This is a genomic window from Kribbella sp. NPDC051770 (genome assembly GCF_040681455.1).
Classification (GTDB): Bacteria; Actinomycetota; Actinomycetes; order Propionibacteriales; family Kribbellaceae; genus Kribbella.
The window spans coordinates 1-111,781 of record NZ_JBFAYT010000017.1; the positions used below are offsets into that span (position 1 = coordinate 1).

Genomic DNA, 111,781 nt, shown 5'->3' on the forward strand with positions numbered 1-111,781 from the left:
CCATGAACCATGGCCTGTGAATGGGGGTTAATGCTAAATTTCGGCATTGACTTTCGGCACGCTGTTGAGTTCTCAAGAATCGGACGCACACCGCGTCCGTGACCTTTCGGCCAGGACCCCGGGGCAACCTGCGTTACTCTACCGGACCAGATCGACCAAGTCAAGACTTGATTTTTCTGATCAGATCCCCCGCGCCAGATGGGCCGACCCGAGTCCGGAGACGCGTTTCGACTGCGCTAACTTCTGGGGGGTTCGGAGCGACCGGCCGCTTTCGCGTCCCGCGCCTCGCTCCAACAAGAAGAACAGTACGTGGCGACGAGGTGGCCGGTCAAATCGGCGTCCGGTGGCCAGCATCACAGCGGTGTAATTTGCCTCCGGCATCGACCGCGTGGGATACGTCAGCCGGCCAGAACCCCTGCGAACGAACGCTTCCCGCGCCGCAGCACCAGAGCGCCACCGGGCAGCAGGTCGTCGGCCGTCGGCACGTAGTCGGCGTCGCTGACCTTCTCGTTGTTCAGGTACGCGCCACCTTCGGACACCGTCCTGCGCGCCGCCGACTTGCTCGCCACCAGCTCGGTCTGCACCAGCAGGTCCGCCACTGTCGGCATCGCTGCGGCGGACACCTCCGTGTGCGGCGCCTCCTTCAGCGCAGCGACCAGCGTCTCCCCGTCGAGCTCCCGCAGGTCCGACTGCCCGAACAGCGCCTTCGCGGCCAGCTGCACCTGTGCGGTCTCCCCCGCTCCGTGCACCAGCGTCGTCACGTCCTCGGCCAGCACCCGCTGGGCCTCCCGCGCGAACGGCCGGTCAGCGGTGGCCTTCTCCAGCTCCGCGATCTCGTCCGCCGTCCGGAACGTGTAGTACCGGACCAGCTGCATCACGTCACGGTCGTCCGTGTTGAACCAGAACTGGTAGAACGCGTACGGCGACGTCAGCTCCCGGTCCAGCCACACGGTCCCCGACTCGGTCTTGCCGAACTTGGTCCCGTCCGCCTTGGTCACCAGCGGCGTCGCCAGCGCGTGCGCCTTCCCCGACTCCGTACGCCGGATCAGCTCCACCCCAGCAGTCAGGTTCCCCCACTGGTCACTGCCTCCGGTCTGCAGAGTGCACCCGTACCGCCGGTAGAGCTCCAGGTAGTCCAGCGACTGCAGCAGCACGTAGCTGAACTCCGTGTAGCTGATCCCCTGCTCGAGCCGGGCCTTCACGACCTCGCGGCCGAGCATCCGGTTCACCGGGAAGTGCTTGCCGATGTCCCGGAGGAAGTCGAGGGTGTTGAGGTCCTTGGTCCAGTCGTAGTTGTTCACCATCCGCGCCGGGTTCGGCAGCGAGGTGTCGAAGTCCAGGAACCGCTCCACCTGGCCGCGGACCCGCTCCACCCACTGCTGGACGACGTCCTTCGGGTTCAGCAACCGCTCGGAGGTCTCCTTCGGGTCACCGATCAGCCCGGTGGCCCCACCGACCAGGCCGATCGGGTTGTGCCCGGCCAGCTGCAGCCGGCGCAGCGTCAGCAGCTGCAGCAGGTTCCCCATGTGCAGGCTCGGCGCGGTCGGGTCGAAGCCGACGTACGAGGTGATCGGTCCCTCCGCCATCGACGCCCGCAGGGCGTCCCGGTCGGTGGAGTGCGCGATCAGGCCGCGGCTGTCCAGGTCGTCGAGCACCTGCGTGCGGGCTGCGCTGTCGGTCACTGTCGGTTCTCTCCTCGGGTACGTCGGAACAACCCAAGCCTGCCAGGCGCGGTCGCGCCCGGCACGAGCGGTCCGCCTACATGGCCTCCGGCCGCGACAGTACGGCGCGCAACTGCGCCACCAGCGCGTGCCCGTCCGGGCCGTGCACGGTGGCGGCGGTCGGCCGCTGCGGGTCGTGCGCCCCCGGGTCCGGGTTGGGCACCGGGAGACCGTGCGACAGCACCTGCTCGGCAGGGGTCAGCTGGCGGATCCCGATCGCCCGGACGTGGTCAGGGTGCGTCTGCGCGAAGTCGCCGTACAGCTGCGGGTCGTGCTGCCCGTCGTCACCGACCAGCACCCAGCGGACCGCGGGGAACTCCTTGGCCAGCCGGCGCAGCGCGGTGCGCTTGTGCTCCTGCCCGCTGCGGAACCAACCGGTGTTGGTCGGCCCCCAGTCGGTCATCAGCAGCGGGCCGGCCGGGTACCCGTGCCGGGCCAGGAAGCGGGTCAGCGTCGGCGCGGTGTTCCAGGCGCCGGTCGACAGGTAGAAGATCGGAGCACCCGGCTGGTCGGTCAGCAGCTCGGCGTACATCTCCGCCATCCCCGGTACGACGCGACGCGCCTGCTCCTCGCGGACGAACGTGTTCCACGCGGCGATCAGCGGCCGCGGCAGCATCGTCAGCATCACCGTGTCGTCGATGTCGCTGACCAGCCCGAAGGTGGCGTCCGGGTCCGGGACGAAGACCTTGCCGCGGGCCTGCCGCTCGCCGTGCACGCCGAGGCTGATCTCGTGCCAGCCCGGCGGCAGCACCACCGGTACGGCGAGGTCGACGAACCCGCCGCGGTCGGTCAGCGCGTCGAAGCTCTGCCCGGCCACCGTCACCGACACCTTCACCTTGGTGGCCGGCGCGGTGACGAACACCCGCCAGCCGCGCACCACCTGGTCCTCGTCGTACCGGGGCTGGTTGCGCGGGTCGCGGCTGAGCACCACCCGGGCCAGCACCCGGACGTACTCGGCGTTGCCGTAGCCGACGTGCGGGATGATCCGCTCCCGCCAGCCACGCCGGCGCAGGAGCGCGCCGACCCCGAGGTTGAACCAGTCCTCCAGCCGGGAGGAGTAGTGCGGACGGGCCATGTCCCGAACCTACCCGTCCACAGGTCTGATACGCCTGCCGGGACGGCTGTCGGTGCAGACCTTTACGTTCCCGGTATGACATCGATCGGAATGTGCTTCCCGCGGACCTGGCCGGCGGCGCTGGTCACCGACGTCGCGCGCCGGCTCGAGGCCGGCGGAGCCGACGAGCTGTGGATCATCGAGGACTGCTTCTACACCTCCGGGCCGTCGCTGTCGGCGGCCGCGCTGAGCGTCACCGAGCGGCTCACGATCGGGCTCGGGATCCTGCCCGCCGTCGCCCGTACGGCGGCTGTGACGGCGATGGAGATCGCGACGCTCTGCGCGCTCGCGCCCGGCCGTTTCCTGCCGGGCATCGGGCACGGCGTGCAGGAGTGGATGGGCCAGATGGGCGTCCGGCCGAAGTCGCCGCTGACCGCGCTCGACGAGGTCACCGTCGCGGTCACCCGGCTGCTCGCCGGGGAGAACGTGTCGATGGAGGGCAAGACCGTCTTCCTCGACAAGGTGAAGCTCGACGCTCCTCCCACCGAGGCGCCGCCGATCCTGCTGGGTGTCCGCGGGCCGAAGTCGCTGGCGCTGGCCGGACGGGTCGCCGGCGGGGTGGTGCTGGCGGAGCCTGCGTCGCCGTCGTACGTGCGGGCGTCGGTGGAGCATGCTGGGTCGCCGGAGGGTTTCGTGGTGGCGGCGTTCAGCGCGTTCTGCGTGCGGCGCGACCGGAAGACCGCGTACGAGTGGACCGCGCCGTGGCTGGCCGGGTTGATCGAGGAGCGGAACCCGGCGCTGCCGTCGCTGCCCTTCTACGACGATCTGCTGCGTCGGTACGACGAGCTGGGCGTGCCGGGGCTGGTGTCGATGCCGACGGACTGGTGGGTGGAGCTCGGGCCGATCGGGACGCTCGACGACGCGGCTGCGCACCTGGATGCGCTGGAGGCTGCCGGGGTGCACCATGTGGGGCTGTTCCCGGACCCGGAGGTCGAGCACGGGCTGCCGCAGCTGGAGCATGTGCTGGCGCTCGCGAACAGATGACGTACGCCGAGGTCCCGTGGACGCCGGAGATCGCCCGCGCGGTGGAGGTCGAGTGGGCGCTCTCGGCAGGCGCGGTGGAGCGCTTGACGGGCGGGGAGGAGTCAGCCGCCTACAGGATGGACACGGGCGGTGTGGTCGTGCGGATCGGGCCGGTCTCGCGTGGGAGCGAGCTGATGGAGTGGTGCCACCAGGTCGCGGCCGCTGCGGGGGTCGACGAGGTGATGGTACCGCTCCGGACCACCAGCGGCGCGAGCGTCGTACGGGTTGCTGGGCGGCCGGTCAGCGTGTGGCCGCTGGTGGCTGGGCGCTGGTTGGACAACGACGAGCCGGCCGAGGTGGAGCAGGCCGCGCGGTTGCTGGCGCGGCTGCACTACGGGTTGCGGGACGTGGCGCTGCCGGTCAGACCGGAGCCGTCGTACCTGGAGGCGACCACTGGTGTGCTGCCGGACGAGGAGCTCGATCGGTGGCTCGGAGCATTCAGCAGGCGCCGGCAACCGCTGCACGGGGACTACTACCGGGGGAACCTGCTGGTCGACCGTGGGCGGATCACCGGGCTGATCGACTGGGACGAGGCGTGGGTGGGCGCTCCGGAGGTCGAGCTGGCTGGGGCGGCGCGGGAGTTCGGGGAGCACTGGTCGACGGATCTCACGCGGGCGAAGCAGCTCGTTGCCTGGTACCACGACGAGGGCGGGACGGCTGGTGAGCTGGACGACGAGACGCTCGTGCAGCTGATTCGGCATCGGCTCAGAGCCGAGGTGACGGCGTTCGGTGGGGAGGACGACGACGAGTACTACGGGCTGCTGCGGGAGCTGTTCGGGAAGCTCCGGCCCTAGAGGCGTTCGGTGACGCGGAGGGTCAGGCGGGTGCGGGCGATGTCGGCGATCGCGGCGGGGGCGGCGTCGCCGGAGTGCGGGTGGGGGACCTCGTCGGTGTGGTCGGCGGTGGTGAAGGACATGCCGGTCGATTCGGTGCCGTTCACCGTGTGGGTGACGAAGTCGCGGACGATCCGGTTCCAGTCGGGGGCCCGGTGGAGCATCGCGTGCTTCTCGCCGGGGAGGGTGAGGAGGGCGACGGGGATGCCCTCGGCGCGCAGGCGTTTGGTGTACGCCGCGGTGCCGTGGGGTGAGGTGATCCGGTCGGCGCTGCCGTGGGCGAACGCTACCGGGCCGCGGAGGCGGACCAGGGGCTCGCCTTCGGGGAGCCAGGGGGCCAGGCCGAGGACGCCGGAGACCAGCGAGTGGTTGCCTGCAGCAACTACTGCCCGGCCGCCCATGGAATGGCCGATGAGGATGACCCGATCGAACCGCGGCGGGCCGGACACGAGCCGGTCGAGCACCGTGCGCAGATCAGCCGCCGCATCCGCCGCCGCACCGTTCCACCCCTGGTACCGGTAACGCATCAACCCCACCGCAACCCCCGGCGCCGCCTTCCGGGCGACCGCCGCGAACGGCCACATCCGCAGGATCGGCGCCCGCCAGCTGTGCGGGTCGGCGGTCGAGTTCTCCATGCCGCCGTGCGCGAGCAGGACCAGATCACGGGCACCGCGCGGCGCGGCGACCAGGTCGATGCCCGGGGCACTCACTGGTACAGGACCGTCGGGTCGTGGGCGATGTGCAGGAACCGGTCCGGCTTCTCCAGCGCGGTGAAGCCGTACGACTCGTACAGCGTGTGCGCGTCCGCCGTGGCCAGCATCGTCCGCCGCAGCCCCTGCAGCTCCGGGTGCTCCAGCAGCGTCGACACGACGAACCGGCCGAGGCCGTGCCCGCGCGCCGACTCGACGACGAAGACGTCGGCGATCCACGCGAACGTCGCCCGATCCGTCACCGCTCGCGCGAACGCGACCTGCGCACCGTCGGCGGCGTACACCCCGACGCACAGGCTGTTCGCGACCGCCTTCTCGACCACCTCGCGCGGCACCCCGGGCGACCAGTACGACGTCCGCAGGTACCCGTGCATCACGTCCAGGTCGAGTCGCTCCGGGTTGTCGTCGGCAACGAAGTCACCTGAAGTCCACTGCATCAGCTCTCCCCCACTCGTTGCGTCCCAGCCTAGGCAGGTGTCAGTTCAGAACCGTCGTGATCGGCATCGACGAGTCCGCAGGGAGCCCCAGCGGCGACGGCGTCTTCCCGGCTCGCACCAGCTCCGACCCGAGCGCCGCGACCATCGCGCCGTTGTCCGTGCACAGCCCCGGCCGCGGCACCCGTACGGCGATGCCCGCCGCCGAGCAGCGCTCCTCGGCCATCTGCCGCAGCCGTGAGTTCGCCGCCACACCGCCGCCGATCAGCAGGTGCTCGTAGCCCCGGTCCTTGCAGGCGTCGATCGCCTTGCGGACCAGCACGTCGCAGACCGCCTCCTGGAAGGCCGCCGCGACGTGGTTCACCGGCACGTCCTCGCCGTCCCGCCGCTTCGCCTCGACCCAGCGCGCGACGGCCGTCTTCAGCCCGGAGAACGAGAAGTCGAACCGGTGCCGTTCGAGGTCGCGCTGGCTGGTCAGCCCGCGCGGGAACGTCACGTACGCCCGGTCACCGCCGTCGCGTGCCGCTTTGTCGACATACGGACCACCGGGGAACGGCAGCCCGAGCACCCGCGCGACCTTGTCGAACGCCTCGCCCGCGGCGTCGTCGATGGTGCTGCCCATCGGCTCGACGCCGTCGGTGATGTCCTCGACAGCGAGCAACGACGAGTGCCCGCCGGAGACGAGCATCGCGATCGCGCCCTTCGGCAGCTCACCGTGCTCGAGGGTGTCGACGGCGACGTGCGCGGCCAGGTGGTTCACGCCGTACAGCGGCTTGTCCAACGACAGAGCCAGACCCTTCGCGGCCGCGACGCCGACCAGCAGCGCGCCGGCCAGGCCGGGGCCGCTGGTGACGGCGATCGCGTCGACGTCGGACGGTTTCACCCCGGCCGTCTCGCAGGCGCGGCGGATGGTCGGGACCATCGCCTCCAGGTGCGCGCGGCTGGCCACCTCCGGGACGACGCCGCCGAAGCGGGCGTGCTCGTCGACGCTGGACGCGATCGCGTCGGCCAGCAGCGTGTGCCCGCGGACCAGGCCGACGCCGGTCTCGTCGCACGACGTCTCGATCCCGAGGATCAACGGTTCGTTCTCAGTCACTGTCCTTCTCCTGCGCGTCGCATGATGATCGCGTCCTCGCCGCCGCCGTAGTACCCACGCCGCCGGCTGATCTCCTCGAACCCGAACCCGGCGTACAACCCGATCGCCGCCGCGTTGCCCGCGGCCACCTCCAGCAGCACGGTCCGGTCGCCGAGTGTTGCCTCCAGCAACTCCCTGGCCACCCCCGTACGCCGGTACGCCGGGTCCACGGCTATTCGCAGCAGGTCGACCGGCTCGTCCTCCAGCGGAGGAACCAGCAGTACGACGTACCCGGCCAGCGCACCGCGTTCCGCGACGAGGATTCGCCGGTCGGACCGGGTGAACTCGTCGCTCCAGGAGCTGCTGCTCCAGGTGTCCTTCGGGAAGCACGCGGCGTCGAGCGCCTCGACAGCCGGTTGGTCGGACAGGTTGGCCGGGCGGGTCACTTGGGGAGCACGCTTTTCGGGCCGCCGGACATGGTGACGTCCGGGCGGCGGAGGTAGAGCGGGTCGGGCGCGGTGACCTGCAGCGTCCCGGTCGCCACACCGGTGGCCAGGACCTCGGCCGACGGGTACTCGAGGACATCGGTGGTGTCGACGCCGAGCACCTCGCCGTACAGAACTGCGCCGCGGCCGATCACGGGCAGGCCCGAAAGCACGTGGGCGACATCCGCGGGCTTGTCGACCGCCGGGCCCTCGAGCCGGCGCCGACTACCGTCAGCGGCCGGGCCGTCGTACAGGGCCCAGTAGATCTCCTTGCGCCGGGCATCGGTCGCAACGGCGACCGGCAGCGCGAGATTCGACTGCTTCGCGAGGATGTCGAGGCTGCAGACGCCGACGACCTCGATGCCGAGCACGTCTCCCATCGTCCGCGCGGTCACCAGCCCGACCCGCAGCCCGGTGAACGGGCCCGGCCCGGCGCCGACCGCGATCTTCGTCAGGTCCTTCACCCCGGCCCCAGCGGCAGCCAGTACTTCGGCGATCGCCGGCGCCAGCAGCTCGCCGTGCCGCAGCGCGTCCACGGCGGTCGACGACCCGACGACCGCACCCGAGACCGGGTCGGCCAGAGCAACGGTCACGGCCGCGCTGGAGGTGTCAAAAGCAAGCAGCACGATCAGTTCACCTCGGAAGTAGCAGTCAAACGAACACCGGTCGCCGCCCAGCGAGCGCCGGCCGGCGCGATTCGCAGCGCCCGCGTCTCGTCGCCGTCGTCGTCGCCCCGCGTGAGCGTCAGGTCCAGCCGGTCCGGCGCCAGCGACTCCGCCAGCCCGTGCCCCCACTCGACCACGGTGACAGCCTCGTCCAGCGACGCGTCGAGATCGAGATCGTCCAGCTCGGCGATCCCACCGATCCGGTACGCGTCCACGTGCACCAGCGCGGGCCCGCCGACCAGCGACGGGTGCACCCGCGAAATCACGAACGTCGGCGACGTGATGTCACCGCGCACCTTGAGCCCGGCACCGAGCCCCTGCGTGAACGTCGTCTTGCCCGCGCCGAGATCGCCCGACAGCACCAGTACGTCGCCCGCCCGGAGCTGCCCCGCGAGCTCCTCGGCGATCGCCCGCATCTCCTCCGCGGTCGGCACCGTCAGCTCGATCGGCAGCGCCTTCGCGTGGATCAGGTTCGGTCCCTCCTCCGCGACGATCGAGTACCCGCGGCGGCGCCAGAACTCGACGGTCTCCGGCAGCTCGACCCGCGCCACCAGCCGGACCCGGCCCAGCCCGCGCGCCCGGGCCGCGTCCTCCGCGCACCCGACCATCGCCGACGCGACACCGCGGCTCTGGAAGCGCGGGTTCACCGAGACCCGGCGCAGCTCCAGCACGTCACCGGACACGTGGAACAGCATCGCCCCGGCCGGCTCGCCGCCGATCCGGGCCAGCAGTCCGCCGTACGCCGCGACCGTCTCGCCGACCGTCGCCGCGTTCTCCGACAGCGCGGTCGAGGGCGGGTCGAGGGTCCGCCGGTTGGCGAAGGCGTGATGGATCACGCCGACGATCTCGTCCACGTGCTCGGCCGTGGCGTCCACCACGTGCAGGTCGGTCATCTGTGTCCCAAGGATTGTTCGGCCCGCTCGATCATCCCGAGCAGGGCGGCGGTGAACTCGCGGTGGTGCTCGATCAGCCCGAGGTGCCCGCAGTTGCGGACCTCGACCAGCTCCGCGCCGGGTACGTGCCGGACGATCTCCTCGGAGTGCTCGAACGGCGTCAGGTGGTCGGCGTCGCCGCCGATCACCACGCACTCCACCTTCTGCAGCGGCTCCAGCGACCCGGTCTTGTCGTGCAGCGCGAAGATCGGGTAGAACTCCGCGATCACCGAGATCGGGGTCGCGGCGATCATCTCGTTGACGAACTCGGTGAAGGCCGGCGGCACCTCGGAGCCGAACGAGTACTTGCGGGTGAGCAGGTAGCTGATGTCGGTCCCGGCCTTGCGGCTGCGCTCGACGACGTCGGGGATCCGGGCCAGCGCGGCGACCGTCGGCGTGGCCAGCGCGCGGGCCAGCATGCCGACCCGGCCGGGGAACACGATCGGGACCGAGTCCAGCCCGGCCGCGCTGGTCGAGCACAGGCCGACGCCGATCACCCGGTCGCCGAAGAGCTCCGGGTGCTGCTCGGCCAGCGCCATGATCGACATGCCGCCCATCGAGTGCCCGATCAGGATCACCGGACCGGTCGGCGCGTACTTCTCCAGTACGCCGTACAGGTCGCGGCCGAGCTGGTCGATGCTGACGTTCTCCTTCGGGGAGCGCCCCGACCGGCCGTGCGAGCGCTGGTCGTAGAAGACCATCGTGCCGATCCCGGCCAGGTCGCGGCGCTCGAAGTGCCAGCAGTCCATGTTCAGGCCGTACCCGTGCGCGAAGATCAGCGTCAGGTCCTCGGCGGCGGCCGGTTTCTTGCGCAGCCGGCGCTTCGGGGGCTCGGGCCGCCGGGAGCGCTTCAGCTCGTCGACCTCGACGTACAGCTCGACGCCGTCGTCGGCGGTGAACACGTGCGGCGTCCCGCGCAGCGACCCGAACGGCTCGGCCTCCAGCTGCGCCCGCTGCCCGGAACGCCGGCCGATCACCTGCCGCTCGACAGCCACACCGGCGGCCGCGCCCGCGGCCAGCACCCCGACCGCCGCGCCGATCAGGCCGGCGGTCCGCCCAGCCTTAGACATCCATGTCCTCGTTCACGTACCGCCGCGGGATCCGCGGGCCCAGCCGCGTGACGATCTCGTAGTTGATCGTCCCCGCGGCATCCGCCCAGTCGTCAGCCGTCGGCTCACCATCAACCCCCGGCCCGAACAGCACGACCTCGTCCCCCGCCTCGCGCGGGTCGTCCTCGAGGTTCACCATGCACTGATCCATGCAGATCCGCCCGACGACAGTCCGCCGCTGACCGTGCACCTGCACCGGTCCGCCGTTCGACGCGTGCCGCGGCAGGCCGTCGCCGTACCCGACCGGGATCAGCCCCAGCGTCGACGGCCGCGGCGCCGTCCAGGTCAGCCCGTACGAGACGCCCGCGCCGGCCGGGACCCGCTTGACCATCGCCAGCCGCGCCTTCAGCGTCATCGCCGGGCGCAAGCCGAGCTCCGAGGCGGGCAGCGAGTGCCCGAAGGGCGAGAGCCCGTACGTCGCGATGCCGGGCCGGACCAGGTCGAAGTGTGTCTCCGGCAGCGCCAGCGTGCCGGCCGAGTTCGCCAGGTGCTTGAACCCCGGGTCGACCCCGAACGACTCGGCCACGTCGACTGCCGCGAGGAACGCCTCGACCTGGTACTCGTTCGCCGGGCTCTTCGGCTCGTCGGCCGACGCCAGGTGCGACCAGATCCCGGTGATCACCACGCGCCCGCTCTGCTGCTCCTTGAGCGCGGCCCGGATCAGCTGCGGCCACTCCTCCGCGACGGCGCCGCCGCGGCTCATCCCGGTGTCGACCTTCAGGTGTACCCGGGCCGGCCGCTCGGTGACGCCCGCGGCGATCTCCGCGATCTCCCACGGCGCCCCGGCGGACAGGTCGATGTCGTTCTCGATCGCCTGGGCCAGCGGCTCCCCCGGGGTGGTCAGCCAGCAGAAGATCGGGCCGTTGTCCCCGGCGGCGCGCAGCTGCAGCGCCTCCTCGAGCACGGCGGCGCCGATCCAGTCCGCACCGGCCTGCCGGGCGGCCCGGGCGACCGGGACCATTCCGTGGCCGTAGGCATCGGCCTTGACCACCGTCATCAGCTCGGCCGAGCTCAGCCGGGCACGCAGCGTGGCGACGTTGTGCCGGATCGCGGCGAGGTCCACAACCGCCTCGGCACGGGGCTGTGTTCGGTGCATGGGGGGCTCCACAGACTCGGACATGACCTGTCCAGTGTCTCAGGCAGCCTCGAGCAGCGCCGGGAGGGCGGTCATCTGGTGGAAGATCGCGTCCGCCGAGGCCAGTTTCGCCGGGTCGGTCATGGCCGCGTAGCCGAACACCTTCATCCCGGCCGCGTTGGCCGCCGCGACGCCCAGCGGGCTGTCCTCGACGACGACGCAGTCGGCGGGATCGACACCGAGCGTGCGGGCGGCGTACAGGAAGAGGTCGGGCGCGGGTTTGCCGTGCTCGACGTCCTCGGAGCTGAAGATCCGGCCCTCGAAACGGTCCCAGAACCCGACCGCGGTGAGCGCCGTGTGGATGCGCTGGTGGGTGCCGGAGGAGGCCAGACAGTACGTCGTACCGCTCGCGTCCAGCTGGTCGAGCACCGCGCCGACGCCGTCGACGGCCTGCAGGTGGGCGAAGCCGTCGAAGAGTCGCTGGTGGTAGCGGTCCTCCAGGTCGGCGGGCAGCGGCCGGCCGAGCTTGGCCTCGGACTTGGTGCGCATCGAGACCATGCTGCCGCCCATGAAGTCGCGGACCGCCTCCTCGAACGTGTACGGCAGCCCGGCCTCGGTGAGCAGCTCGGCCAGGATCGTGTTGGCCAGCCGCTCGGAGTCCACCAGTACGCCGTCGTTGTCGAAGATCACCAGTCCCTTCACATCAGCACCCTACAAAGTGCAACGCCGCGGCCCGCAGTGACGTCCGTACTGCGTGAGGACATCGATGATGGTGATGGCGGCCGCCGGTCTCGTCGTACTGACCGGGTGCGGTGACGAGTCGGGCGCGGGTGCGGGCGGGCTGAGCGGGAAGACGTACCTGTCCACCGCGCTGACCGAGAACGGCGCGCCGAAGCAGGTCGCGCCGAGCACGCGGATCTCGCTGCAGTTCAAGGACGACGGCTCGCTGTCCGCGAACGCCGGCTGCAACTCGATCGGCGGCAAGTTCTCCAGCGGCGGCGGCAAGCTCAGCGTCGAGGACCTGAACCTGACCAACATGGCCTGCGACGGACCGCGTCAGCAGCAGGAGGAGTGGCTGCTCTCGGTTCTGAACAGCAAGCCGGCCTGGAAGGTCGACGGGGATCAGCTGACGATCACCGCGGACCAGCGGGTGATCGTGCTGCAGGACCGCGAGACAGCCCAGCCCGACGTCGCGCTCGACAGCACGAAGTGGGTGCTGGACAGCATCGTCACCGGCGAGACCGTCTCCACCCCGGGCAACGGCGGCGCGTTCCTGAAGATCAACGGCGACCGCGTGACCGGCTCGACGAGCTGCAACGAGCTGCAGGGCGTCGTCGCGCGGACCGGTGACAAGTTGACGTTCGGCTCGATCGGGACCACGCGCCGGGCCTGCTCGGGCCCGGCCGCGGAGCTGGAGAAGCGGATCCTCGGCACGCTGAACGGCGAGGTCAGCTACACGATCGACGCCGACAAGCTGCAGCTCCGCAGCCCGACCGACGACGGCCTCGACTTCAAGGCCGCCGGCTGAGCTTCAGGTCGAACGCCTGGACCTTGTTGTCGGGGGTCTCGTAGGAGAGCAGCAAGCGCCCGCTGGCCTTCAGCTTGGTGAGTTGGGCTGGAGTCAGCGGCACCGACCAGTGCTGTACGCCGCGGGTCAGCTGCTTGGTGGACTGCGTCACCAGGTGTCGGCTCATGTCCGGCGCCCACGGCGGGATGCCACCGTCGGTCACCGCGCACGGGGTCAGCCCGTAGTCCGGCGGCGGGTCGCTGAGGCAGCTGGTCGTGTAGACCGGGATCGCGCCGAGCTCCCCGGTGGTGAGGAAGGCACGAGCGGTGCCGGAGCCGCGCGACGAGGTGAAGACATCAAGTGCACCCGGCCGCAGACCGGCGTACAGGATCTTCAAGTCGTCTGTCGGCACCCGGCCGGAGATCGGCACGTGGTTCCGCGCCGACTGCGCGATCGTCTGCGGTGACAGCGCCCCGTTCAGGTTCGGGTTCGACACATCCGGCGGCGCCGGCGTCGTCGGCCGATCGGCCGGCGGCGTGTAGCCCGGCATCGTCGCGCGACCCCACCGGTACGGGTCCGACTGCACCGACCCCAGCGCCGACCACCCGAGCCGCGTGCTCTGGTCGATGTGCCGCAACGTCGTCGTCCCCGGCGCGGAGGTGTCGTCGTTGTCGTACGGCGTGATGTTCAGCCCCAGGTTCGCCGGGTCGACCGCCGCCGGCAGCGCGGCCAGCGGGATCTTCACCTCCAGGTCGTACCCCGCGTAGGCGTGCGGCGTGGTCGTCTCGTTGCTGCCGACCCACGTCGCCGTCGACGCGACCTCGACGCCCGGCGCGTTCCCGGTGTCGAGGTCGCCGCTCGAGTACCCCTGGTGGTTGTCGGCGTCCCGCGACCAGCACGGCCCGTTCCCACCGGCGGCGTCGTTGCTGAACGGGAAGATTCCGAGTTTGAACGTGTTCGCCGTGTCCATCAGCGCCTGCGACGCGGTCCCGCGCGGGTCGAGCAGGATCTCGACCGAGTCGGCCTGCCAGTGGCCGACGCACTCGGCCGGCGTCACGGCGTACGACTGGTAGTCGTCGCGGACGTGGACGAAGAAGTAGAGCGCGTCGCCGGACCAGCTCACCTTCGCCGTGCTGCCCTCGCCGGTCGCCGAGACGCCGCAGTCGTCGACGCCGGTGCAGCCGGTCGCGCCCTGCCAGATCCGGCCGAGGTCGAGCGTCGGCCCCGGGTACTCCCCGGCCGCAGCCGTCCCGTCGACCGTCGGCGCGGTCGTCGTCTGCGCGATCGCGGTCGTCGGTACGACGGACAGCGTCAGCGTCTCGCTACCGGTCCCGCCGGTGAACGTCGTGGTGATCGGAACGTCCACGTTCTGCGTCGCGGGTAGCGCCGTGTCGGTGTTGGTGACCTGGAAGGTGACGGTCGTGTCGGCGCCCGGCTGCAGCCCGGAGTAGGTCTTGCTGACCGCGTCGGCGGTGAAGTTCGGCGGCAGCGTCAGCGCCACCGCGCCGCTCTGCGGCGTCGTCGACCAGTTGTGCACGACGACCGGTACGTCGAGCGTCCGCCCGACGCCGATCGACTGGATCGCGGCCGAGCGCCCGAGCCGCGCCGCCTGCGGCGCGGTCTGCGCCAGCCACTCGTCGTACTCCTGCCAGTTGCCCCAGCGCTGGAAGCGCCCCTCGGCGGCGGAGACGATCCGGACGACGTTGTCGGTGTAGCCGGTCGCCTTGCCGGTGCTGTAGAGCGCGGAGATCTTGGCGAGCTGGTTCACCGGCGCGGTCGCCGACGGTGTCACCGTGAACGTGACGGCGGCGTCGGCCCGGCTCGGGACCGGCTTCGGCCCGTCCACGGTCCAGCCCGCGGGGACGGTCAGCGCAACGTTGCCCTTGGCAAGCTTTCCGCGGGGCGCTTTCAGGTGAACGGTCGCCTGGAACGGCGCCCCGGCGACGTTCGCGAACCGCGAGAAGGTCAGGTACTGCAGCGTGCCCACCGGCAGCCCACCGGGATCAGGTTTCGTCGCGCCGAACAGGATCGCGTCGTCGAGACCGGCCTTCGGATTCGGCGCGCCACCCGGCAGCGTGTTCGGCTGGAACGGCACGAACGCCTGCGTCATCCCGAACCGCGAGCAGGCCGGCACCGACGTCCCCTTGAACATCACCCGGCTCTGCGTCGGGTACGCCGCCCGCCCCTCGTCCGCGACCTGCTGCCAGATCTTCGCCGTACCGGCCGGCTGCCCCTGGACGTTGCCCGCCGGCCACTTGTACGGCGAGTCGTACCCGGTCCAGACACCGGCGACCGTGTCCTGGCTGCTCGGGACGAACCCGGTCGTGCAGTGCGCGGCCGTCGTCGTACCGCCGGTCCCCGCGGTGCTTCCACCGGAGAAGACCTTCTTCACCTGCCAGGTGCTCAGCGCGTCCTTCCCGCGCAACTGCTCCGGGAACCGGGTCGGGTCCGCGGCCGCGAGCACGCCCTCCCAGATCAGCCGCCCGGCTTGCTGGTGGTTGCCGTGCCCGGCGGCGAGCGTCGGCGTGAAGCCGATGTAGATCTCCGGCTGCGTCGTGCGGATCAACCGCGTGACCCGCCGCAGCGTCTCCTCCTCGTCCCAGAAGTACTGCGTCAGCGGCGCGCTCTGGTTGTAGAAGAAGTCGATCCGGTCCAGGTTGAAGATATCGACGGTGCCCGAGCGGTAGTGCGCGACCCGGTCCTCGTTCTCCCGGCGCAGCCCGAGGTCCGGGCCGAGCTCGGTGCCGACCGCGTTGCCGCCGCCCTCACCCCGGGTCACCATGATCACGCCGCACTTGACGCCGTACCGCTGGTGCCAGACACCGCACGGCCCGATGATGCTGGTGTCGTCGTCGGGGTGCGCCCACTCCCCCATCACGTCGATCTTGGTCGCCCGGTCCGCCACGTACGGCGTACTGCGGGCTTGCGCTGTCGCCGGGAGTCCGACGGTCAGCAGAGCGACAACGGCGAGCAGCACACCAAGACGTCTCACGGGCGAACTCCCAGGGCGGTGGGGACACCAACACCACCGTCCTATCCCGGGAGCGGCACTAGTTCAAGATCTGACCGGTCGCCACCGGCAACGCTCGGGCAATCGATGTCGCGGTGATAGGCCCGGCCTCTGACGCGAGCTGCGCAGCTGCCGCATGGAGGTAGGCGCCGACGCTTCCGGCATCGAACGGATCGAGCCCCGACGCGAGCAGCGCACCGCACAGTCCGGCCAGTACGTCGCCCGACCCGGCCGTCGCGAGCCAGGGCGTCGCGTTGGTGTTGACCCGCGTCCGGCCGTCGGGGGCGACGACGACGGTGGTCGAGCCCTTGAGCAGCACCGTGACGTCGTACCGCTCGGCCGCCGCGCGGGCGTGCTTCAGGCGCGCGGCCTCGACCTCGGCGCGGTCGACGTCGAGCAGCCGGGCCAGCTCCCCGGCGTGCGGCGTGATCAGCACGTTCGTGTGGTCGCCGGAGTCGTCGAGCGCCTTCAGCCCGTCCGCGTCGAGCACGACCGGCTCCTCGGAGTCGAGCAGTTCACGAACCTTCGCGACGTCGAGCTCCTCGCCGAGGCCGGATCCGATCGCCCACGCCTGGACCCGGCCCTCGCCCGCGACGATCTCGGGGTGGGCGGCCCGGACGGCTTCGGCGACCGCGTCGGGTCCGACGTACCGGAGCATGCCGAGCGGTCCGGCGAGCGCGCCGGAGGTCGCGATCACGGCTGCGCCGGGGTACTGCTTCGAGCCGGCCATCAGGCCGAGGACGCCGCGCGAGTACTTGTCGGACTCGCCGCGGGGGACCGGGTAGAGCGCCCGTACGTCGGACGCCTGCATGGCCTCGGCCGCGGGCGCCGGCAGGTCGAGCCCGATGTCGATCAGGTGCACGGGGCCGCAGGCGGAGGCCGCCGGGTCGACGAAGTGGCAGATCTTGTGGGTTCCGAAGGTGACGGTCAGATCAGCTTGGACGAACCCAGCCGCCGCCCCATCGCGCTCCGGCACCTCGCCCGTGTCCACACCGACGCCCGACGGGACGTCGACCGCGACCACCGGCACCCGGTGCTTCTCGGCCAGCCGGACCGCGGTCAGCGCCTCCGGCTTCAGCCCGGGCCTGCCCCCGATCCCGACCACGCCATCCACGACCACGTCGGCTTTCGCGATCTCCTCGACCGCACCGACCCGTCCCCCGGCGAGCCGCAGCGCCTGCAGACCCTTCGCGTGCACCTTGTCCGACAGCAGCACCGCGATCACCAGCGCACCGCGCCGGGCCAGCTTCTCCCCGGCGTACAGGGCGTCGCCGCCGTTGTCGCCGGAGCCGACCAGCAGCACCACGCGCGCGCCGTACACCCGGCCCAGGAAGTTGCCGATGGCAACTGCCAGCCCGGTGGCGGCGCGCTGCATCAGCGTCCCCTCCGGGAGCTTGGCCATCAGCTCGGCCTCGGCGGCCCGGACCTGCTCGACGGTGTGCGCGTGACGCATCTCAGCCCTCCAGGACGACGACCGCCGACGCGATGCCCGCGTCGTGGCTCAGCGACAGGTGCAGGCTCTGCACCCCCAGCTCGGACGCCTTGGCCGCGACCGTGCCGGTGACCTCCAGCCACGGGCGGCCGGTCTCGTCGCTGCGCACCTCGGCGTCGTGCCAGTGCATCCCGCCGGGGGCGCCGAGCGCCTTGGCCAGCGCCTCCTTGGCCGCGAACCGGGCCGCCAGCGACGCCGGCGGCCGGACCGCCTCGGCCGGGGTGAAGACCCGGTCGCGCAGGCCCGGCGTCCGCTCCAGGGTCTTCATGAAGCGCTCGACGTCGACCACGTCGATGCCCACGCCGACGATCACGAGACGGTTCCGGACGGGGTTCCTGATGTGACAACTACCACACCCGCAGAGTCAGTGCCGCACATGCCGGTCAGCGTAGCCCGCGGTGATGTGGGAACAATGGGGCCCATGCTGCAGCCGCCGCGGGAGGTGACTCCCTACACCGAGCTGGATCGGGCCGCCTGGGCGCAACTGGCCGAGACCACCGAGTCACCGCTGACCGCCGAGGAGATCGAGCGGTTGCGCGGCCTCGGCGACGAGATCGACATCGACGAGGTCCGCGAGGTCTACCTGCCGCTGTCGCGGATCCTGTCGCTGTACGTCCGGCACGCCCGCGCGCTGCACAACGACACCGAGGCGTTCCTCGGCAACACCGCGTCGGGCCACACCGCGACCCGGACCCCGTTCGTGATCGGCATCGGCGGCTCGGTTGCCGTCGGCAAGTCGACCACCGCCCGGCTGCTCCGCGAGCTGCTGGCCCGCTGGCCCGAGCACCCGCGGGTCGCGCTCGTCACCACCGACGGCTTCCTCTGGCCGAACGCCGAACTGGAACGCCGCGGCCTGATGCTGCGCAAGGGCTTCCCGGAGTCCTACGACCGCAAGGCGCTGCTCCGCTTCGTCGTCGAGGTGAAGTCCGGGATGGACAACGTCGGCGCACCGGTCTACTCACACCTGCACTACGACCGCCTGGACGGCGTACGGACGACGGTCGAGCAGCCCGACATCCTCCTCCTGGAGGGCCTCAACGTCCTCCAGCCGGCCCCCCGCCACGCCGACGGCAAGAGCGGCCTCGCAGTCAGCGACTTCTTCGACTTCTCCGTCTACGTAGACGCCGCCGCCGACGACATCCGCTCCTGGTACGTCCACCGCTTCCTGAAGCTCTGGGAGACCGCGTTCCGCAACCCCGAGTCCTACTTCGTCCGCTACGGCGAACTCAGCCGCGCCGAAGCGGTCGCCAAGGCCGAGTCCCTCTGGGACGGCATCAACGGCCCGAACCTCCGCGAGAACATCCTTCCGACCCGCTCCCGCGCCACCCTGGTCCTCCGCAAGGGCGCCGACCACGCGGTCCGGTGGGTCCGCCTCCGCAAGCTCTGACCAAGCCACCTAGGCAAGCACCCCAGCCCACCGCCGCCCCGAGCCCACCGCCTCCACCACCGTCGACCCACCGCCCCCACCCCTCCCCGGCCCGCCCACACCTCAACTTTGGGCACCGGCCAGTCACTTCTGCGGCGATTTGGTGGCTGACCCGTGCTCAAAGTCGGACGGCCCGGGCGGTGGGACGTGGGCGCTGGGGGAAGCGGGCGGTGGGTGGTGGGTGGTGGGTGGTACCGAGCGACAGGAGGTATTGGTGCGCGGGACCCTCCAGCGACTGGATCCGCGGCTGAGGCGAGGGACGACTCGGTTGGCGCTGAGGGACACGTCCTGTCGTTCGGTACCGGTCCAAGTGGTTGGGCGGTCAGAGCTGGTCGCGGATCAGGGCGGCTAGGCGGTCGAGGGCGGGGGTGATCTCCTCGGGGCGGACCGAGCTGCACGACAACCGCAGGGCCTGGACCGGCTTGTCGTAGAAGTGGCTCATCGGGGTCCAGAGGACGCCGTAGTCCTGGGCTGACTTGGCCAGGAGGGTGTCGTCGACGGGGAACGGGACGGTGACGACCAGGAAGAAGCCGCCCATCGGTACGTTCCAGGTGACCTCGCCGTCCGGGAAGCGGTCGGTCAGGCCGTCGGTCAGTGCCTTCAAGTTCGTGGCGTACGTCGCCTGCTCGCGGCGGTTGGCCTCGATCAGGCTGCAGTCGTGCTGGAGGAGTTTGCCGCCGATGATGGCCTGGCCGATCGCGGAGGTGTTGACGGTGAGCATGCTCTTGATCTTGGAGAGCTCGTCGGCGAGCAGGGTCGTGGTGCCGTCGGGGTGGGCGACGAGCTGGTCGGCGACGACGTAGCCGACGCGGGCGCCGGGGAGGGCGGTCTTGGCGAAGGATCCGAGATAGATGACGCGGCGGTTGGTGTCGAGGGCTTTGAGGGTGGGGAGGCGTTCGACGCCCTCGGCAGGGAACAGCCCGTACGGGTTGTCCTCGAGGAGCAGGAGGTCTTCGGCGGCGGCGATCTCCAGCAACCGCTGCCGGGTCTCCAGGTCGAGGCTGAGGCCGGACGGGTTCGCGAAGTCGGGCATCACGTAGCAGGCCCGGGGACGGAGGCCCTCGGCGCGAGCGGATTTCATGACAGCGACCAGGTCCTCCAGGTCGATCCCATCGTTGCCCCCAGCAACAGGCAGCACCGGGAGGTCGAGGAGTCGGGCCGCGCCGGTGATCCCCACGTACGTCGGGGCTACGGCGAGCAGCACATCGTTCGAGTCCTTGCGCAGGGCGCGGAGGGCAAGGACCATCGCCTCCTGGCAGCCGACCGTCACCACCAGCGCCTCGGGGTCGACCGTGATCCCCTCGTCGGCGAGCAGGTTGCGCGCGACCAGCCGGTGCACGATGCCCTTCGTCCGCCCGTACTGGAAGACCGTCCGCCGCACCGCCGCCTCGTCGTACCCGAGCTCGTCGCGCAGGTACGCGCAGAACGTGTCGAGGTAGGAGTGCAGGTCCTCGACCGCGTAGAACTCCTCGGCCGGTCGGCCGGCGGCCAGCGAGATCGCGTCGGGGTAGTGCTGGGCGACCTCGTTGAGGAAGTTCATCGAGTTCAGCGCGCGGTCGGTGAGCGCGCCGTGCAGGTCGGTCAGATCGAGGTCAGCCATCGTTCCTCCAGCTCAGTTCCTTGACGGCCTGCAGATCCGCGCAGCCGGCGAGCAGCATCGCGTCGGTCAGCTCGCGGCGCAGCAGGCCGAAGGCTTCGTCGCAGGCGTCCACGGCGAGTGCCCAGAGCAACGGTCTTCCGATCAGTACGCCGCTCGCGCCGAGCGCGAGGGCTTTGAGTACGTCGGTGCCGCTGCGGATCCCGCTGTCGAGCAGGACGTCGATGTCGTTGCCCACCACATCGACCAGCGCGTCGATCGAGGCGACAGCGCCGTCGAGCTGCCGCCCGCCGTGGTTGGACACGACCACCGCCTCGGCGCCGATCGCGGCTGCTCGTCGGGCGTCGCGCGGGTCGAGGATTCCCTTCACCACCAGCGGAAGGTCGCATCTCGACCGCAACCATTCCAGGTCGGCCCAAGAGACCGTCGGCGAGAAGGCTGAGGCCGTGTGCGCCGCGACCGCGGAGAGCCCGGGCACGGCGGTGTGGGCCTGTCTGGTCGTCTCCAGGTTCGCCGCGACGATCCCCTCCGGCAGCGCGAACGCGTTCCGTACGTCGCGCAACCGGCGCCCCATCACCGGCACGTCCACGGTCACCACCAACGCCGAGCACCCCGCGGCGACAGCCCGCTCGACCAGCGACTCGACGACCCCGCGGTCGCGCAGCCAGTACAGCTGGAACCAGCAGTCGCCCGGGATCTTCTCCAACGGCACGCTGCTCAACGTGGAGATCACGTACGGCACGCCTGCCGCCGCGGCCGCCCGCGCCAGCTCCAGCTCCCCCTCGGGATGCACCAACCGCTGGTACGCCATCGGCGCCACTGCAACCGGCATCGCCGCCGCCGAACCAACCAACCGGTCGATTGTCACAGCGGCCTCCACCCCCGCCAGGACCCGAGGTACAAGCTGCACCCGGTCGAGCGCGCGGCGGTTGGCGCGGAGCGTCAGCTCGTCGCCGCTGCCACCGGCGATGAAGTCGGCAACTGGTTGAGCCAACCGATCAACAGCAAGTTGCTCGTAGTCCCTCAGCGCATCAACCATCACTGAAGGTCTTCCGCAACCACTCCGCCGCCTCCGCGATCGCGCGCTTTCCACCGTCCAGCGCCCCCGACATCGCGAAGAACCCGTGCACCATCCCGTCGTACCGCGACAAGGTCGTCGGCACCCCCGCGGCGTACAGCTTCTCCGCGTAGAACTCGCCCTCGTCGCGCAGCGGGTCGTACTCGGCGGTGATCACCAGCGCAGGCGGGAGCCCGGCGTGCGACGGTGCGAGCATGGGCGACGCCAACGGATCAGCGCCCTGGGCAGGGTCCGACAGGTAGTGCTGCCAGTACCAGTTCACCGACGTGCGGTTGAACAGGTACGGGTCGTCGCCCGCGCGCATCGACGCGGTGTCCGACCCGTACAGCGTGTTCGGGTAGACGAGCAACTGGCCGGCCAGCGCAGGACCGTTGTCGCGGGCAAGCAATGTCACCGCGGCCGCGAGGTTGCCTCCGGCACTGTCTCCGCCGACTACCACCGAACCGACGAACGGCGCCGCCGCGATCCACACGGTCGCGCGGTGGCAGTCGTGGACCGCTGTCGGGAACGGATGCTCCGGCGCGAGCCGGTATCCCACGGTGATCACCTGGCACCCAGCGGCGTTCACCAGGCGCCGGCAGATCCCGTCCGCCGTCTCGATGCTGCCCAGGGTCCACCCGCCGCCGAAGAAGTACACGAGCGTGGGCATCGGCCCTTCGCCGGCCGGGCGGTAGATCCGCAGCGGCAAACCCAGCGAGTCGACGAACACGTCCTCGACCGAGTGCACCGGCTCGACCTCACCGCCGACCGCCTGGATCGACGCGAGATCGGCGGCGCGCGCCTCGGCGAGGGTCTGCGTGTACAGCTGCGGTACGTCGTCGGCCGCGCGCTGCGCCCGCATCGCCTCGACCTGGGGATCAAGGGGCATCTCAGACCTCCACTGGCATCGACTCGTAGCCACGCAGGAACTGCTGGGGGTAGCGCACCGCAGGTCGCGCCTTCCGCAGGCCTGGGAAACGCTGCAGCAGCAGGGGAAACGCCAGCCGAGCCTCTGCCCGGGCCAGCGAGGCCCCGAGGCAGTAGTGCGGGCCGGCACCGAAACTCAACGGCCGCGCTCCGACCGAAGCAGCCCGTCGCTCAGCCGTACAGGTCCGCGAGTCCGGCGCGAACCGGCACGGATCGAACCGCTCCGGATCGGCGAAGCTCGCCGGGTCCCGGTTGGCCGCCCCGAGCACGATCAGCAGGACCTCCTTCGGTGGCACCGTCACCCCGGCGACCTCGATCACGTCGTCGGCGTACCGGGCCACGAACTGCACCGGCGCCTCGTACCGCAGCACCTCCTCGACGAACGGCTCCGCCGGGCACGACCGCAGCTCCGGCCGGTCGAGCAGCAGCGACATCCCGTTGCCCAGCAGGTGGATCGTCGTCACGAAGCTCGCGTTGAAGAGCACCAGCAGGTTGCAGACCAGTTCCTCGTCCGACACCTCGTGGTCGGCCGCGACCAACCGGCTGATCAGGTCGTCGGCCGGTTCCGCACGCCGTACGGCGATCAACCGGTGGTAGTACTCGCTCAGCTCGACCGTCGCCTCGCCGGCCCGCGCAAGCACCTCGGCGGTCTTACCCGTCACGTCCAGGAACTCGTTGATCCGCTGCACCCGCGGCCGGAACCACTCCAGGTCCTCGGCCGGAATGCCGAGCAGCGCCGCGACCACGCTGCTGGGCAGCAGGTAGGCGAACTCCGCCATGAAGTCCACCTCCCCGTCCGTCGCCAGCCGCGCCGCCAGACCGTCCATCAGGGCCTCGATCTGGCCGGTCATCGCCGGCTCCAGCTCCTGCACCCGGCGCGGGGTGAAGACCTGCTGGAACAGCTTCCGGGCCCGCGTGTGCTGGTCGCCGTTGCTGTACATCATCGAGTTGTTGAGCGCGGCGAGCACTGGGTGCCCGCGCCACGCGGACCCACCGTGCGAGTCGCTGAACGCGTCGTCGGTGACCCGGATCCGCGGGTCGCGCAGCACCTGGTTCACCGCGTCGTACCCGGTGACCACCGCCGCGTAGGGGCTGGTGCCCCCGATGAGGGACACCGGACCGTGCCGGCGCAGTTCGGTGTAGTACCGGTAGGGGTCCTCGAGACCTTCTGCGCTGAACAGTCCTTGCAGCACCTGGGCGGCGGTGGTCATCTCAACTCACCGGACCAGCTGCAGGGGGATCGAGTTCGCCATCGCCTGGTAGCCGGCGTCGTTCATGTGGATGTGGTCGCCGGAGTCGAAGGCGGCGTTCAGCTTGGTCGGAGCCGCGGGGTCGCGGACCACCTTGTCGAAGTCGATCACCCCGTCGAAGGTGTGCGAGTTGCGCAGCCAGGAGTTCACCGCCTGCCGGTTCGCCTCCTTCTCCGCGGTCCAGCCGCCGGGCGTGGTGAAGCCCTCGTACGGCGTGATGGTGGCCCCGAGGCTGCGGATTCCGCGCTCCTTCAGCTGCGCGTTGATCTGCTGCAGCGACGCGATGATCTGCTCGGACGAGACGCCGTCCATCCACAGGTCGTTGATCCCCAGGTGGGTGATCACCGTCTTCGGCCGGGTCTGGGCCAGCACGTCCTCGTTCAGCCGGGCCAGCGCGTTCAGTCCGAGCTGCTCGAACCCGGGCGTGCCCAGGATCGGGTCGGTGCCGTCGCGGGTCAGCCGGTTGCCGGACAGGCCGACGTTCAGGACACCGGCGTTGCCGCGGCGGTGGTCGGCGGCCAGCCGCTCGGCGAGCTGGTCGGACCAGCGGTTGTTGGCGTTCGCCGTACTGCCGACGCCCTCGGCGATCGAGTCACCGAGCACGACGACCGCGCCGTCGGCCTCGTCGGTCTGCACGTCGACGCCGGCCAGGAACGTCCAGCAGCACGCCCGGGTCGTCGTGTACGCCGTACCGCCGGTCTCGTTGGTCAGGTTGCCCGGGCCGTAGTAGTTCTCCTGGAACGTCTGCGCGTGCCAGGTGGTCGGGCCGGTCGCGGTCGGGTAGTAGACGCTGATCACCAGCGTCGCCAGGTCCGGGATCCGCAGGTTGACCGGGTCGCTGAGCAGCTCGGCGCCCTTGTTGATGCTGGCGGTGGTCTTGCCGCCGAAGGTCAGCGTGCGCTTGGTGGCCGGATCGAGGTCGGACATCGCCGGGGTGGCCGCGTTGGCCCTGGCCACGGTCGCGGCGCCGATCTGGACCGGCCGGTCGCCGTAGATGTTGGTGAACCGGATCCGGACCTTGTCGCCGCCCACCGACGGGCGGACGACGTACCGGGCGCTCTGGTCGGTCAGGCCGGTGGCGCTGAAGCCGGCGGTCTCGGGCTTGGTGATGCCGGCCGACCAACTGCCGACCCACGTCGTCTTGCTCCCCTGGTGGCCGGACGACGCACTGGTGCTCTGGGCCTCGGAGCCCGTGAACACCAGCGCCGACCCGGCGAGCGAGACGGCCGCGGCGAGCGCGGCCGATCGGACGGTACTGGAAATGCGCATTGGAACAACCCCCCATTGGGTTGAAGCGCGCGCGGGCAAGAAATACCCGGCGCGAGTGGCGGTGTCCGAAACCTAGTTCCGGAAACTCAGCGCGTCAACGGAGACTTTTAATCGCCCACTTGAATTCACCCGAAACCTGGTCGCCGGGTAATTCCGGACGTACGATCCTGCCCGGATCGAGAAGGGTGGGGTGCCATGTCGGTCGATCTCGTGGTGGGCGAAAACCTGGAGCATTCCGATTCGTACGTGGTGACCGCGCTCGGCCTGTTCGCGAGCTACGGCGACCGGCCGGCGATCGTGGCCGGCGACCGCCGGCTCAGCTACGCCGAGCTGCGCGCCCAGGTGCTCGACCTGGCGGCGACGCTGCAGGAGCGCGGCATCGGTGCGGGCACCGGCGTGCTCGTGCTGGCCGGGAACACGCTCGAACTGCCGGCGCTCCAGCTGGCGCTTCACCTGGTCGGTGCGCGGAGCATGTGGATCGCGCCGATCGCCGGGCGGCGTGAGATCGAGGCGTTCGCGCGGCTGTCCCAGCCGGACGTGTTCGTGTACGACGCGAGCACCAAGGCGGTGCTGGGCGAGCGGCTGGCCGTTCAGCTCGGCGTACCGGTGCACTGCCTGGGTCCTGGTGGGCTCGGGCCGGACCTGCTGCGGCCGCCGTCCGGGAGCTTCACCGCCGAGTACGACGACGCCGAGCCCGCCACCTGCCTGCAGACCAGCGGCACCACCGGCGAGCCGAAGCTGGTGCACCACCGGCAGGCGTTCTACGAGCAGATCCTGACCCTGGCCGCGGACTACCTGGCCGCCGGGCTGCCGGTGCTGCGGCACCTGTCGCACTCGCCGATGGCGTTCGCGAGCGGCCAGATCACCAGCTTCTTCAACCTGTTCCAGGGCGGCGTGCTGTACGTCGAGGACCAGTGGGACGCCGGGCGCGCGCTGGCGACGATCGAGCGGGAGCGGATCAACTCGACGTACGTGTCGCCGCCGCTGCTCTACCAGCTGCTGGACCACCCGGACCTGGCCACGACCGACGTGAGCAGCATGTTCATGCTCAACGTCGGTGCGGGGCCGGCGGCGCCGTCGCGGCTGCGGCAGGCGATCGCGCGGTTCGGGCCGGTGCTGCGGATCGTGTACGGGCTGAGCGAGGTCATCGTCGTGACGGCGCAGCCGGGGCTGACCGAGGACCCGGAGCATCCGGAGCGGCTGCGGTCGTCGGGTACGCCGTACGGCGATGTGCAGGTGGAGATCCGAGGCGCTGACGGGCAGGCACTCGCCGCGGGTGAGACCGGGGAGATCTACGCGACCAGCAAGCTCCGCTTCGCGGGCTACTGGGGGCGGCCGGACCTGACCGAGCGAGCGATCGTGGACGGCTGGGTGCGGACCGGCGACCTGGGCTACCTGGACGCCGACGGGTACCTGTACGTCGTCGACCGCGTGCAGGACACGATCGTCACCGGGGCGAGCAACTGGAACGTGTACTGCCGGCCGATCGAGGACCTGCTGGCGGCGCAGCCGGGGGTGCGGGCGGCGGCGGTGATCGGGGTGCCGGACGCGGAGTTCGGGGAGGTCCCGCACGCGTACGTCGTCGCGTACGCCGGGGCTGTCGTGGACGAGGCCGAGCTGCAGGAAGTCGTCCGCGGCGAGTTCAACGACATGTGGGTGCCGCGGACGATCGAGCTGCTCGACGAGCTGCCGCTGACCTCGGCCCACAAAGTCGACAAGGTCGCGCTGCGCGCCCGGCGTACGCCATGAGCGAGCCCGGCCGGCGCTCGCTGCGGCCGTCGCCCCGGGGCGCTCTGATCAGCCTGTTCACCGCGGACATCCTGTCCGCGCTGGGCACCCGGGTGTCGGCGGTCGCGATCCCCTGGCTGGTGCTGACCTCGACCGGCAGCGCCGCGAAGATGGGCGTGATCGCCGCCTGCGAGATGCTCCCGTACGCGCTCACCGGCGTCCTCGCCGCACCCGTCGCCGACCGCCTCGGCCATCGCCGGACGTCGATCATCGCCGACACCGGCAGTGCGCTCGCGCTGATCGCGATCATCGTCCTCCCCGGCACGTCGTTCCTCGAGCTCGCGCTGCTGGTCGCCGTCGGCGGCTCCCTGCGCGGTATCGGCGACCGGGTGAAGCACGTGATGCTCCGCCCGCTCGCCGAGCAGTGCGACGTCTCGATGCTGCGCATCACCAGCCTGTACGAGGGCCTCAGCCGAGCCTCCACGCTGGTCGGTGCACCCCTCGGGGGTCTGCTGATCGCCTGGCTCGGCACCCACGGCGCGCTGTGGGCCGACGCGTTCACGTTCGCAGCGTGCGCCGCCATCATCGCGACGATGGTCCACCTTCCGGAAGAGACCGCTCCTCAGGACAAGACCCCGACCGAGCCCTACTGGACGGCTCTGCGGGGTGGCTTCAGCTTCCTGCGCGGAGACCGGGTGCTGATCGGCATGATGCTGATGACCTTCGCGATCAACGTCTTCGGCCAGGCCAGCGCGACCGTCTACACGCCGCTCTGGGTCGAGGAAGTGGTCGGCACCCCGGTCGTCCTCGGCCTGCTCTTCGGCGGCTTCGCCGGCGGCGCGCTCCTCGGCAACGTCATCTTCACCGTGTACGCCGACCGCATCCCGCCGTACCGCGCGTTCGTCATCGGCGCGCTCATCGGCGGTGCACCCCGCCTCCTGACGATGGGCCTGTCGGACACCGTCTGGCTCGTCGTCTCGGTCAGCTTCCTCTGCGGGATCGCCAACGCGTCCCTCAACCCGGTCATCGGCGCCACCCTCTTCGAGCGGGTCCCCGCCGCGCTGCAGACGCGCGTGTTCGGCGTGATCGGCGCACTGACCTTCGCCGGGATCCCCGTGGGCAGCCTGCTCGGTGGCTGGAGCGCCGCGGCGCTCGGCCTGCGGCCGGCCCTCCTGTTCTCCGGCGGCCTCTTCCTGCTCGCCACCCTCATCCCCGTCGTCCAGCTGTACCGCCGCCCCGACTCCAGCCCGCAGTTCGGGGCCGCCAAGACCCAGGAGCCCGCTTGACCGACCACAGGCTGACCGAGGACACCGACCCCTACTGCCTCAAGCCGGGCGAGAGCGCCGAGCTGCTGGCCGACCATCCGTGGCGCCGCTTCGTCGTACTGGGCGACAGCGTCGCCGAGGGCCTCTGCGAGCCGCTCGACGGCTACAGCAAGCTCCAGTGGGCCGACCGCCTGGCCGCCGAACTCACCGCCGCAGCGCCCCAGCTGGAGTACCTCAACCTCGGCGTCAGCGGCCTCCGCGCCCACGAGATCCACGCCACCCAGCTCGAACCAGCGCTGGGCTTCCAGCCCGACCTGGCCCTCGTCGTCGGCGGCGGCAACGACGCCTTCAGCGCCCGGTACGACGCCGACCGCGTCGACCGCGAGCTCGCAGCGATGATCACCGCGCTCCAGACCGCCGGCGCCGACGTCCTCACGCTCGGCATGTTCGACGTCTCGGCCAGCCCGGCGATCCAGGGCTGGCTCCGCCCGGGCCTGCACCAGCGCATGCGCGAGCTGTCCGAGCGCACCCGAAAGCTGGCGGAACAGCACGGCACGATCCACGTGCACCTGACCACGCACCCGTTGTCCACCGACCCCGGCCTGTATTCCAGCGACGGGCGGCACGGAAATGCCCGCAGCGACGCAATTGCCGCGGCCGAGACAATTCGCATTCTGGGCACGCGGAAATACCCACGGAACAATTCAGCACGAGGAGGCCAGGAATGACACAGCTCGGACTGCTCGAATTCTGGGCGATGACCGACCTGGTCACCCCGATGGCACTACGGACCGTCGCGACTCTTCGCATCGCCGATCAGCTGGCGGCCGAACCAAAAGAACTGAAAGAACTCGCCGTCGCCACCGGCGCGGACCCCGACGCTCTCGGGCGGGTCCTGCGCTACCTGGCCGCCCGCGGCATCTTCGAGGCCCTCGACGGCGACCGCTTCGCGCTCGGCGAGACGGCCCGCTGGCTGCTCGACGACGACCCCAGCGCCGCCCGCCGCTGGCTGGACCAGGACGGGTACGGCGCCACCATGGACCAGGCCCACCTGGACCTGCTCGGCGTCGTACGGCGTGGTGGCCCGGTCCAGGCCGCCAACAAGACCAGCCTCGACCCGGTCGCCGCGGCGTCGTACGACCAGCTGATGGCCGCCAACACCCGCAACGAGTCCGTCCTGCTGGTCCGGGCGATCGAGTGGAGCCGCTTCGAGCACTTGGTCGACGTCGGCGGCGGCACCGGCGTCCAGCTGGCCGCGATCCTCGCCGCCACTCCCCAGATGCACGGCACCCTGGTCGAGCTGCCGACCAGCGTGGACAGCGCCCGCCAGCGCTTCGAGCAGGCCGGCCTGACCGGCCGCTGCGACATCCTGTCCGGTGACGTGCTCCAGCTGGAGCTGCCCACCGCCGACGCCTTTCTGCTCCGGATGCTGCTGCACTCGTTCGAGGACGACCAGGCCGTCGACGTGCTCTCCCGCTGCCGCCGGGCGCTGCGGCCCGGCGGCTCGGTCTTCGTCGCCGAGGCGGCCGACACCCATCAGGCGGCCTTCACGACGATGGACCTGATCGTGCTGGTGCTCGGACACGGCCGCGAACGCACGCTCGCCCAGTACGACGAACTGGCGGCCGCCGCCGGCCTGCGCCGGACCGGCATCCACACCCCGCCGGCTGGACCCCGCGCGCTCGAGTACACAGCCTGATCACGGTTCGACCAGCAGCGGGCCGGTCACGTGCACGGCCCGCTTCAGGTTGAGGACCTCGCCGTGCTCGTGCGACCCGACCCGCAGGAAGCACCCGGCGGCCTGCCGCCCGAACGTGTACTGCCCGACCGAGTACGGGACGTCGGCCTGCAGCTGCTCGCCCGTCTGCACGTTGACGAAGTCCATCGTCAGCCGGTCCGGCCGCACGTAGTCCTGCAGCAGGTACGACCCGGTGCCCGACACAGCCTCCGCCAGCCCGGCCCGCCACTCCTCGACCGGGCACTCGTGCCCGACCAGTACGCCGGAACCGCCGTACTCGTCGGCCGGCTTGAGCACGAGCTCGGCCTGCCGCTCGGTGGCCATCTCGACCAGCTCGGGCGTCATCACCCGGCTCCACGGCACGTGCCGCCGGACCGCCTCCTGGTCGTCGGCCGGCAGCAGGTCGAAGTCGTCCCACAGCCAGGCCAGCAGCAGCTTGTTCGCCAGCAGCCAGCCCGCGGACGAGGTGAACAGCTTCGACTGCCCGGACGCGACCGCCGCCTTGAGCGCGGCCTGGCCCGGGTTCTGCGGCATGTCGGTGCAGACGAAGAGCCGGAACACCGACTCGACCAGCCGGCCCTGGTTGACCAGCCGGCCCTCGTCGTCGCTCGCCAGCCAGTGCACCGGCGCCACGTCGACGTCGAGCCCGAACGCCCGGCCGCGCTCGATGAACGGGTCGAGCAGCTTGAGGATCGCGGGGATGTTGTCGCTGCCGGGGTACTCGCCCTCGGTCCGCAGCACCATCGTCAGCCGGCTGCCCGGCTCCAGCCCGAGCAGGTCGACGATCGCGCGGTAGCGCTGGTCGACCGGCGACGGCGGCGCGTCGACCGCGAGCAGCGAGTCCAGCCCGTGGGTGCGCCACATCTGCAGGAACCGGGTCGAGACGCCCTCGGTGTCCCAGACGCAGCCCACCTCGCTGCCGATGTTGAACTCGACGAACTTCGGGATCCCGTCGCTGATCAGCACATCCGGCCGGCCGGACTGCAGCAGGTGCTCGCCGAGCGGCTCGTCGTCGTCCAGGTACTCGATCAGGCCGTCCGGGGTGCCGAGCAGCTTGCGCAGCTCACCGGCGGTGGTGGCCCGGCGCAGCGCGGTCTGCAGGACGAGTCCGAGCAGCCGGTCCATGACGCGGCCGAGTTCGTCGTACCGGGTGCGGTCGATCAGCACGGGGCGCAGCGGCCGCCAGTCCCGGTTGAAGGTGAGGACCCGGTCGAAGACGCGCTTCCAGTCCTCGTTGCCGGCGGCGATCACCTTCTCGCGGGTTGCCGCCGGCACCTTCTCCCAGGCGTCGAACGGCTCGGCCCGCCAGTCGTAGCTCAGGTCCATCGGTTCAGCTCCGTTTCGTCCACGAGCAGCAGACCGCCGGTCAGCGCGCCCTGGGTGAGGTTCACGACGCCACCGGCTCCGGGTGGCGAGAAGCGGGTGAAGACCCCCGCGGGAATCCGGTCGAACAGGTACGTCGAGACGCAGTACGAGACATCGGCCTCGACCACGTCGCCGGTGGCCGGCTGCAGGAACTGCATGGTCAGCGGGTCGGCCTCGATCAGCTCCTGGACGATGTGCGGCCCGGTCGCCGCGTCGAGCGCGGCCACCCAGTCCTCGTCCGAGGTGAGCGGACCGATGAACACCCCGTGCCCGCCGTAGTCGTCGGTCGGCTTGAGGACCAGCCGCTCCCGGTGGTCGATCGCGCGCTGCCGCAGCTCCGGCCCGTAGACCCAGGTCCGCGGGATGTGCGCCCGGATCACCTCGGCGTCCTCCGCGGGCAGGCTGTCGACGTCCTCCCACAGCCAGGCGAAGATCGTCTTGTTGCTGAGCAGCCACACCGCGCTCGGCAGGTACGTGCGAACCGTCCCGGCGTGATGAGCGGCGTGGACGGCGGCCAGCCCCGGACTGTCGTTCACGTACGTCGGGACGTACATCCGCCAGACCGCGTCCAGCGTCAGCTCCCCAGCGACCAGGCGCCCGTCCGCGTCCTGCTCGAGCCACTCGATCGGGTAGACGACCAGGTCGACCCCCAGCTCACGGCCGCGGTCGGCGAACGGCTGCAGCCGGTTGATCATGTAGTTCGGCCGGTCCGCGCCCGGGTAGCCGCCGCCCGCGGTGAACAGCATCGCGGTCACCTTGCCAGCGCCGACGTCGGCCCGGATCGCGTCGAACCGCGCGTCCACCGCCGACGGCGGCGCCGCGGCCTTCAGGTCGCGGAACATCTGCTCGCCGACGTACACGTCCATCCACCGCTTGATCACACCGTCGGCGTCCAGGACCCCACCGAGCGCGCTCTCCACGTTGCACTCGACCATCCGCGGGACGCCGCGCTCCAGCAGCAGGTCGGAGCGGATCGCGTTGATCAGCCGCCCGGTCAGCGGCTCGTTGTCGTCGAGCAGCTGGATCCGGCCCTCGGCCACACCGAGCACCTTGCGCAGCTCGCCCGCCGTCCGGGCCCGGCGCCGGCAGCACTCCAGGACGAGCCGCGACACCTGCTGGGTGACCCGGTTCATCTCCGCGTACGCCGCGTGCGTGGCGACCGGCGACCGCAGCGGGATCCAGTTCTGGTTCTGCAGGGCCACGTCGTCGTAGACCTGCTCCGCGTACTTGTGGCCGTAGGCAAGTAGTTTCGCCCGGACCGGTTCCGGCAGCTCCGGCCACAGCTCAGCCGCCGACGGTCGTGCAGTCATCGTTCCCCCTCCAGTACGGCGTGCACCGCGGCCACCAGGTGGTCCCGGCCGGGTTGCACCGCGCGATCGAGCCCGAGCGCGAACGGCAGCACCGCGCCGTCCGGCCGGGTCACCCGGCGTGGCGGCACGTCGAGCGCGAACCGCTCGGCCGCGATCGCCAGCACCTCGGCGCCGAAGCCGCTGGTCCGGTTCGAGTCGTCGACGACCACCAGCCGCCGGGTCTTCGCCACCGACGCGGCCAGCCCGTCGACGTCGAACGGGTAGACCGTCCGCGGGTCGAAGACCTCCACCCGCCCCGGCAGTTCGTCGGCCACCACCAGCGCCTCCTGCACCAAGTGGCCGAGAGCAACGACAGTCACATCGCTCCCCTCCCGCACCACCTGCCCGCTCCCGAGCCCCACCGCCTTCAAGTCGGCGAACTCGACATCCTCCCGAATCCCCAAGGCACCAGCCGGCGCGAAGACCACCACCGGATCGTCATCCCGGATCGCCGACCGCAGCAGCCCGTAGGCGTCACCTGGCGACGACGGCACCACCGTCTTCACCCCCACGTGCGCGAACAGGTTGTACGGATGGTCCGAGTGCTGCCCCGCCCACCCGGTCCGCGACCCCGACCCGGTGACGACGTACGTGACCGGGACGCGACACTGCCCACCGGTCATCAGCGAGAACTTGTGCGCCTGGTTCACGATCTGCTCGAAGACCAGGAACAGCAGCGACGGGATCTGGAACTCGATCACCGGCCGCAGCCCGGCCAGCGCCGCACCGGTGGCGAAGTTCGTGAACGCCTGCTCGGACAGCGGGGTGTCCAGCACCCGCTCGGGACCGAACCGGTCGAACAACCCGGCGGTCAGGTTCGAGGCCGCCACCCGGACGTCCTCGCCGAGCACGAACACCGACTCGTCGGCGGCCAGCTCGTCGCCGAGGGCCCGGTTCAGCGCCTTCAGGTAGGAGAGTTTCGGCATCAGGGCCGCACCCCCGCGTACAGGAACTCGAGAGCGGCAGCCGGGTCGGGATGGGCCGAACCCATCGCGAACCCGGCCGCCGCGTCGAGCAGGGCCTCGATCTCGGCCTCCACGGCTGCCCGTTCCCCGGCAGCCAGCCGTGCGCCCTGGATCTCCACTGGGTCCCGCGACCGCCCAGTCGAGAGCTCGTCGGTACTGCGGTAGTTCAGCCTGGTCCGGTGCTCGAACGTGTGGTGCGCGTCGAACCGGTACGTCGTGCACTCCAGGAACGTCGGACCGCGCCCGGCCCGGGCCCGGGCGACCGCGGCAGTCGTTGCCGCGAGCACCTTCTCCGGGTCCTGGCCGTCGACGGTGAAGGCCGGCATCCCGAACGCCTGGGCCCGGCCGGTGATGCTGCCCGCGACCGCCGACGCCACCGGCATCGTGGTGGCGTACCCGTTGTTCTCGCAGACGAAGACCACCGGAACGCGCCACAGCGCGGCCAGGTTGAAGGCCTCCAGCAGCATCCCCTCGTTCATGGCGCCGTCACCGAAGAAGCTCGCGGCGACGACGTCCTTGCCCTGCCGCCGGTACGCCCACGCGGCGCCGGTCGCGATCGACCCGGCGGCGCCGACGATCGCGTTCGCGCCGAGGATGCCGAGGCCGAAGTCGGCCGCGTGCATCGAGCCGCCGCGCCCCCGGTTCAGCCCGGTCTCCCGGCCCATCAGCTCGGCGAGCATCCGGGCCGGGTCCGCACCCTTGGCGAGCACGTGGCCGTGCCCGCGGTGGGTGCTGGTGATCACGTCGTCCGGACGCAGCGCCGCGCAGACTCCCGCGGCGATCGCCTCCTGCCCGACGTACGGGTGGATGCCGCCGACGATCTCCCCGGACCGGACGAACTCCATCGCCCGTTCCTCGAAGCGCCGGATCAAACGCACGGTCCGGTAGAGATCCCTGGCGGTCATGTCAGCCCTTGATCGCCGTGTGGATGGCGTCCCAGAGCCGGGCGCGGGCGGCCAGCGCGGTGTTGATGGTGTCCGCGCACTGGTCCCACTTGGTGTCGTCGTCACCGCACAGGTCGGCGACCATCTGCATCGCCATCGGGGTGTGGAACTCGCCGTCCACCTCGATGTGCCGCTCCAGGTAGTCGACGAACGTGTTCAGCTTCTTCGACCGCTCGTTCACCGCGACCACCTGGGTGAACATGTCCGGGATCAGGTCCTCGCGGCCGAACGCGAACGCCGCCGCCTGGCAGTGCACGGGTGCTTGCTCGATGATCTGCCAGGTGGTCCCGGCGAAGTCGATCGACGCCTGCGGTACGCCGGCCGCGTGCAGCGACTCGATCACCGGCCCGCCCTCGCGGAGCAGCTCGACCAGCCGGTTGATCGCCGTGGTGTCGGCGCCGGCCTCCTCCATCCCGTTCACGTACAGCTCGAAGTGGCTGATGAACCCGCCGTCGAGCTCGTCGGACTCCTCGACCATGACGATGTCGTTGATCAGCCGCCGGCTGCCCGGGTACGCCGTCGGCACCCACGGCACCGTGACGCAGGTCAGCTCGCGCTGCAGCGACTTGAGCAGAGACATGAAGTCCCAGACCGCGAAGACGTGGTGCTCCATGAACGTGACCAGCGACTCGTGCGTGTCCAGGCTCCCGTACAGCGGGTGCTGGACGACGATGTCGCGGGCCTCGCCGACGGCCTTCTCCAGCCGTTCGATCCCCGGGTGGGTCTGACCCCAGTCGTAACGAGACATGATGTGCTCCTTGGTTAGCGGTCGGCCCAGAGGGTGGGGCAGAAGTCCGGGTCGGCGTAGTCGGGCCGCCCGTCGGAGGTGCGGCGGACGACGGCGTCGTGGTTGTACGCCGCCAGGGATCCGTCGCTGAGCGGGAACTCCCGGTAGGAGTTGCCGCCGTCCTGCAGGTGCAGGGAGATCGCGCGGCGTGGGCGGTCGCTGACGTTCGCGCCCGAGCCGTGGTAGGTCCGGCAGTGGTGGAAGTTCATGTGCCCGCGCGGAATGGTGATCGGGATCTTGACCACCTCGACGCCGTTGTGCGCGGCGTTCTCGGCGAGCATCTCGTCCAGCTCGGAGCGGTCCCGCTCGGCGAAGTGCCGGACCACGGTGTCGTTGGCGCCGATCTCCTGCCACCGGTGGCTGCCGTCGACCATCGTGATCGTGCCCATCTCGGGCGGGCAGTCGTGGAACGGGATGAACGCGGTCAGCATCCGGTCCGAGGACGACGACGACCAGTAGTGCTTGTCGAAGTGCCAGGGCACGATGTTCGACGGCTCACCGGAGATCGGTGGCTTGTAGATCAGCGTCGACTGGAAGATCCGGATCTCGTCGACCTGGGCCAGCCGGGCCGCGACCGCGCCGATCAGCGGCTTGCGCAGGATCTTGGCCAGCCCGTCGTGCTCGTAGTGCACGTAGTCGTTGTGCCGCTGCACGTCACCCTTCGACGGGTCCCAGTACGCCAGCTTCGGCGGCGCCGTGGGCAGCGTCCGGTCCCGCTCGCCGGCGTAGTACCGCTCGCTGGCGTTGACCAGCTCGTCGGTCTCGTCGTCGGTGAGCAGCTTCTTGGACAGGTACCAGCCGTGCTCGTTGTAGAAGGCAACGTCCTCGTCGGTCGGCAGCAGCGCGACCTCCTCCTCGGACAGCCGGAACTCCAGCGTGCTCATACCTCGACTCCCTGCAGATCGCGCTCCTTGGCCTCGTAGAGCGCCTTGATGTTGCCGCTGCCGAACGTCATCGCGCCGCGCCGCTCGATGATCTCCAGGAACAGCGTCCGGCGGACGTGCATCGACTCGGTGAAGATCTGCAGCAGCTGGCCCCAGTGGTCGCGGTCGACCAGGATGCCGAGCTTCTCCAGGTCCTCGATCGGCGTCTCGACCTCACCGACCCGGTCCGGCAGGGCCTGGTAGTACGTCGACGGCGACGCGAGGAAGTTGACCCCGCGCTCGGCGAGCGTGCCGACCGCCTCGACGATGTCGCTGGTCCGCAAGGCGATGTGCTGTACGCCGGCGCCCGCGTGCCAGGTCAGGAAGTCGTTGATCTGCCCCGGCCGGCGGTTCGGGTCGGGCTCGATCAGCGTGAACGTGACGTGCTTCGACGGGCTCTGGACGACCGTCGACTCCATCCCCTGGCCTGCCACCTCGATGTACTCGTCGAAGATCGGCAGGAACCCGAAGACGTGCTCGTAGAAGTCCACGGTCGGCTTCAGCTGCCCCGACGGCACGCAGATCGCCAGGTGGTCGATCTCGCTGAACAGCTTCTCGTCGGGTCCGTCCGACGGCTCGCTGATCTGGTACGCGCCGGGCAGGAACTCGCGCCGCGGCCCGTGCCGCTCGACCAGCCGGTGGATCACGTCACCGAAGCCCGCGACCTCCGCGACCACGACGGTGGTCTCCTGCTCGTCGGTGTACGTCGTGGGCTCGGCGACCGACTCCGCACCGCGGCCCAGCAGCTCGGTGTAGGCGACCGCCGCGTTGTCGACCTCCAGGCCGACCACCGCGACCCCGTCCCCGTGCCGCTGCACGTACTCGGCCGCCGGGTGCTCCGAGGACAGTCCCGAGGTGAGCACGATCTGCACCGCGCTCTCCCGCAGCAGCAGCGACCGCTGCCCGTCGAGCCCGGTCTCCGGCCCCCCGTGACCGTGCACCTGCAGACCGAAGGCGTGCGTCAGGTAGAACGCCGCCTGCTTCGCGTCACCGACGTACAGCTCCACATGGTCGATCCCGTAGATCTCCATCCCATCCCCTCACTCGGTTTCTGTGCTCGGCGCACCGAGCAGCAGGCTCACGTTCTGGCCGCCGAACCCGAACGAGTTCGACAGCGCGTACCGCGGCCGCGCGGCGCGCGGTTCCTTCCGGACGTGGTCCAGCGGGCATGCCGGGTCCGGGTCGTCGAGGTTGTACGTCGGGGGCAGCAGCCCCCGCTGGACGGCGAGCGCACTCGCGGCGGCCTCGACCACGCCGGAGGTGCCGAGCAGGTGGCCGGTCAGCGCCTTGGTGGAGCTGACCGCGGGTTGTGCCGCGCCGAAGACCAGTCCGATCGCGGTGGCCTCGGCGACGTCGCCGAGTTTCGTGCTGGTCCCGTGGGCGTTCACGTAACCGACCAGCTCCGGCTGAATGTTGCCGTTGGCAAGCGCCGCCCGCATGCAGGCGGCCGCACCGGTGCCGTCCGGACGTGGCGCCGTTGGGTGGTGGGCGTCGGAGTTGACGCCGTACCCGGCGAGGTCGGCGTACCCGCGAGCGCCGCGCGCCCGGGCGTGCTCGGCGCTCTCCAGTACCAGCAGCCCGGCGCCCTCGGAGAGCACGAACCCGTTGCGCCGCAGGTCGAACGGCCGGCTGGCCTGCGTCGGGTCATCCCAGCCGCGCGCCAGCGCTCTGGCGTTCGCGAAGGTCTCCGCGAACGTCGGGAACAGCGGCGCCTCGCTCGCTCCGGCCAGTACGACGTCCGCCTCGCCGGCCCGGATCAGCCGCACCGCGTCGGCGATCGCCTGCGCCCCGGAGGCGCACGCCGTACCGACCGAACTGGTGTAGCCGCGGAAGCCGAACCGGATGGCGACCCGGGCGGCGGGCATGTTGGGCAGGATTCCGGTCAGCAGGTAGGGACTGACAGCAGCCCGCCCCCGCTCGGCGCGCGCCAGCACCTGGTTCTCCAGCGTCGCCATCCCGCCGACACCGCCGATGATGACGCCGATCCGATCCGGGGCGACGTTCTCCCCCACGACGAGTCCTGCATCTTTGAGAGCATCCTCAGCCGCCAGCTGCGCGAGGATCACCGTTCGGTCCATCACCTTCCCGTCCGGGCCCTTGGTGATGTCGCCCGGGTCCACCTCGCCGACGAACCCAGCCAGCTCCACAGACCCCGCCACCGGATGTCCTTCCGGCGGCCGGCTGATCCCGGAACGCCCGTGCAGCAAGGCGTCGAAGACCTCCTCGACCCCACGCCCGACGGGCGTCAGCAGGCCCATCCCGGTGATGGTCACCCCACCCCGAGTACCGGCCCCCGTCACGGTCCGACCTCCGCAAGCCGGTCCTCCCGAAGCGCCACCTTCCGAACCTTCCCGGTCACCGTCACCGGAACTTCATCCCGCCCGACAACGCTCACCCGGCGAATCGTCCCCGCGACCTCCTCACCGACAGCCGTCCGGACCGCCGCCTCGAAGTCACCAGCACTGTCCGACTCCAGCAGCACATCCGTCACGAACCCATCGCCCTCGGGCACCACGATCACCGTGCAGTCCTGCACCTCCGGCAGCGCCGCCAGGATCCGCTCCTCGGACATCGACGTGTACAGCTGCGGCCCGTCGAACCCGGCCACCGCGTCAGGAATCCGGTCCAGGTGGAAGTAGTTCCCACTCGCTGCCCGATAGGCCAGGTCCCCGGTCAGGAACCACCCGTTCAGCCGGAACCGGTACGTGTTCACCGAGTCGTTCCAGTACCCCGGCGACACCGACGGCGACCGGAACCCGAGCAGCCCCGGCGTACCGTCCGGCAGCTCGTTGCCCTCGGCATCCAGTACGACGGCCGTCGCGAACTGGTACGGCTTCCCGATGCACCGCCCGTAGTGCTCGCTGTCCGGCGTGTGCGTGACGTGGAACCCGTTGTGCCCCATCTCGCTCGACCCGAGCCCGTCGACGAAGTGCGACCCCGGCACCAGCACCCGGCCCTCGCGCGTCACCGTCTCCCGTGACCCGGCGGCGACCAGCTTGCGGATGTGCGGCTCGTGCGCGCAGTCGCCGGTGTTGAACCACATCCGCACCGATTCCACGGCGTACCGGCTGAGGTCCTCGCGAGCCAGCCCCGCCCACGTCACCGCGAACCCGTAGACACCGCGCGGTTTCCACCGCTCGATCGCCGCCAGCACCACCGGCGCGTCCTGGCTGGACAGCAGCAGCATCTCGGCGCGGTTGCCGAGCACCTGGTTGACCATCAGGATCGTCGCGGTGTGCGGGATCGGCAGTGCGTTCAGGATCCTGTCGGTGCCCTGCGCCTGCGGCATCGTCAGCAGGTGCTTGAGGGCGGCATACAAGGTGGTGTGCGTGTGCAGCACGGCCTTCGGTACGCCGGTCGTCCCGCTGGTGTGCGTGATGACGACCGGGTCGTCGCGGTGGTGCCGGTAGTGCTCGGGTGCCTTGGCCGGGTCGCCGCTGCCCAGATCCTTCGGCGCGCCGAGGAACGGTCCTGCCAGCAACTTCTGATGCGCGGCGTCGGCGAGGACTCCGTTCACCCGCAGCCGGCGGATGTACTCCTCGGCGATCTCCGGCGCCATCTTCCCGTTCAGCAGCGCTGGGATCGCGCCGACCCGGGTCAGCGCGAGGAAGCTCAGCACGATGTCGGCCGCGTCCGTCGCCCAGATCGCGACCACGTCGCGGCGGCCGATCCCGTGCGCGTGCAGCCAGGCCGTCCGGGCCTGCACCCGGTCGTCCAGTTCGCCGAGCGTGAGCGGGTGCTCGGCCGGGAAGTGGTCGACCGCGGTGTCGAACGTCAGGCCCGGCCCGTTCAGGTCGGCGCCGCGTGCGATCACGGTGGCCAGCACGTTGCCGGTGCCGACGGACGGATCCGCGGCCAGCTCGGCCCGGAGGCTCTTCTTCACTGTTCTCCCCCACTCACCAACAGGGCGACCGCTGTGTCGCCGGTACTTGCTTGTTCGACCAGGACGATCAGGACCTGCTCGGCTTCCCCGTCGGCGAGCAGCAGCGCGGCCTCGTCGAGACCGGTGCGGTGCGGGTCGGACGACGGACTGACGCAGACCACCGGACCGTGCAGCCCGAACCGGCTGGCGACGTACCCGGCAACCGAGTTCGGCACGGACTGGAAGAAGTAGAGCGGCCCGATGCGCTTGCCATTGGCAACGGACTCGTGGACGTGCTGGGCGCTGTCCAGGTCGCCGGTGCGGCTGACCAGGACGATGCCCGTGCTCTCCAGCGGCGTGGTCTGCGCGAAGCAGCGCTCGGCGACGACCGCGACCATCGGGCTGAACGTCGACCCGACGAATCCCGGCAGCGCGGGCGGGCCTGCCACGGCGTCGTCACCCGGCTGCGGCCAGTGACTGGCAGTGACCACGACGGGGTCCGGGAGTCCGAGCGTGAGGTTCATGCAGCACGCACCAGCAGCGCGGTGTTGGCGCCCCCGAAGGCGGCGTTCAGCGTCATCCCGTACGCCGACCCCGCGGGTCGCGGGGCGACGGTGATCACGTCCAGCGCGCAGTCCGGGTCCGGCGTCGTGAACCCGGCGGTCACCGGGAGCTTGCCCTCGCGCAGCGCCTGGATGGTGAGGACCAGCTCCAGCAGCCCGGAGGCCTCGAGCGCGTGCCCGTGCACGGACTTCGTCGAGCTGACCGGTACGTCGGCCGCGAACACCCGGTTGATCGCGGCGGCCTCGGAGGCGTCGCTGTACGTCGTACCGGTCGCGTTGGCGTTGAGGTAGCCGACGACCTCGGGCGGGAGCCCGGCCCTCTGCAGCGCGGACTTCATCGCCCGCGCGAGACCGCGCCCGTCCGGATCGGGGCGGCACGGGTGGTAGGCGTCGCCCGCCCGTCCCCACCCGGCGATCTCCGCGATCCCCTCCCCGGCTTCCAGTACGACGGCCGCGACGCCGTCGCCCAGCAGCAGCCCGCGCCGGCCGAGGCTGAACGGCCGAACGACCCCGTCGTCAGCAAGCGCCCGTCCCGCGTCGAACAACGCGAACTGATCCGGCTCGACCAGGTAGCCGGCGGCAACCACCACGCGATCGACCAGCCCCCGGCTGATCAGCGAGGCGGCGTCGGCGACCGCCGTACTGGCTGAGACGCAGGCACTCGTGTAGATCCGTCCAGCACGAGAAGCCAACGCCCGTACGTCGGCCCGGCTGTGCACCGCCAACATCAGCGGCGCCCCCGCCCGCTGTCCGGGCGTCAACCCCGCACAGGCCCCAGCCACGGCTTCAAGTAGTTCCTCCTCCAACACCCCGGCGTCCCTGGCAGTTGCCGCCCGCACAACCCGCCGCCCCGACGTGTCGAACCGCAACACGTCGGCGAACGCGGAAGCCCCCGTCAAAGCCCCGGCCAACTGAGCCTCAGGGCCACGCCCCAACGCACTCATGACAGCCATTCCCGTGACAGCCACCGGCCGGGACTCACCCATGAGAGCTCAGCACTTCCGCCAGCACCGCGACCGCGTCGTCGATCGTCTTGATCCGGTCCAGCTGGTCGTCGGTCAGCTCGACGGCGTAACGCTGCTCGATCTGGTGGACGAGCCAGGCCAGCTCCATCGAGTCGATGCGGTTGCTGCCGGGTGGGCGTTCGCCCAGGCCGGAGAGCCAGTCGACGATCTCCGCGCGACCGGGTGGGAGGGGGACGGTCTGGCTCATCAGACCTGCTGCGCAACCCGGCCGGCCACCTCGGTGGTGAACTCGCCGACGGTCATCAGCGCCAGCTGCTCGGACTCGTCGTCGGAGAAGCGCACCCCGAACCGGTCCTCGACCCGCACCGACAGGTCGGCCAGCGCGAGCGACTCCAGGTCCACCCCGGCCGGGCCGAGCGTCGTGCTGTCGTCGACGCCCTCGACGTCGTAGTTCATGTCCACCAGCTGCGCGAGCACGAACTCGCGAACCTCGTCCCTCATCGCGTTACCTTCTCCCTGTGAATGAACCCCCGGACTCCCCGACGGAGCCCGTGCACGTCTGGCTGACCACGACCGGCGAGGATCCCCGCGCGACCGCCCACCGGCTGGTGGAGCAGCTCGCGGCCTCCCTCGGCCACCCAGCCCCCCTGCACCACACCGCCACCGGCCAACCCACGGTCGACGGTCTGCACGTCTCCCTCACTCACACCACCGGCGTCGCCGCCGTCGCGGCCACGCGGCTCGGCCCGGTCGGCATCGACGCCGAGCTGCGCCGCGACCTCCCGGTCAGCGCGATGGCCCGCCGCTGGTTCGCCCCCGCCGAGCACACCGACGACCCCGAGACGTTCCTGAAGCTGTGGACCGCCAAGGAAGCAGTCGGCAAGGCCCTCGGCCGAGGTCTGAGAGGCAGCGGCCTGAGCCGCAAAATGCCCGCCGACCTGCTGACCAGCAGCAACCAAATGCCGCTGATCGCCCAAGTAGTCCCCACCGAACGCGAGCTGGCAGTCGTTCACATCCCCGGCGACGTGGTGCTCGCGGTGGCCTTCCCAGCCGTCGCGCGTGAGCTCGTGCTCCATCACGGCACCGCCTTGCGCAGCACCGTCAGATCCCGCACCAGCTTCCCGGTCGTTGTCCGCGGCATCTGATCCAGCAACCGCAGCACCCGCGGCCGCTTGTACGACGCCAGCTGCTGCGCCAGCTCCGCCTCCAGCGACGGGATCTCCCGCGGCTGGTTCAGCTGCACGTACGCCGTGATCGCGCCGTCGTACACGACGACCGCCGACTCCACCCCGCGCAACGTGTTCAGCGTGTACTCGACCTCGGTCAGGTCGACCTTCAGCCCGCCCACCGACACCTGCGAGTCCAGCCGCCCCCGGATCGACACCAACCCGGTCGCCTCGTCGACAACCCCGGCGTCCTTGGTGTGCAACCACCCGTCGGCCCAGCGCGCCGGGTCCGACAGCCCCAGGTACGGCGACTCCGGCCGCCGGATCCGCAGCTCGCCGTCGACCGCGCGCACCTCGATGCCCGGCGCCGGCCGGATCTGCGGCCGGTGCGCCCCGAACAGATCGGTGCCGATGACACCGACCTCGGTCATCCCGTACATGTTGCCCAGCGGTACGCCGTACTTGTCCTCGAACGCCGACGACACCGACGCCGGGACCAGCTCTCCACCGGTGGTCATCCGCTTGAACTGCGGCAGCGACGGCGGTTCCTCCACCGAGGCGAGCAGCCCGATGTGGAACGGCACCCCGAGCACGGTCGCCGGCTTCTTCCCGCCCGCGATCGCGTGCAGGATCGCGTCCCCGGTGAGCCGCGCGGGCGGTACCAGCTCGACGCCGGCGTGCAGCCCGTACAACAGCCCACCGACCAGCCCGAGCACGTGCACCATCGAGGGCAGCAGGATGATCCGCTCGCCCGGTTCCGGAACCCCGTCGATCTGCGTGTACCGCAAGACCTCCTCGACCAGGTCCTCCGCGGTCCGCCCGATCACCTTCGACGGCCCGGTCGACCCCGAGCTGAGCTGGACGACGGCGTGCGACGTCCCGGCCGGATGTCCGGAGTACGACGCGACGTCGGTGTCGATGTCGACGAACGTGCGCAGCCCCGACGGGACCGGCCGCTGCGGCTGGACCACCACCTGCGGGACCAGCCGCTCGATCGCCCGCCGGACCTCGTAGTCGGTCAGCCGGTGGTCGAGCAGGATCGCCTGCCCGCCGCTGCGCCAGACCGCCAGCAAATGCGTCACAAAGGCCATTGACGGTGGTAAACGCAATGCGGCGGCACCGCCGGCCCGTAAACCGGACTGGGCCAATTCCACCTGCCGGTCGCGGACCAGCCGGCGCAGCATTCCGCGGTCGACCGGGGTCGGCAGCGAGAAGCACACGTCACTGGCGGGTCCGGCCAGCAGCACATCGTCGACCCACTGGGCGCCCACAGTGGTTCCGGGCACCACGACAGCACCGTCCATGGTCATGAGGGCTCCGAGTTCGCCTTGAGTACAAAGGATTCGAAGCACCAGCACCCCCACCAAGGCCTGGCGATGCCGTGACGATACGACACCGGGTGACGGGTGCGCTACAGACCCACAGTGATAGCCCTACTACCGAAAGCGACCTGCAGTTTCGGCCCTGCAGAACGTCTCAGAAAGCAAACATTGAATCGACAAACAAACCACAGAAAATAGATCTACCGGTTAGGTTTTGCCCTGCCCTCAGTGCTCGGCAAGGGTCCGCTCCCCGAGAAATTTCTGCCACTCCTCGTGCCGCTCGACCGGCCGGAAGCCGAGCTGGGCGTTGACCGCGTTCATCGCGGTGTTCTGCTCGCCGTTCCAGGTGTGCACGACCAGCGGTTCGGGGTGGTCGTGCTGCAGCTCGCGGTGATTGCGGGCCTTGAGCCCCAACCCGAGCCGGTGGCCGCGGTGCGCCGGCGCGACCAGCGTGCCCCACTGGAACACCTTGCCGGCGTCGTGCTCGCTCCTGACCAGCTCGGTGTGCCCGGCCAGCGTCCCGTCCGGCGCGACCGCGACCGTGGTCCAGGAGTGCCGGGCCTGGGCGGCGTTCTGGGCCTCGGCCTGCCGAATCCGCGCCTCGTCCCACCGCTCGGCCTCGACCTCGAGCTCACCCTGCGGCGCCTCCAGGACGAACATGCTCTGCAGCGCCGCGAACGCGTCCACCAGGTCGTCGGGGCAACGATCCCGCCAGCTGCGCAGCTCGTACGCCGAGTGCCGCTCGGCAGCCTCCGCCGCCAGCCCGTCCAGCACGGCGTCCGCGAGCGGCAGCTCCAGCACCCGGTGCACCTCGAAGTTCGCCGCAGCGAAACCCAGCGACGTCGCGAAGGCCTGCCCAGCGGTCGGCCCGGCCGCCTCGATCGGCACCTCGACCTGCGACACCAGCACGGACCGGTCCAACTCGGCCGCCCGCTGGTCGAGCAGCTGCCCGAGAGCCCGCCCGTACCCACGCCGCCGTACGTCGGCCCGGACGCCGATCACCGCGCCCAGCCGGAACGTGTTGTCGGCGAGCGGCACGTCCACCTGCATCGCCCCGGCGATCGCGCCCGCCTCGTCGCGCACCGCCCAGATCTCCCGCGCCCAGTAGGCGTCGTCGCGGGTCATACTGACGCGCAACTCCTCCCGGGCCCACCCCACCGGGTACTGCCGCCCGTCGTCCGCGGCGACGCTGAACACGTCGTACCACTCGTCGAACGCCCTGCCGTCGTGCTGGTCCACTCGCTCCGGTGTGCTCACCCGATTCACTCTAGGGAGCCCGGCAGCAGGCCAGCCAACCGTTTAAGCGGGTGCGCCCAGCTTGCCCAGGGCCACAGCCACGCGTCCGTCAGCCTCGGCCAGCGCCTCGCGGGCGGCCGCGACCGGGCTGCCGGTCAGCAGATGCACCAGCGCCGGCTTCAGCTCGCCGTCAGCCTCGGCCAGGGCCGCGGAGCACGCGTCCTGGTCGGCACCGGTGGCCTCGGCCAGGATCCGCAGCATCCGGCCGCGCAGCTTGTTGTTGGTGGCAACCATGTCGACCATCAGGTTCGACCAGGTCCGGCCGAGCTTGATCATCAGCGTGGTCGAGAACGCGTTCAGCACCATCTTCTGCGCGGTGCCGGCCTTCAGCCGCGTGGACCCGGCGATCACCTCGGGCCCGGTGTCGGCGGCGATCAGCACGTCGGCCAGCGGCGCGAGCGGCGCCTGCGGGTTCGACGTGATCAGCGCGGTGCTCGCGCCCACCGAGCGCGCGTACTTCAGCGCACCGGCGACGTACGGCGTACTGCCGGAGGCCGCGAGGCCGATCACGACGTCCAGCCCGGTCACCCCGGAGGCGTCGGCGGCGCCACCCTCCTCGGAGTCCTCGACGTTCTCGACGGCGCGCAGCAGCGCCGGCATGCCGCCGGCGTGGTGCGCGACGACGAGATCGTCGGGCGCGTGGAAGGTGGGCAGCAGCTCAGCGGCGTCCAGGACCGCCAGGCGGCCCGACGTACCGGCTCCGAAGTAGTGCACCCGCCCACCGGCCCGGACGGCGGCCACGGCCGCGTCCACGACCTTGGCGATCTCCGGCACGACGGCACCCACCGCGTCGGCGACCCGGGCGTCCTCGGCGTTCATCATCCGCAGGATCTCGGCGGTCCCCACCGCATCGATCGCGAGCGTCCGGGGGTTGCGCGCTTCCGTGGGTGTCGTCACATCTCGATGTTAGTTTTCTACTGAAGGTTTTTCAATTCTGTTGATCGTTGACGGACGTCTTCACCCGGTGCCCGCGGACCGCGGTCGCGGTCTCCTCGAGCGCCTTGCGGGCGTCCGGCAGCACCGACTGGGCGACCCCGATGAACAGGCAGTCGATCACCATCAGCTGCGCGATCCGGCTCGACATCGCCCCGGACCGGTACGTCGTCTCGCGCGCGGCCGTGGTCAGCACCAGATCGGCCGTCTGGGCCAGCGGCGAGCGCGGGAAGTTGGTCACCGCGACCGTGGTGGCGCCGTGCCGCTTGGCCTCCTCGAGCGCCTCGATCACCTCGACCGTGGTCCCGGTGTGCGAGATCCCGATCGCGACGTCGTCGGTGTTCAGCAGCGCGGCGCTGGTCAGCATCACGTGCACGTCGGACCAGGCGAACGCGACCCGGCGGATCCGGTGCAGCTTCTGCTGCAGGTCGAGCGCCACGAAGGCGCTCGCCGCCGCGCCGTACAGGTCGACCCGCGGCGCCCGGGCGACCGCGGCGACCACCTTGCTGAGCTGGTCCACGTCGAGCTGCTGGGCGGTCTCGCGGACCGCCCGCTCGTCGGCGAACGCGACCTTGCCGACCACGTCGTCGAGCGAGTCACCCGGCTCGATGTCGCCGCCGACCTCCGGCCGGACCATCTCCTGGGCCGACTGCGCCGCCAGCTGCAGGCGCAGCTGCGGGTAGCCGGGGACGCCGATCTGCTTGCAGAACCGGATCACCGTGGTCTCCGAGGTGGAGGCCACCTCGGCCAGTTCGGAGATCGTCATCGCCGCCACGCCGCCCGGGTCCGCGAGGACCGCGTTCGCCACCCGCTGCTCGGCCGGGGCCAGCGCGGGCATCACCGCGCGGACCCGGACCAGCAGCGGCCCCGTGGGTTCTGGAGAGGTCGTGGAAGTCATGACGCCACGGTACGGCGAATGAGCACCCGAAGGGGTCACCGACGCGAAAGTCTCCAACCTGTTGCGGTAAAAGCCTCCGGGCTGCGCTCACCGTCGAACACGACCTTGCGGCCGTCGGTGAGCTTCACACCGTCCACGTAGACGCCCCGGCCCTGGTACAGCGGGTCGGAGGTGTAGCGCCAGCGCAGCGTCTGGTTGCCGCCGGGAACGTCCGCCGACACCTGGTGCCAGTTCCGGTCGCCGGAGCCGCTGATCGAGCCGTCGAAGTCCGTGACGGTCCCCCGGTCGCGGACCGTGAACGGAACCTTCGTCCAGGTCGTTCCGTCGGTCGAGCTCTCCAGGTACAGCAGGTCGGTGTCCTCGGTGTCCACGAACAGGTCGAAGGCCAGCTTCGCCCCGGCCGCCGGTACGGCGACGGGCAGCGCGAGCGTGGTGGTCGCGGCGTCCGTCGTACCGGAGAACCAGGCGTCCTTGCCATGCCGCGGGCCGACGCCGAGCGACAGCGCCAGGCCCTGCACGACCGCACGCCGGGCCGGGTTGTTGCTGCCCCAGTTCCGGCTCGGGTGGACCCGGTTGCTGAGCAGGATCGCGAACGAGCGGGAGTCGAAGTCGATCACCACCGACGTCCCGGTGTAGCCGGTGTGGCCGGCCGCGCGGGGACCGGACAGGCCGCCCATGTACCAGCGCTGGTTGAGCTCGAAGCCCAGACCGTGGTCGTTGCCCGGGAAGCCCTGGTTGAAGTTGGTGATCATCGCGGTGACGGAGCTTTCCTTGAGGATCCGGGCGTGCCGGTAGCTGCCGCCGTTCAGGAAGGCCTGCGCCAGGACGGCGAGATCGTCCGCGGTGCTGAAGACGCCCGCGTGCCCGGCGACGCCGCCGAGCGACCAGGCGTTCTCGTCGTGCACCGAGCCCCAGACCATGCCGCGGTCCGGCGCGACCTGGAACTCGGTCGCGGCGATCCGCTGCTTCTTCTTCGGGTCCGGGTTGTAGCCGGTGTCCTTCATCTGCAGCGGCTTGGTGATGCCGTCGGCGACCAGCTTGTCCAGCGTCTTGCCGGTCACCCGGTGCGCCAGCTCACCGAGCGAGATCAGGTTCAGGTCGCTGTACAGGTAGGTGCTGCCGGGCGGGTTGACCAGCTTGGCGGTCAGCGCCATGTTCATCCGCGACGCCGGGTCCGGCTGCGCGCTCCACAGCGGCAGGAACGCGGGCAGCCCGGTGGTGTGGGTGAGCGCCTGCCGGACGGTGATCGCCGCCTTGCCGTTCTCGGCGAACTCCGGCACGTACGTCGCGATCGGCTCGTCCAGGGAGACCTTGTTCTTCTCCACCAGCTGCAGCACGACGATCGAGGTGAACAGCTTCGAGACCGAGGCCATGTCGAAGATCGTGTCGGTGCGCATCGGGATCTGCTGGTCGGCGGGCAGCTCGGTGCCGCTGCCGTCGGCGTACTTGAGCGCCATCCCGGTCGCGTTGCGGGTGACGATCTTGCCGTCGTGGCCGAGCAGCGTGACGGCTCCGGCGTACAGGGGCTTGACCGTGCCGTTCGGCTTGGTCCAGCCGGCCACCTGGGCCAGCGCGGCGTCGATCGGCGCCGGGTCCAGACCGGCCTTGGCGGGAGTCGAGTCGCGCAGCAGCGTTCCCTTCGGCGCGTAGCCGCTGAACGGCTCGTCGAAACGTCCGGATTTGTTGCCCCCAGCAACTGCAGGGGCGGCCATGGTGAGCATCAGGGACGACACTACCGCCACACCGAGTACCGTCTTGATCACCGGTGGTCTCCCTTGTACAGCAGGTACTTGGCGCGGCGCGCGGTCCACGCGTCGGTCTCGGACTTCCAGGCCGCGACGATCTGCTCGGCGCTCGCGCCGCCGTCCAGCATGGTGCGGAACCGGTCCGAGCCGGACAGCAGGTCGATCCAGCGGCCGGGCGGATTGTCGCCGGTCCGCCAGGCGAAGCCCGGGTAGAGCCGCTTGGCCTCGACGATCATGTGCGTGGCCGCGACGATCGCCTCGACCTTGTGCGGGTCGGTGATCTGCACCTGGACGCCGCCGCAGAGCACGTTGGCGTTCTTGGAGATGAACGGCGTGAAGTACGCCTCCCGGAAGTCGACGCCCGGGATGTTCTTGGCCTGCAGCGCCTGCGCCCACTTGTAGTCGATGTACGGCGCACCGATCAGCTCGAACGGCCGCGTCGTACCGCGGCCCTCGGACATGTTGGTCGCCTCGAACAGGCAGGTGCCCGGGTAGAGCAGCGCGGTGTCCGGGGTCGGCATGTTCGGGCTCGGCATCACCCAGGTCAGGCCGGTGTCGGAGTAGATCTGGTCGCGCTTCCAGCCCTCGACCTTGATCACCTGGAGCTCCTTGAGCCGGGCGCCGTTCGCGTCCAGCGGCAGGTACTCGGCGTTGAACATCCGGGCCAGCTCGCCGACCGTCATGCCGTGCTGCTGGATGATCTCCTCCTTGCCGACACCGGAGGTGAAACCGGGCTTCATCATCGGCCCGCGGGCGTAGCCGCCGACCGGGTTCGGCCGGTCCAGCACGACGAACTTCGCACCGGTCTGGACGGCGGCCAGCATCGCCTCGTACATGGTCCAGATGTAGGTGTAGAACCGGGCGCCGACGTCCTGGATGTCGAAGACGACGGTCTCCACCCCGGACTTCTGGTAGAGCGTGACCAGCTTGGCCGCGTTCGCGCCGTACGCGTCGTAGACCATGATCCCGGTCCGCGGGTCGACGTGGTCGCCCTCGGAACCGCCGGCCTGGGCGCTGCCGCGGAAACCGTGCTCGGGGCCGAAGACCGCGACCACGTTCACCTTGCCGGAGGCGTGCATGGTGTCGACGACGTGGTTCAGGTCGTCGAGGATGCCGGTTGGGTTGCTGATCACGCCGACCTTCTGGCCGGCCAGCGCCTTCCAGTTGTCCTTGGCCAGCGCCTGGGCGCCGGTGGTCACCTTCTTGCCACCGTGCTTGGGCTGCTCGGCGGCAGCGGCGGCCTGGGTGGAGATCAGCGGGGTGGCGGCCAGGGCTCCGGCACCCGCCAGCAGACTGCGGCGCTTCATGAGGGGGGTCTCCTTCGGTTACGGACGGAAGTGAAGGTCGGCCACCACGGGGCGGTGGTCACTGGCCGCGGACTCGGGAGGAACGGTTGCCTGCCGGACGTGGAAGCCACGGCCGACGGTCACGAAGTCGATGCGCTTGACCGGTACGCCGGCCGGATAGGTCAACGGCCCGCCGGTGGTGTCTTCGGCGGCCGTCCAGGCGTCGGTCAGCCGCCGCCAGAGCTTGGCGAGCTCCGGCGCGTTCGCCTCGGCATTGAAGTCGCCGGTGAGGACTTGGAGATCCCGCGCCTTGTCGCGGGCGAGGATCTTGAGCGTGTCGTCGACCTGTGCCCGGCGGACGGCGGGATCGGCGCGGTAGTCCAGGTGCGTCACGTAGACGTGTACCCGGCGACCGCGAACGTCCAGCTCGGCCTCCAGGAAGCCCGGCGCAGGCGCGGGGACCGGGTTCGGGTCCTGCGTGGACAGCCGGGTGATCGGGTGGTTCTCCGTGCGCACCAGCGGGAAACGCGACAGCAGCCCGACGCCGTACTGCCGGCGGGGTTGCCCGGCCGCGGGCGGATCGAGGTCGTAGATCGGCGCGAACCCGGCGTGCATCCCGAGCTTCGTCGCCAGCTCGGTGAGCGTGTCGAGCCACTGGCTGCGCGCGTCCCAGTGCACGTCGACCTCCTGCAGGCCGATCACGTCCGCGTCGAGCGCCTTCAGCGCCTGCGCGGTCCGGTCCAGGTCGAACACGTTGTCCTCGCCGGCGCCCGCGTGGATGTTGTACGACGCGACCGTCAGCCGGGTCTCGCGGGCGTCCCAGGTCAGCCCGTGCCCGAACGGATGCAGCGGCGTCGCCGGGTCGTCGACCGTCGGGACGTCGACCGGCAGCTTGCCCGTCGGCGCGATCTCGCCGGTGATGACCTTGGCCAGCGCCTCCATCGACACCGCGGCGTACGAGTACGTCGCCAGCGTCGTCTCCGCGGTCGGGAAGCGCGACACGTCGTACGGGTCGCGGACGGCGACCACGATCACCGGGCGGCCGGTGGCGAGCAGGTCGTTGACCAGCTTCTGCTGCTTGGCCAGCTTGTCGGTGACGGCGGTGTCCCACGCCTTCATCGTCAGTACGACGGTCAGGTCAGCGGTTGCTGCCGCCGCCACCGCGTCGGCGATCTTCGCGTCGGTCGGCGTCGCGCCGGTGTCCTTCACGACCGTCGTGTGGCCGCGGCCCTGCAACGCCGTCCCGAGCACGGCCGGGGTGTAGCCCGCGACCAGGATCGTGCGCGGCGCGGGTGACAGCGGGAGCAGCCCGGCGTCGTTGCGCAGCACGGTCGTCGTACGGTCCGCGATCTGCTGCGCGACGGCGTAGTTGGCCGGCGTACCGACGACCTTCGCGACCTGCGCGAGCTCGACGTACGGGCGGTCGACGACACCGGTCTTGAGCTTCAGGCTGAGTACTCGCTCGACGCTCTGGTCGATCCGCTGCTCGCTGATCCGGCCGCTGCGCACGGCGTCGAGGACCGAGTTGTAGGCGAGGTCGAGATCGACCGGCATCAGCAACTGGTCGACGCCCGCCTCGAGCGCCCGCAACGGGATCTCGGCGTCGCCGTACTTGTCGCGAACGCCTTGCATCCCGAGCGAATCGGTGATGACCACGCCGTCGAAGCGCAACTGCTCGCGCAGGATGCCGGTCAGGATCGGCCGGCTCAGCGTCGCCGGGTCACCGGACGGGTCCAGCGCCGGGACCACGATGTGCGCGGTCATGATCGAGTCGATCCCGGCCCGGATCGCCGCCTCGAACGGCGGCCGGTCGATCGCGTTCCACTCCTGCACGGTGTGGTTGATCACCGGGATGCCGGTGTGGCTGTCGGTCGCGGTGTCGCCGTGGCCCGGGAAGTGCTTGGCGGTCGAGACGATCCGGCCGTCGCGCTGGTAGCCCTGGACCTGCGCCGCGGTCAGGTCCGCGACCAGCTTGGTGTCGGACGAGAACGACCGGACGCCGATCACCGGGTTCAGCGGGTTCACGTTGACGTCGGCGACCGGCGCGAAGTCGGTCGTGACGCCGACAGCCTTCAGCTCGCGACCACCGATCCCGCCCGCCTGGCGAGCGAACTGCGTCGAGCGGGTCGCGCCGAGCGCCATCGCACCCGGGAACTGCGTCGCCGGAGGACCGACCCGGAACACGACACCGTGCTCCTGGTCGGTACTGATCTGCAGCGGTACGCCGCCGCTGCCGATCGCCGCGGACTGCAGGCCGTTCGACAGTCGGGCGATCTGCTGCGGGTCCTTCACCGAGTCGGTCCAAGCGAAGTAGATGACACCGCCGAGGTGGTACTTGCGGACCACCTCGGCCGGCGTCGCGACGCCGTACAGGTCGGTGTTGCGCGGGTCGGCGGTGCTCGCGGTCGGGCCGTAGGCGTAGCAGACGAACAGCTGGCCGACCTTCTGCTCCAGCGTCATCGCCCGCAGCGTCTCGCGGACCCAGCGGTTGCCCGCTGCCTGGGCCGGAGCCGCGCTCAACGCCGTACCGGCGACTGCCGCCGCCGCGAGGCCGAGGGTCTGGCGTCGGGTGAGCTCCATCCGGGTCACCAGCTCAGGCCGTGGCCGAACGGGTAGAGCGGTGTGGCCGGGTCACCGGCCACCGGGATGTCGACCGGGAGCTTGCCGGCCGGCTTGATCTCGCCGTACAGGACCTTGGCCAGCGACTCCATCGAGACCGCCTGGTAGCCGTAGGTGGCGACGTAGGTCGGCGCCTGGTCGAAGTACGCGATGTCGTACGGGTCGCGGACGGCGACGACGATCACGGTCTTGCCGGTGGCCAGCAGGTCGTTGACCAGCTTCTGCTGCTTGGCCTGCTTGTCGGTGACTGTGGTGTCCCACGCCTTCTGCGTCAGGACGACGGTGACGTCGTTGGCCTGGGCCTTCGTCACCGCGTCGGCGATCGCCGCGTCGGTCGGGGCCGCGCCGGTCTGCGCCACGGTGGTGGTCGCGCCGCGGGTGGTCAGGCTGTTCGCCAGCGACTGCGTGGTGGTGACGCCCCAGCCGGTGACCAGGATCTTGCGCGCGGTGTTGCTCAGCGGCAGCGTGCTGGTGTCGTTCTTGACCAGGGTCATCGACTTGTCGACGATCTTCTGCGCGGTGGCCAGGCTGGCCGGCGTACCGACCTTGTTCGGGATCTGCGCCGGGTCGGAGAACGGCGACAGCAGGGTGCCGTTCTTCAGCTTGACCAGCAGGATCCGCAGCAGGCTCTCGTCGATCCGGCGCTCGCTGATCCGGCCCGACTTCACCGCGTCCACGACGGCCTTGAACTGGACGTCCGGAGCCGGCGGCAGCAGCAGCTGGTCGGCGCCGGCCTCGAGCGCGCGGACCGCGACCTCGGCGTCGCCGTACTTGGCCCGGACCGCGGCCATCTCCAGCGCGTCGGTGATGATCAGGCCCTTGAAGCCGAGCTGGTTGCGCAGCACCCCGGTCATGATCGGCTTGCTCAGCGTCGCCGGGTCACCGGACGGGTCCAGCGACGGGACCGAGATGTGCGCGGTCATGATCGAGTCGATGCCGGCCTTGATCGCGGCCTTGAACGGCGGTGCGTCGATCGTGTTCCACTCGGCCAGCGTGTGGTTGATCGTCGGCAGCGAGGTGTGGCTGTCGTCGCGGGTGTCGCCGTGGCCCGGGAAGTGCTTCGCGGTCGCGGTGATCCCGGCGTCGCGCTGGTAGCCCTGGACCTGGGCGGTGGTCATGTCGGAGACGAGCTTCGGGTCGCTGGAGTAGGAGCGGACACCGATCACCGGGTTGAGCGCGTTCACGTTCACGTCGGCGTCCGGCGCGTAGTCCTGCCGGATGCCCATCGCCTTCAGCTCGCGGCCAGTGATGCCGGCCGCGGTCCGGGCGTCGGCGGTGCTGCGGGTGGCGCCGTGGGCCATGTTGCCGCCGAACTGGGTGGCGGGCGGACCGATCCGGACCACGACGCCCTGCTCCTGGTCGGTCGCGATCGTCAGCGGCAGGTGCAGCCCGGTCTTGATCGCAGCCGACTGCAGCTGGTTCGAGTACGTCGCCAGCTGCGTCGGGTTCTGCACGTTGTCGCGGGCGTTGAAGTAGATCCAGCCGCCCGGCTTGTACTTCGCGACGACTTCGGCCGGCGTCGCGACGCCGTACAGGGCGGTGTTGCGGGGGTCGGGCTTGCTCGCGTCCGGGCCGTAGGCGAACAGCACGAACAGCTGCCCGATCTTCTCCTCCAGGCTCATCCCCCGCATCGCCTTGGTGGCCTGCTGGAGGCTGGTGATCGGAGCCTTCGGTTCGGGCGGTGGTGGTGCCGCGACCGCGGCCGCCGGGATCAGAGCGGCCGCGGTCGCGGCAGCGAGACTGGCAGTGACAGAGCGGCGCAACGAGGACATGACCGACCCCTCAGGTAAGTGAATTACATGCGTCTCCCCCGCACGCGAAAGTTACCCACGTCACGCAGATGGGTCAAGGGGAAACGGCAAGTCATCCTCCCAGCTCTTGAGGGCAGCCAGCAGCTCCGGCCGCTGAACCGTGTCGAGCGCTTCGGTGAACGCGTCGCCGACCACGTCGGCGATCCGGACCGGTGACTTCAGCGCGGCCGAACGCACCGCGGCCTCGACCATCGCGACGCTGATCAGGTTCGAGTGCACCTCCGACTGCGGGGTCGTCCCCGACCGGACCGCCGCGACGAACTCGGCCAGCGAGCCGGCGATCTCCTCCGGATCCTCCCGGAGGTCAGCCGGGATCGACTCGCCGCCGGCCCGCTCCGCGACCGGCGCGTTGTCGCCGTCCCAGGTCGCGGTTCCGCCTTCGGCGCTCGCGCGCCACCGGCCGTTCCACGAGGTCTCCAGCCCTGGCGCGCACCAGCTGCCGGTGAACGAGAAGCGAGCGCCGTTCGCGAAGGTGAAGATCGCGTTCGCCGCCGCGTTCCCGTCGAACCAGCTCCACTCCGGGTTGTACGAGTCGCAGTAGACCGACACCGGCTCGGAACCGATCAGTGTCCGGGCCAGGTCGAACTGGTGGATCGCCATGTCGACCAGCAGCGGCTCGGCCATCCGCTCGCGGAACCCGCTGAAGTGCGGCGCCTTGGCGAACTCACAGGCCAGCGACCCGACCGGACCGAGCTCGGCGAGCTGCCGGCGGAACGCCGTACCGGCCCGGAAGTAGCGGCGGGACTGCGAGACCATCAGCAGCTTGCCGCTCACCTCCGACGCGGCGACCATCGGCAGGCACTCGCGGACCGTCTCGGCCAGCGGCTTCTCGCAGAGCACCGGCAGCCCGCGCAGCAGGGCGTCGATGCTCACCGCCGGGTGCGCGGCCGGGACGGTCACGTCGATCACCGCGTCGGCCGCGACGGCCAGGTCTTCGAGGGACCTGGCCACCGGTACGTCGGCGTAGCCGTGCTCGGCGGCCGCCGTACGGGCTGTGTCCAGGTCGAGATCGACCAGGCCGGCCAGCACGACGTCGTCGTTCGCGGCGATCGTGCGCAGCCAGGCCCGGCCCATCCCGCCGGCCCCGACCTGCACGAGCCGCAACGGGTCAGGCATCGGCGGGCTCCTCGATCGCGCCCTGGTAGCCGTGCCCGTGGAAGAAGTCACCGGTCTCGTAGCGGAGCAACGTCGGTACGGCACGCTCGGGCCGATCGGTGTGCGCCCAAGCGACGCCGTTGGCGATCACCTTGCGGACGTCCTTGTGGTGGTAGACCGGGAAGTCCTGGTCGCCGGGCGAGAAGTAGAAGATCTTGCCGTGCCCGCGCCGCCAGGTGCAGCCCGAGCGGAACACCTCGCCGCCGGAGAACGACGAGACGAAGATCAGCTCGTCGGGCACCGGGATGTCGAAGTACTCGCCGTACATCTCCTGCTGCTCGATCTCGATCGGGTGCGGGACGCCCTGCGCGATCGGGTGCGTCGGCGCGACCGTCCAGACCAGCTCGCGGTCGCGCTCGCTGCGCCAGCGCAGCGTGCACGACGTGCCCATCAGCTTGCCGAAGATCTTCGACCAGTGGCCGGAGTGCAGCACGACCAGGCCCATCCCGGACAGCACCTGCTGGTGAACGCGGTCGACGACCTTGTCCTCCACCTCACCGTGCGCGGCGTGACCCCACCAGACCAGGACGTCGGTGTTGGCCAGCACCTCCTCGGTGAGGCCGTGCTCGGGCTCGTCGAGGGTCGTGGTGGTGACGACCGCCTGGTCGCCGAGGTTCTCGGCGATCCCGGCGGCGATCGCGCCGTGCATGCCGTCGGGGTAGAGCTCGGCGACGTGCGGCTCGACCTGCTCGTGCCGGTTCTCGCCCCAGACCAGTACTTTCAAGCTCATACGTCTTGTCCTTAAGGATTATTTGACCGCTCCGCCGACGGCGCCGGCGGCGATGTACTTCTGCGCGGCGACCAGCAGCACGACGGCCGGGATCGCCGAGAGCACCGCGGTGGCCATCACCGCGTTCCAGTTCTGCACCTGGGTGCCGAGGTACTGGTAGATCCCGAGCGTCACCGGGCGGACGCCGTTCTTGGTGGTCAGCGTCAGCGCGAACAGGAAGTCGCTCCAGGAGAACAGGAAGCTGAACAGGCCCGCGGTGATGAGGGAGTTCTTCGAGATCGGCAGCACGATCGCGACGAAGGCACGGACCAGCCCGGCGCCGTCCACCCGCGCGGCCTCCACCAGCGACGGCGGCAGCGAGAGCATGAACGAGCGCAGGATCAGGATCGCGAACGGGATCCCGCTGCTGCAGTTGGCCACGATCAGCCCCGGGATCGAGTTCAGCAGCCCGAGCTTCTCGTACGCCTGGTAGAGCGCGTTGGCGATCACGATGCCCGGGATCATCTGCGAGATCAGGATCGCCAGCAGCCCGATCGACACCCACCGGGACCGGAACTGCGACAGCGCGTACGCGCACGGCGTCGCGATCGCCAGACTCAGTACGACGGTCCCGCTGGCGATGATCAGGCTGGTGACCAGGTGCCCACCCTGCTCGCTGAGCGCCCGCCGGTAGCCGGCGAAGCTCGGGTCGAGCGGGAGCAGGCCCGCGGTCAGGGTGTTGCCGGACGGCTGCAGCGACGCGTTCACCATCCAGTACACCGGGAACAGCATCACCACGAGGATCAGGACGCCGAGCACGCTGAAGATCGCGCGCCGGACGGTTGAGTCGGTCATGGAGCCTCACTCGTCCACAGCACGGCGGGTGCCGCGCAGGTAGAAGACCGCGAACAGGAACGACAGGGCGATCAGCAGGTTGCTCAGCGCCGCGCCCTCACCGAACTTGAAGTCGACGAACGACCGCTCGTACGACTGCGTCGCCAGCGTCTGCGTCGCGTTGGCCGGACCACCACCGGTCAGGCCGAGGATGATGTCCAGCACCTTGATCGTGTAGACCACCCCGAGCATCAGCACCACGCTGGCCACCGCCCGCAGGTTCGGCCAGGTGATGTGGACGAACGCCCGCCACCCGGTCGCGCCGTCGAGCTGCCCGGCCTCGTAGAGCTCGTCGGGGATCTCGGTCAGCCCGGAGTACAGCAGCGTCACGTTGAACGGGATGCCGATCCAGATGTTCACGCCGATCACCGCGATCAGCGCCACCGACGGCGAGTTCAGCCACGGCACCGGGTCGTCGAGCAGCCCGGCGCCGATCAGCGTCCGGTTCAGGATCCCGTTGTCCTGCTCGAGGATCGAGCGCCAGGTCGCGCTGGACACGATCAGCGGCAGCAGCCAGGGCAGCAGCAGCATCGACCGCAGCACCCCGCCGAGCGGGAACCGGCGCCGGAAGAACAGCGCCAGTCCCAGCCCGATCACGAACTGGAACGCGATCGACCCGACCGTGAACAGGGCCGTGTTCACCATCGCCTGCGAGAACAGCTGGTGCTTCACCATCGCCGAGTAGTTGGCCAGCCCGACGAACGGCGCCTCGCCGGTGAAGAAGGTCCGCAGCGTGTAGTCCTGCAGGCTCATCAGCAGGTTCTTCACCACCGGGTAGCCGAACAGCGCGACCATCGCGACCGCGGCCGGCAGCACGAACAGGATCTTGGTCAGCTCCTCGCCCCGGCGGCCGCGCCCCCGGGCGCGCGGCAGCCGTCGTACGGACGTGCGGGTGAGCGTTCCGTCCGCCATCGCGATCAGCCGCCGGAGGCCTGCTTGAAGGCGTCCTGGGGAGAGGCCTTGCCGGTCAGGGCGAGCTGGACGGCCTGGTAGATCACCTTGGCGGCGTCCGGCCACTTCTCCCCGAGCTTGCCGGTCCGGGACCGGGCGTTCTTGACCTGCTCGGTGAACGCGGCCATCGAGGGCACGTCCTTGACGTAGGTGTCGAGCAGCGCGGTCCGGGTCGGCACCGTGAACCGGGCCTTGGCCCAGGTCAGCTCGTTCTCGTCCGAGGTCAGGCACTTCACGAAGTCCGCGGCCTTCTGCTGCTTGGCCTGGTCCTTGTTCAGCGGCACCGTCCAGGCCTCACCGCCGAGCGGCGCGACCGGCGTCTGCCCGGCCTTGTTCACCGGGAACTGGACGACGTCCCACTTCACGTTCGGCGTGGTCTGCAGCGACGGGATCTGCCAGGGACCGTTCACCATCATCGCGGCCTTGCCCGCGGCGAACTGGTCCTTCGCGTCGCCCTGGGTCCAGTTCACGACACTCTTCGACGCCGAGCCGGACTGCACGAGATCCGTCCACAGCTGCAGGGCTTCGGCCACCTGCGGGCTGGTCAGATCGGTCTCGTCACCGCCGTTGGTCCACATCGCCGGCAGGAACTGCCAAGCACCCTCGTACGTCGCGTTGGCGTTGAACGCGATCCCGTACCGGCCCGGCTTGGTCAGCTTCTTCGCCGCGGCCCGCAGCTCGTCCCAGGTCTTCGGCGGCTGGACGCCCGCCTCGGTGAGCATCTGGGTGTTGTAGAACAGCGCGATCGTGTTCACCACAGGCGCGAGGCCGTAGAGCTTGCCGTCGTACGAGCCGGCGTCGACGATGCCCTGTGCGAACCCCTCGGAGGTGACACCCAGGTCGTTCAGCGGAGCGAGCGCCCCCGTGGCGGCGATCTGCTGGACGTCGGGGTTGTCGAGCATCAGGACGTCGGGCAGCGTCTTGGACGACGCCTGCTGCAGCACCTTCTGGATCAAGGTGTCACCAGGCACCGTCTCCCGCTGGATGCTGATCCCGAGCTGCGTCGCGCAACCGTCCAGGCCCTTCTGCACCAGGGCCTTGTCCGGGTCGTTGTTGTAGTAGTCGAGGACGGTGAGGCTGCTGACGGACGCACCCGAGGCGGACGGGCTGTCGCCGTTGTCGCCGCACGCGGCCAGCAGGAGTGGCAGCGCGGTCGCACCCGCCACCAGGGCGGTGATCCGCTTGCTGATCATGGCATCGGACTCCTTCGGGGAATCGACGATCAAAGCGCTTGACCAATGACCGGCGCCGCACTTGCCGACGCTGCGGTAAAGCGCTTAACTGAATTGGCTAGGACTATGTTCCTTGGGTCACACTGCTGTCAAGGGTTCGAGGGGGACGTATGGCGACGATGCAGGAGGTCGCGGACCGCGCGGGGGTCTCGATCGCGACGGTGTCGTTCCTGCTGAACGACACCAAACCGGTCGGCGCCGCGACCCGGGCCCGGATCGAGCAGGCGATGGCCGAGCTCGGATACCGGCGCAACGTGGTCGCGCGGGCGCTGGCCAGCCGGCGGACCCACATCATCGCGATGGCCTACCCGGCGCTCGAGCACCGGTTCGGGACGTCGACCGCCGAGTTCTTCACCAGCGCGGCCGAGGCCGCGCGCGAGGACGACTACCACCTGGTGCTCTGGCCGGTCGGCAACGACGGCGTCGAGCTGCGCGAGCTGCTCGGGCAGGGACTGGTCGACGGGGTGGTGCTGATGGAGGTCCAGCTCGACGACGCGCGGGTCGGCGTACTGCGAGAGACCGGTACGCCGTTCGCGATGATCGGGCGGACGACGGAGCTCGAAGGGCTGACGCACGTCGACATCGACTTCGACACGACCGTCGCGGACGCGGTGTCGTACCTGCACGGGCTCGGGCACCGGCGGCTCGTGCTGCTGTCGGGCGACCTGGACGACCCGCGCTTCCACGAGTACGGCCCGTGGGTGCGGATCGGCGACGCCTACCGGCGGATCGCGGCCGAGCACGGGCTGGAGATCGTGGTGATCGAGTGCAGCGACTCGACCCGCGCCGGGCACGAGGCGGCGGGGCAGATCCTGCGCGAGCATCCGGAGACGACGGCCGTGCTGGTGATGAACGAGTTCGCCGCGCTCGGGGTGACCGCCGGGCTGCAGCGTCTCGGGCGTGACGTTCCCGGCGACCTGTCGGTGCTGCCGCTGCTGATGGTTCCGGACACGGCGGCGATGAGTAATCCGGAGCTGACGATCATGCGAACGCCTGGCCCGGAGCTCGGGCGACTCGGCACGCAGTCCTTGATCCGCCACCTGGAGGGCGCTGATCCCCTGCCCCCGCAGCTCGTTCCCGCCAAGCTCGTCCCGGGTGAGTCAGTCGGTCCCGTCCCCTAGCCCAAGTCTTCCGCCCGATCGCATCAGCGGAACGGATCAGTCTCCGGGAGCCAAGCCTCCTTCTCCTCCGGCAGTTCCACCCCGTGAGTCAGCGCCTCGATCGTCCCCAGCACCGCCGCTCTCGTCTCGTCCGCGCGCGACACCAGCGCCCACGTCCAGTACGGCGCCGGCCGCTCGACCTGGCGCCGGACGAGATCGGGCGGCAACGGGATCCCGGTCCGCTTCGGCGAGCTGATCACCGGCCGCCGCAGCCGCCGTACGTGCTCGAAGAACGCCGGCCCGGTGATCCCCTCGTCCTCGATCCGCTCCACCCCTGCGCCGGTCGCCGCCGCGAACTCCTCGGCGTACACGTTCCACGACGACCACGCAGCGCTGTCCGCGTCGACCAGCACCACCACGTCCTCGGCTCGCACCGGCCCCGCTTCCCCGACGCTCACCGCGTGCAGCCGGTCCACCCCAGCCAACCGCGCCGCGAGCCCCTGCTCCTCCAGGTCCGGCGTCCGCACCCAGCAGATCGCCAGGTCGATGCTCCCGTCCGCGACCCGGCTCGCCTGCGTGTGCGACGGCATCACCCACGGGTCCACGACGAGATGCGCGACCCCGGTCGTCCGCGCGACCAGATCCTTCGGGTGCCAGCTCACGTACCCGAGCCGCACACAGTCGGCCCCCTCCAGCCCAGCCGCCGTACGCCGTAACGCGTCGGCCTGCTCGAGCAGCTCCCGCGTCTTCGGCAGCAACGCCTGCCCGGACGCGGTCAGCGTCACCGACCGCCGGTCGCGCTCGAACAGCTGCACCCCGAGATCGCGCTCCAGCGCCTTGATCTGCTGGGACAGCGACGGCCCGGCGATCAGCAACCGGGCGGCCGCCCGCCCGAAGTTCAGCTCCTCGGCGACCGCGACGAAGTACCGCAACTGACGCAGCTCCACCCGACGATCGTACGGCGCCGGGCCTCGGAGCCGCGGCCTCCCAGCAGGGAGGATCTCGGTCGTTCGGAAACCCCCGGCGGCGCGCAACCCTCGGGGCATGGACAACAACACGCAGAAAGTCGCCGTCGTCACCGGAGCGTCCCAGGGCATCGGCGAAGGACTGGTCACGGCGTACCGCAAGCTCGGGTACGCCGTGGTCGCGAACTCCCGCTCGATCGAGCGCTCCGGCGACCCGATGGTGCTCACGGTGCCCGGCGACCTCGCCGAGCCCGGCACCGGGACCCGGGTGATCGAGGCCGCGCTGGCCGAGTTCGGCCGGGTCGACACCCTGATCAACAACGCCGGCGTCTTCGTCGCCAAGCCGTTCACCGACTACTCCGACGAGGACTTCGACCTGGTCACCGGGGTCAACCTGCGCGGCTTCTTCGAGATCTCGCAGCAGGCCGTCAAGGCGATGCTGGCCACCGGCGGCGGGCACGTCGTGAACGTCTCGACCAGCCTGGTCGACCACGCCAACACCGCCGTCCCGTCCGCGCTCGCCTCGCTCACCAAGGGCGGCCTGAACGCCGTCACCAAGTCGCTGGCCATCGAGTACGCCGCCCGCGCGATCCGCGTCAACACCGTTGCCCTCGGCATCATCGAGACGCCGATGCACCCGGTCGAGACGCACGCGACGCTGGCCACCCTGCACCCGGTCGGCCGGATCGGCGCGATCGCCGACGTGGTGGACGCGGTCACCTACCTGGAGAACGCGGCCTTCGTCACCGGCGAGGTCCTGCACGTCGACGGCGGCCAGAGCGCCGGCCACTGATGTCCGCCACCGAGATCCTGACCGCGGTCGCCGACCGCTGGCGCAGCGCGGTCGACGCCCACGACCCGGAGCTGGTCGCGTCGTACTTCACCGACGACGCGATCTTCCAGGGCCTGCACCCGTACTCGGTCGGCCCGGAAGGCGTCGCGGCGTACTACGCCGCCCAGCCGCTCGGCATGACCGCGGAGTACGCCGTACTGGAGACCCGGCAGCTCGCCGACGACCTGATCCTCGGCTATCTGACCGTCGACTTCGCCTTCACCGACCGGCCGACCAGGACGCTCAACCTCAGCCTGCTCGTCCGGAAGGTCGAAGACACCTGGCAGATCGCCCACTACCAGGTGTCGCAGTTGCCCCAGAGCTCGAACGTCTAGAGCTCGAACGTCGCGGCGACCGGGAGGTGGTCGGCGGCGTGCGTGATGGGAGTGCTTGCGGACTTGGCCTTGAAGGCCGCCGAGTGCAGGACGTAGTCGATCCGGGAGAGCGGGAAGATCGCCGGGTTGGTCAGCCCCAGGCCGAAGCCGACCTCGGGCCAGGTGTCCTTCCAGGTGGCGGTCAGTGCCTTGATCTCCGGGGACGTCGGTACGGCGTTGAGGTCGCCGGTGAGCAGCGTGGGCGTGGTCGGGCCGGCCAGGAGCTGGGTGATCTTCTGGGCCTGCTCGACCCGCTCGGCGGAGGTGAGCTTCGACAGGTGGGTGTTCGCGAAGCGCACGTCCTGGCCGTTGACGTCGAGCGTGGCGACGGCCAGGCCGCGCTGCTCGCTGCCGGCGTACAGGGGCAGCAGGGTGTTGCTGAAGTCCTTGATCGGGTAGCGCGACAGGATCGCGGTGCCGTACTGCCGGCGTGGGTCGCCGGGGGTGAGCGGGTCGAGGTCGAGGTTCGCCGCGAAGCGGTACTCCATGCCGAGCCGGTTCGCGAGCCAGGCGGCCTGGTCGACCCAGTTGCTGCGCTCGCTCCAGTGCACGTCGACCTCCTGCAGGCCGACCACCGCGGCACCGGACCGGCTGATCACCGTGGCGATGCGCTCGAGGTTCAGGGCGCCGTCGACGCCCTGCCCGTGATGGATGTTGTACGTGAGCACCGGCACGGTCACGACCGCGCGGGGCTGGGCGACGGCGACGGCCGGCGTCACGACGAGCAGGGCAGTGACGGCGACGAGCAGGCGGCGGAATCTACGCATGGGCAGATCACATCAGCCGTCCGGGCCAACGGCCCAGGTATTCGTTCCTCGCCGAAACCTCAGCCGAGCTGCTCACGGACCCAGCGCGGGTCCGGGTTCACCCGGTGGTCGTTGCCTACGACAACGGTGGGGACGGTCTCGTCGCCGCCGGTGAGGGCGCGGACGGTGGCGGCGGCCGCCGGGTCGGACCAGATGTTCACCCAGTGGGCGTCGCGGCCGCGGCGGCCGAGCTTGCGGCGCAGGCGCAGGCAGAAGGAGCAGCCGGGGCGCCAGTAGATGATCGGGCGGCCGTCGGCGGCGGCCAGGCGCTCGGCCTCGGCGGCCGGCGTCGACCGCGGGAACACCAACGGGGACAGCACGGCACCAACCGCCGCGAAGGCGATCAGCTCGCAGCAGGCCAGCACCCAGCGGCCGGCCAGGAACTGGCTGGCCGACGTCGCGAGACCGACGAACAGAAACGCCCCGGCCAGGCTCCAGGTGCGGAGCAGGCCGGGGCGTTTCACCGTACTCAGAGCTTCAGGGCTCCCGCGACGACGTCGGCCAGCGAGTGGGCGACGTCGTGGGCGGTGTCGGAGGACTCGGCCTCGACCATCACCCGGACCAGCGGCTCGGTCCCCGACGGGCGGAGCAGCACCCGGCCGGTGTCACCGAGGCGCTCGGTGGCCGCGGTGACCGCGGTCTGGACGGTCGTGTCGGTGCCGGCGCGGGTCTTGTCGACGTTCGGGACGTTGACCAGGACCTGCGGCAGCCGCGTCATCACGGCGGCCAGCTCGCGCAGCGACTTGCCGGTCGCGGCGACCCGGGCCAGCAGGTTGATCGCGGTCAGCGTGCCGTCGCCGGTGGTGGCGTGGTCGGACAGGATCACGTGCCCGGACTGCTCACCGCCGAGCTTGTGGCCGCCGGCCTTCATCGCCTCCAGCACGTACCGGTCGCCGACCTTGGTCTGCTCGACCGCGATCTGCTCCCGGACCATCGCCTGGACGAAGCCGAGGTTGCTCATCACGGTCGCCACGACGGTGTCGTTGGACAGCCGGCCGCTGTCGCGCATCGCCAGCGCCAGCACGGCGAGGATCTGGTCGCCGTCGACCAGCTCACCGGTGCCGTCGATGGCCAGGCAGCGGTCGGCGTCGCCGTCGAGCGCGATGCCGAGGTCGGCGCCGTGCCCGATCACCTCACGGCGCAGCCCCTCCATGTGGGTGGAGCCGCACTCGAGGTTGATGTTCAGGCCGTCCGGGCTGGCGGCGTACGTGATCACCTCGGCGCCGAGCCGGCGCAGCGCCTCCGGTGCCGTCAGGGACGCGGCACCGTTCGCGCAGTCGATCACGACCTTGACGCCGTCGAAGCGGTTCGGCGCGGACCGGACCAGGTGCGCGACGTAGGTCTCGAACCCCTGACCGTCGTCGTGCACCCGCCCGACGGCCTTACCGGTCGGGCGCTGCCACTCCTCGCCCATCCGGGCCTCGATGGCGTCCTCGATCGGGTCGTCGAGCTTGATCCCGCCACGGGCCAGGAACTTGATGCCGTTGTCCGGCATCGGGTTGTGGCTGGCCGACAACATCACACCGAGATCGGCACCGGTCGAACCGGTCAGGTACGCGACCGCGGGGGTCGGCAGCACGCCGAGCTTGAAGACGTCGACGCCGGCGCTGGCCAGACCGGCCACGACGGCGGCTTCCAGGAACTCACCACTGGCACGCGGATCCCGGCCCACAACGGCGCGTGGCCGGTGCCCTTCGAAGGCACCGGCCTCGCCGAGTACGTGAGCGGCGGCGACCGAGAGGTCGAGCGCCAGCTCCGCGGTCAGGTCCACGTTCGCCAGGCCACGGACGCCGTCCGTGCCGAACAAACGCGCCATCAGATGATCAGCGCTTGCTGTACTGCGGAGCCTTACGGGCCTTCTTGAGACCGGCCTTCTTGCGCTCCTTGATCCGCGCGTCGCGGGTGAGCAGACCGGCCTTCTTCAGACCCGGGCGGTTCGCCTCCTCGTCGGCGGCGTTCAGGCAGCGGGCGACACCCAGCTGCAGGGCGCCGGCCTGGCCGGTGATGCCACCGCCGTTGATCCGGGCGATCACGTCGTAGGAGCCCTCCAGGCCCGCGACGACGAACGGCTCGTTCACGTGCTGCTGGTGCACCTTGTTCGGGAAGTAGACGTCCAGCGGCTTGCCGTTGACCGTCCAGTTGCCGGTCCCGGGGACCAGGCGAACGCGCGCCACGGCCTCCTTGCGGCGACCGGTCGCGCCGGCCGGGTTGATCACCGCGACGCGGCCGGACTCGGCGCGCTGCTCCGGGCTCGGGTTCGTCTCGGAGGTGTAGGCGACCGGGCCCTCGCTGTCGATGGGGACCTCGGGGTCGAACTCGGCGGTCTCGGTGGTGGTGACGTCGCTCACGCTGGAAATCCTCGTTTACCTGGCTCGTCGATCGCTCTACTGGGCGATCTGGGTGATCTCGAAAGGCTTCGGCTGCTGGGCCGTGTGCGGGTGCTCCGGACCGGCGTACACCTTCAGCTTGGTGAGCAGCTTCCGGCTGAGACGGTTCTTCGGCAGCATCCCCCAGACAGCCTTCTCGACGGCCTTACGGGGGTCCTTGTCGAGGATCTCACCGATCGGCGTCGCCGTCAGACCACCCGGGTGACCCGAGTGGCGGTAGGCCAGCTTGTCGGTCCGCTTGCTGCCGGACAGGGCGACCTTGGAGGCGTTGACGACGACGACGAAGTCGCCTCCGTCAACGTGCGGGGCGAAGGTCGGCTTGTGCTTGCCACGCAGAAGAGTTGCGATCTGGACGGCGAGCCGACCGAGCGTGACGTCGGTGGCGTCGATCACGTGCCACTCGCGAGTGACGTCAGCAGGCTTCGGGCTGTACGTGCGCACGGTCGTTGACCTTCGTTTCTCAGAGATTGACAAAAGTGGGGCGTCGGCGAGCGGTATCACCGAGGACCGGTGCAGACCTGAAACGCACAACAGCAGCCCAGAATACCGGCGGGGACACGTCGGGGTCAAAGTGAGCGCGAACGGCCCGGGGACCCCGGGTTGGAACCGAACTCCGACCGCACTAGTTTAGCCGTGAAGAACAGAAGTCCGCACCGCGTCCCGCCGGCTGACGATCACCCTCACTGGCTCCGGCGATGACGCCAGCTTCCGAAGAGGGCACCGTGACCGAACAGTCGCTCACCGTCCGGGACAACCGGACCGGCAAGGACTACGACCTTGCCATCACCGACGGCACCATCCGTGCCGCAGATCTCAAGCAGATCAGCGCTACCGACGGAGACGGTGGCCTGGCCACCTACGACCCCGGCTTCGTCAACACCGCCTCGACCCGCTCCTCGGTCACCTTCATCGACGGTGACAAGGGCATCCTGGAGTACCGCGGCTACCCGATCGAGCAGCTCGCCGAGCAGTCGAACTACCTCGAGGTGGCCTACCTGCTGGTCAACGGCAAGCTGCCGAACAAGGCCGAGTACGAGGGCTGGGCGCACGACGTGACGTATCACACGTTCGTGCACGAGAACCTGAAGACCTTCATGCAGGGCTTCCGGTACGACGCGCACCCGATGGGCATGCTGCTGGCCTCGGTCGGCGCGCTGTCCACCTTCTACCCCGAGTCCCGGGAGATCTTCGACGAGGAGTCGCGGGCGCTGCAGATCCGCCGGCTGATCGCGAAGATGCCGACGCTGGGCGCGTTCGCGTACCGGCACGCGCAGGGCAAGCCGTACGTCTACCCCGACAACGAGCTCAGCTACGCGGCGAACTTCCTGTCGATGCTGTTCAAGATGAGCGAGCCCAAGTACGCCGCCGACGACCGGCTGGTGCGCGCGCTGGAGATCCTGTTCATCCTGCACGCCGACCACGAGCAGAACGCGTCCACCAACGCGGTGCGCGCGATCGGCTCGACCCAGGTCGACCCGTACAGCGCCGTCACCGGTGGCATCGCCGCCCTCTACGGCCCGCTGCACGGCGGCGCCAACGAGGCGGTGCTGAAGATGCTGCGCCGGATCGGCACCGTCGACAACGTCCCGTCGTTCATCGAGGGCGTCAAGAACGGCGAAGAGCGGCTGATGGGCTTCGGCCACCGGGTCTACAAGAACTACGACCCGCGGGCCAAGATCATCAAGAAGGCCGCCGACGACGTCTTCGAGGTCACCGGGATCAACCCGCTGCTGAAGATCGCCGTCGAGCTGGAGAAGATCGCGCTGGAGGACGAGTACTTCGTCTCCCGCAAGCTCTACCCGAACGTGGACTTCTACTCCGGCCTGATCTACGAGGCCCTGCAGTTCCCGCCGGAGATGTTCACCGTGCTGTTCGCCATCCCGCGCACCTCGGGCTGGCTGGCCCAGTGGCTGGAGAGCCTCGGCGACAGCGACCAGAAGATCGCCCGCCCGAAGCAGATCTACACCGGCGCCCGCGGCATCGACTACGTCCCGATGGGCGACCGCTAGTCATTGCCTGAAGCAACGAAACCCCCATCGTCCCGGCGCCGGTGGGGGTTTCGCCGTTCCCGGGCCGGAGTTGGGACGACCCCGGTCCGGCAGGGGAGCCACGGACCGGGGTCGTGCTGTGCTTCTGCCGGCTACGACGCGGCGGCCGGGGTGCGCGGTTCCCGGGCGGCGGCGAACAGTTCGTCGAGCCGGCCACGGGCGCGGGCCATCGCGACATGGTCGACGTAGTCGCGGGACTCGACGATCAGGCCGTCGCGGACCCGGAGCACGAAGATGCACGGGACGCGGAACGTCGCGCCGTCGGCGGTGCGGGTGCCGGCGTACTCGAACTCGGCGACGATCACCTCGGGGTCCGCGGTCTCGTGGACGCGGACGTTGTCGGGGACGAAGCTGATGGCCGAGGCGACCCGCGGGCCGGTGCCGCCGAAGTGCTCGCGGAGCGCGGCGCGGGTGAGCAGCGGGTGGTCGCCACCGGGCGCCATCGGGTGCCGGACGTCGGTCGGTTCGGCGTACAGGGCGGGCAGGCTCGCGTAGTCACCGGCCGCGACGCCGTGGACCAGGCGCAGGAAGACCTCGGACGGGGTCATGATCGCCTCCTAAGCGAAGTGATGACTCCGAATATATGGAGTACGAACTTCGGTTACAACCAAAATGGCTCGGCGGGCGTCTTCTACGCTGTGCGGGACGAAGGAGGGTGGGCGGGTGCGAGCTGACGCGCGGGACAACCGGGAACGGATCCTGACCGCGGCCGAACAGGTCTTCGGGCGGTCGACGGCGGCGTCGACGGACGACGTGGCGAAGCTGGCCGGGGTCGGGATCGCGACCGTGTTCCGGCACTTCCCGACCAAGGTGGAGCTGCTCGAGGCGGTGCTGACGCTGCGGCTGCAGCGGCTGCGCGACACGGCCGCCGAGCTGGCGGGCGGCAGCGACCCCGGTACGGCGTTCTTCGAGTTCTTCGACCAGGTGGTCGCCGAGGCGGGGTCCAAGCTGGCGATCGCGGAGGCGCTGGTCGCGGCCGGCAGCGCGCCGGGCGAGCACGCCCGCCAGGCCGGGCAGGAGATGCGTCAGGCCTTCGGAGAGCTGCTCGTGAAGGCTCAGCGCAGCGGGGCCGTCCGGGCCGACGCCCAGTTCCCCGAGGTGTACGCCCTGCTGGTCGGCGCCTCCCGTGGCGCGACGGCGACCGGGCTGGATCTGGAGGTCCGGGACCGCATGCTCGCAATCCTGTACGACGGGCTGCGGCAACGCCGGTGAGGCGCCGCTGGCACCGCTGGTCACGCAGGCGCCGGGTCATCACCGTCCTGCTGCTGGTCGCCCTGCTCGCGATCCCCCTACCGCTCAGCGCGTACGCCGTGTCGCTCCGGCTCCACTACACCGGCGATCCGGCGCCGCGGGCGCTCACTCGCGGCCGCGACGCCGTCTGGCTCGGCCACGCCTGGGTGGACGGACGCAAGACCACCGCTGACGTCACCGCACTGGCCGAGCGCCTCGCCACGACCGGGGTGCGAGACCTGTACGTGCACGCCGGGCCGCTGGAGCACGACGGGAGTCTGGCGGTGACAAAGGTCTCCCCCACTGCCCGCTGGTTCACCGACGCGATGGGCGAGGCGGCTCCCGGCGTACGGGTGCAGGCGTGGCTCGGCGACATCGTCCAGCCGGCCAAGAATCCGGGCATGGACCTGGAGGACCCGGCGGTCCGCGACCGGGTGACCGCGTCGTCCGCGGCGGTGCTCGACCAGGGCTTCGACGGGATCCACTTCGACTTCGAACCGGTCCACTCCGGGTCGGCGGGTTTCCTCGCCGTACTGGACCAGGTGCACCGCCTGGCCGCTGAGCGCGGCGTCCCGCTGTCGGTCGCCGCGGCCCAGATCGACCCGCTCTGGTCGCTGAACTCGGTCGCCCTGGCCGTCGCCGACGAGGGCAAGTGGTGGTCCCAGGACTACTTCGCCGAGGTCGCCCGCCGGGTCGAGCAGATCGCAGTCATGTCGTACGACACCGCGATGCCCCTGGAGTCCCTGTACGGCGGCTACGTCGCCAAGCAGACCCGCCTGGCCCTGGAGGTCACCCCCGCCCACGTCGACCTGCTGATGGGCCTCCCGGCGTACTGGGAGGACAACTTCAGCCACCGCGGCCGCGCCGAAACCGTCGAAGCCGCCGTCCGCGGCGCCCGCCTCGGCCTCGGCACCAACCCGAAACAGAACTTCGGCCTGGCGATCTACGTCGACTTCACCGCCACGGAAGCCCACTGGACGGCGTACAGGACCGGCTGGGTGAAGCCCTAGCGGGCGCGTTCCACGCGGCCTTCGTCCCAGACCGGGGTGGTCGACTCGTAGACCGAGCCGTCGGAGCCGAAGACGAGGTAGCGGTCGAAGTCGCGGGCGAACCAGCGGTCGTGGGTGACCGCGAGGACCGTGCCGTCGAAGGAGTCGAGGCCTTCCTCCAGGGCCTCGGCGGACTCGACGTCGAGGTTGTCGGTGGGTTCGTCGAGGAGGAGCAGGGTCGCGCCGGAGAGCTCCAGGAGGAGGATCTGGAAGCGGGCCTGCTGGCCGCCCGACAGGCTGTCGAAGGACTGTTCGGCGGCGTGCGCGAGCTCGTAGCGGTCGAGCTTGCGGGAGGCGAGCTCGCGGCCCATGCCGTCGCGGTGCTCGTCGCCGCGGTGCAGGATCTCCAGCAGCGTGCGGCCGGCCAGCTCCGGGTGCTCGTGGGTCTGGGCGAACCAGCCCGGGCGCACGCGGGCGCCGAGCTTGGCGTTGCCGGTGTGCGCGACCGGCGGGATCTCCACCTCGCCGACCGGCTGGTGCTCGACGTCCGGGTCGGAGCCGCCGTTGGCGAGCAACCGCAGGAAGTGCGACTTGCCGGAGCCGTTGGAGCCGAGCACCGCCACGCGTTCGCCGTACCAGACCTCGAGGTCGAAGGGCTTCATCAGCCCGGTCAGCTCCAGCCCGGTGGCCACGACGGCGCGCTTGCCGGTGCGACCGCCGGTGAGCCGCATGCTGACCTTCTGCTCGCGCGGGATCGCCTGCGGCGGCCCGGCCTCCTCGAACTTGGCCAGCCGGGTCTGCGCCGCCTTGTACCGCGACGCCAGGCCGTCGTTGTACGCCGCCTTCGTCTTGTACATCAGCACCAGCGCCTTGAGCTTCGCGTGCTCCTCGTCCCAGCGGCGGCGCAGCTCCTCCAGCCGCTCGAACCGGTGCTTGCGGGCCTCGTGGTAGGTCTTGAAGCCGCTGCCGTGCGTCCAGATCGTGTTGCCGGCGGCACCGAGCTCGACGGTGACGATCCGGGTCGCGGTGTTGGCCAGCAGCTCCCGGTCGTGGCTGATGTACAGCACGGTCTTGGTGGTCGCGTTGAGCTGCTCCTCCAGCCAGCGCTTGCCCGGTACGTCGAGGTAGTTGTCCGGCTCGTCCAGCATCAGCACCTCGTCCGGACCGCGCAGCAGCGCCTCCAGCACGAGCCGCTTCTGCTCGCCGCCGGACAGCGTCTTCACCTCACGCCAGCGGCAGTTGTCGTACGGGATGCCGAGGGCGGCCGTTGTACAGACGTCCCAGAGCACCTCCGCGTCGTACCCGCCGACCTCGCCCCAGTCCGCCACGGCCTGGGCGTAGCGCAACTGGGTCTTCTCGTCGTCGGCCTCCATCATCTTCAGCTCGGCCTGGTCGAGCGTGGCCGCGGCGTCCTGGACGGCCTGCGGCGCGACGCTCAGCAGCAGGTCGCGGACCGTCGTCTCGTCGCGCACCGAGCCGACGAACTGGCGCATCACGCCGAGCCCGCCGGAGCGCGCGATGCTGCCGCTGTGCGGTTTCAGGTCGCCGGCGATGATCTTGGTCAGCGTCGTCTTGCCGGACCCGTTCGCGCCGACCAGCGCGACCTTCGCGCCGTCGCCGACCCGGAACGTGATGTCGTCCAGCAGCACCCGCCCGTCCGGCAGCTCGAACCCGATCCCGGACACGTCCACATGACCCATGTCCCCCAGTCTGACGCGCCCGCCGCCCGGACAGCGAACGGTTATCGCCTACCAGCCGGTCAGGTGGTCCAGGTAGATGCCGCCGGACGGTCGCACCGACCCGGTCATGAACAGTTTCAGCGGCGCGGCGAACAGCCCGTACGTCGTGGTGCCGTTGAGGAATCCGGCGGTCGCGCACCCGTCGTACTGGACCCAGATCTGGCGGATCCCCTGCGCCGTGCCGAACCGCAGCACGATCGACTCCTTCGGCCGGGCCGCCTCGGGCGTGCACTTGAACACCGGCAGGTCCGGGTTCCGCTCGGGCAGCACCTTGATCGCGTCGACGATCTGCTGCGCGACCAGCCCGTCGAACCGCTGCGAACCCAGCACCACCCGCGGGCTGGGCGACAGCCGGTAGCGGCAGGCCTCGACACCTGTCACGGGTGTCGCCAGGTCGAGTCCGACGGCCGCTGCCGGACTCATGTCCCCGCGGACCATCGCCTCCGGCACCGTGCAGCCGGTGGCTGCGTCCGCCGGGGGCTGCCCGGTCGACTTGCTGTCCGGCTGGTACTCCGACGCGTTGCCGCGGTCCTCGGTACTGCCCGCGCTGTTGCTCGCCGTCTCCGTCGGCATCCCGCCGACACTCCACAGTCCGCCGCCGACCACCGCCACAGCGACCACCGCGGCCGCCGACGCCAGCAGGTTCTTCCGGCGCTGCCGCACCCGCTGCCGCGCCTCCGCCGCCATCCGGCGGCCGTGACCGCTGAAGGAGCCGTCCGCCTTGTTCTGCAACGCGTCCGCCACGGCCGGGCCGAGCTCCTGCTCCTGCTCGTCGTACTCAGGCATCGTCGGCTCCTTCCCTGGTCAGCGTCTTCTTCAGTACGGCGAGCGCCCGGTGCACGTGCGACCGGGCGGTCGCCTCGGCGCAGTGCAGCAGCGCGCCGATCTCGGCGTACGACAGCTCCTCGTAGAAGCGCAGCACCACCGCGGCCCGCTGCTTGTCGGGCAGTGTCCGGCACAGCTCCCAGACCGCCTCGGCCTGCGCCCGGTCCGCCGCACCGTCGGGGGCGGCCGAGGACCGGTCGGGCTCGGCGACCGGTGCCTCCCGGCGGCGGAACCGGCGCCACCAGGAGATGTGCGCGTTGACCACCATCCGCTTCACGTAGGCCTCGGGGTCGTCGGCCCGGCTGACCCGGCCCCAGCGCGCACAGGCCGTCGTCAGCGCGTCCTGGACGGCGTCCTCGGCCAGCGCCCGGTCACCGGTCAGCACGTAGGCGAACCGCAGCAGCGCGTCGGCGCGCTCGCCGACGAAGGTCTCGAAGTCGAGCGCGGGCGCACTGGTCACCGGTTCGGCCAAGGCTGCCTCCATGCCCTCAGGACGGCGCTCCGCCGGGATTCGTTGCAGTTGCCTTCAGAATGCGGAACCCCTTGGCGCTGGCGACCCGCTCGCAGGGGTAGCCCTGCTCGGTCAGCCAGCGCTGCAGCGAGTCGCCGCCGAGGTTCTTGCCGACCACCATCCAGGCCACTCCCCCGGGCTTGAGCCGGGCGTACCAGCGCAGCAGCATCTTGTGCAGCTCGGGTTTGCCGATGTGGATGGCCGGGTTGGACCAGAGCTCGTCGAACACCACATCGTCCGGTACGTCGTCCGGCTGCACCGCGCGGACCCGCTCGGCGACCCCGGCGGCCGCGGCGTTCAGCGTGGTGAGCTCCAGCGCCCGGTTGTTCACGTCGACCGCCCAGACCACCGCCTCCGGCAGCTCCACCGCCAGCGCGCAGGCGATCGGCCCGTAGCCGCTGCCCAGGTCGAGCACGGTCCGGGGGCCCGCGACGGGCCGGACCTCGCGCAGCAGGATCGACGTACCGGGGTCCAGCCGGTCGCGGGAGAAGACGCCACTCGCGGTGGTGAACTCGTAGTCGCGGTCCCAGATCCGGGCCTGCACAGTACGCCGTACGTCGGCCGAGGCCGGGTCCGCGGAGAAGAAGTGGTCAGCCACGCCGGTGCACCTCCCCACGGACCTGGCGGGCCAGCTGGACCCGCGCGGCCAGGTCCTCGTCCGCGGGGTAGCGCACTTCCTCCAGCGTCAGCCCGTGCGCCGGCAGTACGGCGACCGCCGAGTCCCGGACCTTCCCGGCGAGCACTGTCGCCGGCCAGTCGATCTCGCGCCGCCCGTCGCCCACCGGGATCAGCGAGCCGACCAGTGCGCGGACCATCGAGTGGCAGAACGCGTCGGCGATCACTGTGCCCTCCAGCAGGCCTGGCGCCGTACGGGTCCAGTCGTAGCGCAGCAGCGCCCGGACAGTGCTCGCGCCTTCGCGCTTCTTGCAGAACGCCGCGAAGTCGTGCTCACCGAGCAGCTGGGCCGCGGCCGCGTTCATCCGGTCGACGTCCAGCGGCCGGATCACCCGCAGCACCTCCTGGCGTCGCAGCGGGTCCCAGCCGACCGGGTCGTCGCAGATCCGGTAGACGTACCGGCGCTCCAGCGCGGCGAACCGCGCGTCGAATCCCTCGGCAGCCTCGGCGACCGCGGTCACCGACACGTCCTCGGGCAGTACGCCGTTCAGCCGGCGCAGCAGGTCGCGGCCGGTGGTCTCGACCTCCAGGTCGACGTGCGCGACCTGGCCGCGCGCGTGCACGCCGGTGTCGGTCCGGCCGGCACAGGTGACCGACGGACGCTCCGGGAGCCGCAGGACGGTACCCAGCGCCTCCTCCAGGGCTCCCTGGACGGTCCTGAGCCCGTCCTGACGGGCCCAGCCGTGGAATCCGGTTCCGTCGTACCTGAGATCGATCCGCCAACGCACAGGGCAATCTAACGCAACAGCGCCCCCACACCCTGACGGGCGTGGGGGCGCTGTGACGTACTTGGTGTTACTTGTCCTCGGTCTCGCCGGCCTTGGTGAAGCCGGCGGCCGCGGCCGCCTCCTCGGTGGCGAACCAGACCTCGGCCTCGGTCTGGTCGTACCACGGCGAGTCGGTGGTGTGGAACTTCATCGAGTTCTCGTTGCCCTTGATGTCGAAGCCCGCGGGCGCCGAGCCGTCGGCCAGCGGAGCGGCCGAACCGTCGTACTTGCCGGCCACGACGTCCTGGACCTTCTCGTCCTTGACCTCGTCCTGGACCTCGGCGTCGTCGGCCTTGGCGGCCGCCTTCTTCGCCGGGGCCTTCTTGGCGGCGGCCTTCTTCGCCGGGGCGGCGGCCTTCTTGGCCTTCGGGGAGTCGGCGAGCGCCTCGACCAGCTCGATCTTCACCATGGGGGCGTTGTCGCCCTTGCGGGGGCCGAGCTTGATGATGCGGGTGTAGCCGCCCGGACGGTCGGCGTAGCGCTCACCGAGCTCGGTGAACAGCACGTGCACGACGCTCTTGTCCTTGATCCGCTTCATCACCTGACGGCGCGAGTTCAGGTCACCGCGCTTGGCCTTGGTGATCATCGACTCGGCCAGCGGCTGCAGGCGCTTGGCCTTGGCGGCCGTGGTGGTGATCGCGCCGTGCTCGAACAGCGAGGTCGCGAGGTTGCTGAGGATCAGCTTCTCGTGCGCCGGGCTGCCGCCGAGGCGGGCTCCCTTGGTGGGGGTAGGCATTGTCCAACTCCAGAAATCTCAGGCCCGGGTGCGGACCTTGGGAACAGGCCGGGTGGCCTTCGAAAGGTCAGTACTGCTCGGTCTCGGCGAAGCTCTCGTCCTCGTCCTCGGCGTCGTCGCCGTAGGCCTCGGCAGCGGCGCGCAGGTCGAAGCCGGGGGGCGAGTCCTTCAGCGACAGGCCCATCTCGGCCAGCTTCAGCTTGACCTCGTCGATCGACTTGGAGCCGAAGTTGCGGATGTCCAGCAGGTCCTGCTCGCTGCGCGAGATCAGCTCACCCACGGTGTGGATGCCCTCGCGCTTGAGGCAGTTGTAGGACCGGACGGTCAGCTGCAGGTCCTCGACCGGCAGCGCCAGGTCGGCGGCCATCTGCTCGTCGACCGGCGACGGGCCGATGTCGATGCCCTCGGCCTCGACGTTCAGCTCGCGGGCCAGGCCGAACAGCTCGACCAGGGTCTTACCGGCCGACGCGACGGCGTCGCGGGGCAGCATCGACGGCTTCGTCTCGACGTCGACGACCAGCCGGTCGAAGTCGGTGCGCTGCTCGACACGGGTCGCCTCGACCTTGTAGGTCACCTTGAGGACCGGCGAGTAGATCGAGTCGACCGGCATCCGGCCGATCTCGGCGTCGGCGGACTTGTTCTGGATCGCCGACACGTAACCGCGGCCCCGCTCGACGACCAGCTCCATCTCGAGCCGGCCCTTCTCGTTCAGGGTGGCGATCTTCAGGTCCGGGTTGTGCACCTCGACACCGGCCGGCGGCGCGATGTCGGCGGCGGTGACGTCACCGGGGCCCTGCTTGCGCAGGTACATGGTGACCGGCTCGTCGTGCTCGGAGGAGACGACCAGGTCCTTGAGGTTCAGGATCAGCTGGGTGGCGTCTTCCTTGACACCCGCGACCGTCGAGAACTCGTGCAGCACGCCGTCGACCTTGATGCTGGTCACGGCGGCGCCCGGGATGGACGACAGCAGGGTGCGGCGGATGGAGTTGCCGAGGGTGTAGCCGAAGCCCGGCTCCAGCGGCTCGATGACGAACCGCGAGCGGTGCTCGCCGACGACCTCTTCGGTCAGGGTGGGACGCTGTGCGATGAGCACTGTTGCTACTTCCTTCTTCGTTCGCGACGACCACTATTTGAGGCCGCGAGGTGAAGAACGACCGATCCCGCCGGCGGCCCGGAGGCCGCCGGCGGGAAGCGGATCAGTTCTTCGAGTAGAGCTCGACGATCAGGTGCTCTGCGACCTGGGTGTCGATCTGTGCCCGGGTGGGCAGCTGGTGCACGAGGATCCGCAGCCGCTCGGGCAGCGCCTCGAGCCACGCCGGGACGACCCGCTCGGAGTGCGTCTCGCGGGCGATGATGAACGGCGTCATCTCGGCCGACTTGGCGCGGACGTCGATGACGTCGTGCGCCGCGACCCGGTACGACGGGATGTTCACCTTGATGCCGTTCACGGTGAAGTGACCGTGCACGACGAGCTGACGGGCCTGACGACGGGTCCGGGCCAGACCGGCGCGGTACACGACGTTGTCGAGGCGGGACTCGAGGATGATCAGCAGGTTGTCACCGGTCTTGCCAGGACGCCGCGAGGCCTCCTTGTAGTACAGGCTGAACTGCTTCTCGAGCACGCCGTAGGCGTAACGAGCCTTCTGCTTCTCACGAAGCTGGAGCAGGTACTCGCTCTCCTTGGGACGGCCGCGGCCGTGCATACCCGGCGGGTACGGACGACGCTCGAACGCCTTGTCGCCACCGACGAGGTCGACCCCGAGACGGCGCGACTTCTTGGTCATGGGTCCGGTGTAACGGGCCATTTTCGCTGCCTACCTTTCCTGGGATCAGACCCGGCGCCGCTTGGGAGGGCGGCAGCCGTTGTGGGCGGTCGGGGTGACGTCCTGGATGGTGCCGACCTCGAGGCCGACCGCACCCAGCGAACGGATCGCGGTCTCACGGCCGGAGCCGGGACCCTTCACGAACACGTCGATCTTGCGCATGCCGTGCTCCATCGCCCGGCGCCCGGCGGCCTCGGCGGCCATCTGCGCGGCGAACGGGGTCGACTTGCGCGAACCCTTGAAACCGACGGTGCCCGCGGAGGCCCACGAGATGACCGCGCCGGTCGGGTCGGTGATCGTCACGATCGTGTTGTTGAACGTGCTCTTGATGTGCGCGTGGCCGGCGGCCACGTTCTTCTTCTCCTTGCGGCGCACCTTCTTCGCGCCGGCCGCGGTGCGGCTCTTGGGAGGCATAAGTCAGTTGCTCCTGGGGTCGACGGTCATCCGGGTCACTTCTTCTTCTTGCCGGCGATCGCCTTCTTGCGACCCTTCCGGCTACGGGCGTTGGTCCGCGTGCGCTGACCACGCACCGGCAGGCCGCTGCGGTGCCGGCGACCCTGGTACGACCCGATCTCGATCTTGCGGCGGATGTCCGCGGTCACCTCGCGACGGAGGTCACCTTCGATCTTGTAGTTGCCTTCGATCCAGTCCCGGAGCTTGACCAGTTCCTCGTCGCCCAGTTCGTGGACGCGCTTGTCACCGGAGATGCCGGTGGCTTCGAGCGTCTTCAGGGCGCGAGTACGACCTACACCGAAGATGTAGGTCAGGGCGACCTCGATGCGCTTGTCGCGCGGGAGGTCGACGCCTACGAGGCGTGCCATGTGGCGGTGTTCCTTTCGTCGGCAGAGGTGTGGTGGCGCGCCGCGTCCTTGCCCGCCTCGGTGATGTTTCCTTCACCGGCAAGGCCCCGGCCTCTGTTCCGGGGGCGACGTCCAGCCTGTTGCCGTGCTGGACGAGCGTGCGCGCTGTGGTGCGACAGTGCTGTGTCGCGAGGTAGGGCTTGGATCAGCCCTGCCGCTGCTTGTGCCGCGGGTTCTCGCAGATCACCATGACCCGGCCGTGGCGGCGGATCACCTTGCACTTGTCGCAGATCTTCTTGACGCTCGGATTGACCTTCATCGAGCTTCTTTCTTCGACAGGTGGCTGTGGTTACTTGTACCGGTAGACGATCCGACCCCGGGTGAGGTCGTACGGCGACAGCTCCACGACGACCCGGTCCTCGGGGAGGATCCGGATGTAGTGCTGCCTCATCTTGCCGCTGATGTGCGCGAGCACCTTGTGCCCGTTGGACAGCTCAACACGGAACATCGCGTTCGGCAAAGCCTCGACGATGGTGCCCTCGAGTTCGATGACTCCCTCTTTTTTGGGCATGTCCTCGCACTTCTGTAGACGACGTACTGAATGATTGGTACCGCACGGTCGCGCTGCCCGGAACGAGCGTTGGGCATAACAACCAGAGGCTACAAAGAGCCAAGGAAAGAGTGTACGCCACCTACCGGTGAGAAACCCAATCGGGCCTCAGCACCGGCTGGACTCCAGCTCCGCGATGTGCTCCGCGCCCCACTGATCGAGCGGCGCCAGCGCCGTGTTCAGGGTCTCACCGAGCGGCGTCAGCGAGTACTCCACCTTCGGCGGCACCTGCCGGTAGACCTCGCGGTGCACGATCCCGCGGCTCTCCAGCTCACGCAGCTGCTGAATGAGCATCTTCTCGGTGACGCCCGAGATCGCCTTGCGCAGCTCCCCGAACCGGTGCGGTCCGTGACTGAGCGCCCACAGGATGAGCGGCTTCCACTTCCCGCCGATCACGTCGGCGGCGGCGTCCAGACCACAGGTGTACGGCTTCATACTTACCTTTCGGTGAGTACCTGACTATTTAGTCGGTACTTGCCGATTCTAAACCGTGGCGGTGAGGCTGGTGGGCATGAAGACACCCGTGACCGTTCTCGGCCTCGGCACGATGGGCACCGCCCTCGCCCGGGCCTTCACCGCCGCCGGCCACCCGACCACCGTCTGGAACCGCACCCCGGGCCGCGCGCCCGGCCTCACCGGCGTCACCCGCGCGAACACCGTCGCCGACGCCGTCAGCGCGAGCCCGCTGATCGTCGCCTGCCTGCTCGACGACGCCTCCGTCCAGGAGGCCCTGGCGCCCGCCGCCACCGAGTTCGCGGGCCGGACCCTGGTGAACCTCACCAACGGCACTCCCGCCCACGCCCGGCGTACGGCCGTCTGGGCGGCGCAGCAGGGCGCGGACTACCTGGACGGCGGCATCATGGCCGTCCCCGCGATGATCGGTGGCCCGGCCGCGTTCATCCTCTACAGCGGGTCCGAGGCCGCCTTCGAGCAGCACGCCGCAACCCTCTCGGACCTGGCCCGTCCGCAGTTCGTCGGTACCGATCCCGGCCTCGCCGCACTGCAGGACCTCGCCCTGCTGAGCGGCATGTACGGCATGTTCTCCGGAGCGGTCCACGCCCTCGCGCTGACTTCCAGCGAGAAGGTCTCCCCCACCGCGTTCGCCGAGCAGCTGCTGGTCCCCTGGCTCACCGCGATGCTCGGCAGCATCCCTGCCCTGGCGAAGGATCTGGAGCACGGCGCCGACGGCGAGGCCGGTTCCAACCTCGCGATGCAGTCGGCCGGCTTCGTCAACCTGCTCGACGCCTCCCGCGACCAGGGCGTCGACCCGGCGCTGCTCGCGCCGATGGGCGAACTACTGGCCCGCGCGGTCCGTGAAGGCCGCGGCGACGAGGACCTCGCGGCCGTCGTACGGCTGCTCAGGACTGCTGCGTAGCCGCCCACTGCTCGCCGGTCTGCCAGACGTGCTCGGGGACGAGTGCGAGCAGGTCGCAGGCTGCCTCCAGGTGCGCCAGCACCACCGACGCCTCCCGGTACGCCGGGAAGATCGCCACAAACCGGCGCCCCTCGCAGCTGAAGCCGAACGGTGGCACCTGGCCCAGTACGTCGACCGCCCGCCGGTGCAGCACCTCCAGCGCCAGGTCCTCGCGGCCGTTGAACAGGCAGTACTTCTCCGGCAGCCCGTCGACCGTCAGCTTCAGCGGCACCAGGCTGGCCGCGGCGACGGGCGCCAGCGACTCGGGCAGCAGCTGCATCGGCGGCAGCGGCCGCTCGACCTCCAGGTCCAGGAAGTCGAAGCCCAGCTGGCGGCGCCGGACCTTGTGCCGGAAGCGCCCGGCGATCAGCTCCCGGCCGCGGTGCCGGCCCGTGGTCACGTCGTACACCTCGGCGGCCGGGTCGACGTCGAACGGCGGGAACGGCCAGCGGTCGAGCAGGTCGGGATCACCGGCGCTGACCTGCCAGCCCAGCTGCCGGGCCATCTCCGACCAGCCCCGGCGCTGACGGTTCTCCGAGATCCGGAACGCCGCGGTCAGCCCGACCAGCACCAGGAACCACGCGAGCACCAGCCAGCCGACCCAGCGCGGCTCGACCAGCAGGCCCACGACGACCAGCGGGATCGCGATCAGGAACCACAGCACGTAGACCAGTGCGGAGCCCTGACGCAGCTGCCAGGCCCAGTCCGGGCGCAGCCGCGGACCCGCACCGCCCCGACCGGTCTCGCTCACCGCCGCTTTCCGAAGTGACCCATGCCCATCAGGGCCCACGGGATCAGCAGCCAGACCGGCCAGAAGTTCGGCCAGTCACCGCCGCGGGAGACGCCGATCACGAACCAGATCAGCACGTTGATCAGCACGATCCCGGTGAAGCCGCCGAGCAGGCCCTGCAGGTTGCGCTGCTGGGGCTGGTTGGCCGGCTTGCGCTCCGGAAAGCTCCCGGGCTCCGGCGCGGGCTGCGCGTTCTGCACCACGGCCGGCGTCTGGTACGTGCGCACCGGCGGCAGGTCACGGACCAGCGGCTCGAGCTCGCCGTAGGTCTGCGCGCCGTACAGGTCGTCGAGCCGCCGGGTGAACTCCGGCTGGTCCAGCCGCCCGTCCGCGAAGGCGTCCCGCAGCCGTCCGGCGATCTTGTCGCGGTCGGCCTCGGTGAAGCGCTGGTGGGGCTGGTACGAGCTGGGCATGCCCCCAGTGTGCCTCAGTGCCGGACCGCGCGGCGTCCCCCGATGGGTTGATCCGCGCGTCCACCGGACGGCTGCCCCGAAGTCTGCCCGGGCGAGCAGCTCAGTCGGCCAGCGGGCCGAACTTCACCCCGAGCTTGGCCAGCTCGGTCTCGCCGCCGTCGAGGGCGGTCAGCACCCACGGGCCCTGCGGGGTCAGCGTGAAGGTGTGCTCGGTGTGCGCGGCCGCGGTGCCGTCGTCGGTGACCACGGTCCAGTCGTCCTCGAGGGTGTGGTTGTCCTGCTTGCCCAGCGTGAGCATCGGCTCGACCGCCAGCGCCAGGCCCTCGACCAGCTTCGGGCCCTTGCCGGCCTTGCCGTAGTTCGGCACGTTCGGCGGCTGGTGCATCGCCGACCCGATCCCGTGCCCGACGAAGTCCTCGACGATCCCGTACGACGAGTTGGTGCGCACGTGCGCCTCGACCGCGGCCGAGATGTCGGTCAGCCGGCCGCCGAGCTTGGCGGCGGCGAAGCCGCGCCACATCGACTCCTCGCAGATCCGGGCCAGCTCGAGCAGCTCCTCGGACGCCGTACCGACGCCGACCGAGATCGCCGCGTCGCCGTGCCAGCCGTCGACGATCGCGCCGCAGTCGATCGAGATCAGGTCGCCGTCGGCGAGCACCCGGTCACCGGGGATGCCGTGCACGATCTCGTCGTTCACCGAGGCGCAAATCGACCCGGTGAAGCCGTGGTAGCCCAGGAAGGACGGTGTCGCGCCGGAGGAACGGATGTGGTCCTCGGCGATCGCGTCCAGCTCACCGGTGGTGATGCCGGGCTTCACCGCGGCCCGGAGCAGCTCCAGCGTCCGGCCGACCACCAGGCCGGCCTTGCGCATGGCCAGGATCTGTTCGCGGGTCTTGATCTCGATGCCGCGGTCCTTGAAGATCATTCGCTCCGTACTCCGCCTCGTGTGCAGCAAAAAGGTCCGCCCGGCGACAGAGCTGTCGCCGGGCGGACCCGGAAATCATTCGCTGATCGACTTCAGGGCGGCCAGCACGCGCTCGCTGACCTCGTCGATCTCGCCGACGCCGTCCACCTCGACCAGCAGGCCGCGCTGCGCGTACACCTGCAGCAGCGGCTTGGTCTCGGCGGTGTAGACGTCCTGGCGGTGCCGGACGACCTCCTCGGAGTCGTCCGAGCGGCCGTCGGTCTTGGCCCGCTTGAGCATCCGGTCCACCAGTACGTCGGTGTCGGCGACCAGCGCCACCACCGCGTCCAGCTTGTGGCCGTGCTCGGCCAGGATGTCGTCCAGCGTGCCGACCTGCGGCAGCGTCCGGGGGTACCCGTCCAGGAGGAAGCCCGCGCCGGCGTCCGCCTCGGACAGCCGGTCCCGCACCATTGCGTTCGTGACCTCGTCGGGGACGTAGTTGCCCGCGTCCATGTACCGCTTCGCCTCGAGACCCAGCTCCGTCTCGTCCTTCACGTTCTGCCGGAAGATGTCGCCGGTGGACACGGCCGGGATGTTCAGACGCTCCGCAAGCACCTTTGCCTGCGTGCCCTTGCCCGCCCCGGGCGGACCCATCAGCAACATTCTCATCAGCGCAGGAACCCTTCGTAGTTACGCTGCTGCAGCTGACTCTCGATCTGCTTCACCGTGTCCAGTCCGACGCCGACCATGATCAGGATCGACGTACCACCGAACGGGAAGCTCTGGCTGGCGTTCAAGAGGACCAGTGCGATCAGCGGGATCATCGAGATGATCGCCAGGTAGATCGCGCCGGGCAGCGTGATGCGGGACAGAACGTAGGAGAGGTACTCCTCGGTCGGCCGCCCCGCCCGGATCCCGGGGATGAAGCCGCCGTACTTCTTCATGTTGTCAGCAACTTCCTTCGGGTTGAAGGTAATCGAGACGTAGAAGTACGTGAAAAAGATAATAAGCGCGACGTACGTCACCATGTAGATGGGATGGTCGCCCTTGACCAGGTTGCCCTGGATCCACTGCGCCCACTTCTCGTCCTGCCGGAACTGGCTGACCAGCACGGGCAGGTAGAGCAGGCTGGAGGCGAAGATCACCGGGATGACCCCGGCCTGGTTCACCTTCAGCGGGATGTACGTCGAGGTGCCGCCGAACATCTTCCGGCCGACCATCCGCTTGGCGTACTGCACCGGGATCCGGCGCTGCGCCTGCTCGATGAAGATGACCGCGGCCATGATGACCAGACCGACGGCCAGCACGGCCAGGAAGGTCGCGACGCCGTGGCTCTTGCGGATCGCCCAGAGCTGGGTCGGGAAGGTGGCGACGATCTGGGTGAAGATCAGGATCGACATGCCGTTGCCGACACCGCGGTCGGTGATCAGCTCACCGAGCCACATCACCACACCGGTACCGGCGGTCATGGTCAGCACCATGACGACGACCGGGAACCACTTGTCGCTGTGCAGCAGCTGCTCGTTGCAGCCGTTGAACAGCCGGCCGGGGGTCCGGGCGAGCGCGACGAACGCGGTCGCCTGCAGGATCGCCAGGCCGACGGTCAGGAACCGGGTGTACTGGGTGATCTTGCCCTGCCCCGCCTGGCCCTCCTTCTTCAGCGACTCCAGCCGCGGGATCACCACGGTGAGCAGCTGCAGGATGATGCTGGCGGTGATGTACGGCATGATGCCCAGCGCGAAGATCGCGAGCTGCAGCAGGGCACCGCCGGAGAACAGGTTGATCAGGTTGTACAGATTCGCGTTCTCGCCCGTCTTCGACGCCTGCAGGCAGATGTCCAGTGCCTTGACGTTGACACCGGGCGCCGGCACGACCGAACCGATTCGGAAGATCACGACGATGAAGAGCACGAACAAGATCTTCCGGCGCAGGTCCGGAGTCTTGAACGCGTTGGCAAAGGCGCCTAACACCCTGTCCTCCCACAAGTTTCCCGTGCCCGGTCAGGGCAGGGGCCTAGCAAAGCAGCTGGGCAAGAGACGAACCAGGGCTCGTCCGACGACCAGCGCACAATATCAGCGCTACAGCCGGACGAGCCCTGGCACTCACACCTCGGTGGTGGTTCCCCCGGCCGCCGCGATCTTCTCCTTGGCGGTCTTGGAGAACTTGTGCACCGAAACCTGCAGTGCCACGGTCAGTTCGCCGTCACCCAGCACCTTCACCGGCTGACCACCCCGGACCGCGCCCTTCGCGACGAGCTCGGCCACACCGACCTCACCGCCCTCGGGGAACAGCGTTCCGAGCTTGTCCAGGTTAACGACCTGGAACTCGACTCGGTTCCTGCTCTTGAAGCCCTTGAGCTTCGGCAGCCGCATGTGCAGCGGCATCTGGCCACCCTCGAACCACTCGGGGATGTTGTTACGGGCCTTGCTGCCCTTGGTACCGCGGCCGGCCGTCTTGCCCTTGCTGCCCTCACCGCGACCCACGCGGGTCTTGGCGGTCTTGGCTCCGGGCGCCGGACGCAGGTGATGAACCTTGAGCGCCATGTCAGTCAACCTCTTCGACGGTGATGAGGTGGCGAACCGCGCGCACCATACCGCGAACCTCGGGCTTGTCCTCGTGGACGGCGGTGTCGCCGATCCGCTTGACGCCCAGGGTGCGCAGCGTGTCGCGCTGGTTCTGCTTGCCACCGATGCCGGACTTGGTCTGGGTCACCTTCAGGCGTGCCATCAGGATGCGACCTCCGCCCGCGCCTTCAGCAGAGCCGCCGGAGCGACGTGCTCGACCGGCAGGCCACGGCGCGCGGCCACGGCCTCCGGGGTCTCCAGGCTGCGCAGCGCCTCGACGGTGGCGTGAACCACGTTGATGGCGTTGGACGAACCCAGCGACTTGCTGAGGATGTCGTGGATGCCCGCGCACTCCAGCACGGCGCGCGCCGAGCCACCCGCGATCACACCGGTACCAGGAGCGGCCGGGCGCAGCATGACCACGCCGGCAGCCTTCTCACCCTGCACCGGGTGCGGGATGGTGCCCTGGATCCTCGGGACCTTGAAGAACGCCTTCTTGGCCTCCTCGACGCCCTTGGCGATCGCCGCGGGCACCTCCTTGGCCTTGCCGTATCCCACACCGACGGTGCCTTCACCGTCGCCGACGACCACGAGGGCGGTGAAGCTGAAGCGACGACCACCCTTCACGACCTTGGCGACCCGGTTGATGGCTACCACGCGCTCGATGTAGGCGGTCTTGTCAGCTGCCTGACCGCGACCACCGTCGCGGCCACGGCGCTCACCACCGGCGCCGCCTCCGCGACGCTGCTGGCCTCCGCTCATTTCGAACTACCTTCTTCCCTTGTCGCCGTCATCAGAAGCCGAGCCCGCCCTCGCGGGCGGCGTCGGCCAGTGCCGCGATGCGGCCGTGGTACTTGTTGCCGGCCCGGTCGAAGACGACCGAGTCGATCCCGGCCGCCTTGGCCCGGTCGGCGAGCAGACCGCCCACCGTCTTGGCCTTGTCGGTCTTGTTCGCCTCCGCACCGCGCAGGTCGGACTCCATCGTGGAGGCCGACACCAGCGTCACGCCGGCGACGTCGTCGATGACCTGAGCGAACAGGTGCTTCGAGGACTTGCTGACCACCAGGCGCGGCCGCTCGGCCGTGCCGTTGATCTTCTTGCGGACGCGGATCTGACGACGCAGCCGCGACGCGGTCTTCTTGGCGGCGTGCTTGTTGTGCCGCAAACCGATCGCCATTACTTACCAGCCTTTCCGACCTTGCGGCGGACCTGCTCGCCGGCGTACCGCACGCCCTTGCCCTTGTACGGCTCGGGCTTGCGCAGCTTGCGGATGTTCGCGGCGACCTCACCGACGGACTGCTTGTCGATTCCCTGCACCGAGAACTTGGTCGGCGTCTCGACGGCGAAGGTGATCCCCTCCGGCGCGTCCACCGTGATCGTGTGGCTGTAGCCGAGCGAGAACTCCAGCTGGGTCGGTCCCTTGGCCAGGACGCGGTACCCGACGCCGACGATCTCGAGCTTCTTCTCGTAGCCGTCCGTCACGCCGGTCACCAGGTTGGCGATCAGGGTGCGGGACAGGCCGTGCAGTTCCTTGCTCTTGCGCTGGTCGTCCGGACGCGCGACGGCGATGGTGCCGTCCTCGTCCCGGTTGACCACGATGGGCTCAGCCACGACGTGCGAGAGCTGACCCTTGGGACCCTTGACGGTGACCGTCTGGCCGTCGATCGTGACGTCGACGCCGGACGGGACCGAGATCGGGAGCTTACCGATGCGAGACATGAATGTGGTCCTCCTTCCGGTTCTTCGTCACCAGACGTAGGCGAGGACTTCCCCGCCAACGCCCTTGTTCTTGGCCTGCCGGTCGGTGAGCAGACCCTGCGACGTCGAGATGATCGCGACGCCCAGGCCTCCCAGCACCTTCGGCAGGTTGGTCGACTTCGCGTAGACCCGCAGTCCGGGCTTGCTGATCCGGCGCACGCCCGCGATGGAGCGCTCCCGGCTCGGCCCGAACTTCAGGTCGACGATCAGGGTCTTGCCGACGGTGCCCTCCTTGGGCTCCTCGACCTGGTAGGAGGAGATGTAACCCTCCTGCTGCAGGATGTCGGCGATGCCCTGCTTGATCTTGCTGTACGGCATCGAGGTCGACTCGTGGTACGCCTGGTTGGCGTTGCGCAGACGCGTCAGCATGTCTGCGATCGGGTCGGTCATCGTCATGGCCTGGGGCCTCTTTCCCGCCGTGGTTTCGCCGCTCGGCGACCTACGGTGACTAGATGGTGGGTGGAGAAGAGTTCGGTGCTGAAGAGCTCGGTCACCAGCTGGACTTGGTCACGCCGGGCAGCTCGCCCCGGTGCGCCATCTCCCGCAGGCAGATCCGGCACAGGCCGAACTTGCGGAAGACCGCCTTCGGCCGGCCGCAGCGCTGGCAGCGCGTGTAGCCACGCACCGCGAACTTCGGCTTCCGGGCCTGCTTGACCTTGAGTGCTGTCTTCGCCACGTCAGTTCTCCTTGAACGGGAAGCCGAGCTGCCGCAGCAGCGCGCGCCCCTCGTCGTCGTTCTTGGCGCTGGTCACCACGGTGATGTCCATGCCCCGGACCCGGTCGATCCGGTCCTGGTTGATCTCGTGGAACATGACCTGCTCGGTCAGACCGAAGGTGTAGTTCCCGTTGCCGTCGAACTGCTTCGCGGACAGGCCGCGGAAGTCGCGGATCCGGGGCAGCGCGAGCGCCAGCAGCCGGTCCAGGAACTCCCACATCCGGTCGCCGCGCAGCGTCACGTGGGCGCCGATCGGCATCCCCTCGCGCAGCTTGAACTGCGCGATCGACTTGCGGGCCTTGGTGACCTGCGGCTTCTGGCCGGTGATCGCGGCCAGGTCCTTGATCGCGCCGTCGATCAGCTTGGAGTCCCGAGCCGCCTCGCCGACACCCATGTTGACCACGATCTTGACCAGGCCGGGCACCTGCATGACGTTCTCGAACTGGAACTGCTCCTGCAGCTTGCCGACGATCTCTTCGCGGTACTTGGTCTTCATCCGGGGCTGGACCTTCGCCTCGGTCACTGCGGTGGTCATCAGATCTCCTCGCCGGTACGCCGAGCGATCCGGACGCTCCGGAAACCGGTGTACGTCGAACCGTCCGGGCGCCGCTTCTGCACCTCGACGCGGTTGTACCCGACGCGGGTGGTCACCTTCTGCTTCTTGCCGTCCTTGTCGACCTCGACCAGGAGCATCACGTTGGAGACGTGGATCGGGGCCTCCTGGGTGACGATGCCACCCGTGGTGCCGCCGCGCTGGGCCTGCTGCACCTTCGTGTGCTTCTTGACCCGGTTCACGCCCTCGACGATGACGAGCTCGGCGTCGGGCTGGACCGAGATGATCTTGCCCTCGAGTCCCTTGGACTTGCCGGTGACCACGCGGACGAGGTCACCCTTCTTCACGTGCAGCTTGCGCTGCGCCTTGTCTGCCATGTCAGAGCACCTCCGGAGCGAGCGAGATGATCTTCATGAAGCGCTTCTCGCGCAGCTCCCGGCCGACCGGCCCGAAGATACGGGTGCCACGCGGCTCACCGTCGGCCTTGAGGATGACGGCGGCGTTCTCGTCGAAGCGGATGTAGGAGCCGTCCGGACGCCGGCGCTCCTTCACGGTCCGCACGATGACAGCCTTGACGACGTCACCCTTCTTCACGCCACCACCCGGGATCGCGTCCTTGACGGTGGCGACGATCGTGTCCCCGACACCGGCGTAGCGCCGACCGGAGCCACCGAGCACGCGGATGCAAAGAATTTCCTTCGCACCCGTGTTGTCGGCGACCTTCAGTCGCGACTCCTGCTGGATCATCTGTTGATCTCCTGGTTGTCTCGCTGGTTCTCACCGCGGTGAGCCTTGCGGAACGAATGATTTCGATTGGGTACAGCTGGGCGTTGCCGTGACCTCGAGGCCGGAGTTACTTGGCCTTCTCGAGGATCTCGACGATGCGCCACCGCTTGGTGGCCGACAGCGGCCGGGTCTCCATCAGGAGGACGCGGTCGCCGATGCCGGCGGCGTTCTGCTCGTCGTGCGCCTTGAGCTTGCTGGTGCGGCGGATGACCTTGCCGTACAGCTTGTGCTTGACCCGGTCCTCGACCTCGACGGTGACGGTCTTGTCCATCTTGTCGCTCAGCACCAGACCCTCACGGGTCTTGCGGCGGCCTCGCGCCTCGGTCGTGCCCACGGTCTCGTCCTTCGCAGTGTTCTCGGTCATGCCTTGCTCCCAGCCTTCTCGCTGTCGTCTGCCGTCTCGTCGGCCTCAGTTTCGGCGTCGGTGGCGGCGACCGGAGCGTCCACCTCTTCGGTGATGCCGAGCGCACGCTCGGTCAGCACCGTGTAGATGCGGGCGATGTCCTTACGGACGGCGCGCAGCCGGCCGTGGGACTCCAGCTGACCCGTGGCAGCCTGGAACCGGAGGTTGAACAGCTCCTCCTTGGCTTCACCGAGCTTGCTCAGCAGCTCGTCCTTGCCCAGGTTCCGCAGCTCGGCGGCGGTCAGGGTAGCCATCAGTTCTCACCTGCCTCTCGGGAGATGAAGCGGCACTTCATCGGCAACTTGTGGATCGCGCGGCGCATCGCCTCGCGAGCCGTGTTCTCGTCGACACCGGACAGCTCGAACATCACGCGGCCCGACTTGACGTTGGCGATCCACCACTCCGGCGAACCCTTACCGGAACCCATCCGGGTCTCGGCAGGCTTCTTGGTCAGCGGGCGGTCCGGGTAGATGTTGATCCAGACCTTTCCGCCACGCTTGATGTGCCGGGTCATCGCGATACGCGCCGACTCGATCTGCCGGTTGGTGACGTAGTGGCTCTCCAGGGCCTGGATGCCGAAGTCACCGAAGGCCAGCGTGGTGCCGCCCTTGGCAGCGCCGGAGCGCTTCGGGTGGTGCTGCTTGCGGTGCTTGACCTTACGGGGGATGAGCACGGTTCAGCTCTCCGTTCCGGTCGTCTCGGCCGGCTTGTCGGCGGCCGGGGCCGTCGTGGCGTCGGCCTTCGGGGCCTCGTTGCGGTTGTCGCGACGGTCGTCACGACGGCCGCCCCGCTCGCCACCGCGACCACCGCGGTCGTCACGGCGAGCCGGACGACGCTGCTGGTTGGCGGCACGGGCCGCGGCCTGGGCCTCGCGCTCGGCGCGGGAGCCGGACACGTCGCCCTTGTAGATCCAGACCTTCACGCCGATCCGGCCGAAGGTCGTCCGGGCCTCGTAGAAGCCGTAGTCGACGTCCGCGCGCAGCGTGTGCAGCGGCACCCGCCCCTCGCGGTAGAACTCCGACCGCGACATCTCGGCGCCACCGAGCCGGCCGGAGCACTGGATCCGGATGCCCAGGGCGCCGCCACGCATGGTGGTCTGCATCGCCTTGCGCATCGCGCGGCGGAACGCCACGCGGCCGGACAGCTGCTCGGCCACGCCCTGCGCGACCAGCTGGGCGTCGACCTCGGAGTTCTTGACCTCGAGGATGTTCAGCTGCACCTGCTTGCCGGTGAGCTCCTCGAGGCTGCCCCGGATCCGGTCCGCCTCGGCGCCGCGGCGACCGATCACGATGCCCGGACGGGCGGTGTGGATGTCGACCCGAACGCGGTCACGGGTGCGCTCGATCTCCACGCGGGAGATGCCGGCGCGCTCCATGCCCTTGCTCAGCAGACGGCGGATCTTGACGTCCTCGCCGACGTAGTCCTTGTACAGCTTGTCGGCGTACCAGCGGCTCTTGTGGTCCGTGCTGATACCGAGGCGGAACCCGTGCGGGTTTACCTTCTGGCCCACTAGCGGGTCCTGCCCTTCTTCTCAGCGGCCTTCTTGCCTTCGGCCTTCTTGGCGGGCTGCTCCTCGTCGGCGCGCGGGCCCACGACCACGGTGATGTGGCTGGTCCGCTTGTCGATCCGGGTGGCCCGGCCCTGCGCACGGGGGCGGTGACGCTTCAGCGTCGGACCCTCGTCCACGAAGGCCTTCACCACGACCAGGTCGGCGCGGCTCAGGTGCTCGGTGCCCTCGGCGTTCGCCGCGGCGCTGTCGACGACCTTGTACACGGTCGCGGCAGCGGCCTGCGGGGCGAACTTCAGAGTGGCGAGGGCATCGTCGATACCCATCCCGCGCACCAGGTCCACCACGCGACGCGCCTTCATCGGCGTCACGCGGACGAAGCGCGCGACCGCGAAGGCCCCGGGCTCGTCGCCCAGCAGGCTCTCGCGACGGGCACTGACGGCCCTACGCTCTTGAACGCTCATGATGTTCGAATCTCTCCGTAGGTTGCTTTCGCGTCATCGACTGACCGAGGTCAGCGACGCCGTGACTTCCGGTCGTCCTTCTCGTGACCCTTGAACGTGCGGGTCGGGGCGAACTCGCCGAGCTTGTGCCCGACCATCGCGTCCGTCACGAACACGGGCACGTGCTTGCGGCCGTCGTGCACCGCGAGCGTGTGGCCGATCATGTCGGGAATGATCATCGACCGGCGGGACCAGGTCTTGATCACGTTCTTGGTGCCCTTCTCGTTCTGCACCTCCACCTTCTTCATCAGGTGGTGGTCGACGAACGGGCCCTTCTTGAGGCTGCGTGGCATCTCTGTCCGGCTCCCTATCAGCGCTTCTTGCCGGCCTTGCGGCGCCGGACGATCATGCGGTCGCTTTCCTTGCGGGTGCGGGTGCGGCCCTCAGGCTGACCCCACGGGGACACCGGGTGACGACCACCCGAGGTCTTGCCCTCGCCACCACCGTGCGGGTGGTCGACCGGGTTCATCGCGACACCGCGGACGGTCGGACGCTTGCCCTTCCAGCGCATCCGGCCCGCCTTGCCCCAGTTGATGTTCGACTGCTCGCCGTTGCCGACCTCACCGAGGGTGGCGCGGCAGCGCACGTCGACCATCCGGACCTCGCCGGACGGCATCCGCAGGGTGGCCATCCGGCCCTCCTTGGCGACCAGCTGAACGCTGGCACCGGCGGAACGGGCCATCTTGGCGCCGCCACCCGGGCGCAGCTCGACGGCGTGCACCGTGGAGCCGACCGGGATGTTGCGCAGCGGCAGGTTGTTGCCCACCTTGATGTCGGCGGCCGGGCCGTTCTCGACGATCGTGCCCTGCTTCAGGTTCGACGGGGCGAGGATGTAGCGCTTCTCGCCGTCGACGTAGTGCAGCAGCGCGATCCGCGCGGTGCGGTTCGGGTCGTACTCGATCTCGGCCACCTTCGCCGGGACGCCGTCCTTGTCGTAGCGCTTGAAGTCGATCAGGCGGTACGCCCGCTTGTGACCGCCACCGTGGTGCCGGGTGGTGATCTTGCCGGAGTTGTTCCGGCCACCCTTCTTCGGCAGCGGGCGGAGCAGGGACTTCTCAGGGGTCGAACGGGTGAGCTCGACGAAGTCGGCCACGCTCGAGCCACGGCGGCCCGGCGTCGTCGGCTTGTATTTGCGGATACCCATTACGACTGGCCTCCGAAGATGTCGATGCGGTCGTCGCCGGACAGGCTGACGATCGCTCGCTTGGTGTCCGGGCGCTTGCCCCAGCCGGCACGGGTGCGGCGGCGCTTGCCCTTGCGGTTGATCGTGTTGACGCTGGTCACGCGGACCTTGAACACCTTCTCGACCGCGAGCTTGATCTCGGTCTTGTTGGCGTCCGGGGCGACCTCGAACGTGTACTTCTGCTCGTCCAGCAGGCCGTAGCTCTTCTCGCTCACGACCGGCCGCAGCAGCACGTCCCGCGGGTCCTTGTTGACTCCGTGGCTCATGCCTCTACCTCCTGCTCGGCTTCGGTCGACGTCGCGACAGCCTTGACGGACTTGCCCTTGGGCGCGCCGGCGACGAACGCGTCGAGCGCGGCCTTGGTGTAGACCACCGCGTCGCTGCAGAGCACGTCGTACGCGTTCAGCTGGTCGGCGGCGATCAGGTGCACGGTCGGCACGTTGCGCAGGCTCAGCCAGGTCAGCTCGTCGTTGCGGTCGACAACGACCAGCACCTTGACGAACTCGGTGACCTCGGCCAGCACCTTCAGCGCCGACTTGGTCGACGGCGTGTCGCCGTCCACGAACTGCTCGACCACGAAGACGCGGCCGTCACGGGCCCGGTCGGAGAGCGCACCGCGCAGGGCGGCGGCGATCATCTTCTTCGGGGTCCGCTGGCTGTAGTCGCGCGGGGTCGGGCCGTGCACGACGCCACCACCGGTGAACTGCGGCGCCCGGGTCGAACCCTGGCGGGCGCGGCCGGTGCCCTTCTGGCGGTACGGCTTGGCGCCACCACCGGAGACCTCGCCGCGGCGCTTCACCTTGTGCGTGCCCTGACGAGCGGCGGCCAGCTGCGCCACCACGACCTGGTGGATCAGCGGCACGTTCACCTGAACGTCGAACAGCTCGGCGGGAAGCTCGGCGGAGCCCTTCTTGCTGACCTTGTCGCCCTTGACGACGGTCACGTCGACGGTGCTCACTTGGCAGCTCCCTTCGCGGCGTTGCGGATCAGCACGAGGCCGCCCTTGGGGCCGGGAACGGCACCCTTGATCAGGATCAGGCCGCGCTCGGTGTCGACCGCGTGCACCTTCACGTTCTGCGTGGTCACCTGCTCGTGACCCATCCGGCCCGCCATCCGCAGGCCCTTGAAGACCCGGCCGGGGGTGGCGCAGCCGCCGATGGAGCCCGGCGAACGGTGCTTCTTGTGCACACCGTGGGTGGCGCGCAGACCGTGGAAGCCGTGCCGCTTCATGACACCGGCGAAGCCCTTGCCCTTGCTGGTGGCGGAGACGTCGACGACCTCGCCGGCCTCGAAGGCCTCGGCCTTGATCTCCTGGCCGAGCGTGTACTCGCTCGCGTCAGCGGTGCGCAGCTCCAGCAGGTGCCGGCGCGGGGTCACACCGGCCTTGTCGAAGTGGCCGCGCAGGGGCTTGGTCACCTTGCGCGGGTCGATGTCGCCGAACGCGATCTGCACGCCGTCGTAGCCGTGGGTGGACGAGGTACGCACCTCGGTCACCACGCACGGGCCGGCCTGGATCACGGTGACGGGGACGACTCGGTTGTTCTCGTCCCAGGTCTGGGTCATGCCGAGCTTGGTGCCCAGCAGCCCTCGCGTGTTCTTCTGCTTGCTCATAGGTCAGCGTTCCCTCAGAGCTTGATCTCGATGTCGACACCGGCCGGGAGGTCGAGCCGCATCAGCGAGTCGACGGTCTTCGGCGTGGGGTCGATGATGTCGATGAGCCGCTTGTGGGTGCGCATCTCGAAGTGCTCGCGGCTGTCCTTGTACTTGTGCGGCGAGCGGATGACGCAGAACACGTTCTTTTCCGTCGGCAACGGCACCGGGCCAGCAACCTTCGCACCAGTACGCGTCACCGTGTCGACAATCTTGCGCGCCGAGCTGTCGATGACCTCGTGGTCGTAGGCCTTCAGCCGGATGCGGATCTTCTGTCCCGCCATCGCTTCGCTTCGTCCTTCTCTATCGTCTTCGCCTTCGCTGCTCCGACCCCCGCGGTCGGGTGTGTCGCGAACCGGGCACATACGTGCGCCAGCAGCAACTCTTCGATCCTGGGATGTGATCGGGGTTCGGTCTCGGACCGAACCTCGGCATGGTCTCCGGTCCGGCGCCACCAGCCAGACCAGAAGTCTGGGGAGCGCCCCGGCGGCCTCGCCTGAGCAACCTGAATATTGTGCCATCGATCGGCACCGGAATGCCAATCGGGGGGCTTCACGCCCGATCCGGCCCCACCTGGGTGCCGGATCAGGCACAAAGCAGAGGTCCGCGAAGGCTCAACCTGCGAGCCCTCGCGGACCTCATGAGATCACTTGATGATCTTGGTGACCCGGCCGGCGCCGACGGTACGGCCACCCTCCCGGATCGCGAACTTCAGGCCCTCTTCCATGGCGATCGGCTGGATCAGCTCGACCGACATGTCGGTGTTGTCGCCCGGCATGACCATCTCGGTGCCCTCGGGCAGCGTGACGACGCCGGTGACGTCCGTGGTGCGGAAGTAGAACTGCGGGCGGTAGTTCTGGAAGAACGGCGTGTGCCGGCCGCCCTCCTCCTTCGACAGGATGTAGACCGAGGCGTCGAAGTTGGTGTGCGGGGTGGTCGTACCCGGCTTGATCACGACCATGCCGCGCTCGACGTCCTCGCGCTTGGTGCCACGGAGCAGCAGACCGACGTTCTCACCGGCCTGGCCCTCGTCGAGCAGCTTGCGGAACATCTCGATGCCGGTGACCGTGGTGGTCTGCTTCTCCGGACGGATGCCGACGATGTCGACGGTCTCGTTGACCTTGACGACACCGCGCTCGATCCGGCCGGTGATGACCGTACCGCGACCCGTGATGGTGAAGACGTCCTCCACCGGCATCAGGAACGGCTTGTCGATCTCGCGCTCCGGCTGCGGGATGTACTCGTCGACGGCGGTCATCAGCTCGATGATCGACTCGCCCCACTTGGCGTCGCCCTGCAGCGCCGGGTGAGCGGCGACGCGGACGATCGGCGCGTTGTCGCCGTCGAACTCCTGCTCCGAGAGCAGCTCGCGGACCTCGAGCTCGACGAGCTCCAGGATCTCCTCGTCGTCGACCATGTCGCACTTGTTCAGCGCGACGACCATCGCCGGCACGCCGACCTGACGGGCGAGCAGCACGTGCTCACGCGTCTGCGGCATCGGGCCGTCGGTGGCGGCGACGACCAGGATCGCACCGTCCATCTGGGCCGCACCGGTGATCATGTTCTTGATGTAGTCCGCGTGACCCGGGCAGTCGACGTGGGCGTAGTGCCGGGCCTCGGTCTGGTACTCGACGTGCGCGATCGAGATGGTGATACCGCGCTGGCGCTCTTCCGGCGCCTTGTCGATCTGATCGAAGGCCGAGGCCTCGTTCAGGTCCGGGTACTTGTCGTGCAGCACCTTGGTGATCGCCGCGGTAAGAGTGGTCTTACCGTGGTCGATGTGACCGATGGTGCCGATGTTGACGTGCGGCTTAGTCCGCTCGAACTTCGCCTTAGCCACTGGGGCCCTCCTGGGAAAATGTTGACTTACGCCGTACGCCGACGCGCTGTGGGTTGGTTGGTCCGGGGCGAGATTACTCGCCGCGGGCCTTCTTGATGATCTCTTCCGCCACGTTCTTCGGAACCTCGGCGTAGGAATCGAACTGCATCGAGTACGACGCGCGGCCCTGGGTCTTCGACCGCAGGTCACCGACATACCCGAACATCTCGGACAACGGCACCAGGGCCTTCACGACCCGGCTGCCACCGGGGCCCTCGTCCATCGACTGGATCTGGCCACGACGGGAGTTGAGGTCGCCGATCACTTCACCCATGTAGTCCTCGGGCGTGGTGACCTCGACCGCGAACATCGGCTCGAGGATGACCGGGCTGGCCCGCCGCGCCGCGTCCTTGAACGCCATCGAACCGGCGATCTTGAACGCGAGCTCGGAGGAGTCGACGTCGTGGTACGCACCGTCGGTCAGCGTCACCTTGACGTCGACCATCGGGTAGCCGGCCAGGACACCGAACTCCATGGCCTCCTGCGCGCCCTCGTCCACCGACGGGATGTACTCGCGCGGGATACGGCCACCGGTGACGGCGTTGACGAACTCGTACCCGCCCTCGCCACCGGCCTCGACCGAAGTCGGCTCGATGTTGATGATCACACGCGCGAACTGACCCGAACCACCGGTCTGCTTCTTGTGCGTGTAGTCGATCTTCTCGACCTTCTTCTTGATCGTCTCGCGGTAGGCGACCTGCGGCTTGCCGACGTTGGCCTCGACGCGGAACTCGCGCTTCATCCGGTCGACCAGCACCTCGAGGTGCAGCTCACCCATCCCGGCGATGATCGTCTGGCCGGTGTCCTCGTCGGTCCGGACCTGGAAGGTCGGGTCCTCCTCGGCCAGGCGCTGGATCGCGACGCCCAGCTTCTCCTGGTCGCCCTTCGACTTGGGCTCGATGGCGACCGAGATGACCGGGGCCGGGAACTGCATCGACTCCAGCACGACCGGCTTGTTCGGGTCGGCCAGCGTCTCACCGGTGGTGGTGTCCTTCAGACCCATCACGGCGACGATGTGGCCGGCGCCGATCGACGCGATCTCCTCACGCTTGTTCGCGTGCATGCGGTAGATCTTGCCGATCCGCTCCTTGCGGCCCTTGGTCGGGTTCAGCACCTGCGAACCCGCCTCGAGCTTGCCGGAGTAGACCCGGATGAAGGTCAGCTTGCCCAGGTGCGGGTCGGCCGCGATCTTGAAGGCCAGCGCCGAGAACGGCTCGCTGTCGTCGGGCTTGCGCAGCACGACCTGGTCGGAGTCCTTGACGTCGTGGCCCTCGATGGCCGGGACGTCGAGCGGGCTCGGCAGGTAGTCGTTGACCGCGTCGAGCAGGGGCTGGACGCCCTTGTTCTTGAACGCCGTACCGGTCAGGACCGGGGTCAGCTTGCTGGCCAGCGTGGCGCGCCGGATGGCGGCCTTCAGCTGCGGCACCGTCGGCTGCTCGCCCTCGAGGTAGAGCTCCATGATCTCGTCGTCGGCCTCGGCCAGCGTCTCGATCAGCTTGTCGCGCCACTCCGCGGCCGCCTCGGTGTGGCTGGCCGGGATCTCCTCGATCGTGTAGTCCTCACCGATCACGGTCTCGCCACGCCAGGTCAGCGCGCGCATCTCGATCAGGTCGACGACACCGATGAAGTCGGACTCGGCACCGATCGGCAGCTGCATGACCAGAGCGGTCGCGGCGAGCCGGTCGCGGATCATGTCCACGCAGCGCATGAACTCCGCGCCGGTGCGGTCCAGCTTGTTGACGAAGCAGATCCGCGGTACGCCGTACCGGTCCGCCTGCCGCCAGACCGTCTCGGACTGCGGCTCGACGCCGGCGACACCGTCGAACACCGCGACGGCACCGTCGAGGACGCGCAGCGAGCGCTCCACCTCGACGGTGAAGTCGACGTGGCCCGGGGTGTCGATGATGTTGATGGTGTGGTCTTTCCAGGTGCAGGTCGTCGCGGCGGACGTGATCGTGATGCCGCGCTCCTGCTCCTGCTCCATCCAGTCCATCGTGGCGGCGCCCTCGTGGACCTCACCGATCTTGTAGGTGATACCGGTGTAGAAGAGGATCCGCTCGGTCGTCGTCGTCTTGCCGGCGTCGATGTGGGCCATGATCCCGATGTTGCGGACCTTGGCCAGGTCGGTGGTGATTTGTACGGCCACCTCGGTGGTCTACCTCTCGCTTCTGTATTGCGTCAAAGAAAGTGAGCTGGGGGCCCGGTTCGGGCCCCGCGTCACCAGCGGTAGTGGGCGAAAGCCTTGTTGGCTTCGGCCATCTTGTGCGTGTCCTCGCGGCGCTTGACCGATGCACCGAGACCGTTGGACGCGTCCAGGATCTCGTTCATCAGGCGCTCGGCCATGGTCTTCTCGCGACGCGCACGGGAGTACGACGTGAGCCAGCGCAGGGCGAGCGTGGTCGAGCGACCGGGCTTGACCTCGATCGGCACCTGGTAGGTGGCACCACCGACGCGGCGGCTCTTCACCTCGATGCTGGGCTTCACGTTGTCCAGAGCGCGCTTCAGCGTGATGACCGGGTCGGTGCCGGTCTTCGTCCGGGTGCCCTCGAGGGCGGTGTAGACGATGCTCTGCGCGATCTGCTTCTTGCCGTCCACCAGGATCTTGGAGATCAACTGGGTGACCAGCGGCGAACTGTAGACCGGGTCGATGATGACCGGCCGCTTCGGGGCGGGACCCTTGCGCGGCATTAGCTCTTCTCCTTCTTCGCGCCGTACCGGCTGCGAGCCTGCTTCCGGTTCTTCACACCCTGGGTGTCGAGCGAACCGCGGATGATCTTGTACCGGACACCCGGAAGGTCCTTCACACGACCGCCACGCACGAGCACGATCGAGTGCTCCTGCAGGTTGTGGCCGACACCCGGGATGTACGCGGTGACCTCGATGCCGCTGGTGAGGCGGACTCGGGCCACCTTGCGAAGCGCCGAGTTCGGCTTCTTCGGAGTGGTCGTGTAGACGCGCGTGCAAACACCACGACGCTGAGGGGAACCCTTCAGGGCCGGCGTCTTGTTCTTCGACACCTTGTCCTGGCGGCCCTTGCGGACCAGCTGCTGAATGGTGGGCACCGCGTAGGTCTCTTTCTGTCGTCCGGTCGGTTGCTGCGCGCCTGACCCCCGCGGTCGGGTGTGTCGCGTGCGCACGGGTGTACCGGAGCCGTAATCTTTCAGACTGTCGGCAGATGTCCCGTGCCACGCGCGCAAACCCGCGAAACGAGGGGCACGCATGACGGCCCAGGATGACCCGGGCACGATCGTTAAGACTAGCGGCTGCCCCAAGCACGGTCAAAACAGACCACCGTGCGGCAAGGGGACTAGGCCGCCTCCTCAGTCTACCGGACTCCGGACACGGTCCAAGCCAGTGTCCCCGGCCGCCATCACGATCACGAATGTCTGATCGGCGTAAATCTCCGCGACGCTCTGTTTTGGGCGTCCGGGCGCTGCGGCATAGTCACCGCCATCGGGAGTAACGACCTGATAACGGGGAGCCCTTTTCGCACGCGTCTTGGAGACTTCCGTGGAGCCTGTCCCCACTCCCCCGAGCCCTGTCGTCCGGCGAGCTGCCATCGGCGCCGTCGCCGGTGTCCTGGCAGCCGGCGGGCTCGGCGTCGAACTGCTGTCGCGGCGCGGCAGCCTGAGTGAACGCGTCACCGCGACCGGTGTCCCCCACCGCTCTGGTACGGCTGCCAGCAGGTCGGCCGTAGCCGAGCGGCCGGGTCTGGCCGCCCAGGAAGACGACCGGGACTCCAGCTACGTCGCTGGTGACCAGCGACCGAAGCCACCGGCCCAGACCGGTTCCACTCGCGACTACGCCGGCTACGCGGAGGCAGCGAAGGCGGGACGCGTCGTACCGGGCCTGCTGGTCGACAAAGCCGGGCCGCTCACCACTGCCCAGGCCCAGCGGCACCTGCTCAATCGGGTCACGTTCGGGCCGCGGCCGTCGGATGTGGAGAGCCTAGCCAAGCTGGGCATCGACCGCTGGCTCGCTGCGCAGTTGTCGCCGACCGCGGCGGACCCGTCCGGCGACCAGGCCTGGCGGGCGTTCAAGCTGGCCGGCGCCGACGTCGGGACCGTCCGGCGGTCGATCGGTCAGTACTCCTGGGACGCGATGTTCCAGACCGGCTTCGCCACGCTGGGCCGGCAGGTGTTCGGCCGGCGGCAGCTGTTCGAGGTCGTCGTCGACGTCTTCGCCAACCACCTGCACGTCGCGACGCCGTCCGACCGCGGCTGGGACGTCGCGCCGCACTACGCCGCCGCGGTGATCCGCAAGCACGCCTTCGGCCGGTACGCCGACATGCTGAAGGCCGCGATGCGGCACCCGGCGATGCTGCACTTCCTCGACAACGACACCTCCACCCGCGAGAGCGTCAACGAGAACCTCGGCCGCGAGCTGCTCGAGCTGCACACCGTCGGCGTCTCGTCCGGCTACACGGAGCAGGACATGCGCAGCAGCGCGTACGTGCTGAGCGGACGCGGGTCGAACGACGACGGCGAGTTCGACTACAAGCCGGAGCGGCACCGGACCGGTCGGGTGAAGGTGCTCGACTGGTCCGCTGCCAACACCTCCGCCAAGGGCGGGCTGGCGCTGGGCGACAAGTACCTCGACTACCTGGCCAAGCACCCGGCGACGGCGAAGACGATCGCGCGCAAGCTCGTCGTACGGTTCGTCGACGACGTGCCGCCGCCGGAACTGGTCGCTCGGCTGGCGCAGGTCTACCTGAAGAACAACACCGCGATCCTGCCGGTGCTGACCGCGCTGTTCCGCAGCGGCGAGTTCTGGAACTCCCTTGGGCGCAAGACGAAACGGCCGCTCGAGGACGTCGTCGGGACCGCGCGAGCGCTCGACCTGCCGTTCGGTCCGACCACCGGCAAGGGCCTGGAAGCCATGTACTGGCAGCTGAACAACCTCGGCCATGCTCCGCTGGCCTGGCCGTCGCCGAACGGCTACCCCGACGTCGCGCCGGCCTGGTCGTCGGCCGGGCAGATGCTGGAGCGCTGGTCGTCGCACCGGGCGTTGTCGTACGGGTGGTGGGACGGGCTGAAGCGCGAGAAGCTGCCGGCCGACCTGCGGCCGAAGTCCGGTGACACGTACCGCGACTGGTTCGATCGGCTGGGGTTGCGGCTGATCGGGCAGCGGCCGAACGCGCGGCAACGCACTGCGCTGGCCACCTTCGTCGGCGCGAAGACGACCTCGCGTGTGGACCGAGGACGGATGGACTGGCAAGCCGGTCACGTTGTCGCGCTGGTGCTCGACTCGCCGCAGTTCCTCGCTCGCTGATCGGTCCTCCTGACCCGGCCCGGCCGCGACCGCCCCTGCGGCCGGGCCACCTCCCACCTCGTAGGAGTCCTCGCCCATGAATCTCTCCTCACTCCACCCCGACTGCCCCGACTGGCAGCGGCTCGGCCCGACTCCCGCCGACGCCGCCGTCCGTGCGCAGGCCGCCGCCGTCGCCGGCGAGTCCGACGAGCGCCGGGAGAAGTGGAGCCACGGGTTCACCCGGCGCCGGCTGCTCGCGGGTGGCCTCGGCGTCGGCGTCGCGGCGGTCGCCGACCAGCTGGTGACGACCCGGATCTCCTGGGCCGCGCCCGGCGCCGAGTCGACGGGCACGCTGGTGGTGATCTTCCTGCGCGGCGGAATGGACGGGTTGTCCGTCCTCGTCCCGGCCGACGACCCGCAGCTGCTGAAGGCGCGGCCGGGCATCGCCGTACGGGGTGCTTCGCTGATCGAGTTCGGGCGGGACTTCGGGCTGCACCCGGCGATGGCGCCGCTCACGCCGCTGATCGCGGCCGGCCGGCTGGCCGCCGTACCGGCGGTGTCGACGCCGGACCTGACCCGCAGTCACTTCCAGGCGCAGGACTGTCTCGAGCGCGGTGGTGCGGCCCGGTCGTCGGTGCAGTCCGGGTGGCTCGACCGGGTGATCGCCCAGCTGGGGCCTGGTACGACGTTCCGCGGGCTCGGGATCGGTGCGCGGATGACGCGGTCGCTGCTCGGGCCGACCAACCCGGTGATGCTGACGTCGCTGAAGGACTTCTCGGTCAAGGGGATCGACGGGGTGGCGCCGCAGACGTTGAAGGCGCTGGAGACGTTGTACACGGGGATCGACCATCCGCTCGGCGTCCAAGGGCTGGCCGCGTTGCAGGCGTCGGCGAAGGCGCAGAGCTACCAGCAGGCGATCCAGACCGCGCCCAAGGACCGCGGGTATCCCGACGGTGAGTTCGGGGCGTCGCTGGCGACGCTCGCGCAGCTGATCCGGAACAAGGCGGGCGTCCGGGTGGCGGCCGTGGATCTTGGCGGGTGGGACATGCACACCGACATCGGGACGGTCGAGAACGGCGATCTGACACGGTCGCTGAAGACGGTCGCCGAGGGACTGGCGGCGTTCACCGCGGAGCTCGGGCCGGAGCTCGACAACACGACGGTGGTGACGATGAGCGAGTTCGGCCGGCGGGTCGAGCAGAACGGCAACAGCGGCGCGGACCACGGGCACGGCGGGGTGGCGCTGGTGCTCGGCGGCCGGGTCAAGGGTGGGGTGCACGGGCGGTGGGAGGGGTTGTCGCCGAAGGTGCTCGACCAGGGTGACGTGCCGGGGACGAACGACTACCGCGACGTGCTGTCGGACGTGGTGATGGGCCGGCTCGGTCTGAGCGAGGCGCAGGCCGGGAAGGTGTTCCCGGGCTGGAAGCCGAAGCCGCTGGGGCTGATGGGCTAGGAGGTCACGCGCTGAGCGAAGAAGTCAGCGGCTACTTGCTGATCGCCCTCGATCGTCAACTGCGCCGGTGGGATCCGCTTCCACAACGCGAGTAGAAGGTCCTCAGCCCGCCCGCTGAGTACGATGTCGCCGTCGGCGCGGCCTCGTTCGACACCCGGAGCGCCCTCCCCTGGTGTCAGCGTCCACGCGTCCCCGGTGTCGACAGCCAGCACACCCATCCGCCGTGTCACCGCCGGCGCGAACCCCCGCGCCAGCACCCGCGGCATGAACACCTCGAACACTTCGTCGACCCCATCAGCAGCAACCACAGGGGAGATCCCGTCGGTTGTTCTGCCCGCTGCTTGGTGGGCGTCGACCAGGTGGATGGTCGTCTCGTGCAGCCTTCGCCGCGGCCAGAAGGCCGCCCGCTGGTCGACCGGCGCGAAGTTCCAGCACGGCTCGGCCGGGTCGACCGCGCGGATCGCGGCGAGCAGGGCGGCCGTCGTACCGGCGTACCAGTCGGACCAGGAGATCGTCGTCAGCAGCACCTCCGGGCGCTGCTGCTCGCGACCGGACAGCAGGACGGACGCCGACCAGCGCTGGCCGGAGCCGATGTGCAGCGCGAGGTCGGCGACCGTCCAGCCCGGGCAGCTCGGCACCGCGGCGGACGGGTCGACGGAGTCGAAGACCTCCGCCAGTTCCGCCGCGGTGCGGTCGAGCTCCCCGAGCAGGTCAAGCAAGGAAACGGACCTCGACGATCAGCCCGTCCTGCACGCGGTACAGCACGATCGTCGGCAGCGGACCCTGGTCGGTGTCGTGGCGGACGGCCTGCTCCACCACCCACTCGCCCAGCATCATCCGCTGCTGCAGCTCGGTCTTGCACCTGCCGGCGTCGAACAGCGGCCGGTAGTACTCGCGCAGGGACCGCCGCCCGCGCAGCACCGCGCCGTCCGCGAACTGCAGCTGCGCGGTCGGCGAGTAGAGCGCGAGGAACGCTTCGAGGTCGTGCGCGGCGTACGTCGAGTGCTCGCGATCGATCACCCGCGTCGCGGGAGTGTCGAACGAGAACGCAGTCGCCACCACAGCCGTCAGATCAGGCGCCACTGACGGAACGGGGGTGGAGGTGGGAGTGGATGAGCCGGCCGCCCCGGAAGACCTACCGCCTTCGGCGGTGGTCGCGCGGGCCGAGGTGGTCGCGCCGGCCGAGGTCGTCACCCCGGCCGACGTGGTCGCGCCGGCCGAGGTCGTCGCCCCGGCCGACGTGGTCGCCCGGGGAGGCTTCCGGCTTTCGGGCGCGGTCTTCCGCGGAGCCGGCTCGGTGGTGGGAGTGGGGATCGGGAGGGTGGAGGTGGAGGTCGCGGTGGGGTCTTCGCCCAGGTGGGCGATGGCCCAGTCCAGCGCCTTGGTGACCGCGGCGCGGGATTCTTCGGTGTGGTCGAGCATGTCGAAGCCGTGTTGCCCTTTCGGTACGTCGATGATGTCCAGCGCGGTCCCGCCGGCGGAGACGAACTCCTCGACCGGGCCCGCGAGTTCCTCACGCTCGCGTCCGACCCGGGTCAGCAGTACGGCCAGATCCTTGTGTTTGCCGATCACCTCGGTGGCGTCGACGAGTACGTCGACGCCGGGCGGGGTGGCGAGCAGGGGGTAGGTCAGCAGCAGGCAGCGCAGCCAGTCCGGCCGGCTGTCCAGCCACTCCCCCGCGAGCAGTCCGCCGCCGGAGAAGAACCAGAGCGCGACGCGCCCCGGATCCACCCGAGGGTCGGCCCGCAGTACACCGACGGCGGCCTCCACGTCGTCGGCTGCGGCCACCAGCTGGTCGTAGCCACGGATCAGTCCGTGGTCGACCACAGCAGCCACCAGACCGCGCTGGGCAGCCGCGGTCGCGTATCCCTGGAACACCGGCCAGTCCCGAGGCAGCACCTCGAGATCGGGCGGCATGGGACCCCCGTGCACCAAGAGGATCGCACCCGTCCGCGCCGTACCGGCCGGGTGGTAGAGGTCGACCTGACCGACCCGTTCCACCCGCACCTCCCCGGTGTCGGCGACCGGCAGAACAAAGGGCCGCAGGTAGGGCGGGAGATCCGTCATGGAGTCATCTTGGCCTATCCCACGGACACTTGCAGCCGCCACCCCGCGAGGCTCGGCCAGACCTGTTCCGACACGCCGGAAACGACCGTGGACAAGCGTTTGAGGTACGCCGTACGCCGGCCGCCGGCACCCCCGGAACGCCGCGAGGGCGGCACCCCCTGGTGGGGATGCCGCCCTCGGCGGTGTGTGGTGCTTCGGCTCAGTTCTGGTAGGAACCGAGGTCGAAGTCGTCCAGCGGGACCGACTGCCCGGCGGACGGCCCGAAGTCGTAGTCGTACGACTCGTAGCCGACCATCGAGTACATCGCGGCCTTCGCCTCCTCGGTGGGCTCCACCCGGATGTTGCGGTAACGGTCCATGCCGGTACCCGCCGGGATCAGCTTTCCGATGATCACGTTCTCCTTCAGACCGACCAGCGAGTCGGACTTGCCGTGGATCGCGGCCTCGGTCAGGACCCGGGTCGTCTCCTGGAAGGAGGCGGCCGACAGCCACGACTCGGTCGCGAGCGACGCCTTGGTGATGCCCATCAGCACCGGACGGCCCGAGGCCGGCGTACCGCCCTCGGCCACGACGCGGCGGTTCTCCGCCTCGAACATGATCCGGTCCGCGAGCTCACCCGGCAGCAGCTGGGCGTCGCCCGACTCGATCACCGTGACCCGGCGCAGCATCTGCCGGACGATGATCTCGATGTGCTTGTCGTGGATGGCCACACCCTGCGACCGGTACACGGCCTGGACCTCGTCGACCAGGTGCTCCTGCGCCTTGCGCACACCCAGGATCCGCAGCACTTCCTGCGGGTCCGGCGTACCCTGCGTCAGCTGCTGACCGACCTCGACGTGCTGACCTTCCTCGATCAGCAGGCGGCCACGCTTCGACACCGGGTAGGCGACCTCCTCGGAACCGTCGTCCGGGGTGAGCACCAGCTTCCGGGTCTTGTCGGTGTCCTCGATCGAGATCCGGCCGGCGGCCTCCGAGATCGGCGCCTTGCCCTTGGGCTGGCGGGCCTCGAAGAGCTCGACCACACGCGGCAGACCGTGGGTGATGTCATCACCCGCGACACCACCGGTGTGGAAGGTCCGCATCGTCAGCTGCGTACCGGGCTCACCGATGGACTGGGCCGCGATGATGCCGACCGCCTCGCCGATGTCGACCGTCTTGCCGGTGGCCAGCGAACGCCCGTAGCACTTGGCGCAGGTCCCGGTCTTGGCGTCACAGGTCAGCACGGAGCGGACCTTGACCTCCTCGACACCGGCCTCGACCAGGGCCGCGATGGACACGTCGCCCAGGTCGCTGCCCGCGGTCAGTACGACGGTCCCGTCGCGACCGGTCACGTCCTGGGCCAGGGTGCGTGCGTACGCGCTGGTCTCGACGTTCTCGGCGTGCACGGTACGGCCGTCCGGACCCGGCTCGCCGATCTTCTTCGGCAGGCCGCGCTCGGTGCCGCAGTCCTCCTCGCGGATGATGACGTCCTGCGAGACGTCCACCAGACGACGGGTCAGGTACCCGGAGTCGGCGGTCCGCAGCGCGGTGTCGGCCAGACCCTTCCGCGCACCGTGGGTGGCGATGAAGTACTCGACCACCGACAGGCCCTCGCGGAAGTTGGACTTGATCGGCCGGGCGATGATCTCGCCCTTCGGGTTGGCCACCAGGCCACGCATTCCGGCGATCTGCCGGATCTGCATCATGTTGCCTCGGGCACCCGAGTGGACCATCATCCAGATCGGGTTGGCCTTCTCGAAGTTCTCCTCCATCGCCTTGCCGACCTCGGCGTTGGCTCCGGTCCAGATCTCGATCAGTTCCTGACGCCGCTCGGACGAGGTGATCAGACCCCGCTCGAACTGCTTCTGGACCTTCTCGGCCTGCGACTCGTAGCGGGCCATGATCTCGGGCTTCGACGGCGGCGTGCTGAAGTCGTCGATCGACACCGTGACACCCGAACGGGTGGCCCAGCGGAAACCGAGGTCCTTCAGCGCGTCCAGGCAGTTCGCCACCTGGACCTTGGAGTAGCGCTCGGCCAGGTCGTTGACGATCGAGCCCAGCTGCTTCTTGCCGACCTCGGCGTCCACGAAGGTGTAGTCGGCCGGGAGCGCCTCGTTGAACAGGGCGCGACCCAGCGTCGTCTCCAGCGAGAACCCGCCGTCGGTGAGCTCGAGCGCACCCTCCGGCGCGGCCGCCTCGTCCAGGCGCAGGGTGATCTTGGCCTGCAGCGACAGCTCCTTGCGGTCGAAGGCCATCAGGGCCTCGGCCACGGAACCGAACGCCCGGCCCTCGCCCAGCGCACCGTCCTTCAGCATGGTCAGGAAGTAGATGCCGATGATCATGTCCTGGGTCGGCATCGTGACCGGACGGCCGTCGGCCGGCTTCAGGATGTTGTTCGTCGACAGCATCAGGATCCGCGCCTCGGCCTGGGCCTCGGCCGACAGCGGCAGGTGCACCGCCATCTGGTCACCGTCGAAGTCCGCGTTGAACGCGGAGCAGACGAGCGGGTGGATCTGGATCGCCTTGCCCTCGATCAGCTGCGGCTCGAACGCCTGGATACCCAGCCGGTGCAGGGTGGGCGCACGGTTCAGCAGCACGGGGTGCTCGGTGATGACCTCTTCCAGCACGTCCCAGACCTGGGCGCGCTGACGCTCGACCATCCGCTTGGCGGACTTGATGTTCTGCGCGTGGTTGAGGTCGACCAGCCGCTTCATCACGAACGGCTTGAACAGCTCCAGCGCCATCGCCTTCGGCAGACCGCACTGGTGCAGCTTCAGCTGCGGGCCGACCACGATGACCGAACGGCCGGAGTAGTCGACGCGCTTGCCGAGCAGGTTCTGACGGAAGCGGCCCTGCTTGCCCTTGAGCATGTCGGACAGCGACTTCAGCGGCCGGTTGCCCGGGCCGGTGACCGGACGGCCGCGGCGGCCGTTGTCGAACAGCGCGTCGACGGCCTCCTGCAGCATCCGCTTCTCGTTGTTGACGATGATCTCGGGCGCGCCGAGGTCGAGCAGCCGCTTGAGGCGGTTGTTCCGGTTGATCACCCGGCGGTACAGGTCGTTCAGGTCCGAGGTGGCGAACCGGCCACCGTCGAGCTGGACCATCGGCCGCAGGTCCGGCGGGATCACCGGGACGCAGTCGAGCACCATGCCCATCGGGCTGTTGTTGGTGGCCAGGAACGCGGTGACGACCTTGAGCCGCTTCAGGGCGCGGGTCTTGCGCTGGCCCTTACCGGTCTTGATCGTCTCGCGCAGGTTGTCGGCCTCGGCCTTCAGGTCGAAGGTCTGCAGCCGGCGCTGGATCGCGGCCGCACCCATCGCGCCCTCGAAGTACTTGCCGAACCGCTCCTTCATGGCGCGGTAGAGGATCTCGTCACCCTCGAGGTCCTGGACCTTCAGGTTCTTGAACCGGGTCCAGACCTCGTCGAGGCGGTCGATCTCGCGCTGCGCACGGTCGCGCAGCTGCTTGACCTCACGCTCGGCGCCTTCCTTGACCTTGCGCCGGACGTCGGCCTTGGCGCCCTCGGCCTCGAGCTGCGCCAGGTCCTCCTCCAGCTTCTTCATCCGGGTCTCGATGTCGTTGTCGCGCCGGTTCTCGAGCTGCTTGCGCTCGACGTCGGTCCGGCCCTCCAGCGACGCGAGGTCGCGGTGCCGCGCCTCGTCGTCGACGTCGGTGATCATGTACGCCGCGAAGTAGATGACCTTCTCCAGGTCCTTCGGGGCGAGGTCGAGCAGGTAGCCCAGTCGCGACGGGACACCCTTGAAGTACCAGATGTGGGTGACCGGCGCGGCCAGCTCGATGTGGCCCATCCGCTCGCGGCGCACCTTCTGGCGGGTGACCTCGACGCCACACCGCTCGCAGATGATGCCCTTGAAGCGAACGCGCTTGTACTTACCGCAGTAGCACTCCCAGTCCCGGGTGGGACCGAAGATCTTCTCGCAGAACAGACCGTCACGCTCCGGCTTGAGCGTCCGGTAGTTGATCGTCTCCGGCTTCTTGACCTCGCCGTGCGACCACTGGCGGATCTCGTCCGCGGTGGCCAGGCCGATCCGAAGCTCGTCGAAGAAGTTCACGTCGAGCACGATGTGTTATCTCCTAAAGATGTACTGAAGGTCCGAGTGGCTGTTGATGTCGAGCGGCAGGCCGCTCAGACCTCCTCGACGCTGTTCGGCTCCCGCCGGGACAGGTCGATCCCCAGCTCCTCCGCAGCGCGGAAGACGTCCTCTTCGCTGTCGCGCATCTCGACCCGGCTTCCGTCGGACGAGAGCACCTCAACGTTCAGGCACAGGGACTGCATTTCCTTGACGAGAACCTTGAAGGACTCCGGGATGCCCGGCTCCGGGATGTTCTCGCCCTTGACGATCGCCTCGTACACCTTGACGCGACCGACCACGTCGTCCGACTTGATCGTCAGCAGCTCCTGCAGCGCGAAGGCGGCACCGTAGGCCTCGAGGGCCCACACCTCCATCTCGCCGAACCGCTGACCACCGAACTGCGCCTTACCACCCAGCGGCTGCTGCGTGATCATCGAGTACGGACCGGTCGAGCGGGCGTGGATCTTGTCGTCCACCAGGTGGTGCAGCTTCAGCATGTACATGTAGCCGACCCCGACCGGTGCCGGGAAAGGCTCACCCGAGCGGCCGTCGAACAGGTTGGCCTTGCCGGTGCTGTCGACCATCCGGTCGCCGTCGCGGTTCGGCAGCGTGGAGCCGAGCAGGCCGGTGACCTCCTCCTCCTTGGCGCCGTCGAAGACCGGGGTGGCGACGTTCGTCATCGGCTCGGCCTCGCCGGCGCCGATCTTGATCAGCCGCTGCGCCCACTCCTCCGGGCTGTCCGGGTCGACCTTCCAGCCACGGCTGGCGACCCAGCCCAGGTGCGTCTCGAGGACCTGACCGACGTTCATCCGGCCGGGCACGCCCAGCGGGTTCAGGATGATGTCGACCTGGGTGCCGTCCTCCATGAACGGCATGTCCTCGACCGGCAGGATCTTCGAGATGACGCCCTTGTTGCCGTGGCGTCCGGCCAGCTTGTCGCCGACCGAGATCTTGCGCTTCTGGGCGACGTACACGCGGACCAGCTGGTTCACGCCCGGCGGCAGCTCGTCGCCGTTGTCGCGGTCGAAGACGCGGACGCCGATGACGGTGCCGTTCTCGCCGTGCGGGACCTTCAGCGAGGTGTCGCGCACCTCGCGGGCCTTCTCACCGAAGATCGCGCGCAGCAGCCGCTCCTCCGGGGTCAGCTCGGTCTCGCCCTTCGGCGTCACCTTGCCGACCAGGATGTCACCGGTGGTGACCTCGGCGCCGATCCGGATGATGCCCCGCTCGTCCAGGTCCGCCAGCATCTCGTCGGAGACGTTGGGGATGTCGCGGGTGATCTCCTCCGGGCCCAGCTTGGTGTCGCGGGCGTCGACCTCGTGCTCCTCGATGTGGATCGAGGTCAGCAGGTCCTGCTGCACGACGCGCTGGCTGAGGATGATCGCGTCCTCGTAGTTGTGACCCTCCCACGGCATGAACGCCACGAGCAGGTTCCGGCCGAGCGCCATCTCGCCCTCGTCGGTGCACGGACCGTCGGCGAGCGGGCTGTTCACCTCGACCCGCTGACCGGCGTCGACCAGCGGACGCTGGTTGATGCAGGTGCCCTGGTTCGAGCGGCGGAACTTGGCCAGCCGGTAGGTCTGGTAGGTGCCGTCGTCGGCGGCGATCTCGATCAGGTCGGCCGAGACCTCCTTGACCACACCCGCCTTGTCCGACACCAGCACGTCACCGGCGTCGACCGCACCGCGGTACTCCATGCCGGTACCCACCAGCGGAGCGTCCGCGGTGATCAGCGGCACGGCCTGGCGCTGCATGTTGGAGCCCATCAGCGCGCGGTTGGCGTCGTCGTGCTCGAGGAACGGGATCATCGCCGTCGCGACCGACACCATCTGGCGCGGCGAGACGTCCATGTAGTCCACGTCCTCGACCAGCACGAGCTCGACCTCACCGTGGCGCCGGCGGACCAGCACGCGGTCCTCCGCGAAGGCGTCGTCGTCGGTCAGCGCGGCGTTGGCCTGCGCGATGACGAACCGGTCCTCCTCGTCGGCGGTCAGGTAGTCGACCTGGTCGGTGACCCGGCCGTCGATGACCTTGCGGTACGGCGTCTCGACGAAGCCGAACGGGTTCACCCGGCCGTACGTCGCGAGCGAGCCGATCAGACCGATGTTCGGGCCTTCCGGGGTCTCGATCGGGCACATCCGGCCGTAGTGGGACGGGTGCACGTCGCGGACCTCGAAGCCGGCCCGCTCCCGGGACAGACCACCCGGGCCGAGCGCCGACAGGCGGCGCTTGTGGGTCAGACCGGCGATCGGGTTGGTCTGGTCCATGAACTGGGACAGCTGGGAGGTGCCGAAGAACTCCTTCAGCGCCGCCACCACGGGACGGATGTTGATCAGGGTCTGCGGCGTGATCGCCTCGACGTCCTGGGTCGTCATCCGCTCGCGAACCACCCGCTCCATCCGGGCCAGGCCGGTGCGGAGCTGGTTCTGGATCAGCTCGCCGACGGTGCGCAGCCGGCGGTTGCCGAAGTGGTCGATGTCGTCTTCCTCGACGACGATCTCGCCCTGCGGCGCGTCCAGCTCGGTCTTGCCCTCGTGCAGCGCGACCAGGTACTTGATGGTCGCCACGATGTCGTTGATCGTCAGCACCGCGGTGTCGTGCTGCTCGTCACGGCCGAGCTTCTTGTTGATCTTGTAGCGGCCGACCTTGGCCAGGTCGTAGCGCTTGCCGTTGAAGTAGTAGTTGTCCAGCAGCGCCTGCGCGGCCTCGCGCGTCGGCGGTTCGCCGGGGCGCAGCTTGCGGTAGATGTCCAGCAGCGCGTCGTCCTGCCCGGAGGTGTGGTCCTTCTCCAGGGTGAGGCGGATCGACTCGTACTCGCCGAACTCCTCGAGGATCTGCGCGTCGGTCCAGCCGAGCGCCTTGAGCAGGACGGTGACGTTCTGCTTGCGCTTGCGGTCCAGGCGGACACCGACCAGGTCACGCTTGTCGACCTCGAACTCCAGCCACGCACCGCGCGACGGGATGATCTTGGCGGTGAAGATGTCCTTGTCGGAGGTCTTGTCCGGCGTGCGCTCGAAGTACACACCGGGCGAGCGGACCAGCTGCGAGACCACGACACGCTCGGTGCCGTTGATCACGAAGGTGCCCTTGCGCGTCATCAGCGGGAAGTCGCCCATGAAGACGGTCTGGCTCTTGATCTCGCCGGTCTCGTTGTTCATGAACTCGGCGGTGACGAACAGCGGCGCCGAGTAGGTGACGTCGCGCTCCTTGCACTCGTCGACCGTGTTCTTCGGCGGCTCGAACCGGTGGTCGCGGAACGACAGCGACATGGTGCCGCTGAAGTCCTCGATCGGGGAGATCTCCTCGAAGATCTCTTCCAGGCCGGACGGGCCGGACAGCTCGGTCCGCCCTTCGGCCTCGGCGGCGGCCACACGGCCCTGCCAGGTTTCGTTCCCGACCAGCCAGTCGAAACTGTCCACCTGCAACGCCAAAAGGTCCGGCACCTCGAGAGGCTCGGAGATCTTGGCGAAGGAGATGCGGCGTGGTGAGCCGGAAACGTCGGTAATGCTGTCGGACTG

116 protein-coding genes and 2 pseudogenes (1 of these 118 cut by a window edge) are annotated in these 111,781 nt (G+C 69.6%); 18 read left to right on the top strand and 100 right to left on the bottom strand.

Annotated features, from left to right (window positions below):
- Nucleotides 1-398: 398 nt before the first annotated feature.
- Together tyrS and AB0M01_RS35905 are read right to left on the bottom strand one after the other, a co-directional pair.
- Nucleotides 399-1,682 (bottom strand): tyrosine--tRNA ligase, encoded by a 1,284-nt coding sequence (tyrS, locus tag AB0M01_RS35900; RefSeq protein WP_363676967.1) that lies wholly within the window; start codon nt 1,680-1,682, stop codon nt 399-401.
- 76 nt (nt 1,683-1,758) lie between these two features.
- Entirely contained in the window at nt 1,759-2,796 is a 1,038-nt protein-coding gene (locus AB0M01_RS35905) for a phosphatase domain-containing protein (protein WP_363676968.1), read from the bottom strand.
- A gap of 75 nt (nt 2,797-2,871) precedes the next feature.
- Here AB0M01_RS35905 and AB0M01_RS35910 point away from each other — a divergent pair, with 75 nt between their 5' ends.
- Both AB0M01_RS35910 and AB0M01_RS35915 read left to right on the top strand, forming a co-directional pair.
- Entirely contained in the window at nt 2,872-3,819 is a 948-nt protein-coding gene (locus tag AB0M01_RS35910; protein ID WP_363676969.1) for an LLM class flavin-dependent oxidoreductase, read from the top strand.
- Nucleotides 3,816-4,652, top strand: a complete 837-nt coding sequence (locus AB0M01_RS35915) for a phosphotransferase (RefSeq protein WP_363676970.1) — start codon at nt 3,816-3,818, stop codon at nt 4,650-4,652. Before AB0M01_RS35910 ends, AB0M01_RS35915 begins: the two co-directional genes overlap by 4 nt.
- Here the strand turns inward: AB0M01_RS35915 and AB0M01_RS35920 are convergent.
- The 9 genes from AB0M01_RS35920 to AB0M01_RS35960 are packed head-to-tail and all read right to left on the bottom strand — an operon-like array spanning nt 4,649 to nt 11,878.
- Complete coding sequence (locus AB0M01_RS35920) at nt 4,649-5,401, bottom strand: alpha/beta fold hydrolase (RefSeq protein WP_363676971.1); 753 nt, start codon at nt 5,399-5,401, stop codon at nt 4,649-4,651. The genes AB0M01_RS35915 and AB0M01_RS35920 overlap by 4 nt on opposite strands.
- Nucleotides 5,398-5,838: a GNAT family N-acetyltransferase gene (locus AB0M01_RS35925; RefSeq protein ID WP_363676972.1), complete on the bottom strand. Its 441-nt coding sequence runs from the start codon at nt 5,836-5,838 to the stop codon at nt 5,398-5,400. Before AB0M01_RS35925 ends, AB0M01_RS35920 begins: the two co-directional genes overlap by 4 nt.
- A 40-nt stretch (nt 5,839-5,878) precedes the next feature.
- Entirely contained in the window at nt 5,879-6,931 is a 1,053-nt protein-coding gene (gene tsaD, locus AB0M01_RS35930; RefSeq protein ID WP_363676973.1) for a tRNA (adenosine(37)-N6)-threonylcarbamoyltransferase complex transferase subunit TsaD, read from the bottom strand.
- Nucleotides 6,928-7,356: a GNAT family N-acetyltransferase gene (locus tag AB0M01_RS35935; protein WP_363676974.1), complete on the bottom strand. Its 429-nt coding sequence runs from the start codon at nt 7,354-7,356 to the stop codon at nt 6,928-6,930. Before AB0M01_RS35935 ends, tsaD begins: the two co-directional genes overlap by 4 nt.
- Nucleotides 7,353-8,021 carry a tRNA (adenosine(37)-N6)-threonylcarbamoyltransferase complex dimerization subunit type 1 TsaB gene (tsaB, locus tag AB0M01_RS35940; protein ID WP_363676975.1) on the bottom strand — a complete coding sequence of 223 codons (669 nt, stop codon included), beginning with the start codon at nt 8,019-8,021 and terminating at the stop codon, nt 7,353-7,355. Before tsaB ends, AB0M01_RS35935 begins: the two co-directional genes overlap by 4 nt.
- Nucleotides 8,022-8,023: 2 nt before the next feature.
- Nucleotides 8,024-8,953, bottom strand: coding sequence for a tRNA (adenosine(37)-N6)-threonylcarbamoyltransferase complex ATPase subunit type 1 TsaE (gene tsaE / locus AB0M01_RS35945; RefSeq protein WP_363676976.1), 930 nt, complete (start codon nt 8,951-8,953; stop codon nt 8,024-8,026).
- A complete protein-coding gene (locus tag AB0M01_RS35950) occupies nt 8,950-10,062 on the bottom strand; it encodes an alpha/beta hydrolase (RefSeq protein WP_363676977.1) in 1,113 nt (370 codons plus the stop codon). The genes tsaE and AB0M01_RS35950 overlap by 4 nt, the downstream gene beginning before the upstream one ends.
- A complete protein-coding gene (gene alr / locus AB0M01_RS35955) occupies nt 10,055-11,197 on the bottom strand; it encodes an alanine racemase (protein WP_363676978.1) in 1,143 nt (380 codons plus the stop codon). The genes AB0M01_RS35950 and alr overlap by 8 nt, the downstream gene beginning before the upstream one ends.
- A 39-nt stretch (nt 11,198-11,236) precedes the next feature.
- Nucleotides 11,237-11,878, bottom strand: coding sequence for an HAD family phosphatase (locus tag AB0M01_RS35960; RefSeq protein ID WP_363676979.1), 642 nt, complete (start codon nt 11,876-11,878; stop codon nt 11,237-11,239).
- Between the two features lie 52 nt (nt 11,879-11,930).
- On the opposite strand from AB0M01_RS35960, the gene AB0M01_RS35965 reads away from it, so the two are divergent.
- Nucleotides 11,931-12,704, top strand: a complete 774-nt coding sequence (locus tag AB0M01_RS35965) for an META domain-containing protein (protein ID WP_363676980.1) — start codon at nt 11,931-11,933, stop codon at nt 12,702-12,704.
- On the opposite strand, the gene AB0M01_RS35970 is transcribed toward AB0M01_RS35965, so the two are convergent.
- Genes AB0M01_RS35970 through AB0M01_RS35980 form a run of 3 tightly spaced genes read right to left on the bottom strand, consistent with a single transcriptional unit; the run spans nt 12,688 to nt 17,498 of the window.
- Nucleotides 12,688-15,675: a PIG-L family deacetylase gene (locus AB0M01_RS35970; RefSeq protein ID WP_363676981.1), complete on the bottom strand. Its 2,988-nt coding sequence runs from the start codon at nt 15,673-15,675 to the stop codon at nt 12,688-12,690. The two genes, AB0M01_RS35965 and AB0M01_RS35970, sit on opposite strands and share 17 nt — an antisense overlap.
- A gap of 58 nt (nt 15,676-15,733) precedes the next feature.
- Nucleotides 15,734-17,146, bottom strand: coding sequence for an NAD(P)H-hydrate dehydratase (locus AB0M01_RS35975; protein WP_363676982.1), 1,413 nt, complete (start codon nt 17,144-17,146; stop codon nt 15,734-15,736).
- A 1-nt stretch (nt 17,147) separates the two neighbouring features.
- Nucleotides 17,148-17,498: a holo-ACP synthase gene (locus AB0M01_RS35980; protein WP_344181404.1), complete on the bottom strand. Its 351-nt coding sequence runs from the start codon at nt 17,496-17,498 to the stop codon at nt 17,148-17,150.
- Between the two features lie 108 nt (nt 17,499-17,606).
- Here AB0M01_RS35980 and coaA point away from each other — a divergent pair, with 108 nt between their 5' ends.
- Nucleotides 17,607-18,572 carry a type I pantothenate kinase gene (gene coaA / locus AB0M01_RS35985; RefSeq protein ID WP_363676983.1) on the top strand — a complete coding sequence of 322 codons (966 nt, stop codon included), beginning with the start codon at nt 17,607-17,609 and terminating at the stop codon, nt 18,570-18,572.
- A 361-nt stretch (nt 18,573-18,933) separates the two neighbouring features.
- On the opposite strand, the gene AB0M01_RS35990 is transcribed toward coaA, so the two are convergent.
- Genes AB0M01_RS35990 through AB0M01_RS36010 form a run of 5 tightly spaced genes read right to left on the bottom strand, consistent with a single transcriptional unit; the run spans nt 18,934 to nt 24,711 of the window.
- Nucleotides 18,934-20,211: a PLP-dependent aminotransferase family protein gene (locus tag AB0M01_RS35990; RefSeq protein WP_363676984.1), complete on the bottom strand. Its 1,278-nt coding sequence runs from the start codon at nt 20,209-20,211 to the stop codon at nt 18,934-18,936.
- Nucleotides 20,204-21,247 carry an alpha-hydroxy acid oxidase gene (locus tag AB0M01_RS35995; RefSeq protein ID WP_363676985.1) on the bottom strand — a complete coding sequence of 348 codons (1,044 nt, stop codon included), beginning with the start codon at nt 21,245-21,247 and terminating at the stop codon, nt 20,204-20,206. The genes AB0M01_RS35990 and AB0M01_RS35995 overlap by 8 nt, the downstream gene beginning before the upstream one ends.
- Entirely contained in the window at nt 21,240-22,154 is a 915-nt protein-coding gene (locus AB0M01_RS36000) for an alpha/beta hydrolase (RefSeq protein ID WP_363676986.1), read from the bottom strand. Before AB0M01_RS36000 ends, AB0M01_RS35995 begins: the two co-directional genes overlap by 8 nt.
- A 1-nt stretch (nt 22,155) precedes the next feature.
- The gene (locus AB0M01_RS36005; RefSeq protein ID WP_363676987.1) at nt 22,156-23,403 is read right to left on the bottom strand and encodes a cytochrome P450; all 1,248 of its coding nucleotides are present in this window, start codon (nt 23,401-23,403) and stop codon (nt 22,156-22,158) included.
- A gap of 6 nt (nt 23,404-23,409) precedes the next feature.
- Nucleotides 23,410-24,711: an SGNH/GDSL hydrolase family protein gene (locus AB0M01_RS36010; RefSeq protein WP_363676988.1), complete on the bottom strand. Its 1,302-nt coding sequence runs from the start codon at nt 24,709-24,711 to the stop codon at nt 23,410-23,412.
- Nucleotides 24,712-24,906: 195 nt separating this feature from the next.
- Here AB0M01_RS36010 and AB0M01_RS36015 point away from each other — a divergent pair, with 195 nt between their 5' ends.
- The 4 genes from AB0M01_RS36015 to AB0M01_RS36030 are packed head-to-tail and all read left to right on the top strand — an operon-like array spanning nt 24,907 to nt 29,403.
- Nucleotides 24,907-26,460 carry an AMP-binding protein gene (locus tag AB0M01_RS36015; protein WP_363676989.1) on the top strand — a complete coding sequence of 518 codons (1,554 nt, stop codon included), beginning with the start codon at nt 24,907-24,909 and terminating at the stop codon, nt 26,458-26,460.
- Nucleotides 26,457-27,725 carry an MFS transporter gene (locus AB0M01_RS36020; protein WP_363676991.1) on the top strand — a complete coding sequence of 423 codons (1,269 nt, stop codon included), beginning with the start codon at nt 26,457-26,459 and terminating at the stop codon, nt 27,723-27,725. The genes AB0M01_RS36015 and AB0M01_RS36020 overlap by 4 nt, the downstream gene beginning before the upstream one ends.
- Nucleotides 27,722-28,432: an SGNH/GDSL hydrolase family protein gene (locus AB0M01_RS36025; protein ID WP_363676992.1), complete on the top strand. Its 711-nt coding sequence runs from the start codon at nt 27,722-27,724 to the stop codon at nt 28,430-28,432. Before AB0M01_RS36020 ends, AB0M01_RS36025 begins: the two co-directional genes overlap by 4 nt.
- Nucleotides 28,429-29,403, top strand: coding sequence for a methyltransferase (locus tag AB0M01_RS36030; protein ID WP_363676993.1), 975 nt, complete (start codon nt 28,429-28,431; stop codon nt 29,401-29,403). Before AB0M01_RS36025 ends, AB0M01_RS36030 begins: the two co-directional genes overlap by 4 nt.
- Here AB0M01_RS36030 and AB0M01_RS36035 read toward each other — a convergent pair whose 3' ends face one another.
- The 13 genes from AB0M01_RS36035 to AB0M01_RS36095 form a co-directional block, all read right to left on the bottom strand.
- Complete coding sequence (locus AB0M01_RS36035; protein WP_363676994.1) at nt 29,404-30,768, bottom strand: hypothetical protein; 1,365 nt, start codon at nt 30,766-30,768, stop codon at nt 29,404-29,406. It lies immediately after the preceding gene.
- Entirely contained in the window at nt 30,759-32,117 is a 1,359-nt protein-coding gene (locus AB0M01_RS36040; protein ID WP_363676995.1) for a hypothetical protein, read from the bottom strand. Before AB0M01_RS36040 ends, AB0M01_RS36035 begins: the two co-directional genes overlap by 10 nt.
- On the bottom strand, nt 32,114-33,082 hold the full coding sequence (locus tag AB0M01_RS36045; protein ID WP_363676996.1) for a transketolase C-terminal domain-containing protein: 969 nt from the start codon (nt 33,080-33,082) through the stop codon (nt 32,114-32,116). Before AB0M01_RS36045 ends, AB0M01_RS36040 begins: the two co-directional genes overlap by 4 nt.
- On the bottom strand, nt 33,082-34,026 hold the full coding sequence (locus AB0M01_RS36050; RefSeq protein WP_363676998.1) for a thiamine pyrophosphate-dependent dehydrogenase E1 component subunit alpha: 945 nt from the start codon (nt 34,024-34,026) through the stop codon (nt 33,082-33,084). The genes AB0M01_RS36045 and AB0M01_RS36050 overlap by 1 nt, the downstream gene beginning before the upstream one ends.
- A 1-nt stretch (nt 34,027) precedes the next feature.
- Nucleotides 34,028-34,813 (bottom strand): DUF3050 domain-containing protein, encoded by a 786-nt coding sequence (locus AB0M01_RS36055; protein WP_363676999.1) that lies wholly within the window; start codon nt 34,811-34,813, stop codon nt 34,028-34,030.
- A 14-nt stretch (nt 34,814-34,827) separates the two neighbouring features.
- Nucleotides 34,828-35,736 (bottom strand): phytanoyl-CoA dioxygenase family protein, encoded by a 909-nt coding sequence (locus AB0M01_RS36060; RefSeq protein WP_363677001.1) that lies wholly within the window; start codon nt 35,734-35,736, stop codon nt 34,828-34,830.
- On the bottom strand, nt 35,733-36,806 hold the full coding sequence (gene hppD / locus AB0M01_RS36065; RefSeq protein WP_363677003.1) for a 4-hydroxyphenylpyruvate dioxygenase: 1,074 nt from the start codon (nt 36,804-36,806) through the stop codon (nt 35,733-35,735). Before hppD ends, AB0M01_RS36060 begins: the two co-directional genes overlap by 4 nt.
- A 9-nt stretch (nt 36,807-36,815) precedes the next feature.
- Complete coding sequence (locus AB0M01_RS36070; protein ID WP_363677005.1) at nt 36,816-38,048, bottom strand: beta-ketoacyl-[acyl-carrier-protein] synthase family protein; 1,233 nt, start codon at nt 38,046-38,048, stop codon at nt 36,816-36,818.
- 23 nt (nt 38,049-38,071) lie between these two features.
- Nucleotides 38,072-39,658 (bottom strand): class I adenylate-forming enzyme family protein, encoded by a 1,587-nt coding sequence (locus tag AB0M01_RS36075; protein ID WP_363677007.1) that lies wholly within the window; start codon nt 39,656-39,658, stop codon nt 38,072-38,074.
- Nucleotides 39,655-40,161 (bottom strand): beta-ketoacyl synthase chain length factor, encoded by a 507-nt coding sequence (locus tag AB0M01_RS36080; protein WP_363677009.1) that lies wholly within the window; start codon nt 40,159-40,161, stop codon nt 39,655-39,657. Before AB0M01_RS36080 ends, AB0M01_RS36075 begins: the two co-directional genes overlap by 4 nt.
- On the bottom strand, nt 40,158-40,928 hold the full coding sequence (locus AB0M01_RS36085; protein ID WP_363677010.1) for a beta-ketoacyl synthase N-terminal-like domain-containing protein: 771 nt from the start codon (nt 40,926-40,928) through the stop codon (nt 40,158-40,160). Before AB0M01_RS36085 ends, AB0M01_RS36080 begins: the two co-directional genes overlap by 4 nt.
- A 250-nt stretch (nt 40,929-41,178) precedes the next feature.
- The gene (locus AB0M01_RS36090) at nt 41,179-41,412 is read right to left on the bottom strand and encodes an acyl carrier protein (protein WP_363677011.1); all 234 of its coding nucleotides are present in this window, start codon (nt 41,410-41,412) and stop codon (nt 41,179-41,181) included.
- Nucleotides 41,412-41,666 carry an acyl carrier protein gene (locus tag AB0M01_RS36095; protein WP_363677012.1) on the bottom strand — a complete coding sequence of 85 codons (255 nt, stop codon included), beginning with the start codon at nt 41,664-41,666 and terminating at the stop codon, nt 41,412-41,414. The genes AB0M01_RS36090 and AB0M01_RS36095 overlap by 1 nt, the downstream gene beginning before the upstream one ends.
- Before the next feature lie 17 nt (nt 41,667-41,683).
- On the opposite strand from AB0M01_RS36095, the gene AB0M01_RS36100 reads away from it, so the two are divergent.
- Nucleotides 41,684-42,310, top strand: a complete 627-nt coding sequence (locus AB0M01_RS36100) for a 4'-phosphopantetheinyl transferase superfamily protein (protein ID WP_363677013.1) — start codon at nt 41,684-41,686, stop codon at nt 42,308-42,310.
- Here the strand turns inward: AB0M01_RS36100 and AB0M01_RS36105 are convergent.
- From AB0M01_RS36105 to AB0M01_RS36165, 13 genes are all read right to left on the bottom strand, one after another.
- Nucleotides 42,241-43,641, bottom strand: coding sequence for a fatty acid--CoA ligase family protein (locus AB0M01_RS36105; protein WP_363677014.1), 1,401 nt, complete (start codon nt 43,639-43,641; stop codon nt 42,241-42,243). The two genes, AB0M01_RS36100 and AB0M01_RS36105, sit on opposite strands and share 70 nt — an antisense overlap.
- A 237-nt stretch (nt 43,642-43,878) precedes the next feature.
- On the bottom strand, nt 43,879-44,910 hold the full coding sequence (locus AB0M01_RS36110) for a hypothetical protein (protein ID WP_363677015.1): 1,032 nt from the start codon (nt 44,908-44,910) through the stop codon (nt 43,879-43,881).
- A gap of 42 nt (nt 44,911-44,952) precedes the next feature.
- On the bottom strand, nt 44,953-45,846 hold the full coding sequence (murQ, locus tag AB0M01_RS36115; RefSeq protein WP_363677016.1) for an N-acetylmuramic acid 6-phosphate etherase: 894 nt from the start codon (nt 45,844-45,846) through the stop codon (nt 44,953-44,955).
- A 31-nt stretch (nt 45,847-45,877) separates the two neighbouring features.
- Nucleotides 45,878-46,780 carry a MurR/RpiR family transcriptional regulator gene (locus AB0M01_RS36120; RefSeq protein ID WP_363677018.1) on the bottom strand — a complete coding sequence of 301 codons (903 nt, stop codon included), beginning with the start codon at nt 46,778-46,780 and terminating at the stop codon, nt 45,878-45,880.
- 35 nt (nt 46,781-46,815) lie between these two features.
- Nucleotides 46,816-48,543, bottom strand: a complete 1,728-nt coding sequence (locus AB0M01_RS36125; protein ID WP_363677019.1) for a serine hydrolase domain-containing protein — start codon at nt 48,541-48,543, stop codon at nt 46,816-46,818.
- Entirely contained in the window at nt 48,540-49,832 is a 1,293-nt protein-coding gene (locus AB0M01_RS36130) for a DUF1343 domain-containing protein (protein WP_363677021.1), read from the bottom strand. Before AB0M01_RS36130 ends, AB0M01_RS36125 begins: the two co-directional genes overlap by 4 nt.
- Before the next feature lie 18 nt (nt 49,833-49,850).
- Nucleotides 49,851-52,391 carry a glycoside hydrolase family 3 N-terminal domain-containing protein gene (locus AB0M01_RS36135; protein ID WP_363677022.1) on the bottom strand — a complete coding sequence of 847 codons (2,541 nt, stop codon included), beginning with the start codon at nt 52,389-52,391 and terminating at the stop codon, nt 49,851-49,853.
- A 5-nt stretch (nt 52,392-52,396) separates the two neighbouring features.
- Nucleotides 52,397-54,202 (bottom strand): glycoside hydrolase family 3 protein, encoded by a 1,806-nt coding sequence (locus tag AB0M01_RS36140; RefSeq protein WP_363677023.1) that lies wholly within the window; start codon nt 54,200-54,202, stop codon nt 52,397-52,399.
- Between the two features lie 60 nt (nt 54,203-54,262).
- Nucleotides 54,263-55,357 carry a Gfo/Idh/MocA family oxidoreductase gene (locus AB0M01_RS36145; RefSeq protein WP_363677024.1) on the bottom strand — a complete coding sequence of 365 codons (1,095 nt, stop codon included), beginning with the start codon at nt 55,355-55,357 and terminating at the stop codon, nt 54,263-54,265.
- Complete coding sequence (locus AB0M01_RS36150) at nt 55,350-56,126, bottom strand: ThuA domain-containing protein (RefSeq protein WP_363677026.1); 777 nt, start codon at nt 56,124-56,126, stop codon at nt 55,350-55,352. Before AB0M01_RS36150 ends, AB0M01_RS36145 begins: the two co-directional genes overlap by 8 nt.
- 18 nt (nt 56,127-56,144) lie before the next feature.
- Nucleotides 56,145-56,960 (bottom strand): carbohydrate ABC transporter permease, encoded by an 816-nt coding sequence (locus AB0M01_RS36155; RefSeq protein WP_363677028.1) that lies wholly within the window; start codon nt 56,958-56,960, stop codon nt 56,145-56,147.
- 6 nt (nt 56,961-56,966) lie between these two features.
- Complete coding sequence (locus AB0M01_RS36160; RefSeq protein WP_363677029.1) at nt 56,967-57,911, bottom strand: sugar ABC transporter permease; 945 nt, start codon at nt 57,909-57,911, stop codon at nt 56,967-56,969.
- A 5-nt stretch (nt 57,912-57,916) separates the two neighbouring features.
- A complete protein-coding gene (locus AB0M01_RS36165; protein ID WP_363677031.1) occupies nt 57,917-59,143 on the bottom strand; it encodes an ABC transporter substrate-binding protein in 1,227 nt (408 codons plus the stop codon).
- A 149-nt stretch (nt 59,144-59,292) separates the two neighbouring features.
- Here AB0M01_RS36165 and AB0M01_RS36170 point away from each other — a divergent pair, with 149 nt between their 5' ends.
- Entirely contained in the window at nt 59,293-60,303 is a 1,011-nt protein-coding gene (locus tag AB0M01_RS36170; RefSeq protein ID WP_363677032.1) for a LacI family DNA-binding transcriptional regulator, read from the top strand.
- Nucleotides 60,304-60,326: 23 nt separating this feature from the next.
- On the opposite strand, the gene AB0M01_RS36175 is transcribed toward AB0M01_RS36170, so the two are convergent.
- Complete coding sequence (locus AB0M01_RS36175) at nt 60,327-61,229, bottom strand: LysR family transcriptional regulator (protein ID WP_363677033.1); 903 nt, start codon at nt 61,227-61,229, stop codon at nt 60,327-60,329.
- 97 nt (nt 61,230-61,326) lie between these two features.
- Here AB0M01_RS36175 and AB0M01_RS36180 point away from each other — a divergent pair, with 97 nt between their 5' ends.
- Both AB0M01_RS36180 and AB0M01_RS36185 read left to right on the top strand, forming a co-directional pair.
- Nucleotides 61,327-62,040, top strand: a complete 714-nt coding sequence (locus AB0M01_RS36180; protein WP_363677035.1) for an SDR family oxidoreductase — start codon at nt 61,327-61,329, stop codon at nt 62,038-62,040.
- Nucleotides 62,040-62,414 (top strand): SgcJ/EcaC family oxidoreductase, encoded by a 375-nt coding sequence (locus AB0M01_RS36185; protein ID WP_363677037.1) that lies wholly within the window; start codon nt 62,040-62,042, stop codon nt 62,412-62,414. Before AB0M01_RS36180 ends, AB0M01_RS36185 begins: the two co-directional genes overlap by 1 nt.
- Here AB0M01_RS36185 and AB0M01_RS36190 read toward each other — a convergent pair.
- The 5 genes from AB0M01_RS36190 to rplM form a co-directional block, all read right to left on the bottom strand.
- Nucleotides 62,411-63,220: an endonuclease/exonuclease/phosphatase family protein gene (locus AB0M01_RS36190; RefSeq protein WP_363677039.1), complete on the bottom strand. Its 810-nt coding sequence runs from the start codon at nt 63,218-63,220 to the stop codon at nt 62,411-62,413. The genes AB0M01_RS36185 and AB0M01_RS36190 overlap by 4 nt on opposite strands.
- 59 nt (nt 63,221-63,279) lie before the next feature.
- The gene (locus tag AB0M01_RS36195) at nt 63,280-63,723 is read right to left on the bottom strand and encodes a glutaredoxin domain-containing protein (RefSeq protein ID WP_363677041.1); all 444 of its coding nucleotides are present in this window, start codon (nt 63,721-63,723) and stop codon (nt 63,280-63,282) included.
- Nucleotides 63,724-63,728: 5 nt separating this feature from the next.
- Complete coding sequence (gene glmM / locus AB0M01_RS36200) at nt 63,729-65,075, bottom strand: phosphoglucosamine mutase (protein ID WP_363677042.1); 1,347 nt, start codon at nt 65,073-65,075, stop codon at nt 63,729-63,731.
- Between the two features lie 7 nt (nt 65,076-65,082).
- Nucleotides 65,083-65,556 (bottom strand): 30S ribosomal protein S9, encoded by a 474-nt coding sequence (gene rpsI / locus AB0M01_RS36205; RefSeq protein ID WP_363677126.1) that lies wholly within the window; start codon nt 65,554-65,556, stop codon nt 65,083-65,085.
- Between the two features lie 87 nt (nt 65,557-65,643).
- Entirely contained in the window at nt 65,644-66,087 is a 444-nt protein-coding gene (gene rplM, locus AB0M01_RS36210; RefSeq protein ID WP_363677043.1) for a 50S ribosomal protein L13, read from the bottom strand.
- Between the two features lie 281 nt (nt 66,088-66,368).
- On the opposite strand from rplM, the gene AB0M01_RS36215 reads away from it, so the two are divergent.
- Nucleotides 66,369-67,655: a citrate synthase gene (locus tag AB0M01_RS36215; protein ID WP_363677044.1), complete on the top strand. Its 1,287-nt coding sequence runs from the start codon at nt 66,369-66,371 to the stop codon at nt 67,653-67,655.
- A 131-nt stretch (nt 67,656-67,786) separates the two neighbouring features.
- Here the strand turns inward: AB0M01_RS36215 and AB0M01_RS36220 are convergent, their stop codons facing one another.
- Nucleotides 67,787-68,242, bottom strand: a complete 456-nt coding sequence (locus AB0M01_RS36220; RefSeq protein ID WP_363677046.1) for a nuclear transport factor 2 family protein — start codon at nt 68,240-68,242, stop codon at nt 67,787-67,789.
- 115 nt (nt 68,243-68,357) lie between these two features.
- On the opposite strand from AB0M01_RS36220, the gene AB0M01_RS36225 reads away from it, so the two are divergent.
- Together AB0M01_RS36225 and AB0M01_RS36230 are read left to right on the top strand one after the other, a co-directional pair.
- Nucleotides 68,358-68,906: a helix-turn-helix domain-containing protein gene (locus AB0M01_RS36225; protein WP_363677047.1), complete on the top strand. Its 549-nt coding sequence runs from the start codon at nt 68,358-68,360 to the stop codon at nt 68,904-68,906.
- Nucleotides 68,903-69,934 carry a hypothetical protein gene (locus AB0M01_RS36230; RefSeq protein ID WP_363677048.1) on the top strand — a complete coding sequence of 344 codons (1,032 nt, stop codon included), beginning with the start codon at nt 68,903-68,905 and terminating at the stop codon, nt 69,932-69,934. Before AB0M01_RS36225 ends, AB0M01_RS36230 begins: the two co-directional genes overlap by 4 nt.
- Here AB0M01_RS36230 and AB0M01_RS36235 read toward each other — a convergent pair.
- From AB0M01_RS36235 to AB0M01_RS36300, 14 genes and pseudogenes are all read right to left on the bottom strand, one after another.
- Nucleotides 69,931-71,613: an ATP-binding cassette domain-containing protein gene (locus tag AB0M01_RS36235; protein WP_363677049.1), complete on the bottom strand. Its 1,683-nt coding sequence runs from the start codon at nt 71,611-71,613 to the stop codon at nt 69,931-69,933. The genes AB0M01_RS36230 and AB0M01_RS36235 overlap by 4 nt on opposite strands.
- Before the next feature lie 48 nt (nt 71,614-71,661).
- Nucleotides 71,662-72,438: a hypothetical protein gene (locus tag AB0M01_RS36240; protein ID WP_363677050.1), complete on the bottom strand. Its 777-nt coding sequence runs from the start codon at nt 72,436-72,438 to the stop codon at nt 71,662-71,664.
- Nucleotides 72,431-72,961 (bottom strand): SigE family RNA polymerase sigma factor, encoded by a 531-nt coding sequence (locus tag AB0M01_RS36245; RefSeq protein ID WP_363677051.1) that lies wholly within the window; start codon nt 72,959-72,961, stop codon nt 72,431-72,433. The genes AB0M01_RS36240 and AB0M01_RS36245 overlap by 8 nt, the downstream gene beginning before the upstream one ends.
- Before the next feature lie 4 nt (nt 72,962-72,965).
- Nucleotides 72,966-73,586, bottom strand: a complete 621-nt coding sequence (locus tag AB0M01_RS36250; protein ID WP_363677052.1) for a methyltransferase — start codon at nt 73,584-73,586, stop codon at nt 72,966-72,968.
- On the bottom strand, nt 73,579-74,391 hold the full coding sequence (truA, locus tag AB0M01_RS36255; RefSeq protein ID WP_363677053.1) for a tRNA pseudouridine(38-40) synthase TruA: 813 nt from the start codon (nt 74,389-74,391) through the stop codon (nt 73,579-73,581). Before truA ends, AB0M01_RS36250 begins: the two co-directional genes overlap by 8 nt.
- 67 nt (nt 74,392-74,458) lie before the next feature.
- Nucleotides 74,459-74,623 (bottom strand): annotated as a pseudogene (locus tag AB0M01_RS36260) (50S ribosomal protein L17); the annotation flags it as partial.
- A gap of 204 nt (nt 74,624-74,827) precedes the next feature.
- Nucleotides 74,828-75,166: pseudogene (gene rplQ, locus AB0M01_RS36265) on the bottom strand (50S ribosomal protein L17); the annotation flags it as partial.
- Nucleotides 75,167-75,233: 67 nt separating this feature from the next.
- Nucleotides 75,234-76,259 carry a DNA-directed RNA polymerase subunit alpha gene (locus AB0M01_RS36270; protein WP_012923657.1) on the bottom strand — a complete coding sequence of 342 codons (1,026 nt, stop codon included), beginning with the start codon at nt 76,257-76,259 and terminating at the stop codon, nt 75,234-75,236.
- A 103-nt stretch (nt 76,260-76,362) separates the two neighbouring features.
- Nucleotides 76,363-76,971, bottom strand: coding sequence for a 30S ribosomal protein S4 (gene rpsD / locus AB0M01_RS36275; RefSeq protein WP_344181506.1), 609 nt, complete (start codon nt 76,969-76,971; stop codon nt 76,363-76,365).
- A 24-nt stretch (nt 76,972-76,995) separates the two neighbouring features.
- A complete protein-coding gene (gene rpsK / locus AB0M01_RS36280) occupies nt 76,996-77,403 on the bottom strand; it encodes a 30S ribosomal protein S11 (protein WP_012923659.1) in 408 nt (135 codons plus the stop codon).
- 35 nt (nt 77,404-77,438) lie between these two features.
- Nucleotides 77,439-77,810, bottom strand: coding sequence for a 30S ribosomal protein S13 (gene rpsM, locus AB0M01_RS36285; RefSeq protein WP_184798729.1), 372 nt, complete (start codon nt 77,808-77,810; stop codon nt 77,439-77,441).
- A 184-nt stretch (nt 77,811-77,994) separates the two neighbouring features.
- Nucleotides 77,995-78,108 (bottom strand): 50S ribosomal protein L36, encoded by a 114-nt coding sequence (gene rpmJ / locus AB0M01_RS36290; RefSeq protein WP_008361054.1) that lies wholly within the window; start codon nt 78,106-78,108, stop codon nt 77,995-77,997.
- Nucleotides 78,109-78,138: 30 nt separating this feature from the next.
- Nucleotides 78,139-78,360, bottom strand: a complete 222-nt coding sequence (gene infA / locus AB0M01_RS36295; RefSeq protein ID WP_012923661.1) for a translation initiation factor IF-1 — start codon at nt 78,358-78,360, stop codon at nt 78,139-78,141.
- A 147-nt stretch (nt 78,361-78,507) separates the two neighbouring features.
- Nucleotides 78,508-78,834: a helix-turn-helix domain-containing protein gene (locus tag AB0M01_RS36300; protein WP_363677054.1), complete on the bottom strand. Its 327-nt coding sequence runs from the start codon at nt 78,832-78,834 to the stop codon at nt 78,508-78,510.
- A 76-nt stretch (nt 78,835-78,910) separates the two neighbouring features.
- Between AB0M01_RS36300 and AB0M01_RS36305 the strand changes: the two genes are divergently transcribed.
- Complete coding sequence (locus tag AB0M01_RS36305; RefSeq protein WP_363677055.1) at nt 78,911-79,774, top strand: NAD(P)-binding domain-containing protein; 864 nt, start codon at nt 78,911-78,913, stop codon at nt 79,772-79,774.
- On the opposite strand, the gene AB0M01_RS36310 is transcribed toward AB0M01_RS36305, so the two are convergent.
- The 30 genes from AB0M01_RS36310 to rpsL form a co-directional block, all read right to left on the bottom strand.
- On the bottom strand, nt 79,758-80,564 hold the full coding sequence (locus AB0M01_RS36310) for a hypothetical protein (protein ID WP_363677056.1): 807 nt from the start codon (nt 80,562-80,564) through the stop codon (nt 79,758-79,760). The two genes, AB0M01_RS36305 and AB0M01_RS36310, sit on opposite strands and share 17 nt — an antisense overlap.
- A complete protein-coding gene (locus AB0M01_RS36315) occupies nt 80,561-81,016 on the bottom strand; it encodes a DUF1707 domain-containing protein (RefSeq protein ID WP_363677058.1) in 456 nt (151 codons plus the stop codon). Before AB0M01_RS36315 ends, AB0M01_RS36310 begins: the two co-directional genes overlap by 4 nt.
- Nucleotides 81,017-81,116: 100 nt before the next feature.
- A complete protein-coding gene (gene map / locus AB0M01_RS36320; RefSeq protein WP_363677059.1) occupies nt 81,117-81,941 on the bottom strand; it encodes a type I methionyl aminopeptidase in 825 nt (274 codons plus the stop codon).
- Between the two features lie 75 nt (nt 81,942-82,016).
- Complete coding sequence (locus tag AB0M01_RS36325) at nt 82,017-82,589, bottom strand: adenylate kinase (RefSeq protein WP_363677061.1); 573 nt, start codon at nt 82,587-82,589, stop codon at nt 82,017-82,019.
- Nucleotides 82,589-83,890, bottom strand: a complete 1,302-nt coding sequence (secY, locus tag AB0M01_RS36330; RefSeq protein ID WP_363677062.1) for a preprotein translocase subunit SecY — start codon at nt 83,888-83,890, stop codon at nt 82,589-82,591. The genes AB0M01_RS36325 and secY overlap by 1 nt, the downstream gene beginning before the upstream one ends.
- Nucleotides 83,891-84,022: 132 nt before the next feature.
- Nucleotides 84,023-84,463 carry a 50S ribosomal protein L15 gene (gene rplO / locus AB0M01_RS36335; RefSeq protein WP_363677064.1) on the bottom strand — a complete coding sequence of 147 codons (441 nt, stop codon included), beginning with the start codon at nt 84,461-84,463 and terminating at the stop codon, nt 84,023-84,025.
- A 1-nt stretch (nt 84,464) separates the two neighbouring features.
- Nucleotides 84,465-84,647 carry a 50S ribosomal protein L30 gene (gene rpmD / locus AB0M01_RS36340; protein WP_363677066.1) on the bottom strand — a complete coding sequence of 61 codons (183 nt, stop codon included), beginning with the start codon at nt 84,645-84,647 and terminating at the stop codon, nt 84,465-84,467.
- Complete coding sequence (rpsE, locus tag AB0M01_RS36345; protein WP_077019243.1) at nt 84,647-85,246, bottom strand: 30S ribosomal protein S5; 600 nt, start codon at nt 85,244-85,246, stop codon at nt 84,647-84,649. The genes rpmD and rpsE overlap by 1 nt, the downstream gene beginning before the upstream one ends.
- 31 nt (nt 85,247-85,277) lie before the next feature.
- Nucleotides 85,278-85,661, bottom strand: a complete 384-nt coding sequence (gene rplR, locus AB0M01_RS36350; protein ID WP_363677067.1) for a 50S ribosomal protein L18 — start codon at nt 85,659-85,661, stop codon at nt 85,278-85,280.
- Entirely contained in the window at nt 85,661-86,203 is a 543-nt protein-coding gene (gene rplF / locus AB0M01_RS36355) for a 50S ribosomal protein L6 (RefSeq protein WP_363677069.1), read from the bottom strand. The genes rplR and rplF overlap by 1 nt, the downstream gene beginning before the upstream one ends.
- A gap of 27 nt (nt 86,204-86,230) precedes the next feature.
- Nucleotides 86,231-86,638, bottom strand: a complete 408-nt coding sequence (gene rpsH / locus AB0M01_RS36360) for a 30S ribosomal protein S8 (protein ID WP_077019240.1) — start codon at nt 86,636-86,638, stop codon at nt 86,231-86,233.
- Nucleotides 86,639-86,732: 94 nt separating this feature from the next.
- Nucleotides 86,733-86,918: a type Z 30S ribosomal protein S14 gene (locus AB0M01_RS36365; RefSeq protein ID WP_012923674.1), complete on the bottom strand. Its 186-nt coding sequence runs from the start codon at nt 86,916-86,918 to the stop codon at nt 86,733-86,735.
- A 1-nt stretch (nt 86,919) separates the two neighbouring features.
- The gene (gene rplE, locus AB0M01_RS36370; protein WP_363677070.1) at nt 86,920-87,492 is read right to left on the bottom strand and encodes a 50S ribosomal protein L5; all 573 of its coding nucleotides are present in this window, start codon (nt 87,490-87,492) and stop codon (nt 86,920-86,922) included.
- The gene (gene rplX, locus AB0M01_RS36375) at nt 87,492-87,887 is read right to left on the bottom strand and encodes a 50S ribosomal protein L24 (protein ID WP_363677072.1); all 396 of its coding nucleotides are present in this window, start codon (nt 87,885-87,887) and stop codon (nt 87,492-87,494) included. Before rplX ends, rplE begins: the two co-directional genes overlap by 1 nt.
- A 1-nt stretch (nt 87,888) precedes the next feature.
- Nucleotides 87,889-88,257, bottom strand: a complete 369-nt coding sequence (gene rplN, locus AB0M01_RS36380) for a 50S ribosomal protein L14 (RefSeq protein ID WP_077019238.1) — start codon at nt 88,255-88,257, stop codon at nt 87,889-87,891.
- A 106-nt stretch (nt 88,258-88,363) separates the two neighbouring features.
- On the bottom strand, nt 88,364-88,660 hold the full coding sequence (rpsQ, locus tag AB0M01_RS36385) for a 30S ribosomal protein S17 (protein WP_363677073.1): 297 nt from the start codon (nt 88,658-88,660) through the stop codon (nt 88,364-88,366).
- Nucleotides 88,657-88,953, bottom strand: coding sequence for a 50S ribosomal protein L29 (rpmC, locus tag AB0M01_RS36390; protein ID WP_363677075.1), 297 nt, complete (start codon nt 88,951-88,953; stop codon nt 88,657-88,659). The genes rpsQ and rpmC overlap by 4 nt, the downstream gene beginning before the upstream one ends.
- Entirely contained in the window at nt 88,953-89,372 is a 420-nt protein-coding gene (gene rplP, locus AB0M01_RS36395; RefSeq protein ID WP_363677076.1) for a 50S ribosomal protein L16, read from the bottom strand. The genes rpmC and rplP overlap by 1 nt, the downstream gene beginning before the upstream one ends.
- A gap of 3 nt (nt 89,373-89,375) precedes the next feature.
- Entirely contained in the window at nt 89,376-90,209 is an 834-nt protein-coding gene (rpsC, locus tag AB0M01_RS36400; protein WP_363677077.1) for a 30S ribosomal protein S3, read from the bottom strand.
- Nucleotides 90,209-90,670, bottom strand: a complete 462-nt coding sequence (rplV, locus tag AB0M01_RS36405; protein WP_363677078.1) for a 50S ribosomal protein L22 — start codon at nt 90,668-90,670, stop codon at nt 90,209-90,211. Before rplV ends, rpsC begins: the two co-directional genes overlap by 1 nt.
- Nucleotides 90,671-90,720: 50 nt before the next feature.
- Entirely contained in the window at nt 90,721-91,002 is a 282-nt protein-coding gene (rpsS, locus tag AB0M01_RS36410) for a 30S ribosomal protein S19 (protein WP_363677079.1), read from the bottom strand.
- 17 nt (nt 91,003-91,019) lie between these two features.
- On the bottom strand, nt 91,020-91,853 hold the full coding sequence (gene rplB / locus AB0M01_RS36415; RefSeq protein ID WP_077019232.1) for a 50S ribosomal protein L2: 834 nt from the start codon (nt 91,851-91,853) through the stop codon (nt 91,020-91,022).
- The gene (gene rplW, locus AB0M01_RS36420; protein WP_077019231.1) at nt 91,853-92,158 is read right to left on the bottom strand and encodes a 50S ribosomal protein L23; all 306 of its coding nucleotides are present in this window, start codon (nt 92,156-92,158) and stop codon (nt 91,853-91,855) included. Before rplW ends, rplB begins: the two co-directional genes overlap by 1 nt.
- Nucleotides 92,155-92,850: a 50S ribosomal protein L4 gene (gene rplD / locus AB0M01_RS36425; protein ID WP_363677081.1), complete on the bottom strand. Its 696-nt coding sequence runs from the start codon at nt 92,848-92,850 to the stop codon at nt 92,155-92,157. Before rplD ends, rplW begins: the two co-directional genes overlap by 4 nt.
- A complete protein-coding gene (gene rplC / locus AB0M01_RS36430; protein ID WP_363677082.1) occupies nt 92,847-93,503 on the bottom strand; it encodes a 50S ribosomal protein L3 in 657 nt (218 codons plus the stop codon). Before rplC ends, rplD begins: the two co-directional genes overlap by 4 nt.
- A gap of 14 nt (nt 93,504-93,517) precedes the next feature.
- Nucleotides 93,518-93,826, bottom strand: a complete 309-nt coding sequence (gene rpsJ, locus AB0M01_RS36435; protein ID WP_012923688.1) for a 30S ribosomal protein S10 — start codon at nt 93,824-93,826, stop codon at nt 93,518-93,520.
- Between the two features lie 362 nt (nt 93,827-94,188).
- Nucleotides 94,189-95,382, bottom strand: coding sequence for an elongation factor Tu (gene tuf, locus AB0M01_RS36440; RefSeq protein WP_363677083.1), 1,194 nt, complete (start codon nt 95,380-95,382; stop codon nt 94,189-94,191).
- 73 nt (nt 95,383-95,455) lie between these two features.
- Nucleotides 95,456-97,567, bottom strand: a complete 2,112-nt coding sequence (gene fusA, locus AB0M01_RS36445; RefSeq protein WP_363677085.1) for an elongation factor G — start codon at nt 97,565-97,567, stop codon at nt 95,456-95,458.
- Nucleotides 97,568-97,638: 71 nt separating this feature from the next.
- Nucleotides 97,639-98,109 (bottom strand): 30S ribosomal protein S7, encoded by a 471-nt coding sequence (rpsG, locus tag AB0M01_RS36450; RefSeq protein WP_012923691.1) that lies wholly within the window; start codon nt 98,107-98,109, stop codon nt 97,639-97,641.
- Nucleotides 98,109-98,483 (bottom strand): 30S ribosomal protein S12, encoded by a 375-nt coding sequence (rpsL, locus tag AB0M01_RS36455; protein WP_012923692.1) that lies wholly within the window; start codon nt 98,481-98,483, stop codon nt 98,109-98,111. Before rpsL ends, rpsG begins: the two co-directional genes overlap by 1 nt.
- A gap of 448 nt (nt 98,484-98,931) precedes the next feature.
- Here rpsL and AB0M01_RS36460 point away from each other — a divergent pair, with 448 nt between their 5' ends.
- Together AB0M01_RS36460 and AB0M01_RS36465 are read left to right on the top strand one after the other, a co-directional pair.
- Nucleotides 98,932-100,692, top strand: coding sequence for a DUF1800 domain-containing protein (locus AB0M01_RS36460; RefSeq protein ID WP_363677087.1), 1,761 nt, complete (start codon nt 98,932-98,934; stop codon nt 100,690-100,692).
- Nucleotides 100,693-100,768: 76 nt separating this feature from the next.
- Nucleotides 100,769-102,124 carry a DUF1501 domain-containing protein gene (locus tag AB0M01_RS36465; RefSeq protein ID WP_363677088.1) on the top strand — a complete coding sequence of 452 codons (1,356 nt, stop codon included), beginning with the start codon at nt 100,769-100,771 and terminating at the stop codon, nt 102,122-102,124.
- On the opposite strand, the gene AB0M01_RS36470 is transcribed toward AB0M01_RS36465, so the two are convergent.
- The 4 genes from AB0M01_RS36470 to rpoB all read right to left on the bottom strand — a co-directional run.
- Nucleotides 102,121-102,843: a maleylpyruvate isomerase family mycothiol-dependent enzyme gene (locus tag AB0M01_RS36470; protein WP_363677090.1), complete on the bottom strand. Its 723-nt coding sequence runs from the start codon at nt 102,841-102,843 to the stop codon at nt 102,121-102,123. The genes AB0M01_RS36465 and AB0M01_RS36470 overlap by 4 nt on opposite strands.
- Nucleotides 102,836-104,191, bottom strand: coding sequence for a nuclear transport factor 2 family protein (locus AB0M01_RS36475; RefSeq protein WP_363677092.1), 1,356 nt, complete (start codon nt 104,189-104,191; stop codon nt 102,836-102,838). Before AB0M01_RS36475 ends, AB0M01_RS36470 begins: the two co-directional genes overlap by 8 nt.
- 199 nt (nt 104,192-104,390) lie before the next feature.
- Nucleotides 104,391-108,251, bottom strand: a complete 3,861-nt coding sequence (locus AB0M01_RS36480) for a DNA-directed RNA polymerase subunit beta' (protein WP_363677093.1) — start codon at nt 108,249-108,251, stop codon at nt 104,391-104,393.
- Between the two features lie 65 nt (nt 108,252-108,316).
- Nucleotides 108,317-111,781: the 3' portion of a DNA-directed RNA polymerase subunit beta gene (gene rpoB / locus AB0M01_RS36485; protein WP_363677095.1), read on the bottom strand. The gene runs 21 nt beyond the window's last position; 3,465 of the gene's 3,486 nt are visible here — the last part of the coding sequence; its start codon lies beyond the right edge, outside the window; its stop codon occupies nt 108,317-108,319.

Coding starts and splice junctions, on each gene's coding strand:
- rplC (WP_363677082.1), bottom strand. CDS start 93,503: ATGAGCAAGCAGAAGAACACGCGAGGGCTGCTGGGCACCAAGCTCGGC.
- rplX (WP_363677072.1), bottom strand. CDS start 87,887: ATGGCAGACAAGGCGCAGCGCAAGCTGCACGTGAAGAAGGGTGACCTC.
- AB0M01_RS36220 (WP_363677046.1), bottom strand. CDS start 68,242: ATGACCCCGTCCGAGGTCTTCCTGCGCCTGGTCCACGGCGTCGCGGCC.
- AB0M01_RS36140 (WP_363677023.1), bottom strand. CDS start 54,202: ATGTCCTCGTTGCGCCGCTCTGTCACTGCCAGTCTCGCTGCCGCGACC.
- AB0M01_RS36090 (WP_363677011.1), bottom strand. CDS start 41,412: ATGAGCCAGACCGTCCCCCTCCCACCCGGTCGCGCGGAGATCGTCGAC.
- AB0M01_RS35995 (WP_363676985.1), bottom strand. CDS start 21,247: ATGGTTGATGCGCTGAGGGACTACGAGCAACTTGCTGTTGATCGGTTG.
- AB0M01_RS36165 (WP_363677031.1), bottom strand. CDS start 59,143: ATGATCAGCAAGCGGATCACCGCCCTGGTGGCGGGTGCGACCGCGCTG.
- AB0M01_RS36180 (WP_363677035.1), top strand. CDS start 61,327: ATGGACAACAACACGCAGAAAGTCGCCGTCGTCACCGGAGCGTCCCAG.
- rpsD (WP_344181506.1), bottom strand. CDS start 76,971: ATGGCCCGTTACACCGGACCCATGACCAAGAAGTCGCGCCGTCTCGGG.
- AB0M01_RS36000 (WP_363676986.1), bottom strand. CDS start 22,154: ATGCCCCTTGATCCCCAGGTCGAGGCGATGCGGGCGCAGCGCGCGGCC.
- AB0M01_RS36325 (WP_363677061.1), bottom strand. CDS start 82,589: ATGAGAATGTTGCTGATGGGTCCGCCCGGGGCGGGCAAGGGCACGCAG.
- AB0M01_RS36245 (WP_363677051.1), bottom strand. CDS start 72,961: ATGGAGGCAGCCTTGGCCGAACCGGTGACCAGTGCGCCCGCGCTCGAC.
- AB0M01_RS36035 (WP_363676994.1), bottom strand. CDS start 30,768: ATGGACCTGAGCTACGACTGGCGGGCCGAGCCGTTCGACGCCTGGGAG.
- AB0M01_RS36010 (WP_363676988.1), bottom strand. CDS start 24,711: ATGCGCATTTCCAGTACCGTCCGATCGGCCGCGCTCGCCGCGGCCGTC.
- AB0M01_RS36045 (WP_363676996.1), bottom strand. CDS start 33,082: ATGCCGAAACTCTCCTACCTGAAGGCGCTGAACCGGGCCCTCGGCGAC.
- AB0M01_RS35915 (WP_363676970.1), top strand. CDS start 3,816: ATGACGTACGCCGAGGTCCCGTGGACGCCGGAGATCGCCCGCGCGGTG.
- rpsK (WP_012923659.1), bottom strand. CDS start 77,403: ATGCCTCCCAAGAGCCGCACCGCGGCCGGCGCGAAGAAGGTGCGCCGC.
- AB0M01_RS36020 (WP_363676991.1), top strand. CDS start 26,457: ATGAGCGAGCCCGGCCGGCGCTCGCTGCGGCCGTCGCCCCGGGGCGCT.
- AB0M01_RS35990 (WP_363676984.1), bottom strand. CDS start 20,211: ATGGCTGACCTCGATCTGACCGACCTGCACGGCGCGCTCACCGACCGC.
- AB0M01_RS36170 (WP_363677032.1), top strand. CDS start 59,293: ATGGCGACGATGCAGGAGGTCGCGGACCGCGCGGGGGTCTCGATCGCG.
- AB0M01_RS36155 (WP_363677028.1), bottom strand. CDS start 56,960: ATGACCGACTCAACCGTCCGGCGCGCGATCTTCAGCGTGCTCGGCGTC.
- rpsE (WP_077019243.1), bottom strand. CDS start 85,246: ATGAGCGGAGGCCAGCAGCGTCGCGGAGGCGGCGCCGGTGGTGAGCGC.
- AB0M01_RS36055 (WP_363676999.1), bottom strand. CDS start 34,813: ATGTCTCGTTACGACTGGGGTCAGACCCACCCGGGGATCGAACGGCTG.
- rpsJ (WP_012923688.1), bottom strand. CDS start 93,826: ATGGCGGGACAGAAGATCCGCATCCGGCTGAAGGCCTACGACCACGAG.
- alr (WP_363676978.1), bottom strand. CDS start 11,197: ATGCACCGAACACAGCCCCGTGCCGAGGCGGTTGTGGACCTCGCCGCG.
- AB0M01_RS35950 (WP_363676977.1), bottom strand. CDS start 10,062: ATGTCTAAGGCTGGGCGGACCGCCGGCCTGATCGGCGCGGCGGTCGGG.
- map (WP_363677059.1), bottom strand. CDS start 81,941: ATGATCTTCAAGGACCGCGGCATCGAGATCAAGACCCGCGAACAGATC.
- rpmC (WP_363677075.1), bottom strand. CDS start 88,953: ATGGCTACCCTGACCGCCGCCGAGCTGCGGAACCTGGGCAAGGACGAG.
- tsaE (WP_363676976.1), bottom strand. CDS start 8,953: ATGACCGACCTGCACGTGGTGGACGCCACGGCCGAGCACGTGGACGAG.
- infA (WP_012923661.1), bottom strand. CDS start 78,360: ATGCCCAAAAAAGAGGGAGTCATCGAACTCGAGGGCACCATCGTCGAG.
- AB0M01_RS36085 (WP_363677010.1), bottom strand. CDS start 40,928: ATGTTGGCGGTGCACAGCCGGGCCGACGTACGGGCGTTGGCTTCTCGT.
- rplO (WP_363677064.1), bottom strand. CDS start 84,463: ATGGCGCTCAAGGTTCATCACCTGCGTCCGGCGCCCGGAGCCAAGACC.
- AB0M01_RS36080 (WP_363677009.1), bottom strand. CDS start 40,161: ATGAACCTCACGCTCGGACTCCCGGACCCCGTCGTGGTCACTGCCAGT.
- rplF (WP_363677069.1), bottom strand. CDS start 86,203: ATGTCTCGCATCGGTAAGCTCCCGATCTCGGTCCCGTCCGGCGTCGAC.
- AB0M01_RS36150 (WP_363677026.1), bottom strand. CDS start 56,126: ATGAGCTTGAAAGTACTGGTCTGGGGCGAGAACCGGCACGAGCAGGTC.
- rpmJ (WP_008361054.1), bottom strand. CDS start 78,108: ATGAAGGTCAATCCGAGCGTCAAGAAGATCTGCGACAAGTGCAAGGTG.
- rpsG (WP_012923691.1), bottom strand. CDS start 98,109: ATGCCGCGCAAGGGTCCCGCCCCGAAGCGGCCGGTCATCATCGACCCG.
- rplN (WP_077019238.1), bottom strand. CDS start 88,257: ATGATCCAGCAGGAGTCGCGACTGAAGGTCGCCGACAACACGGGTGCG.
- rplB (WP_077019232.1), bottom strand. CDS start 91,853: ATGGGTATCCGCAAATACAAGCCGACGACGCCGGGCCGCCGTGGCTCG.
- rpmD (WP_363677066.1), bottom strand. CDS start 84,647: ATGGCACGCCTGAAGGTGACCCAGACCAAGTCCGGCATCGGTGGCAAG.
- AB0M01_RS36315 (WP_363677058.1), bottom strand. CDS start 81,016: ATGCCCAGCTCGTACCAGCCCCACCAGCGCTTCACCGAGGCCGACCGC.
- AB0M01_RS35925 (WP_363676972.1), bottom strand. CDS start 5,838: ATGCAGTGGACTTCAGGTGACTTCGTTGCCGACGACAACCCGGAGCGA.
- coaA (WP_363676983.1), top strand. CDS start 17,607: ATGCTGCAGCCGCCGCGGGAGGTGACTCCCTACACCGAGCTGGATCGG.
- AB0M01_RS36305 (WP_363677055.1), top strand. CDS start 78,911: ATGAAGACACCCGTGACCGTTCTCGGCCTCGGCACGATGGGCACCGCC.
- glmM (WP_363677042.1), bottom strand. CDS start 65,075: ATGGCGCGTTTGTTCGGCACGGACGGCGTCCGTGGCCTGGCGAACGTG.
- rpsM (WP_184798729.1), bottom strand. CDS start 77,810: ATGGCACGCCTCGTAGGCGTCGACCTCCCGCGCGACAAGCGCATCGAG.
- rplR (WP_363677067.1), bottom strand. CDS start 85,661: ATGGCGATCGGTTTGCGGCACAACAAGCACGCCGCCAAGAAGACCGCG.
- AB0M01_RS35910 (WP_363676969.1), top strand. CDS start 2,872: ATGACATCGATCGGAATGTGCTTCCCGCGGACCTGGCCGGCGGCGCTG.
- rpsQ (WP_363677073.1), bottom strand. CDS start 88,660: ATGACCGAGAACACTGCGAAGGACGAGACCGTGGGCACGACCGAGGCG.
- AB0M01_RS36040 (WP_363676995.1), bottom strand. CDS start 32,117: ATGACTGCACGACCGTCGGCGGCTGAGCTGTGGCCGGAGCTGCCGGAA.
- AB0M01_RS36235 (WP_363677049.1), bottom strand. CDS start 71,613: ATGGGTCATGTGGACGTGTCCGGGATCGGGTTCGAGCTGCCGGACGGG.
- AB0M01_RS36005 (WP_363676987.1), bottom strand. CDS start 23,403: ATGACCACCGCCGCCCAGGTGCTGCAAGGACTGTTCAGCGCAGAAGGT.
- AB0M01_RS35905 (WP_363676968.1), bottom strand. CDS start 2,796: ATGGCCCGTCCGCACTACTCCTCCCGGCTGGAGGACTGGTTCAACCTC.
- AB0M01_RS36050 (WP_363676998.1), bottom strand. CDS start 34,026: ATGACCGCCAGGGATCTCTACCGGACCGTGCGTTTGATCCGGCGCTTC.
- AB0M01_RS36030 (WP_363676993.1), top strand. CDS start 28,429: ATGACACAGCTCGGACTGCTCGAATTCTGGGCGATGACCGACCTGGTC.
- hppD (WP_363677003.1), bottom strand. CDS start 36,806: ATGGAGATCTACGGGATCGACCATGTGGAGCTGTACGTCGGTGACGCG.
- AB0M01_RS36190 (WP_363677039.1), bottom strand. CDS start 63,220: ATGCGTAGATTCCGCCGCCTGCTCGTCGCCGTCACTGCCCTGCTCGTC.
- AB0M01_RS36130 (WP_363677021.1), bottom strand. CDS start 49,832: ATGAAGCGCCGCAGTCTGCTGGCGGGTGCCGGAGCCCTGGCCGCCACC.
- AB0M01_RS36135 (WP_363677022.1), bottom strand. CDS start 52,391: ATGGAGCTCACCCGACGCCAGACCCTCGGCCTCGCGGCGGCGGCAGTC.
- AB0M01_RS36185 (WP_363677037.1), top strand. CDS start 62,040: ATGTCCGCCACCGAGATCCTGACCGCGGTCGCCGACCGCTGGCGCAGC.
- AB0M01_RS36095 (WP_363677012.1), bottom strand. CDS start 41,666: ATGAGGGACGAGGTTCGCGAGTTCGTGCTCGCGCAGCTGGTGGACATG.
- rpsS (WP_363677079.1), bottom strand. CDS start 91,002: ATGCCACGCAGCCTCAAGAAGGGCCCGTTCGTCGACCACCACCTGATG.
- rplW (WP_077019231.1), bottom strand. CDS start 92,158: ATGAGCCACGGAGTCAACAAGGACCCGCGGGACGTGCTGCTGCGGCCG.
- rplV (WP_363677078.1), bottom strand. CDS start 90,670: ATGAGCGTTCAAGAGCGTAGGGCCGTCAGTGCCCGTCGCGAGAGCCTG.
- AB0M01_RS36240 (WP_363677050.1), bottom strand. CDS start 72,438: ATGCCTGAGTACGACGAGCAGGAGCAGGAGCTCGGCCCGGCCGTGGCG.
- AB0M01_RS35975 (WP_363676982.1), bottom strand. CDS start 17,146: ATGCGTCACGCGCACACCGTCGAGCAGGTCCGGGCCGCCGAGGCCGAG.
- AB0M01_RS36145 (WP_363677024.1), bottom strand. CDS start 55,357: ATGCCTGACCCGTTGCGGCTCGTGCAGGTCGGGGCCGGCGGGATGGGC.
- AB0M01_RS36120 (WP_363677018.1), bottom strand. CDS start 46,780: ATGACTTCCACGACCTCTCCAGAACCCACGGGGCCGCTGCTGGTCCGG.
- rpsH (WP_077019240.1), bottom strand. CDS start 86,638: ATGACGATGACCGACCCGATCGCAGACATGCTGACGCGTCTGCGCAAC.
- rplE (WP_363677070.1), bottom strand. CDS start 87,492: ATGACCACCGCAGTGACCGAGGCGAAGGTCCAGCCCCGGATGAAGACC.
- AB0M01_RS36475 (WP_363677092.1), bottom strand. CDS start 104,191: ATGACGGATCTCCCGCCCTACCTGCGGCCCTTTGTTCTGCCGGTCGCC.
- AB0M01_RS36465 (WP_363677088.1), top strand. CDS start 100,769: ATGAATCTCTCCTCACTCCACCCCGACTGCCCCGACTGGCAGCGGCTC.
- AB0M01_RS36300 (WP_363677054.1), bottom strand. CDS start 78,834: ATGAAGCCGTACACCTGTGGTCTGGACGCCGCCGCCGACGTGATCGGC.
- AB0M01_RS36060 (WP_363677001.1), bottom strand. CDS start 35,736: ATGAGCACGCTGGAGTTCCGGCTGTCCGAGGAGGAGGTCGCGCTGCTG.
- AB0M01_RS36160 (WP_363677029.1), bottom strand. CDS start 57,911: ATGGCGGACGGAACGCTCACCCGCACGTCCGTACGACGGCTGCCGCGC.
- AB0M01_RS36015 (WP_363676989.1), top strand. CDS start 24,907: ATGTCGGTCGATCTCGTGGTGGGCGAAAACCTGGAGCATTCCGATTCG.
- AB0M01_RS36105 (WP_363677014.1), bottom strand. CDS start 43,641: ATGACCATGGACGGTGCTGTCGTGGTGCCCGGAACCACTGTGGGCGCC.